The sequence below is a fragment of the Stutzerimonas decontaminans genome (genome assembly GCF_000661915.1).
Taxonomy (GTDB): Bacteria; Pseudomonadota; Gammaproteobacteria; order Pseudomonadales; family Pseudomonadaceae; genus Stutzerimonas; species Stutzerimonas decontaminans.
This window is the reverse complement of record NZ_CP007509.1, coordinates 2038493-2153835: the sequence shown is the minus strand read 5'-3', so window position 1 is coordinate 2153835 and position 115343 is coordinate 2038493. Positions and strand designations below refer to the sequence as shown.

The following is a 115343-nucleotide window of genomic DNA, read 5'->3' as shown; positions in this document are numbered from 1 at the left end:
AGCCACACCGGGCACAAACAGTGGGTAACTGGCCTGCTGCTGCGCTTGCTCTCTGCCTTGCCCCCAACGCAGTTGGAGTTGACGTTCATCGACCCGCTGCGACTCGGACAATCGGTCGAGCCGTTCCTGCCCCTGCTCAAGGTCGAGCAACTGGTACCGGCACAACGGGTGCTGACTCGCGCGGACGAGATCGAGTCTGCGCTCGGCCGGCTGACGGACGACGTCGAGGAACTACTTCAGCATCGTTTCAATGACGAATCATCCAATTGGTCAGCGTACAACGCGAAGAACCCCGACTGCCGGCTTGCCTATAAAGCGCTGGTGCTGTTCGACGCGCCGGAGCAACTGTCCGAAAAGAGCCTGTGGTTCCTCCAGCGTTTGTGCGAAAACGGCCCGCGCTGTGGCGTCCTGCCGATCATCGCGATCGACGAGCGCCGCTTGACGGACCAGCGCTACGAAAAATTCCGCGCAACCGCAGCGCAAGCGGTCGCAGCGTTCGACGCCCTTTTCACGCCCTCGTCCGACACACGCACTGGCCTTTCATTGACCTGTAAGCCCGAGCAATGGCCCAGCCAAGAACGGCTAGGACCCTATCTTTTGGCGCTCGCTGAAGAGTGCGCCCGGAAGGCGCGGTTCAGCCGATCATTGGAGGATCTCTGGGCCGGCTTCCACAAGGGCGCCACGACCTGCGCAGGCTTCGACATCCCGATCGGCTGGACGGCCGCCGGCGCGCCCGCCTCCTTCATCCTCGGTGCCACGACGTCCGAACACCATGCATTGCTCGCCGGCAAGACCGGGTCAGGCAAGTCGAACCTGCTGCACGTCCTGATCCACTCTCTGTGCCAGCGCTATTCGCCAGCGGAAGTCGACCTTTACCTGCTGGATTACAAGGAATCGACGGAATTCAACATCTATGCGGACCCGCCCCTCCCGCATGCCCGGCTGGTTGCCACGGAAAGCGATCCCGAATACGGCGTCACGGTCCTTCGGCACCTGGTGGGCGAAATGCAGAGGCGCGCACGCCTGTTCAAGGACCACAAGGTGTCCGACTTCGCCGGATTCCGCGCAAGGACCGGTGAACGGTTGCCCAGGAGCCTCCTGGTCATCGACGAGTTCCAGGTGCTCTTCGCCGGCACACGCCCGGTAGCGGAGGCCGCAGAACAACTCCTTTCGCAACTTTTGAAACAGGGGCGCTCATTCGGCATTCATGTCCTGCTCGCGACGCAGACCCTCAAAGGCATCAATGCCATGTCCTTGGGCAGCATCACCACCCAACTGGGCTGCCGCATCGCTCTGGCCTGCGGCCAGGAAGACTCGGCGATGATCCTGGGCGCGAACAACTGGGCCGCGTCGGAACTGCAGAGCCCGCCCGAAGGCATCATCAACAATGCCAACGGGGCCAGGTCCGGCAACATCAAGTTCCTGATACCCCTGGCAGACAGCGACGCGTGCCGCAAGCACATCAGCAAGCTGGCGGAGCACGCCGCGCTCCTGCGTATGGAGGACAAGACCCGAATCTTCAATGGCGCCAGCCTGCCTGAGCCGCCTTCCGCCAGTACCTACCAGAACGTCTGTGCACGCGAGGGCGCCCTGCTCCTCGGGCAACAGCTGACGTTCGACGCCGACATGCTCACGGTCCCGCTCATTCAGCGCCCGGCCTTCAATATCCTGTTCAGCGGTTACAACGATGCCATCCACGATGGTTTGCTCAACGCAACGTTGTCCAGCCTGGCTGCATCCAACCGTTTCGACGAGATCATTTACTTCAACGCTCGCGGCGTCACCGCGAACGGCGGGTTCACCTCAGCCACGCGCGCGTCCGGCAGTCCCGTGCAGGTATTCGACGACCTCGCGGCACTCCCGTTGCAGGCGGTTGCCGACGCCATCGGCAGTCGCCGCGTCGCGTTGATCATCGACGGTCTCGATTCAGAAAAACTGCTACATCCACCGACCGCCTTCAGGGCCCCCAAGCCGGGTGAGCCGCCCTCTCCCGGCGATCTGCTCAAGCGGATTGCCGAGGATGGTCCGCGCCAGGGGGTGTTCGTGCTCGCCTTCGTCGAGCGCTGGCAGCGCTGCGCATCGGCATGCAAGGACCTTCTTTCGTGCTTTGAACTGCGCCTGGCGTATTGCATGACTGAAGACGACGCCGGCTCGCTTGTCTCCACCGGCATCGGCAAGTTCAAAGGTCTCGAAAAGCCAAACCGGGCCGTTCTGGTGAACCGCATGACCGGTGAGACGACGTGGTTCCGTCCCTACGTTGCCAGGAGTTCCCTATGAAGAAGTTTCTACTCACCTGGTATGGCATCACGGATTTTCGCGCATCGCTGGGATTCGAAAGCACGGAAGGTCCGATCGCCGCAGCGCTGGCGGCAGAGGACTATAGCGAAATCGTCATTCTTGGCTACACGCGAAGCGACCTCCAGGATCATGCGCCTACACCGGCCTGCGCTGACCTGGCGACGCGGCTGGCAGCGATCCATGCCGCCAACCAGCAACATGATCGGGGCGTGACCAACGACTTCATTTCCACCTTCGCCAATACCCCCGCCGCCCACGAGCACTACCTCCGCTGGCTAGAAGCGCAATTGCAGAAGTTCGGCAGGCACTCGTGCATCTCGCTCAAGAGCGAAACGCTCCGCGAACTGAACGATTCAGAGGGCATCTACGCCTGTGCCATGCGCGCCCTGGATTTCGTCGCCAAGGCCGCCGGCGAGAAACTCGTCACGCTATACCTGAGCCCGGGCACACCGGTCATGGCGTTCATGTGGGCACTGGCTGCGCTGGCCCATCCTCACCTGAAGAAACGCCTTATCGTCTCGCCCGTTGTCGGCAAGCCTCCCGAAGCCATTGCCCTGCCTGCCGAATGGCTCGAGCGCCACGGTGCCAGCCAGACGGCGATAGGCAACGTCCACGAAGGGTTCGCCGTGACCTATCACCTGTTCGGGGAGCAACGCATGCCGTCGCTGCTAGGCATCCGCCAGTTCGCCTCGGACCGGCATGTGTTCGTGAACTCCCAGGACTTTCCAGCGACCTGCATGCGCGCGTTCATCCAGGATGCAGACTTCTATGAACTCCCCGTCGACCCGTGGGATGCCAAGGACGTACAGGAAAGGATCATTGCCCATGCCAGGACCTTGCCGCCAGGCGCGCGTATCGGCGTGAACCTTACGGGCGGCACCAAGCTGATGTTCGCAGGCGCGCTTTCCGCAGCCAGGGCACTGGGTGCCGTGCCCTTCTACTTCGACAGCCGCAACCAGCGCGTGACCTATGTCGATAGTCTGCATCGGGAAATCATCCGGCCCATCGACTCGATAGAAACCTTCCTGCTACTCAACGGCGATGGACTGAAAGTGTCGACCGCCGAGCCCCAGGACGAGTTCTCGGCGGACCGATGCCGCCTGACCAGAACACTGTGGAAATACCGAAGCAAGATCGCTGACGCCTACACCGACTTGTGCAGGTTCAACAACGAACACGAAAGATGCCTGCAAAGAGATGAGCCACTGACACCGTTCCGCATCGAATGCCACGGTTTCGTCTTCGCCTTCACCCGGGAAGCCGAGGCATCGGTTGTGGGCAACGGTCTGAACCTGCACTTCAAGCACTGGACGGGTTTCGCCAAATACATGTCCGGTGGCTGGTTCGAAGAGTTTGTCTATCTACAGTGCAAACCCTATGAGGAGCGCGGCATCATCCGGGACCTCCGAATCAACCTCACCCTGCAACTCAACCAGGGCATGACCGGTTCATTTCACCGCGACGTGCAACACAACGAGCTCGACGTCACCTTCACCGACGGACATTCGCTCTACATCGTCGAATGCAAGGCGGGCAAGGTCACGCAGGAGCAAGTGATGAAGCTGCAGAACCTCGTCCGCTTCTATGGTGGCGTCGAAGGTCGTGGAATCGTCGCCTGCTGTTTCCCGCCAAGGTCGGACTCGGTACGGAAAAAAATCAGCGACGCGAAGCTGGCACTTTGTTGCGGCGGTTCGTTCCTGGAGCAACTCAATAGCTTGATGAACGGGATCGCCGCACGCACCAGGCTGGCCAGGGAGCCGGCATGACGCTATTCCTGGTGTGCGACACCTCCGGCAGCATGAGCGAGGGGGGCAAGCCATTCATCACGAGGACGGCGGTCATGACCATCGCCCAGTGGATACATCTGGCGGGAGGACAGGAACAGATCAGGTTGTGTGCCTGGGGGAGCGAAGCCGTCTTCAGCGACTGGACCATGACCGACGATTACCCGGAGCACATGCGGGTTTGCAGCGGTACCTCCAGCGCAACCGCCCTGACCCGCCTGCTGGGTGATTCACCCGACGGAAAAGTATTACTCCTGACCGACGGTTTCTGGTCCAGCACCGAAACCCGCCACCTGAAACAGTGGCGGGCGGGGCTTCCCCACGACTCGGTGCGGTTTATCAAGACCGGCGCGGACGCCAATCCGCAGCTGAAAGGCCCGGACGTTTTCCTTGCCGAGGACCTGTTCGCAGCGCTGGACGGGTGGCTGGAAGCACCCTCGGCATGATGTTGTGGAGGAGCTTCGGCGCCAGCGTTCCAGGCCCCGCGCACCTGGCCGCCGGCATCCCCAACCAGGACGCATGGACAGCCTCCCACCGTAGCTGGGGAGATGCCATCGTGGTTTCCGACGGCCTTGGCTCGAAGCCGTATTCCAGTTTCGGCAGCAAGGCCGCCTGCCAGGCTGTAGCACAGGCTTGCCGCTCCCGCGCCGGAGCAGCCTCGGCGTCCCTACTGCAACGCATCACGTCGAACTGGCTGTCTCTCGTCGCACCACTCGAACCCCGTGATTGCGCCGCCACGTGCCTGTTCGCCTTCCGGGCGGGGAACGGCGTGATCCACTTGGGAATGCTGGGCGATGGCCTGGTCGCAGCTATCAGATCGGATGGTTCGGTGATGACCCTGACTGATGACAAGTCGCAAGGCTTTTCCAACATCACGTCAGCACTGTCCCAGCGCGTCTCAGAGCGGCACTGGCAGATCACCTCGCTGCCGGAGCGGGATTGCCTAGCCATCCTGCTCTGCTCCGACGGCGTAGCGGACGACCTGGAGGACATCCCCGGCTTCGTGACCGGTGTAATCGAAGCGCATCGTTCGCTGGCCGCCGTCACTGCCAGCCAGCGTCTTCAAGCGATGCTCGAGCACTGGCCCACCCCAAAGCACAGCGACGACAAGACCATCGCCTGTCTCTGTCGCGAGGAGATTTCCCATGGACAAGACTGAATGGACACCGCCGCTGTGCGACGAATATGGTAATCACCATGCGCTTGCCGATGAACTCGCCAGGGGTGGGCAAGGCGTCGTCTTCCGCACCAAGGACGCAGACCTGGCCATCAAGCAACCGCTCAACCCTCAGGGTGAGCCGGACACCAACATCAACCTGCGTCATCGCTTCCAGAACATCCGCCTGCTGCCCCTGCCGCCGCGCATTCCACTGTCGTTGCCCCTGGCCATCCTGCGGGATCAACCGGGGTACGTGATGCGCCTGCTCAACGACATGACACCCTTCACCGTCTTCGATCTCGACGGCAAAACGAAAAAGGACCTCGAAGAGCAGCAGTTCACCCTTCCTGGATGGCTGGCTGGCGTCCCTGACAAGGACCTGGCGTTGCGTCTCATCCATTACGCTCGCACGGGCTCGACCCGCCGTCGCCTGTTCGCGCTGTCGGAGTGCGCAGCCATCCTCGCGCGCCTGCACTGCTCGGGAATGGTCTACGGCGACATATCCAGCAACAACGCCTTCATTGGTGCGCAATCGAACGATGTCTGGCTCATCGATGCGGACAACCTGCGATTTGAAATGGCCAGCGGAGGTATCTCGGTCTATACCCCGGCCTACGGCGCGCCGGAAGTGGTGCGGGGCACCGATACCTCGCGCCCACGCTCGGATTGCTGGTCATTTGCGGTCATGGCCTTCAAGACTCTTGCACTCTGTCATCCGTTCATCGGCAAGACAGTACTGGAACCCGAGGAAGACGACAGCGGCTGGGACTCCGAGCCAGACGAAGATGGCCAAGCCGCTGACCTGGATGAACAGGCGTACGCGGGATATCTGCCCTTTATCGATGATGCGGAGGATGATTCCAACGCCGGGCGTGGCGGGCTGCCGCGTGAACTGGTCGCCACGCCCGGGCTTCGCCGGCTTTTCCAGGAAACCTTCGGAGCCGGAAGACTTCAGCCGCATCGCCGTCCAGCCATGGCCTTCTGGGCGCTGGAACTGAAAAAGGCGTTCGACCGCTCGCTGCACTGCGGTGCCTGCACAATGAGCTACCTGGCAGACGAACACACCCGCTGCCCTTACTGCGGCGCACCCCGCCCGCCGTTCGCCTGCGCCCGGACTTCGCGGGGTGAGATCGTGATTCCCGCCAGCGCCCGGCACTTCCCCCTGCCGCATCGTCTTTTCCATCCTTTCTCATTCGAGCATAACGAGACGCAGGCATACGAAGTCGACATCGATTTCACCGCCAGGACCGCACGTCCTGTACGAGGAACCCCTGCTTTCCCCGATACCTTGACCTTTACATTTGAGGCGGGTGCGCAATGAAATTCCAGGACATACCGGCCGATATTCTTTCCATCCGCGTCCGACTGGCTGACCACTGCACGCAGGACTGGCGCGACCAGGCCGTCTACTCGATCGAGTACGATCTCTCGCGCCCCGGTGAGTTCGACCTGCGTCTCAAGGACGCAATGATCGCGGTGCAGACCGTCACAGCGATCGATAATCGGCGGTTGAACGCCGAGCTCGCCATTGGCCGCGCGCTGCTTGCGCAACTGGCCAATCGTGCTGCCGACGGCAGCATGGAACTTCAAATCGCCTTTTTCTCCGGCCCGTGCCTGGAGATGGGTGAACTGGAAATCGGCGTGGACGAATATGCCGAGAAGGCAATGGCAGGCCTCGAGCGCCGCAGAAATGGACTCAAGGGTGAGCCACTCTACAAGCTGCTGGAGCGCCGTTTCTGCTTTCGACAAGGCGACAGCGACTTCTTCTTCCTGACCGCAGGTCCGGCCATCGACGAGATCCTCAAGCTGGACCCGGTCCAGGAAGAGGAAACGGCAGCAGGCGGGGACGACATCGACCTGGCGCCAGACCCGGAATCACAAGCCGGCCAGGATGCAATGCCCGGCGACACACAGCCAGCTCGAAGCGAGCAACCAACCCGCAACAACTCGTTCTGCATCAGCGGCGATGGATTGCGCTTCGTTGCGACAGAGACGCCGTTACCCCAGGGCAAATCGATTTTCCTCACCACGCGCTTGACCAAGGCACGCAAGCACCCGGACCGCGCTCTACGCCTGGTCCGAGGCAAGCTTCACTTCGCTGACTGGAGCAGAACCGGACATATCCGGCTCCTTGCCAAAGCCCAAATGACAGCCTTGACGCAGACACACGTCAGTTACTTGAGAAAATGGGACGAGTTCGGCGACCTCGAAGGCGAACTGCTGCTGGAGAAGGCACGTCAGGTGGGGGTCTTGCACGTTGCCGGCGCAGTCGAGAACAGAGACGGAACCGTGGCCGTACGCGTGGCCCAGGCCTCCGAGGCCGCCCTCAAAGCCCTGGATAAAGGCCAGGTCGGCGAACTCCGGTCGGTCGAGGAGCTCCCGGACTATCTGCTTGACCCCGCCCTGCTCTTCAAGGACTTCGCCAGCGGCATCGAGCGCTCTGCGGACAATCCCCCCTCTTCACCCCAGGATGAACCACAAGCCAACCCTAAGCATTACGAGGTGATCGAGTTCGACAAGGCATCGAACACGCTCAAGCTGAAGACTGAACGGCTTCCAGAAAAGTCGGGCATGCTCATCCTTTCACTCGCAGGCGAAGTTGCCCAGATCAAGCGCCGCCTGGTGGCGCGCCGGTTGATTCTCGAAGGCCGGGCAGCCAATCCCCAGCTCGGACCGCTGATCGAGGAAAAAGGCGTCATTACTCAGACTCGTAGGCCGTCACCTGTGGAGCCGCTGACGGCGTTCGTCCTGAACAAGGTCTTCAAGAGCACGCCCACGCCAAAACAGCTAGATGCCATAAGCTGTGCCTTGGAAACGCCGGACATTGCCCTTATCCAGGGACCTCCCGGAACCGGCAAGACCACGGTCATCGCTGCCATTCTCGAGCGCTTGAATGAAATGGCGGACAAGCGTGGCGCCACCATAAGGGGCCAGGTGCTGCTGACAGGGTTCCAGCACGACGCGGTCGAGAACATGATCGAACGCCTGTCGCTCAACAGCCTCCCCGTTCCAAAATTCGGCAAGCGCGCCAATGCAGCTACGGAGAACGCCAGCTTCTTCGAGGAACAGCTCGATGGTTGGTGTGGAAAACTCGCTACCGAATTGCGTGAACGAAACCCACAGATCGCCGAAATCGAGCAAGAAACGGAAATCAGGCACCTGTACCTGCAATACAACCAGACGCCGACACGGGTACTCGGCGCCCGCCTTGCAGGTCGGATCGCAGCGCTCGGCATTACGGTCCTGGGCGAGGAGCGGGTACGTCAAGCCGAGAACCTGCAGAAGAAACTGTGCCTGGAAGAAAAGCTCAATGACGCCAACCACCAGTGGCTCGACGTGGTGCGTCGCCTTCGCTGCCGGCCTGAAAGCTTTGCCGACGACGGTCCCGAACGCGCCGCCGACGCGCTGGCCGATCTCTCCGATGTGCTGGACAGCGAGGACCTTGCGCTGCTGGACGATGCCAGCCTGTGGCGCAACGAAAATGACCTCCCGTCTTTCCTGCCGCGGTTGGTAGCACTGAAGAAGAAGTTGCTGACCCGCTTCAGCGCACCTCCCGTTTTTCGCATCGAAAAAACCAATGACGAGATCGTCGCCCTGGCAAACTTCGCAATCGAGCAGATCAAGCTCAAAGGGTACTCGGGCCGCGACAGGAAATCCGCCGCGCTGGCCGAGTTTCTCGCCCAACTCGACAACAATCCTCGCGCCATGCTGGAGGCTGTATCCGACTACAGCTTCGCTTTCGCCGCAACGTGCCAGCAAAGCGTCAACCGAAGCATGCAATTCCAGAAGGGCATTCGGGGGGGCGACACCAACCTGAACCAACAGCAATTGGAGTACGAGTATGTGATCGTCGACGAAGCCGCACGCGTCTCGCCACGTGACCTGATGGTGCCGATGGCACAGGGCAGGCGCATCATCCTGGTCGGCGACCACCGCCAGTTGCCGCATATTATCGATGACGAGGTCGCACGCCGGATGGAAGACGGCGAAAACGGCCCGTCGGAAACCGATTGGCTAAAAAAATCGATGTTTCACTACCTGTTCTCGGAGCGCCTGAAGACCCTGGAGGAAGGCGACAAAATCACTCGTCGGGTCACACTGGACAGGCAATACCGCATGCATGAGCTGCTGGGCGACTTCATCAGCCGCAATTTCTACGAGCGCTTCGACCCTTCCGAGAAGTTCGACTCCGGAAGGCCTCCAAGCGATTTTGCCCACGCCCTCCCCGACACCGGAGGCAAACCCGCCGCGTGGCTGGCGGTACCCGTGGAGAAAGGCAAGCACCAACGCAGCGGAACCAGCTGGATTCGGCAGATCGAGGCCACTTTGATCGTCCGCCAGCTACTCGCATGGATGAATTGCGAGGCTGGCAAGGACTTAACCTTCGGGGTGATTTCCTTCTACAGGGCGCAAGCCGAATACATCAGGCAGCAGCTCGGCACACTCGGTGACAATGACAAGCGACTACGTATCGGTACGGTGGACTCGTTCCAGGGCATGGAGTTCGACGTGGTCTTCCTGTCGACGGTTAGGACCGTGCCACAGCCGTGGAAATCCGCCACCGATGACCGCGAGAAACAGGCGCAATCACTATTCGGTCACCTTTGCCTGTACAACCGCCTGAATGTCTCGATGAGCCGCCAGAAGAAACTGCTGGTGGTAGTCGGCGACCCGGGCCTGCTGGAAGGCGACCTTGCAGCCGAGTTCATTCCCGGGCTCGTTGACTTCTATAAGCTCTGCCGCGAACAAGGAGTCGTGCTGGAATGTTGAAGCTCCTGGATTACGGCACCCCGGACCCCTTCGGGGCAACCGTCGGCCGACGCCGCAATCTGTCCTGGCCCGTCGACGCCTACCGGATCACCCTGCCCAAGCCTGACGAAGACGGCCTGAGCCTCAACCCGTTCGAGCAGGTCATCCTCAGCCTGCTCGCCCTTGGAAACATGACCTCACAGGCACTGGCCGAGGAAACCTGCATTCCGCTCGACCTGGTCAAAAGCATCCTGTTGCGTCTTCGGGACAGAGGGTTGATCGACGATTTCAACGGCGTCCTTGAAGCATCCGGCAGCAACGCTGCAAGCGAAGCCGGCGCTACGGCATTCGTGACCGCGCTGCTGTTTCGCGAGCTCGTCAGCGGGCAGGTCCTGCCCTTCATGCAACTGCTGGAACACCAACCGTTGCGCAAGAAGGAACAGAAGCAGGCCGCCTACAAGATTCGCGCTCTCGCTGCCGCGCAAATGCCGCCCACCCAGCGGGATGTGATCAAGGTGACGCGAGCGATGCAAAGGAGGGCCGCGGCGTTCGGGAAAGCGGAGCGAACGCCTGCACTGCACAAGATCATGATCGTGGAGCAGCCGGAACGGTATTACCTGGACTGCCCTATCGCCATTCAGAAAAGCGACGGCGAATTCCGTATCGCAGATCCCTTCGGCAACGGGTTCTCACTGGTGCTCGAACGGGCATTCGAACAGTTGCTCGAACAGGATGAATACGCAACGGAGTGGCTGGGCAAGTGGAAAGCCTCACTGAGCCAGCCGCGCTCGCCATCCCAGGATCCCCGTATTAAAGAACCGTTCGACACGCCTGCCAACCAGCAGCGATACCCCAAGCTCATCAGCAACTTGCGGCTGCTGCCGAACGCCGCGTTCCGCTCGATCGCCCAGCTCTATGCCGCCGTGGAGTGGTCATTGTTCTACGCCTGTGCCAAGCGCCCCTTCGAAGGTGATATCGAGCGCTTGAGATTCACCCCGCAGGCGGAGCATGCGCAGTTGCTCGGTCGGGCGGCCACCGAGGTCGGGCTGTTACCACCGGGATGCGGTTTCAGGCCTGTTCGGGAGGGCAAGCTGCGGGACTTCCAGGAGGGAAAGGCAGAGCTGGAAACGGTGCTTACCTTGAGCATCCTTCGCGCGCAACTCGATGGTTCTCACCCCTTGCGACGCCTGGCTGCGCGCGACCCTGCACTCATCAGCCGCCTACTCGAAATCAAGAAGGCGCGTGACGAAAAGGGACATGGCAAAGGCAGTGCCGACGCCCCGGAATCGGAGTTGCTGGCAGAACCGCTGGTGCGCGAGATCATCGAGATCTTGCTGCAGGAAGTGACCTTCACCCGCGAGCCGACCGCCAGCAGCAACCCTGACGCCTACGCGGACGTCTTACTGGATGCCCGCGCGAGCATCCAGGACGAGTTCGGCTTCGGCGCATTCAACCGCCTCGGGACGAACGTGAAGGAGCGGCTCGTCCATGCCGAACGGGTCTTCCTGTCCTGCCAGGAGGGAGACGATGCCCTGGCGTTCGTCCGCGACCTCTATGCAGCAATGCAGTCCGTCATCGAGCTGTCGCTGAACCGTTGGCTGCCACCGGACATGGCAGATGCACTGCTGATCGAGGCTGCGCAAGACAGGGCCATCGGGTCCGGCTTGTGCCATCGGCTGCCTCCAAGCCTGCTCACCGTCAGGGCTTCGGCTGTACGCCAGACGCTGCAAGGCAGCGGCCAGTCGCTCGGGGCCTGCATGATCGCGTTCCTGCTGATGGCTGACGAGCTGGTCCTCAAGTCGCTCGCGGCGACCCAACCGTCCTTTGTCGACGATGTAGCCGTGAACATCGTCAGACGCGGACACGGTAATGAGCCACTGCCATTAGCAAGCACAGATGTCGCGAAGCTGCGCAAGGCATCGTACAAAATTATCAAAGCACTGATCGAGGTTTAGGAAATGGAGCACTCCGACAATAGGGAAGACGTCACAAAGCGGGATGCCGCCGCGCAACTGCTGCGCGACACCGAGATCGCGCTCCTCGAGGCTATCGCCAAGGGCCAGCACGCCGTGGAGGAAGAAAAACAGCGGATAGCTGCCGAGCGCGAGGCCCTCGCCAGAAAAGCCGCCGAACTCAGCCGGCGCGAAGATCAGCTCAAGTTCGCCGAACAGCAACGCGCAGCGGACGATGACGAGAAGCGCGCCGCCTTGAATGCGGAGTTGCGCCAGAAACGCGCCGAGGGCGAGCGCCGGATTTCAGAAATCCGGGAGCAGCAGCTATCGGCTCTGGAAGAAGAGCTTGCCAATCTCCGGTCCAGGCGCCTGTCAGAAGTATCCGCAGCCGGCGACGCCGAGCGCGAGCGCATCCGCGACGAATTGAGCAGGCAGCGTGAGGCCTGGACGAAACAACAGGACGACGCTCGCGCACGACTGGATGCAGAACTGTCCGAGCTGGCTAAACAGAAGGGGGCATTATGCGCCTTGCAGAGCGAAGTACACGGGCGTGCGATGGAACTGGAAGCCGCCGAGCGCAATCTGGAACGCAAGGAACAGCGGCTCGAACAGCAATCCAGGCGGCGTAGTGAACAATTCGCCGATGAGCTCGAGAGCAACCTAGAGGAAGCGCGCAGATCACTGGAAATGCAGAAGCAGTCCTGTATCGAGGACAACCGGCGCCTGCGTGAAACCCTTGCCATACAGGCCGACCTGCTGGGCGTCTTCGAGCAGTTGAAGCGCCAGCTCGGAGGGAAAGACCCGTCCGCGATCCTGCGTGACCTGAACAGTCAGACCGATGAACTGAAGCGCCTGCGTGAGGAGCTCGCCAACCGGCCCACCGAGGAGATGCGCAAGCGAACCCTCGAACTCGAAACCGAAATAAGGTCCCACAAGGCCCGGGCGGATGAACTTGCCCGACAGATCGCGAGCAATGACACCGCCGTTGCGGAAGTTGGCCAGCTACGCCGGAAGAACTCCGAGCTCTCCGCGGAAAACCAGTCCTTGATGCAGAAGGCCTCGATCTTCGAGGGCGCAGCAAACGAAGCACAAGTCGAACTCAACCGTCTCCGTGCCGCCTATGAACGCCCTGCCGAGGTCGAGGCACGGCACAAGGAAATCGAACGGCCGCATTTCGCCGTGGATCGTGCCACGCTGCCGGTGAAGGCGGAGATCGACGAGCTGACTTGGCTCAAGGGTATCGGCAATGCGTGCAGAAGCTATGGCCTAAGTTTCAACCCACGGATCCTCAACGCCTTCCACACGGCGCTCAAGACCGCCGAGTGGTCGCCCCTGACCGTGCTCTCGGGCGTCTCCGGCACCGGCAAGTCCGAACTGCCCCGCCTGTACGCCCACTTCGGCGGCATTTTCTTCGAGCCGCTGTCGGTCCAGCCGAACTGGGACTCGCAGGAGTCCATGCTCGGCTTCTTCAACTCGATCGACAACAAGTTCGACGCCCAACCGGTACTGAACTTCCTCGCGCAGAGCCAGAAGCCCTGGAGCGAGGACTACCCCGGCTTGTCCGAGGCTATGTGCCTGGTCCTGCTCGACGAAATGAACCTTGCCCATCCGGAGCTGTACTTTGCCGAATTCCTGAGCAAGCTCGAGCTGCGCCGTGGCAGGAAGGGCAACGACGTGCCCTGGCTGCCGGTGAAGGTCGGGGCAGGCATGCCAGCCTACAAACTGCCGCTGGGCCGGAATGTGCTGTGGACTGGAACGATGAACCAGGATGAAACCACCAAGTCTCTTTCCGACAAGGTTCTGGACCGCTCCATCATCGTCAATTTCCCGCGGCCGACCGAATTGAAACGCCGCCTGAAATTGCTGCCGCTCGATGACCGGAATCGCGGCCCAGCGCTGCACAAAACCGCCTGGCAAAGCTGGCTGGCAGAAGGCAGCAGCTTCTCGGAAGACGAAGTCAAGCCGTACATGGCCTTCATCGAGGCGTTGAATGAAGCACTATCCGTGTCTGGTCGGGCACTTGGCCATCGGGTATGGCAATCCATCGAGTACTACATGGCCAACTACCCGGAGGTCCGGGCGGCCAAGAATGACAAGTCCCCATCCCGACTTGCCGACGCGATGCATACTGCGTTCGAAGACCAGTTGGTACAGAAGGTCATGCCCAAGCTGCGTGGCATCGACACTCGCGGCAAGAGCAAGACGGAGTGCCTCGACAAGATCCGCAACCGACTGATCAATGGCATCGGTGGCCGTCCCTTCAACCTTACCGAGGACTTCGATATAGCCTGCGAGCTGGGCTACGGCCAGTTCATCTGGCAATCGGCGAACTATCTCAACGCATCTGATTCGCCAACGGTGCTGGAACACGACGCCCACCCCGCCATTCCGACCTCAAACACCCTGGAAGAACCGCCGTCCCTGTTCAACTTAGGCCTGACGGATCCGGACGAGCGCCGCAGGGTCTGGAACCTGAAGTCCCCTGAGAAACGAAACGAATTGCGCAGGGCGTTGGAGGAAAACGCCAGGAAAGGGAGAATCGCCGGCCGTGACCAGTGAACGCCTGTCGAGCTTTGACTCCGTACGCCGCAACGTCGCGCAAGACAGCGCCGCCATCAGCGAGGTTCTCGAGCAGTCGGACTGGTTCTGCCATGCCGCCGACTTCGACCCCAGGAGCGGGCAGGCGCTGCCGCAATCACTGTCGGTATTTCTGGCCAGGGTCGCCGGATACTCACCGCCCGAGGCAGGATCCCCGTGCCGCGACCGCCTCTGGCGCATCACCGAACATTGCCGCGCGGCGGTAGATCGGCTTGTCCGCGGCCTCAACGAGGCACCTTGCCGGGAGCAAGCATTACTGCCCGCCCATGCGGTGCGCGAACTCGATGCCACCAGTTTCATCAAGCTGAGCAATCGCCCCGGACGCAACCTGCGAGAAAAGCTCGCGGGCAACCCCTATCTGCAAGGTGTTCGGCGGTTCCAGTCCGTCGACCTGCCGGAGAACCGCCTGTTCAAGGCATGCATGGTGCGTCTCGCGCAACACTTGGAGCTGTGCGGCGCGCGCCATGATCGACAGGACGACCTGCTGGTGACGATCCTGTCCTGGCTGCGCTCCGGAGAAGCGCGGGACATCGGGAACTGGGAGAACCTGCCGCCCAACAACACGCTTTTGTCACATCGCGATTACCGACGGGTATGGGACGCCTGGCGTTGGATGCAGACCCTGGAGGATGACACCGCTCGCGACCTGTCCGAGGTCCACGCGCGTCGCCAGACCCGGCATCGCTGGATCACCTACAGCCGGATATGGAGCGAGGGTCGCCACTGCCTGGCAGACATGCCGATTTTCTTCGACTTCGATACCTTCGAGATCCGCCCCTGGTTCAACAGCGTCGCGATGCAATCGGTACCGGAGAAGATCAAGCGCGACACAAGGATCGAAGTTCGGATACCGGTGTGCGTTGATCTGGCGACTTCACTCCCACGCTATGCCGCAGGTAAAACGGCCAGGTACCTGCCTGGGTCTTTCCTATGGCAACAATGGCAAGGCGAGAACACCGAAGTAGCACTTGACCTGTTCACCTCAGACGCGATTTATCGGCATCCACAGGTGACGACCCTATTCCCGACGGATCTGTTCTTCTCCAAAGCCGCTCCCGAGCATCTGGACCGCGCTGCACGCGCCTTCACCTCCAGACTGCACGAGGTGTTCAGGAGCGACACGCTGATCTGGCTCGTGCCCGATGCCCTCAGTGATTTCGAACTCGACGTCACCCGGCGCAATCTCAACGCTCGCTTCCAGGGCGCGGTGCCGCTCCCCCGCAGTATTGCCGCCGCTGTTCAACGCGTGGACTACTCGAAAGTGAACGCTGGCTTTCCGATAGTCGTGATCGACAACGTCGGCGGCACGACCTGCGTAACGAGACTGGTCGCCAGGTTCGATCCGGCGCTCAAGGACAAGCTCCCGGAAACGAGAGGTTTCTACTGGGAGCGGCATCCACCGGTGATCCTTTCGGACACCCCTGCGCAGGAGTCAGAACCCGGCTGCGCCATCACCTCCATCGACGACCAGGACCAATGGCATCCGCCGGCTGTCCCGGCCAGGCCAGCCTCCCTCGATACCTCGATGCTGAAACAGGATCCACGCATCGGCGGCTTCGCCTTCTCCATCATCGTGACGGACAGCCCGGTATCCGGAGGCCTTCATTTTCATGCGCTGCAACAGCGTGCCGGAGAGATCCCCCTGTGGCGCGACCAGATACCTGAACTGACGATCAAGGCCCTCAAGGACGGACGTCAGCAGCGCTTCCAGCTTGTATCCCGCGGCACGACGGTCACTCCGATCCGTGGCAGACCCGTCAGAATCGAGGTAAAGGAGGATTTCACCCTCCCAGCGAAGAGACCGTTCTACCAGTTCCCGCTCTTCCTTGGCGACAGCAGCGAAGACCTCGGCTACTCGGCCCGCCTGGATTCTTCCGCGTTTCCATTGGAGGAAAGTGTCGACTGTGCGCTCCACCTGACCTTCGAATACGGGGCCGACGATCCCTATCAACTGACGTTCATCCCGCGCAATGGCGCCTTCGCACACGTGCGAGCCACCTGGCGGCGTACCAGGGATCTGGTGGTCACCGACGCCCCCGCTCCGGAGTATCCCGCTCCGATGGCCTGGGCCGATCTGCGCCATGTGCCAAAACCCGGCAGCAGTGAAACTACTGACCTGCTCGACTGGATAACCCGCGCGATCGCGCGACTGGACCAGGATATCTACATCCGCCCCAGAGCCAGGACGAAGGCCGTGATCTGCAGGGAGTGGCGCCCTGACAAGAACGGAGGCTATTTCACTTTCGCCACCACCAACACCACACAGGAACGCGTGTTCGTTCATCAGAAAAATATCTTGGACGGACATGCGTACACGGACTTCAACGTCGGCGACAGCATTTCATTCGAACGCCACGAACAGGACGGCAAGTGTTCTGGCCGCCGCGTCGCAGGCGAGCATCACGAGGAAGTGCAACGACTGAAGCGGTTCGACGAAACCACCAGCAAGGACCTCGTCACCCAGATCCGCAAATCCCTGTATTACCCCGTCATCCAGACATGGCGCGATGGTCGCTCCATCGACGACGCCGACTGCCCCGGCGTCTTTGCCGAAGCAGCCCGCATCCATATTGACTATCTCGTTTCGCTGCTGGCGGAGGACGATCTTCCAGCATCGGTGAAAAACGCGATTTTCGTGTTGATGTGTTGCATGCACAAAGACGCCCCAAGCACCTTCATCCAGCACCTAGCCAGGGAGCTCGAGAAGGGCAGCTTTCGCAACCCGCAAGCCATTGGCTTCGCGCTGGGACGCCTGGATGAACCCTGGCAGCGAGCCCTTTTCTCGGGCCTCATGCGGAACATCACGGAAAGTGTCCTGCGCATCTTTGCTTGCGCGATCTGGCGAGACCGGCACTTCGTTGAACAGTTCGATTCTGCGCAAATGACAATGGTTTTGACGTCCCTTAACGTGGCGCTGGGTCAAATCAATCCATGCCCTAGGAAGAAAAGTGCAAAAGACGACAGAGCTGCGGTCAACTGGATGCGCGCAACCACCGAGTTGCTTGAACTCCTGCTGGGCGTGCTTCGTACGCGCGAAGCCGCCGATGTGCGGCTGAGAATGCTGCTCCAGCCTCATCAACAGATAACCAAGGCCTTGGCCCGCAGGGTCGAACGGGTGAGCGAACTCGTTGAAGAATCGACTGCCATTTTGTCTTGCCGGGTGCAGATCAATATCGAAAAGCCCGACGGTGACCATACACCGGACCTGCTTTTTGCACTGCGCCTGTATCTGACCGGCGACGATGGCGCGAACGCAATCCACATCAGTCGAATTTCTGATAGTCAGGACGAGTGACCTATGAATGCCGTAGCTCAATGCATGTCAGCTTTCCAAATGATTCTTCGATACGTTGATGCCTGAAAAAGTGTCCCCATGAGGGTTTCCTTGCGTTGCGATGCCCCTACCACTGCACCATCCCGCAGTTAGATCAAACTTGCCTCGCCGGCATCGCCCTCGTCTCCCGCAGGCGGGGAAAACCCAACCTCAACAGCGAGCCTCATTGTCGAAGGCTCGCATGCCCGCCGCTTTTGCTTATTCACAGTGTGTGAAGTCAGCACAGAGTCCCTGGTCGGCAGCAATGCCCGCCTGACGGCGCTGGTCAATCGATTCAGGCTCCGCTGATCTGTCGATCGCAACAAAGGCCTGCATCGGGCCTTTGTTGCATCGAAATCTTCTACCTATACGCCACGCTGCGGCCAGCCTGGCCCGGCTGCGCTCCTGCCGGTAGCCGAGTTCTTGATCTTCGCAGAGCATGTCGATCAAGGTCCCTTCAATCATTTAACCGACGATCTCGCACTGTGGCCCCGTGTCGACTCATCGCGCGCGGCATTCCCCCATCGCAAGGCACGGCGACGTCGCGACAGACATCAGGTGCAAGCGAGCGAATGGTCGTCTGGCGCAGGGTGATCGATATAGCCTGGTGCCAGCCCGTGCCAGAGCGCCGGCCAGGCGTCCTCTGCTCGTAGTGAATCCTGGAGGGCTCGGGCTTTGTGGCCACAACCGTCGAACCAAACAATTTCCCCGCCGGTGCCCGGCTTCCTCGCGAGGCAAATTGTTAGGTCCTTTCGGTCCTTCTCTGCGTTACGGCTGCAGGCAGTGCGGCCCGCCCTCTCCCACCGACCGGATCACAACGAGGACGCGATAGGCGCGGCCCTCAATCCGAAAGGAGAAACACCATGGCCAACATCGGCACCTTTACCACTCTCAACGACGGCTTCACCGGCACGCTGCAAACCCTGATGCTCAAAGCGAAGGTCGCCTTCGTGCCCAACGACAAGGGCACAGCCAATGCGCCCGATTTTCGCATCCTCACCTCGGGCGGGGTCGAGATCGGCGCCGCCTGGAAGAAGCTCAGCCAGAACGATCGCCCCTACCTGTCAGTCACGCTCGATGATCCTGCGTTCCCCGCCACCGTATACGCGCGACTCCTGGAGGAGTCCGAAGGCTCCCACGTACTGATGTGGAGCCGAAGCAAGGCTGAATGACGCCAAGGCGCCCTGGCAATCCAGGGCGCATTTTTGTGAGTCAGTTCCGCTTGCACTGCGTGACGTGCGCTACGGTTTGCGCGGGGTGCTACACCCCGCACTGCTTGGTTCTCATAGCCTAGTGAGGACCGTTGGGCGCCCGACAGGGCGCTTTTTTTTATCGTGCCAGAGAGTTAATGGGGCGGACTTGCTGTTTTCCTTCACCTTGCCACGGCGTGCTCGCCGTCAAGGGCTTCACCCGCCGGTGCGTGTTCGCGGCTGGCGCCGGCTTCGCCCCCTGACTGCTTGCGCTGCGCCGTGCCGGGTCGGTTCCGGGCAATCTCGCCCGAGCAACCGGAGCACCGACATGTCGAACTTCACCTCCTCCGACGATTCGATCCTGCTGGTTCGAGACAATGCAGGCCGTTATGTACCGGCGACCCCTGAACAGATTCTCGACGCCGCTCGACGAGCCATCGACCTAAAGATGAAGAGAGGCGCAGCATTCACGTCGCCGGACATCGTCAAGAACTTCCTGCAGGCCAAGCTTGCTGGCTTCGAACACGAAATGTTCGCTGCCCTTTTCCTGGATAACCGCCATCGGCTAATCGAGTACGTCGAGCTGTTTCGCGGCACCATCGACGCCGCTTCGGTGTACCCGCGCGAGGTGGTGAAGGAAGCCCTGCGACTCAACGCGGCGGCAGTGATTTTTTCTCACAACCATCCAAGTGGGCATCCCGAACCGAGCGAAGCGGACAAGGCGTTGACCAGGCGCCTAAAGCAGGCACTCGAGCTCGTCGATGTGCGGACCCTCGACCACGTAATCGTGGCCGGTCATGCGTCGGCCTCGCTGGCTGAATTCGGGCTCCTCTAATCCAAACGGGGGCGCAAGCCCCCGTTCATTCAACAGGCTGCAATGACATCTGGGGAATGCCGTCGCGCAGGGACGCATGCAGCGCGCCGGAATTGCATGCTGCATGCCACTTCCCATAGCCGACATGAATCGAGGATCTCGATCTCCCTCCCCTTTGCTTCGAGGATGCCCTCGGCACGAAGCTCGGCGAGCGCGCGCGAGACCGACTCGACCGCGAGCCCGAGGTGATTGGCAATTTCTACGCGAGACATGGGAAGGCGAAAGCGAGCAGCGGGCTGGCGCCGTTCGATCAATGCGCCTGCATACCAGGCCAGAAAGCTCGCCACCCGGCTATCCGCCCGAGGCACTGCAAGTTGCAACCGAGCTTCCCGGTTGCGCTTGAGTTCCTTGCTAAGAACCTTACGCAAAAATCGAGCGACGCCGCCGTTGATGCTGCTCAGTCGATGCAGCACGTCCAACGGAAGCTCACACAAGGCGGTTCGTTGCACAGCTCGAACGGTGACTTGATGCCTAGGCTCGTGAAGCGAGCAAGCCCCAACCAGATCACCTCTAAGGCTGAAGGAAAGAATCTGCTGAGCGCCATAAACATTCGCGCGAGATGCGCTCATTGCACCCGACCGGACCATATAGAGGCTGGTTGCTCGGTCCCCCTCTTCGAACAAAAGCTGTCCCTTAACCAAGGTCGACGAACGGAACCGCAGCTCGTGCGCAGGAATGTCATTGCGACCAAGCACGGACGGTAGGCAACGGCTGGATAGAACACAGTCCCTGCAATCGGCCTGGGGCAAGCCCGTCACCGACGACGGCGCGCGGTGCGCATTTGAATGGTAGTACACATGCCAAGCGCCTCTACTGCTGACTAGCCTAGAAGCGTGCCCCACGAAATAAATCAACACCAATGAATAGATTTGCCCTTTAAGTTCAACGTTATTGATCCAAATGACACGCTGCACTCGGTGGCCGTCTAAACGGCGTCTCTGACAACGGGAGGGAAAGTACGGCGTGAGGTCAGGCTGCCGGCGACCCGTCGATCTCGCCACATCGTGAAGCCGCGATGTCTATCCAGTGCCGCCTGGTTATTGGCAATTGAGAATCTGCCGCACCGCCCAGGAACGAACCACCGCCATATCCAATAGATATCCGGCGGATACGATCTAGATATTTTTCATATTGAAATCAATTCCCTAGCATCACGCCAGACGCCCGCCAGCCTCGTGTCGGCGGCGTCACCTCCGTATAAAAACAATCAGGAGACAGTGATGCACAAGTCACCGAAGCCGCTTGCTACGGCGATAACGATTGCTGCGCTGGGTGCGGGTTTGCCGGGTGTGGCCATGGCGGATTTTCTCGCCGATAGCAAGGCCACGCTGGAACTGCGCAACTTCTATTTCAATGCCGACTACCGACAGGATGGCGCCAACCAGTCGAAGCGCGACGAGTGGGCGCAGGGCTTTCTGCTCAATTACGAGTCCGGCTTTACCGAGGGGCCGCTCGGCTTCGGCGTCGATGCCATCGGCCTGCTCGGGGTGAAGCTCGACTCCGGGCCGGAGCGCCAGAATTCCGGACTGCTGCCGGTCGGCGACGAGAAGGCGCCGGACGAATACAGCCAGCTCGGCGCGGCGGCGAAGATGCGCTATTCGAAAACCACGGCACGAGTCGGGACTCTGCTGCCGAAGCTGCCAACGGTGCTGCCAAACGATTCCCGCCTCCTGCCGCAGACCTTTCGCGGCGGTATGGTGACCTCGAAGGAGATCGACGGACTGACGCTCAACGCCGGTCGGCTGACGCAGAACAGCGTACGCAACTCGGCGGCCAACGACGACATGCAGGTCGCCGGCAAGGGCATCCGCGGTGGGCAGGACAGCGATCAGTTCGATTTCGCCAGCGCCAGCTATCGCTGGACCGACCGCCTGACCACTGGCTACCACTACGGCCATCTCGACCAGAACTACAAACAGCACATCTTCAACCTTTCCCATGTCTTGCCGTTGGGCGAGGACCAGGCCTTCAAGAGCGACCTACGCTTCGCTCGCTCCACCGAGGCGGGCAACACCAACGTTGACAACGATGCGTTCGGCGCCAAGTTCACCTATCAGCTCGGCGGCCACGCCTTTGGCGCGGCGTACCAGAAGATGAGCGGCGAGACTGGCTTTCCGCACATCAATGGGACCAATTCCTACTTGGTCAACTACGTGATGATTTCGGCCGACTTCGCCAGTCCCGGCGAGAAGTCGTGGCAGCTGCGCTACGACTACGATTTTGCCGCCGTAGGCATTCCGGGGCTGAGCTTCATGACGCGCTACCTGCGCGGCGATGGTTTCGACGGTCCAGGCGGGCGCAATGGCCGCGAGTGGGAGCGCGATACCGACATCGGTTACGTGTTCCAGCAGGGTGCGCTGAAAAACTTCGGCGTGAAGCTGCGTAACGGCACCTACCGAAGTACGGGGAATGACATCGATCAGACCCGCTTCATCCTCAGTTACACCTTGCCGCTGCTGTAACGGCCGCCCTCGCCTTCCCGTCGCCCCGCGGTGACGGTATCGCTGAACAGGAGATTCACCATGACCATGCAAAAAAATCTGCTATCGCTGGCCGTTGCCTTCGCCCTGGTCACCAGCCATCTGAGCGCTCAGGCGGCGGATACGGCCGACCTGCCCTGCCGAACCACGGCCGAATGCGCGGCCGAAGCGGCCAAGATCGGCGCCACGGTCGATCGCTCCAGCGCTAAATCCGGCAAGCACGACGATCAGTTCACTTGGGTCAACCGGATCAACAAGGCGTCCATCGTGATGCTGACCGAAGAAGGGATCGTCAGCCGCAAACAGGGCCGTGAGATCGCCAGCGGCGTGCAGTATGTGATCAATCAGGCCGGCAAGCCCGACGGCAAGAAGCCCAGTGACGTGCTGCAGATCGAGCGGATCATGATCGACAAGATCGGGCCGCAGGCTTCGCTGATCCACTCCGGCCGCAGCCGCCAGGACATGTATGCGACCTACCGGCTCGCCACGCTGCGCAGCCAGTTGCTCGACTACACCGACGCGATGAACGCCACCCGCGCCCAGTTGCTGGAGCTGGCGAAGGAAAACGTCGACACGCTGATCCCGGCCTACACCAACGGTGTACAGGCACAGCCGATCACCTATGCCCACTACCTGCTGGCGTATGAGGCGGCGTTCGAGCGCGATGCCCAGCGCATCCGCGAGCTGTACGACCGCCTGAACCGTAGCCCCATGGGCACGGCGGTGCTCGCCAATTCCGGCTGGCCGCTCAACCGCGAGCGCTTGTCCGAGCTGCTCGGCTTCGATGATGTGCGCGAAAACTCATTGGATGCCGGCCAGGTGTCGACCTACGACATTCCCATCGAGGCCGCGGGCATCGCCTCGTCATCGGCGATCCGCATCGGCGCGATGCTGGGCGACATTCATACGCAATACCACCAGATCCGTCCGTGGATGCTGCTCGAAGAAGGCGCCACCTACACCAGCAGCGCCATGCCGCAGAAGCGCAACCCCGGTCTGATCATGCGAGCGCGCGAATCAGCCTCGGACGTCGTCGGACTGGCCCATACCGTCACCCTGCGTGCGCACAACGTGACTACCGGGATGACCGACTACAAGTTCGCCTTCGACGGCCTCGGGCTGTTCGATAGCGCCCACGAGATGTTCGTCCGTACGGGCAAGGTGATGGATGCACTGGTGATCAATCCCGAACGCGCGCTGGAGGAGCTTGAAGCAGAATGGACCACCTCGATGGAGCTGGCCGATACCCTGGAGCGCGAGCACAAGGTCCCCTTCCGAATCGGTCACAGCTTCGCCTCGGCGGTTGTCGGTCATGCGCGCAAGGAAGGTTTCGTGCCGGCCAACTTCCCCTACGCCGAGGCGCAGCGACTGTTCACCAAGGCCACCGAGAAGTACGACTGGAAGACCCGCGAGTTGCCGATGAGCGAGTCGGCGTTTCGCGCCACACTGTCGCCGCAGAACATGGTCAAGACCCGTGTCGGCACCGGCGGCCCGCAGCCGGCCGAGGTCAAGCGTATGCTCAAAGAGGCCAACCAGGCACTCGCGGGCGACCAGCACTGGACAAAGGTACGCCGTGACCGGCTGGCGAACGCTGAAAGCGAGCTGGACAAGGCCTTCAACGCGTTGTTGAAGAACTAAGAGGTTGCGCGCCCTCGGCGTTTCCCGACCACCGCGCCGGGAAACGCTGCCTGCCGACAGGGCATCAGCGCCTCACGCAACGCACTGCGATCCAGCGCACCGCTCCAGGCCGAAATCACCACGCTGGCCAACGTATTGCCGATCACATTGGTCAGCGAGCGGCACTTCATCAACCGCTCGACACCGAGCAACAGGCCGAGCGCTTCCAGCGGAACCAGATTGAGGCCGGCAACCGTGGCGGTCAGCGTCAGGAAGGCCGAGCCCGCCGCGCTGGTCGAGCCCAACGAGGTCAGCAGCGCCACCAGCAACAGGCTCAACACATGTGCAACATCCAGGGTGGCACCGGCGAGCTGCGCCAGGAATACCGCAGCACAGGTCACGTAGATATTCGAACCGGCCAGATTGAAGGTATAGCCGGTGCTGAGCACCAGCCGCACTACCCGCCGCGCGCATCCCGCGCGCTCAAGTTTCTCGATCAGGCCCGGCACCGCCGCCACCGAAGCGCCGGTGAACGCGACCAGACAGAGCTCGTCCCTGATGTAGGCGATGAGTCGAAACAAGCCGACGCCTGCCAACCTGGCAACGACGCCCAGGACAACCACAAGAAACAAGACGCAGGCGAAGTAGACAGTGCCGACGAACTTGAGCAACGGCCAGGCGGACGCCGGCCCGTATCGGCCAACGGTATAGGCCATGGCGCCGAAGGCGGCCAGCGGGGCGAATCGCAGCACCATGCGCAGGGCTTTGAGCAGCCAGTCCACACACGTATCCAGCCGACGCCGCAGCGGCTCGCCCGCATCGCCCGCCCAACCCAGCCCGAGGCCGAACAGCAAAGCGGCCAACAACACCGGAAGGATGAGCGTATGAGAAATGACCTGCACCAGGCTGGTCAGCACTGCGGTCGGCAGATCGCTCAGGGGGCGAACGGTCGAGCCGGTCAGTGGCAACGCCTCGGCGCCCGGCGCCAACAACCACCCCGCGCCTGCACCGGTGATCAGCGAGAACACGGCCATCATCAGGAAGTAAACCACCACGCGACCTGCGCAGCGGGTGTGCTGCCCGCGCTCACCGAACGCCGATACCGCCGAGGCGACCAGTACGAACATCACCAGCGGCACCGCGTGGCCGATCACGCCGAGGAAGGCGTCGCTGAGCGGTTTCATCTGGACCGCCAGTTCCGGCCGCAGGATGCCGAGCGACAGGCCCAAGGCTATCGCGATCAGGATCCGAGCGGTGTCGTTGCGGTACAGCTTGGCTAGAATCATGGGCCGCCGAGCGATGTTGTTGTTTTGGTCGCTTCAGTGCTCCCTATCCTACCCCATCGAGGCACTCCGTCAGCCAAACGCCCTGGCGAGCGCCTAGCAGGACGCCGTCATATGGAACTTCGCCACCTCCGCTATTTCGTCATGGTCGCCGAGGAGAGGCATTTCACCCGTGCAGCTGCGCGCCTGAACATGCAGCAACCACCGCTGAGCCAGCAGATTCGCGCGCTGGAGGAGGAGCTCGGCTTCGAGTTGTTCAAACGCCATCCCAAGGGTGTGGACCTGACCACCGGTGGCGCGGTGTTTCTCGAAGAGGCCAAGGCGATCCTGGCGCGGGTGCAGGCCGGCGCGCGCCGGGCCGCACGCGTCGCCCACGGTGTCGAGGGCACGCTGAAGATCGGCTTCACCTCCTCGGCAGCGGCGCACCCACTGATCCCGCAGATCATTCGCGCCTACCGCGAGCGCTACCCGGCCGTGTCCATCGCCCTGGAAGAAGGTAACGCCGGGCGTCTGACCGAACGCGCCAGTGCCGGCGAGCTGGAGGTCGGGGTGCTGCGCGCACCGGTCAGCCAACCGGCGGGTATCGAATTCCATCGTCTGCTGGTGGAAGAATTGCTTTGGGTACTGCCAATCGGGCATCCGGCGTTGACGGCGGCCGGTGGAGCGATCGACATCCAGAGGATGCGTGCCGAGCCCTTCATCCTGGTGCGCCGGCCCGGCGCGCCGGGGATGTATGCCAACCTGCTGCGCGCCTGCCAGACGGCGGGTTTCGAACCGAAAATCGCATTCGAAGTGGAACGGATGCTCACAAACGTTAGCCTGGTTGCGGCTGGCGAAGGCATTTCAGTAGTTCCAGCATCCATGCGCGACATACATGGCGATAGCGTGGTGTACCGCCGCATTCACGGCGCTCGCCCTCGCCTTGTCGCGCCGCTAACGATGGTCTGCCGACGCTTCAACCAGTCGCCGGCATTACTGAACTTCATCCAGCTCGCACGTCGTTTGGCCAAGGATCACCGGTCCCGGAACCGCGTCGCGACGTCGGTCTAGTCCCCCTCCAGCAGTTGATTCGACTCGAGGGGATACCTAGCAGATAGAGCTATGTGCGCACACTTGCGGTTCGTTTTTTCTAGACGGCGCACCGCGGCGCCGCCAGACAAAAAATTGTTTAATGCCGCACATGACCGATGTTCAGCATCGACATTTCACATCGCATCGAACGCCGCCTGCAGGTCTTCCTGTCCCATCTTCCCGTCTTGCAGCAGCAGCATGAGAAGAATGCGCGCCTTCTGAGGGCTGAGGTTCCCAGCCATGACCGCACCCGCATCAGACGTAGTCTTGCCGCCGCCCTCAAATCCGTAATTGGCCATGACGCGACCGTTGTAGACGCGCGTCGAAATCACGACCGGCACCTGCTTGCCCAGTGCGTACTTGACGGCCTCGAACATCGGCTGGTTCATGTTCCCCATACCCAAGGCCTGCACAACGATACCCTTCGCGCCCTGGTCAACGGCGCTGCGCAGCAGGCTGCCATCGGCACCGCCGTACATCGCCACGATGTCGACCCTCGGCATGTCATCGGTCTGGATCTGGATGTGCTGCCGGCGCAGCGGCTCCCTCGCGAAGATCACACGATCCGGATAGACCTCGCCTAGAAAGCCGTAGTCCCCCGACTGAAAGGTTTCCACATTGGCGGTGTGAGTCTTGGTCACATGCCGCGCCGCGTTGATCTGGTTGTTCATGGCCAGAAGGACACCTTTTCCTCTCGCCTGCTCATCGACCGCAATACGCACCGCGTTGAGCAGGTTGCGCGGGCCGTCAAAATCCGAGGATGAGGCGTTGCGCTGTGCCCCGATGACAACGACCGGTTTGTCCGATTCGACGGTCAGGTCGAGCCAGAAAGCAGTCTCCTCAAGTGTATCGGTGCCATGCGAAACGATGACGCCCGATACGTCTGGTTGCTCAAGCGCAGCGTTCACGGCCTTGGACAGCTCGACCCAGCGCGGCGGATCCATATAGTCGGACGGCACGTTCGAGAGGTTGTTGACCTTGATCCGGGCAAACTCGGCCACCTCCGGCACCGTGGCGAGCAGATCATCGCCCGATATCGCTGGCACCGGGGCCTTCTTGACCGGGTCGATTTTCATCGCGATCGTGCCACCGGTGGCAATGAACTGGACTGTCGGTTTCTCCTGCGCGTTGGCGCTTCCGATCAGGACCGCGCAGAGCCCGGCCAGCAAAAGTGAGTGCTTCTTCATTTCAGTTCCTTGCCAATGGTTTATGGGGCAAAGGAACTGACAAGGAAACCGTCGTTTGGTTGGTTTGGTGTTAGAAGGCCGGTAGCACTTATCAATTGTCCCTGCCCTGTCCATCTGCCTGTCGATGACCCTCCGGCCAGGGCTCACCGCGCATGGCGCCCGAACTCATCGAGCATTGCGGCTGTGGCCACCAATGCCAGCGGATCGTCGTCCCCTGCCAAGATGTCGAGTGCCGCTGGGTGCTGTCACTTGGACGGGGCGACCGTCGATTCCCTTGCCCCGATGCGCTGCAGGACGAGCACGGCTGTCGTGGTCAGCACACTGCGCCGGCGAGAGGCCCGTCGAGGTCCGAACTGAACTCAATTCAGATGGCCTCTGCCTCCATAGCGATTAGCAGATCATTGTGGCTGGCGGTGAGTGCCGATGTACCTGTCCGCCAGTTCCGGGACAGACCACAATGCCTGCTGTGTCTCACGTACTTTGAGAGCAGAATGCGCAGCCGGATTGAAAAACGAGGCCGCGCCCCAACCTTCTCGCCGTCCCATCTTTCGACTCTTACGAGAACCTCATGAACACTTCCATGATGATCCTTTGCGCCGTGCTCAGCATTGGCGCGGTTGGCGCGGGCGCAGTGCTAGACCTTCGTACGGCAGAGCGCGATCGTGCTGCTCGGACTACCGACTACAACAACCCCAACACACTCTTGACCATTCGCCACTCCCCGATCGAAAAGAAGGAAGGCAAGCGCAAAGCGTAGGTTCTGCGACCGTGCACGGCTTTCTTTCTATGCATGCAGCGCGTGCTGTATTACGTCTTGGCGTCGGCCGATACCGCCTCGATTCCAACCGTCGTGATGCGCCCTTGCAGTTGCTCGCGAACGATTAGCCGCACTGATCCGGCCATCAATTCGTCCCCCTGACGAGCGCCGCCACCGAGTGCCTCCTTGATCAACTGATCCAGGGTTTGCCCCTTTTCCGCTGCCAGGTCGATACCGTAGGAATTCCACACGTCTTCAACCTTGGTGCTGCCCTTGAGCCGAAGTTCAAGGTTTGGCAGATCGGTTCTTGACGCTTCTACCGCCTGGGAAAAAACGCAGTCAACGAAAGGCTGATTGTTTGGCTTGAGGACGACAAACAGATGATCACCGGCTTCAAGCCTGGTCGACCCTCGAGGCGGTATGACGGCCGACCCTCGCGTGATCATCGCCACGACTACGCCTTCGGGCAACGCCATCTGCGAGAGCAAACGGCCGGCGGCTCTCGCATCGTTACCGAGCGTGTATTCGACGATTTCCGCGTCGACATCGTGCAGTGACGAGATTTCGAGAGTCGCGGCGGGCGTCGCCGGTGGCTTCTCCGTCAGCCCCAGCTTGCGCGCGACGAGCGGGAGCGTAGAGCCCTGCACCGTCGCCGATAGCAGAACTACGAAGAACACAACATTGAAGATCAGGGGCGCATTAGGCAGTCCGAAAAGCAACGGGAAGATTGCCAGGATGATCGGCACCGAACCACGTAGGCCTACCCAGGAAACGAGTACCGTCTCCCTGAGATTGAAGCCAAAAAGCGCAAGCATTGGTGCGACGGCCAGCGGCCTGGCCAGCAACACCAGGACCAGTGCAATCACCAACCCCTCGACCCACACATCGAGCAGCGAAACCGGATCGACGAGCAGGCCGAGGACTACGAACATGGTGATCTGGCTAAGCCATGCCAGGCCATCCATGAACAGGAAGGTGCTGCGCTGGAAAACGAATTTCTGGTTTCCGATCATCACGCCAGCGACGAAGATCGCCAGAAATCCGCTGCCGCCCAGATTCGCGGATACTCCATAGGCGAGCAATCCGCCGGCCGCAACAAGCACCGGATACAAGCCGGTCGCGACCAGTTTTATCCTGCTCAGCAACTTGAGTATCGACCATCCGACACCAAGCCCGACCAGCGCACCTATCCCCATCTGCATCAAAAACATCTGAAGCAGACCCCAGCCAAGCGGCATGCTGTTAACCAGCACCTCCAACAAGCCCACCGTCAGAAAGATGGCCATGGGGTCGTTGGACGCGCTTTCAATCTCCAGCACCGACTTGAGCCGCTGATTGATGTGAATTCCGGCGTTTCGCAAGAGAGAAAATACGGCTGCAGCATCGGTCGAGCCGATGATCGCACCCAGCAACATGCCTTCCAGAACTGGAAGCTCAAGCATCCAGGCAGCTGCGAGCCCCGCGATTGCGGCCGTTGCGAGTACCCCAACTGTTGCCAGCAGAGACGCTGGCTTCCAGACCTTCCTTATGGACGAAACGGGCGTTTGCAGGCCGCCGTCAAAAAGGATAAGCGCCAAAGCCAGGGTGCCGAGGGCATGCGCGGCAACGGCATTATCAAAAACGATCCCGCCGATACCGTTCTCACCTGCAAGCATGCCGGTGATCAGGAACAACACGAGCACCGGCAGCCCCAGACGGGCCGACAGTTTGCTGGAGAGCACACCGAACAGGATCAGTACTGCTGCCAGCAGCAATAGCTTGTCAATTGCAAACACCGAAGGTCCTTAATTATCTATGCACCGCATTTCTCGCGAGCAGACGCAACGTCGTGATAAGCCGGCGAGCCGACCACACCGCCGTATCAGGTCACCGCAGTTGTAGCTCAGGAGTAAAAAGCGCTCATTTTGAGCGATGTTCGATACCTAGCGGTCGAATCGATTTCATGCCAGATGTTGCGAGGCCTTTCTCGCGCAATGCCAAATGGTCACCCTAGAGGTTCGACAATTGATCTTTGAGCAAGTCGTTTTATTGATTGCCACTGGTTTCGGGCTGGGGTCTTTACCCTGGATGCCTGGAACCTTCGGATCACTGCTGGGGATACCACTGGCGTGGTGGCTCTGGGGGCAGCCGCTGACAAGGCAACTGCTGGTCATCACCGCGCTGCTGGCGGTCGGCGTTCCGCTGTGTCACTGGGCCTCGCGTTGGCTTGGAGGCGGTGATGCCGCGCAGATCGTTGCCGACGAGTACTTCGCCTTTCCACTGGTTTTTTTGGGAGTGGCCACAACCCATCGATGGTGGCTACTAGGTGCGGGATTCGCACTGTATAGACTTTTCGATATCACCAAACCGCCCCCCATTGATTTCGTCGAAACCATTGGTGGTGGCTTGGGTATCGTTTTGGATGACGTGCTGGCCGCGCTATTGGCTTGGCTCGTTCTGCGTGGGACACAAGCAGTTTGGAGACGCCCGTAGCTCCAGCTCAAAGCCACCCCTACCGACAGTGATTCTAGGCCCAGTCACTCCGCTGCTGTCTGAAACGTTGCATAGGCCAAGATGCTCTCGGCTACAGGTCGACACCTCGTGTGCTGCTTTCTAGGACGACCCACTGGTCGGCTGTCATGAAACAGGTCCAACCTGCATCAGGTCAGTGTATACCGGTAGCGGCCGGTCGGACCGCAGGCTCTCTGGAGATTTCGATGTCGAAAAAGGCACTGACCCCGCCCTCTGCGGGCTTGCATTTCAATCCATTACGCGTGCAACTCGAACGGCTACGTAACGAGATGACGAGCGACGCCTGCCTGGCATCGCTGAAAAATATCCAGGTTCATGAGTGCTACAGGCAAAGCGCCGAGAACCTGCTGCAGTACCTATGTCTTCGTCGCCATGACCTGCGCGAGTTACAAGCGCAGCTTGCCGAGATCGGTTTGTCGTCCTTGGGCCGCGCCGAGGCGGCAATACTCGCAGCTGTGACATCGGTGATGGGCGTGTTGCAGCGGCTCGAAGAGCCGAATACCCAAGAGCCCAAGGCCCCTGAGCGTGGTCTCCACGAGGGTGAGCGTCTATTGGCGGCTCACGCCGACGCGCTGTTTGGAAAGGCCCGTGGCACGCGCTCGGTTCGAATCATGGTCACCCTCCCCTCTGAAGCGGCGCACAACCGCGACCTCATCGAAGCGTTGATCAAGGAAGGCATGGATTGCGCACGCATCAACTGCGCACACGATGACCCAGACAGCTGGCGTGCGATGATCGAGCATGTTCGTGCAGCGGAGAAAGCGCTTGGGCGCGAATGCAAGGTAGCGCTCGATCTCGCTGGGCCCAAGTTACGCACAGGCCCTATCGCAACGGCGCCAGGTGTAAAAAAGGTACGGCCCACGCGTGATTGCTATGGGCAAGTCATCAGCCCCGCCCACGTTCGTATTACATGGACGAATGCAGCCATAAACGAGTCCGATACCGACGCTTGTTTTATGGTTACAAGCGATAAAGCGCTGGCAGTCCGTGCAGGCGATACGCTTAGGCTGCGCGATGCGCGCGGCTCGAAACGAAAGATGAAGGTCATCGCGTCTGATGAGGAGGGGTGCCTGGCGGAGCTGAAGAAAACGGCCTACTTCACAGACGGCATGCAGATCAAGCAGCGTCGGGCAAGTAAGACCCATGGCCGAATGCGCCTCACAGAGCTTCCGCCACGCGAGCAGCATTTGACCCTGCGGGTTGGCGACCTGTTGACGCTGACTGCTGATGACCAACCTATTGATCCACCGAGCAACGACAATGCCGAGACCGCAAGGATAGGCTGCACACTACCGTACGTATTGGCGGCGGTCGCAGCGGGCGACCCTGTTTGGTTCGACGATGGCAAAATTGGGGCGCGGGTGGAGAAAGCGTCTGCCGATGCGCTGATCTTGCGCATTACCCAAATCGCACATGCAAGCGGCCGCGCCAAGCTGGCAAGTGACAAGGGCATCAACTTCCCAGACAACGCCCTCCCAGTCCGAGCACCGACCGAGGACGATATTGAAACACTGGCGTTTGCGGCGAAACACGCCGATATCGTTCAGATGTCCTTCGCAAACAGCGCCGAAGACGTGATTGAATTGATTGATCATTTGGAACGACTGGACGCGACGCACCTTGGAGTAGTGTTGAAAATCGAGACCCGTGCCGGATTCGAAAACCTGCCCAAGATGCTGCTCGCCGGCATGCGATTGCCACGATTTGGCGTCATGATCGCCCGGGGCGACCTGGCCGTAGAGACCGGTTTCGAACGTTTGGCCGAAATTCAGGAAGAGATGCTGTGCCTGTGTGAGGCAGCCCATGTACCAGTGATATGGGCAACCCAGGTTCTTGAAAGCCTGGCTAAGAAGGGAGCCCCGGCGCGCTCAGAAATTACCGATGCAGCCATGAGCGTTCGTGCTGAGTGCGTAATGCTCAACAAGGGGCCATACATTCTTAAGGCGGTGACAACCCTCAATGACGTGCTGCGCCGCATGCGGGAGCATCGCGCGAAGAAACGGGACTTACTTCGCTCGTTGCAAGTGGCTGGGCGGCAGGATGCAACCGGGGCGCTAAGCTGAAGGCTGCAGAAGGAAGGTGTCGCGGTCACTGGCAATGGTGTTCAGCAGTGCTTTTCTTCGAGTTATCACCCGTCTGCCACTCGTATCTGCAGGCCCCATCCCACCCATATGGACGGGATTTGACAGCACTTGGCTCGCCGATACTCGACAGCAACCTGCGGGCTCGTCCGGCTTTTTGGTTACGCCGCATGCGCGACCGGACCCGGTTCTCCCACCTGCGTTTTGGACTTCGCGGAGCGTGGAGACGCATCGAGCAAAAGTTGGAAGAGCGGCGTTCGAGGGCAGCCGACTGAGAGGTATGAGCGTGGCTGTGGAAGGAGCACCAGCCGGGCGAGCCGATTGACGCTGGCTTGCTTCGCTTCGAGCGTGCGGGCCCCGTCGCGACCCAGGAGACACTTATCTTTGACGCACTAAACCACAGCGCATCGCGACACTCGCTGGTTGTCATTCAAAAGTCAGCTTTGCTCCGGCGTAGAACGTGCGGCCGGGGGCAGGCTCGTAGTAGCGGCCGAAGTTGTCGTTGATACGCAGGTTGTCGTAGTAGTCACGATCGAACAGGTTGTCGATACCGATGTAGGGCTCCCACCGTTGATCCCCCCACTGCAGCCGCCAGCCCAGGCGGGCGTTGGTTACCGCATAGCCAGGCACACGATCGAGGTTGGCGTTGTCCGCGTATTGGCGGCCATAGGCATTGACGTTGACCCGTGCATACCAGTCTTCACGGTCGTAGCTGACCTCAGCGAAGAGGCTCTGATGTGGTATCCCCGGAATGCGGTTGCCGTCGTTGCCCTGGAATTGCTCGAAACGATAGCGGTTGTAGGCCCACGCCCCGGTCAATCGCCAAAAGCGCCCCAGCAACCAGTCTCCGCTGAGCTCCACACCGTCGCGGCTGGAGCGGCCCGCGTTGGCGTAGAAGGTGCGTCCATCGACTTCGGGGACCAACTCGTCTTCGATACGCATGCTGTAGAGGACCGCTTCGTAGCGCAACCCGGGATGCTCGCCCTTAATGCCAATTTCGCGGTTGACCGACTGCGCCGCGCCGAGCGATGGATTGAAGCCGCCCCCGGTTGGATTGGCCATTTCGTTGATCGTTGGCGTCTCGAACGAGGTCGCGTAACGCACGTACGCCACATGATGGGCATCCAGCTGCCGGCTCAGGCCCAGGCTGTAGTTCCAGTCTTCCAGGTTGCGCTCCCCCGAGGCATCGCCGTCGCTCAGGTAGCGGTCTTTGGCCTCGAGCCGCACGCTGTCATAGCGCAGGCCTGCGGTGAGCAACCAGGCATCGCCCAGGTTCACCTGATCCTCGATAAACACACCCCGGCTGTCTGCCGTTTCGCGCTGGCGCTGAGTAAGGACGCCGGTGATTCCGCCAGGCAGGTTGTCGTTTCGGGAGCGATTATCCCGCTGACTCTCCAGATCTACCCCGACGGTCAACTGATGGGGCAAGCCCGCCAGCTCACGGTGAAAGGTACGCTGGGCACCCACCCCGGCAAACCAGCGGTCGTAAGCTGTCTGACCATTGGAGCGCAGCGGCAGGCGGTTGCTGAACTCGCGCTGGCCGTAATAACTGCGCAGCTGGTAAGTATCGTCGCCTGCGCCCTTTCCATCCCAGACCAACGAAAGGCGTTGCTGCTGGATGGTCTCGTCTGAATCGAACTGAAGGCTTTGTGGCCGCGCCTGGGAACGATCAGCCCGGACCTGATCCAGGGTCAGCCCACCGGGGTCTTCGGCCCGGTTGTCAATTGCATGCAGGGTGAAACCAAGCGTGCCGCCCTCCCCCCGCCAGCGCAGCTTGCCGGTGAGGTGGTTGGTTTCGGCGGTCCCGTGGCTGCGGTAGCCATCGAGTTGCGTTGCGTTGACCGCCAACAATGCGCCCAATGCTCCGGTGCTGCCACTGGTTTCCGCGCGCATCCGGCGATAGCCCAGTTCGCCGCCCGTCACCTCGACCTGAGTGCGCGGTGTGTCCCCTGGCTGCCGCGTCTGAATCGCCAGAACGCCACCGGCGGCATTGCCGTAGATGGTCGACGAGGGACCACGAATCACCTCGATGCGCTCGACCAGCGAGGTATCGAGGCCGTCCATTTCGGTCTGCCCGTCAGGCATCGTCAAGGGCACCCCGTCGACCAGCACCCGCACGCCGCGCACGCCAAAACTGGAACGGGAACCGAAGCCGCGAATCGACAGGCGCATGCCCTGTGCCAGGTTGTAGCGGCTCTGCGAAAGCGCGCCCGGAACGGGCCCCAGCAGGCTGTCGAGGCTGAGCAACTGCTCGCCCGGATGGTCCTGCGCGTCGACGGCGGACACCGCCATCGGCAAGGTAAACCAGTCGGATTCCGCTCGAGGCGAACTCACCCACAGGGGATCGAGCGTGAGCGGCTCGCTCGTCTGGGCGAGCAGTGAACCGGATACCAACGAGAGCGATCCGGCGAGCAGTAGTCGATGCATGATTGAGCCTTGTTGTTATTGAGTGACGATGCTGTCACCGACCTCTGTTGAAAAGAGCCTGACCAGAGGACGCGATTGGGCAGCCTTGGAGCCCAGCGCTCCGGCACACGTATTTCAAAGTACAGAAACGACCGGAAGCGGGAAATCCTCCCTTAGCGTCATCAAGGCAACGCACATGCCAAGCGAGCCGGACGACTTCACCGTTTACCATTCATGCCCCCGAAACAGCCCTCAGCCCGCTGTCCTGCTGTTCCGGCAGTGCCTTCTGAATCGCCGCTCCGCATACAGATGGTGATCGCGCGGCCTGGGTGCGTCCTTTGCCCTGTCGCCAAGACGCGACAGTTGTCGCAGCCGTGCAACGGTCCAGGTGCGACAGACCGCACCAACCGTGGACGACCTGGATCGCGTCAGCCAGCGCCAGTGCTAGCTTTGCCGCCAAATTGGAACGCCTGGCACAGCGGTTGCTCTCTCCGGTTTAACTGCCCTGCGGGGCGGCCATAGCCAATAACAAGAGAGAGCCTTCGATGAATCAGTTCGATCCCTATTCGGGCCGACGGCCCACCGCTCTGCTTGGCGCCAGCCTTGCCGCGCTACTGTCCCTTCCGCTGCACGCCGCCGATGTAGACGGCCAGCGCATCGCCAATGCCGACGCAGAACCCGGCAACTGGATGAGCCACGGTCGCGACTACGGCGAGCAGCGCTACAGCCCACTGAAGAACATCACCGACGAAAACGTCGACAAACTCGGTCTGGCCTGGAGCTACAAGCTGGACATCGATCGCGGCGTGGAAGCCACACCCATCGTGGTCGACGGGGTGATGTACACCACCGGCCCCTTCTCCATCGTCTATGCACTGGATGCACGCACCGGCAAGGAAATCTGGAAATACGACCCCAAGTCCGACCGTTCCCGCGCCGGTGAGGCCTGCTGCGATGCGATCAACCGCGGCGTCGCCGTGTGGAAAGGCAAAGTCTACGTCGGCGTGCTCGACGGTCGCCTTGAAGCCATCGACGCCAAGACCGGAGAGCGCGTCTGGTCGGTCGACACCCGCTACGACAAGGAACGCAGCTACTCCATCACGGGTGCGCCACGCGTCGTCAACGGCAAGGTGGTGATCGGCAACGGCGGCGCCGAGTTCGGCGTGCGCGGCTACGTCACCGCCTACGATGCCGAAACCGGCGATCAGGCCTGGCGCTTCTTCACCGTACCCGGCGACCCGGACAAGCCGGTCGAAGGCAAGGGTATGGAGATCGCCAAGAAGACCTGGCATGGCCGCGCGTTCGTCGAGCAGGGCGGCGGCGGTACCGCCTGGGACTCCTTCGCCTACGACCCGGAGCTGAACCTGCTCTACATCGGTGTCGGCAACGGCTCGCTGTGGGATCCGATCTGGCGCAGCGAGGGCAAGGGCGACAACCTGTTCCTGTCTTCCATCGTCGCGGTCAACGCCGACACCGGCGAATACGTCTGGCACTACCAGACCACGCCGGGCGATGCCTGGGATTACACCGCCACCCAGCACATGATCCTGGCTGATCTAGAAATCGAGGGCAAACAGCGCAAGGTGCTGATGCAGGCACCGAAGAACGGCTTCTTCTACGTCATCGATCGCGCCACTGGCGAACTGCTCTCCGCCGAAAACATCGTGCCGATCAACTGGGCCAAGGGCGTCGATCTGAAGACCGGTCGCCCCATCGTCGATGATGAAGCCGCGGCCTACTGGAAGGGTGAGAAGAAGGCCAAGCTGGTCCAGCCGGGCTTCTGGGGGGCGCATGACTGGCACCCGATGTCCTATAACCCGAACACCGGGCTGGTCTACATCCCCGCGCACATCATGTCCGCCTGGTATGAGCACGTACCTGATGCGCCTGCGCGCAACAAGTTCAAGAGCATGTACCAGCTGGGTCTGAAGACCGGGATGATGCCCGAGGATCCTGAAGGCCTGGGCAAATACGCCGACACCTGGTCCGGCAAGCTGATCGCCTGGGACCCGGTCAAGCAAGAGCAGGCTTGGGAAGTGCCCTACGTCACCATCTTCAACGGCGGCACCCTGAGCACCGCCGGCAACCTGGTGTTCGAAGGCAGCGCCGACGGGCGGGTCATCGCCTACGCGGCCGACAATGGCGACAAGCTCTGGGAGCAGCCGGCCGCCAGCGGCGTAATGGCCGCACCCATCACCTACAGCGTGGACGGCGAGCAGTACGTGACCTTCATGGCGGGCTGGGGCGGTGCGTTCTCCACCTTTGCCGGCGCCCTCTCGCTGCGCGCCGGGGTGCAGCCCTACGCACAGGTGCTGACCTACAAGCTCGGCGGCACGGCTGAACTGCAGGAGCCGGCACCGCGCAAAGACGCCCCCGAGCCGCCACCGCTGACGGCCGATGCTGCGACGGTCGAAGCCGGCGCCAAGCTGTATGACGGTTACTGCTCGCAGTGCCACGGTATTCATGCGGTCAGCGGCGGCGTGCTGCCGGATCTGCGCATGCTGACGCCGGAAACGCACAAGCAATTCCTCGGCATCCTCCATGGCGCGCGCATTCCCGATGGCATGCCCTCCTTCGCCGAGGCGTTCGATCGCGAACAGATGGAGCAGATCCACCAGTACCTGATCAAGCGCGCCCACGACCGTCTCGAACACGGCCCGGACGACCTGCCGCAGCCCACCCAAAAAACGGCCAGCAACTGAGCACCAGGAGATCGACATGACTGACGCAATCACCTATCAGAACTATATCGACGGCAGCTTTGTCGCTTGCGACAACCTCGTCGAGGTGCGCAACCCGGCCACTGGCGCCCTGCTCTCACGCGTCCCGGAGTCCGATTCGGCCACCGTCGAGCGCGCCATCGCGGCCGCCCGCACGGCGCAGAAAGACTGGGCGAACAAGCCTGCGAACGAGCGCGCCGGCTATCTGCGCACCATCGCCAGCAAGATTCGGCAGAACGCCGAACGCCTGGCCCGCGTCATCACCGAAGAGCAAGGCAAGATCCAGAGCCTGGCGCTGGTGGAGGTGAATTTCACGGCCGATTACATGGATTACATGGCCGAGTGGGCGAGACGTATCGAGGGGGAAATCATCACCAGCGACCGCCCTGGCGAGAACATCTTCCTGTTCCGCAAGCCGCTGGGCGTGGTCGCCGGCATTCTGCCGTGGAACTTCCCGTTCTTCCTGATCGCCCGGAAGATGGCGCCCGCACTGGTCACCGGCAACACCATCGTCATCAAGCCCAGCGAGGAAACGCCGAACAACTGCTTCGAATTCGCCAAGCTGGTGGCCGAGACCGACCTGCCCAATGGCGTGTTCAACGTGGTCTGCGGCAGTGGCGCCGGCGTGGGCAGCGCCCTGACAACCAGCAGCGGCATCGACATGATCAGCTTTACCGGCAGCGTCGGCACCGGCTCACGGATCATGGCCGCAGCAGCGCCCAACGTCACCAAGCTCAACCTGGAGCTGGGCGGCAAGGCCCCGGCCATCGTGATGAACGACGCCGATCTCGAACTGGCCGTGACGGCTATTCGCGCCTCCCGAATTATTAACACAGGCCAGGTCTGCAACTGCGCAGAGCGCGTCTATGTTCAGCGCGGCGTGGCCGATCAGTTCATCGAACGCATCGCCGGGGCCATGGCCGAAACCCGCTATGGCGACCCTATTGCCCAAGCGGATGTGGAAATGGGCCCGTTGATCAACGAGGCCGGCCTGCGCAAGGTCGAGCAGATGGTACGGACCGCCCAGAACCAAGGCGCTCATCTGATCACTGGCGGTGCCGTGGCCGATCTCGGCCAGGGCTTCCACTATCAGCCAACCATCCTTGCCAATTGCTCACATGACATGGAAATCATGCGCCAGGAGATCTTCGGCCCGGTGCTCCCAATCCAGATCATCGACGATCTCGACGAAGCCATCGCCATGGCCAACGACTGCGAGTACGGCCTGACATCCTCGATCTACACGCGCGACCTCTCTATCGCGATGAAGGCAGCCGCCGGCCTGGATTTCGGCGAGACCTACATCAATCGCGAGAACTTCGAGGCGATGCAGGGCTACCACGCCGGGGTGCGCAAGTCCGGCATCGGCGGTGCGGACGGAAAGCACGGCCTTTATGAGTACACCCATACTCATGCGGTGTACCTACAAAGCTGAGTGAGTTGCGGTAATCCAGAACCCCGCCCCGGCGGGGTTCTTGTTATTTGGTCGAGCGACGACCAGCCCCAGATCCTAGGTGGACCGGGCGGCCATGCGCTCCGGGCCACCGAAAGCACTGAGTCGTAGTCAAGACATCATTTGCGCAGCGCCGCCAGGTCGTAACGGTGCAGCTTGCGATATAGGGTGGCGCGGTTGATGCCGAGGGAACGAGCCGCAGACGCGACGTTGCCACCGTGCTGTTCAAGTGTCGTTTGCAAAAGGGCCGCCTCGGCTGCATCCCGGGTCGTCGTCAGCGATTGTGCCGATGACGACCGCTCCACGGGCACCGACACGACTTCCGGCGGCAGGCAGTCAGGACCGATCATCCCGTCGTCGGCGAGCGCGACGGCACAGCGCAACACGTTGATCAGTTGGCGCACATTGCCAGGCCATCCATAAGTGGCCAGGCGTTCCATTGCGTCGGTGGTCAGCTCGATATGCTCATCCCCGGCCTCACGTGCCAGGACACGACGAATCAGGCCCCTACGATCCGCACGGTCACGCAAGGCGGGTAGCCTCACCGTCAAGCCATTGAGTCGATAGTACAGGTCCTCACGAAACTCCCCCGCAGCGACCATCGCTGGCAGGTCGCGGTGCGTCGCGCACACAAGCTGCACGTCCAGGGCGACCGGGGTCGAAGCGCCCAGCGGCACCAGCTCCCGCTCGGCCAGCACGCGCAGCAACCTCGTCTGCAAATGCGCCGGCATATCGCCGATCTCGTCGAGGAACAGCGTCCCGCCATTGGCCTGCTCCAGCTTGCCCTTCATTCCCTGCCGGCTGGCGCCGGTAAAGGTCCCGGCACGGTAGCCGAACAGCTCGCTCTCGATCAGCGACTCGGGGATCGCGGCACAGTTGAGCGCAACGAAAGGCCCATTTGATCGCGCGCTCGCCTGATGGATCGCCCGCGAAAACGCCTCCTTGCCGGTACCCGTTTCGCCAGTCAGCAGCAGCGAGATGTCGCGATCAAGCACGCGGCGCAGCTTCCGAACGGAACCTTGGAGGTCAGGATCTTCCCCTGCCAAGTGCTCGAGCGTCGGCTCTGCCGGAACCACCCTCACCCCGCGCTCATTTCTGGAGCGCCGCGTGGCGGTGGCCGGCATGCGCAGCGAGACCTCCAGTGCCGCTCCACCGGCTAAGCGCAAGGATGCACTGCGCTGGCCGACCTGGGTCAGGGTGATTAGCTCGTCCAGTGATATGGACAGGACATCCTGGACTGCTGCCCCCAGCAGAGGGATCCCCTGGGCGGCGGCTAGAAAGGACGCCCGATTGGCACCGAGGATGCAGCCCGCGCCATCGATTGCCAGCAAACGCTCGTTGCCCAGATCACCCGAATCGCCGCCCAGGGTCAGCATGGTGCAACTGGCATAGCGTTGACGGAAACTGGCGTTCTCGATCAGTCGCGCGTACAGGCTTACCAACTGGAGCGTCAGGTACTGCGCCTGCTTCGGCCCGCCGCTGTTGAGGCAGGAGGCATTGAGGCAGCCCAGCAATGCGCCCTGGGGATCGAATAGCGGCGCCACCGAGCAACTCAGCATGGCGTTGCTGCTGAGAAAATGCTCGTCCCGGTGGATGATCAGCGGCTGGCTGGCGGCCAGTCCGGTACCGATGCCATTGGTTCCCACAAGCGACTCGTCCCAGCAACTGCCAATCACCAGCCCCGAGTCCGAATAGGGGCTGTGCTGCCCTGGCAGTCTCGCGTCGAGCGTGATACCGCGGCTATCGCTGAGCAGCACCGCAAAACCCGCCGGGTTCAGGCGCCGCGCGAGGCCTTCCACGCCCTGGCTCGCAATCGCGAGAAAGTCATGGTGTTCCTCTTGATGCAGGCGGATCTCGTGGTGTTCAAGCTGAACATGAGAGGCAGGTTTAGCGGGATCGAGCCCGTGCTCGTAGACGCTGCGGTACCAGGATTCGGCAATCAACCGATCCGGATTGGAGCCTCGACCAGAGAAGTGCGTAGCAACAAACGCTGAGAGGTCGCTTGGAAGCTCAGATGGTGGGCGCGCGATCATGCGGGACTCCAAACCAGGCGCCGAGTCGGGCCGTGCGTAATTGTTCGTATAGGCAGGCAACGCAGCCAAGCCCAAGCCTAGCACGCCCACATTACTCCAAGACCGGCGATCTGCTCATGGGCGCTGCGAGGTAAATGTATCGGTATCACGCTCCATACGGATGGAGCAGCCCGTGTTCCGGACGGTACGTCTCGATGGGGTGAGGACATCGAGCGAAACCGAGGGTTGTCGATGCTTGGAGCGCCACGAAACTGGTGCGTCCGAGCAACACGAACTCGTCAATGGTGCCCTATACCGCGGCAGGGCTCCGAGGCTCGAAAGGCGAACCCGCGTTTCACGGTGCCCTTCGCCGCTCCGTTCTTTCTGTTTACCTACCGGTGCATCCTCTTTCAGGCCAGGTCTGGCAGCAGGAAGTTGCCGGGCCCTTGTTTATCCAGAGTAGGCACCTGGGCTTCGTCCTTGAGATCGACACCGGACAGTTGCCGCCGGCAGGCTTCGCGCATCAGGTACATCAGACGGAAGGCGGCCATGCCGTAGCTCAGACCCTCCAGACGGACATTGGAGATGCAGTTGCGGTAGGCATCGTTGAGACCAACGCGTGGGGCCCACGTGAAGTACAGGCCGAGGCTGTCAGGCGAGCTGAGCCCGGGCCGTTCGCCGATCAGAATCACCGTCATCTTCGCCCCAAGCCGCTCGCCCACTTCGTCGGCCACCGCCACGCGGCCCTGCTCAACGAGGGTAATCGGCGCCAGCGACCAGCCTTCGGCAGCCACCTGTTCGAGCACGCGCGTTAAAAAAGGCAGGCTGTGGCGGCTGACGGCAAGGGATGACAAACCATCGGCGATGACGATGGCCAGGTCATGGCCGCCCCCGTGTTGCTTGACGTGATCATCCAACAGCGCAGCGGACGCGTCGTCCAAACGCCGGCCCAGGTCAGGACGCTGCAGGTAGGTGTGGCGATCACTGGCAGCACTGTGCAGCAGCAGCGTGCCATGCCCCCGGGCGTGCAGTTCTTCACGCAGGGCTGCGTGGTCGAATGGCAGGTGCACAGCGTCGCGTGCCTGGGCATGGGCGAACTGGAAATCGAGCTGGGCGCCGGTCGGCAGGCTGGTGCCGGCACGGCCCAGCGCGATGCGCGCGGGGGTCAGCTGGCGCAACTGTTGCCACGGGTTCTCTGTGGCAGGGGCGTTATCGGTCATGCGTACCTCTGCATAAGTGAGCGAAATCAGGAAAGCTGTGCCAGGGCCTGGCGGAAGGCGGATGGCAGCTCGTTACCCAGGCGCAGTTGGCCGTCGTGCTGCTGGAAGATGCCCATGTGCGCCAGCCATTGCTCGAACTCCGGTGCCGCACGCAGACCGAGCACCTTGCGCGCGTAGAGCGCGTCATGAAAGGAAGTGGTCTGGTAGTTGAGCATCACGTCGTCCGACCCAGGGATGCCCATGATGAAGTTGATGCCGGCAGCACCGAGCAGCGTCAGCAGCATGTCCATGTCGTCCTGGTCGGCTTCGGCGTGGTTGGTGTAGCAGATGTCGCAGCCCATTGGCACGCCGAGCAGCTTGCCGCAGAAGTGGTCCTCCAGCCCGGCACGGATGATCTGCTTGCCGTTGTAGAGATACTCCGGGCCGATGAAGCCGACCACGGTGTTGACCAGGAAGGGATTGAAATGACGGGCCACCGCATAGGCCCGGGCCTCGCAGGTCTGCTGGTCGACATCGTGATGGGCGTTGGCCGACAGCGCGCTCCCCTGCCCCGTCTCGAAATACATCAGATTGTTGCCGAGCGTGCCGCGCTTGAGGCTCAGGCCGGCCTCGTAACCTTCCTGGAGTACCTTGAGGCTGATACCGAAGCTGGCGTTGGCCGCCTCGGTGCCTGCGATGGACTGGAACACCAAGTCCAACGGCGCGCCGCGTTCAATGGCCGCGATGGAGCTCGTAACGTGGGTCAGCACGCATGACTGGGTGGGTATTTCGTAGCGCTGGATGACGGCATCGAGCATCTCCAGCAGGGTGCAGATCGAGCCCATGCTGTCGGTCGCCGGGTTGATGCCGATCATCGCATCGCCGTTGCCGTAGAGCAGGCCATCGAGCGTGCTGGCGGCGATGCCTGCGGGATCATCGGTGGGATGGTTGGGTTGCAAGCGGGTGGACATGTGGCCGCGCAGGCCCATCGTGTTGCGAAAGCGGGTGACCACGCGAATCTTCTGCGCAACCAATATCAAGTCCTGGACACGCATGATCTTCGACACCGCCGCCGCCATCTCTGGCGTCAGGCCGGGGGCCAGGGCGCGCAGGCTGGCCTCGTCGGCATGATCGCCCAGCAGCCAGTCGCGCAGGCCGCCTACGGTCAGGTGGCTGACCGGGGCGAAGGCGCTGGCATCATGGCTGTCGATGATCAGTCGGGTGACTTCGTCGCGTTCATAGGGAATCACCGCTTCGAGCAGAAACTGCTTGAGCGGCACATCGGCGAGGGTCATCTGCGCTGCCGCGCGTTCGGCGTCGCTGGTTGCAGCGACGCCCGCCAGGCAGTCGCCAGAACGCAGCGGACTGGCCTTGGCCAGCACCTCGCGCAAGCTGTCGAAACGCCAGGTCTGGCCACCGATACTGTGGGAATAGGTTGCCATGGTCGGGCTCCTGTTTTCAGGGTGAACGGCGACCCGGCGAGCACGCTGCCGATGAGGGCGTTAGGCCTCTTGCGGCAGCAGTGGCCCGCTTTAGGGGTCGTCGGGGTTCAGGCGTGGGCGGCGGCTTTCGGGATCGGCAGAGAGCCGTCGTGTAGCGATGAGCCCGGATATTCATCCGCATCGATGATGCCGGCGGCGCGATCCTGCTGTTCCAGTTGCAGCGCCTTGGGTACCGACAGCCAGTAGGCAAGCCCCACGGCAGTGAAGCCGGCGAGGATCTTGCCGATCAGCACCGGTAGGATGATGGTCGGCTGGAAGTTGGCGGTGAACGACAGGTGATCGCCCAACAGGAAGGCCGCGCACACGCCGAAGGCGATGTTGATCACCTTGTCCTTCGGCGGCATGAAGCGCACCAGACGAAACATCGCGAGGATATTGGCGATGGTCGCCAGCATGCCGGCGCTGCCAACGGCGCTCAGGCCGACCCTGCCGCCGAGCGCTTCCAGCGGCCCACCGAGGTACTTGCGCAGCAGGTAGACCATTGGAAAGGCACCGGCCAGCATGATCCCGATGTAGCCGGCCGTCTCCAGCGCGCGGGTCTGATCCTCGGCGTCGGCGATGATCGGGTGGAAGCCCCAGCCCCCGAAGATCACGGTGAAGAAGCCCGTGAAGTACTCGACGATGGAGAACACCAGGACCAGTTTGATCATCGCATCAAGGCCGCGTCCGAAGGCGATAAAGCCCTTGATCATCAGATCCGGCAGAAAGCGCAGACCGGCTGCCAGTGCCACCACGAAGACAATGATCGGCAACAGGTTGGCGAAGATACCGCCAAGGCTCATTGCCAGCTGATAGGTGGCCTCACCGTTGGTGGCGACCACCTCGCGCACCGCGGGGTTGCTCAGCATCAGTACGACGCTGGCGATCAGCACACCGACTGGGATACTGAGGATGCCCGACATGATGCCCAGCGCCATGTACTTGTGGTCACGCTTGTCGAGCATGGCCAGACCCATAGGGATCGAGAAGACGATGGTCGCGCCGCCCATGAAGCCGGTGATCAGCGCCATGATCAGCGCTTCCTTGCTTTCAGTGAGCGCGGCGGCAAGGTGGTAGCCGCCCATGTCCGAGGCGATGATCATCGTCGCTGCCAGCGCCGGGTCGGCGTTCAGCGCATCGAAGAACGGTCCGAACACGCTTTCGATCAATACCGTCAGGTAAGGGATGGAGGCCATGATCCCGGCTGCCGGGACGAAGATGTGCCCCGTGGCATGGATACCCTCCATGAACTCGCGGCCGAGGCCTTTTTCGCTATCGCGAATGGCTGCGAAGGCCCCAAGGACCGCGCAGAACATGATGACGTAGAGGACGTAATTGCCGATCTGATCCATTGCTTTGCCCTTTTATTGTTTTTACCAGGCGCCAGAGACCCATCCTCAGCGGCAGCTACCGCTGGAGAAGGAATCACGGAGTTTGATGCGCCGGGGCTGAACGCACGCAAGCCAGCCCCGGTGTTCTGCGTTAGAAGAAGCCCAGCGGGTTGATGTCGTAGCTGATCAGCAGGTTCTTGGTCTGCTGATAGTGGTCGAGCATCATCTTGTGGGTTTCACGGCCGACGCCGGACTTCTTGTAGCCACCGAACGCCGCGTGCGCCGGGTACAGGTGGTAGCAGTTGGTCCACACGCGACCGGCCTTGATGCCACGGCCCATGCGATAGGCGCGGTTGATGTCGCGCGTCCAGACGCCGGCACCCAGGCCGAACTCGGTGTCGTTGGCGATCGCCAGAGCTTCGGCTTCGTCCTTGAAGGTCGCCACACCGACCACGGGTCCGAAGATTTCTTCCTGGAACACACGCATCTTGTTGTGACCCTTGATCAGGGTCGGCTGCACGTAGTAACCGGAGGCCAGGCCGCCTTCGAGCTTCTCGGCTGCGCCGCCGGTGAGGATCTGCGCGCCTTCCTGCTGAGCGACTTCCATGTAGGAGAGGATCTTGTCGAACTGCTGCTCGGACGCCTGGGCGCCAACCATGGTGTCGGTATCCAGCGGGTTGCCACGCTTGATCGCCTTGATCTTCTTCATCACCACTTCCATGAAGGGCTCGAAGATCGATTCCTGAATCAGCGCACGCGACGGACAGGTGCAGACTTCGCCCTGGTTGAAGAAGGCCAGTACCAGACCTTCAGCGGCTTTCTCGATGAACGCAGGTTCTGCATTCATGATGTCTTCGAAGAAGATGTTCGGGCTCTTGCCACCCAGCTCCACGGTGCTTGGAATGATGTTTTCGGCGGCGCAGCGCATGATGTGCGAGCCGACCGGGGTCGAGCCGGTGAAGGCGATTTTGGCGATGCGGGTGCTGGTGGCCAGCGCCTGACCAGCTTCGCGACCGAAGCCCTGGACGATGTTCAGTACGCCCGGCGGCAGGAGGTCACCGACGACTTCGATGAATACCATGATCGACAGCGGGGTCTGCTCGGCCGGCTTGAGCACGATGCAGTTACCGGCAGCCAGGGCCGGAGCCAGTTTCCAGGCGGCCATCAGCAGCGGGAAGTTCCACGGGATGATCTGGCCGACAACACCCAGCGGCTCATGGAAGTGATAGGCCGCGGTGTGCTCGTTGATCTCGGCGGCGCTGCCTTCCTGGGCGCGGATGCAGCCGGCGAAGTAGCGGAAGTGATCCGCGGCCAGCGGCACGTCGGCGTTCAGAGTTTCACGGACGGCCTTGCCGTTGTCCCAGGTTTCAGCAACCGCGAGCTTTTCCAGGTTGGCTTCGATGCGATCGGCGATCTTCAGCAGAATCAGCGCGCGGTCCTGCACCGAGGTCTTGCCCCAGGCATCGGCAGCAGCGTGAGCGGCGTCCAGCGCTTTCTCGACGTCTTCGGCGCCCGAACGCGGGAACTCGGCGATCACTTCACCATTGACCGGCGAGGTGTTGACGAAGTATTCGCCTTTGACCGGCGGGACAAACTCACCACCGATGTAGTTGCCGTAGCGCGGCTTGAACGATACGACGGCGCCTGCGGTGCCGGGTTGGGCGTAGATCATGGAAATCCTCCGAACGAACTCTTGTAATAATTGGTGCACTGGCCGAATCTCGACACGGCTCACGTTGATCATGAGTCAGTTTCATGAGCGCGACTTGACCCCAGACGGAGCTCTGCTGTCGTCGACGGTCAACTTCGTGGCGTAATGTCGCAGGGCTCAGACGCCTGCTTTGTTCTGCTGCGCGTTTTGGCGTGATGCTCTTTGAACACGTTGCGCGGCTATCCAGTGCCCCGCACGAAGCGCACGGAGCTTGGCTTCAGATCGCGAAAATACGGTTGGTGGAGACTTCGATGAGTTCCTTATTCGAGCAGACAGATTCGCCAGCCGGCCTGGCGCTTGTCACCAGCGGGCAAAGGCATGTCGGCGTGCTGGCCGCAGCCGCCAGCGGCCTGTGCGGCTTTATCGAGAAACAAGGCGGAGACCCCGAGCGGGTGCTTGGCGTGTCGGGCATTGATGCGCAATTGCTGCAGCATCCAACACTAAGCCTGGCGCTGCCCAACTACTGCCAGGTACTGGAAGAGGCGGCGCGCCAATCGGGCTGCGACAACTTCGGTCTGTACTACGGCCAGCAGTTCAAGCCGCAGGCTTTGGGGTTACTGGGCTATATCGGGCTGTGCTCGGCAACCGTCGAGCAGGCACTGATCAACTTCGCCCGCGCGTTCCCACTGCACCAGCGCAACAGCCTGATCCGCCTGGTCGATGAGGGGGACTGCTATCGCTTCGACTATCAGGTCCGTCACGGCGCCATCCTCTGGCGGCGACAGGATGCAGAGCTAACGCTGGGCATGGCGCGCAACCTGATCCGTCACGTGCTCGGCAGCCAATGGGCGCCACGGGCGGTGCACTTCGAACACCCACGTCCTGCGGATTGGCACGAGCACAGCAAGGTCTTCGATGCGCCGGTCTACTTCGAGCAACCGTACAACTCGCTGCTGATCCCCAAAGTGGGCCTGAACCGTGCCATGCCGGACAGCGATCCGATCCTGTTGATGGTCATGCAGGATTCCCTGCGCCAGCTCAGCCTGGCGGGCCGCGATGAGCCTGACGTCGTCGATGATGCACGCGCACATATTCGCCAGCGCCTGGTGCTGGGCGAGCCGGGGTTGGAGGATATCGCCGAGCAGATCGGCATGACCAGCTGGTCGCTACAGCGGCGCTTGCGCGAGCAGGGGCTGACCTTCTCTGCGCTGGTGGACAAACAGCGCCAGGAACTGGCGACCTACTATATGCGCCAGCAGCAGCTGCCCATATCGGAGCTAGCCCCCTTGCTGGGCTATTCGGAAACCAGTGCCTTTTCCCGTGCGTTCCGCCGATGGTTCGGCGTAAGCCCCCGCCAGTGGCGCCAGCACAGCGACCTGGTCAATACCAGGCAGCACTAGCTGACGCGGTTCTGCCCTGAGTATCAGGGCCCATCGTTCGATGTCGGCTGCCTGGGTACCGATCGCATTCAATTAATCGGAGACGGTGTTTGGTTACGTCCGACCGAAGCGCCGCCCGGACGAACGCACTCGCGCCGAGAGGCCCGTCGCGTCCGAACTGGCGCTACCTCTCCAGATCACCTCAAGCGCCCTAGCGATTAGCAGCTCGTTATGAATGCGATGCGCGACGAAGTTCACCACAACACTCTTAACCCTTCGCTACATTGGCCAACGTTGATTCAACGATCGATATCTGGACGAAACCGAGAAGGACTCTCATGTCAGGCAAACCTGCCGCTCGCCTGAGCGACCCAACCTCCTGCCCCATTCCTGGACATGGCACACCCGCCATCACGTCGGCTCCCCGGATGTGCTATTCAATAATCTCCCCGCTGCGCGCTTAGGAGACGTTGCCAGCTGCGGCCAGGCCATATCCGGCGCCTTCTCCTCCACTGTATTTATCAACGGCAAGAATGCCGCGATGCTGGGAAACACCTTGAGCGATGGCGGAGCCATCATCGGCGGATCGGGTGATGTGCTGATTGGCTGAGCGGCCTTCGCAGCGATGTGCAGGCCGCCCGGCTATCGACGCCCTGGATGTTGAGCGCGAAGGCAGCAGCATCCAAAGGGGAAGCGTATCGACTCACGAAGAACGTGTTCGGTTATGGTCGGTGCTGTCGGATGTCTTCGTCGACAACGAGATCGACTATCCCGGGATAGCACGGCAGCTGGCGGGATACGATCGTGCCGCGGTTAAGAAGGCACCCGTCTGCCGCTCGAACCTGCAGACGCCCATCCCGCCCATATGGGCGGCATTCGACAGCACCTGGCTTGCCGATACCATCGACATCAACCTGCGGGCTCGCAGGGCTTCCAGGCTACGCCACATGCGTGACCAGGTTCTGTTCGCCTACCTGCGTTTTCGACTTCGTGAAGCGTGGAGTCGCATCGAGCAAAAGTTGGAAGCGCGAGATTCGCGGAGAGCTGGCTGAAGGCTGTGGGCGGCTCTGGAGGGAGCGCCACCCAACCAGCGAGAGTCATCCCGTTGCAGAACGCATCTAGCCAGCAACAATTTCCATATCACTTCAGAAGAGAGCGCGCTTCGGAACACAGACGCGGCGCGCAATCAGCACTCTTAATCCGCCGTTAATCCTGCTTCTTGAAAATTCCCCGCTATATAAAACGACTGCATTTATGACCGGCTGATTGAGGTCAATGGGTCGCTTCGGTCGTTCGTCATAATCCCCGCTTGGCTGGGGACGGATTGCGGACCGACGAGACATGAGCGAACTGGATTACGGGCGCCATGGTTGAATTCACGTAAGGGAACATCAATGAAGCATTGGCAGCGCAACATCCTTGTTTTGGCCGTCGGCGGCGTTGCCCTAGCTTTCGCCATTAGTCAGGCGTTACCACACTTGCGCACGGTCAGTAGCGACACGACGGTCGATATCAACGACGCCGCGCTCATTGCGCGCGGTGAATATGTGGCCCGTACGGCTGATTGCGTGGCCTGCCACACGACGCTTGGGGGCAAGCCCTTCGCCGGCGGTCTGCCGATGTTGACGCCCTTGGGCGCCATCTATTCCACCAACATTACGCCAGACCGCGAAACCGGCATTGGTGGATACTCCTTCGACGACTTCCTGAATGCCACCAAGCACGGTGTACGCAAGGACAACAGCGCGCTGTACCCGGCCATGCCGTATCCGTCCTACAGCATCATGCCGGATGAAGACATGGCAGCGATGTACGCCTACTTCATGTCGGCCGTAGAGCCTGTCAGACAGGCCAACAAAACGAGCGAGCTGCCACCTGTGCTCAGCTGGCGCTGGCCGCTGGCCTACTGGCAGGCCCTGTTCGCTCCGGAGCGAGATTTCGTCCCCGAGACTGACGACCCGATACTCAACCGCGGTCAATACCTGGTCGAAGGCCCGGGGCATTGTGGCTCGTGCCACACGGAACGTGGCATCGGCTTCCAAGAAGTGGCGCTGTCGAACGCCGATTCGGATGAATACCTCAGTGGCGCCATCATTGATGGTTGGCGCGCCAAGAGCCTGCGCGGCGAGCACCGCGGCCTCGGTACCTGGAGCTCCGACGAGCTGGCTGATTTCTTCAAGACCGGCCGTACCGAAACCACCGCCGCCTTCGGTGCCATGGCCGAAGTGGTCGAGCACAGCACGCAGTACATGACCGGCGAAGACGTGCAGGCCATGGCGGCTTACCTGAAAACGCTCAGCCCCGCGCCAGGCAAGGAAGTCATGCTTCCAGCCAAGCAGGACGTCACCACCGCGAAGCTTCTGGATGGCGTCTACGACTCCCGCGGCGCCCTGCTGTACGTCGAGTATTGCCAGGTCTGCCATCGCGCCGATGGCAAAGGCGTGCCGCGCATCTTCCCCGCCCTGGACGGCAACAGCGCGGTGTATTCCCGGTATCCGGACTCCGTACTGCAGATCACGCTCAGCGGTGGACGGATGCCCGACACACCGCATGACCGCATGGCCTTTTCCATGCCGGCATTCGACACGCTCGCCGATGACGATATCGCGGAAGTCGTGAATTTCATCCGCAACAGCTGGACCAACCAGGCCAGCGAAGTGACCGTGGACGATGTCGTCGACATGCGGATGTTCCTGAGCAAAAAGCCGCGCGTTGGAACCGACCTTCCGCCGGACCTAGGCGCGACCCATACGGGGCAAGGAGTGCATGGTGAATAATCCATTTTCGATCGTTTTTGCCCGGTGCGGCGTCGGCCATGCGCGCCACATCGCCCTCCCCCTCACGGCGGCGATCGTGGTTGGCATCACGACAAGCGCCTGCTCCAAGCAGGAGCCAATCGAACGCAACGCGGCTCAGTACGACCTGGTCACCCTGGACGATGCAAACCAGAAGATCGGTCGCTATACCATTCCGCAGGACACCGCGATCGTCGACGAACCAAACGCCGATCAGATTTTCTATGGCAAGCGCCTGCTCAATGAAACCAAGCGTCTGCTGCCGGAGCATGTCGGCGCAGCCATGAACTGCAACAGCTGCCATATCGCCCAAGGCAAGATCCCGCTAGGCGATCCCTACATCAACAGCTACAACTTCTATCCGCGTGTCATGCCGCGGGCGGGCAAGGAAGTCGACCTGCAAGCACGCATCAACGGCTGCTTCCAGCGTTCAATGAATGGCAAGCCGGTACCGCGCGAGTCCGATGAAATGAAGGCAATGGTCGCTTACATGAAGTGGCTCGCTCAGAACACACCCAAGCATCAGCTGGTGGACATACGCAACGCCGGCGTCATCGACGAGAGCCTGGTGCCAGACCCGCAGCACGGCGAACAGATCTATTACGCCCAGTGCGCCACCTGCCATGGCGACAATGGTGAAGGCATGAAGGATAGCCGCGGCGACATCGTCTTCCCGCCATTGTGGGGCGAGGAATCCTTCAACATCGGTGCCGGCATGGCGCGCACCTACAAGGCGGCCGCCTTCGTCAAATACAACATGCCCATGGGTATTCAGACCAAGGGCCTTTGGGGGCATGGCAACGTCCTGTCCGATCAGGACGCTGTGGACGTCGCGGAGTTTTTCACGCACAAGCCGCGCCCCGACTTTCCCGGCAAGGTCAATGATTGGCCAAACAGGCCGAAGCCCAAGGATGCCCGCTACTAAGCTGCTGAAACGCCTGGCTCAGCAGCGGACATTTGAGCAATCGAGCCTCGAGGCCGCGATCCTGGGCCAGCCGTGCCTTGAAAAACATCAAAGGCGCAGCTTGTCCAAACCGCGCTGACCGGCCCACCAGGTATCCGAGATCCTCACGCCCGCAAGGATTTTCTCCTAATCACCCCTCTCCGGTCGTTTATCCTTACGATCGTGAGGATTGATAATGAAGGTTAGACTCGATTCTGAATCGGACATAGGCCCTCTCGTGCGCGCTACGCGCCAGGCACTTGGACTGCGCCAGGACAGGACGATACCGCAGGCACGATAGGCGTCAGCGGAAACTTCCTGGGCAAGGTCGAGCACGGCGACGACTCGGTGCAATGGAGCAAGCTGTTTCAGGTGCTGGACCAGTTGGGCATACGCCTCACCGCCGAGATACCGGAGCAAGCCAGAGCCCTGCACGAGGCCGAGACGAAAAAGCTCGAGACGCGCCGGAGTGAGGCGAACTGATGTCGCGTACGCTCGAGGCCTGGATAAACGACCAATTCGTCGGCACGCTTCACGAAGCAAACGGCTTGTGGGCGTTCGAGTATTCCAGGCAATGGCTGGCCCACCCGGATGCTTATCCGCTTTGCCCAGGCATTCCATTGGTCGAAGGGCTGCAACGCGATGGCGCCACTAGCCGCCCGGTGCAGTGGTACTTCGACAATCTGCTGCCCGAGGAAGGCCAGCGAACCCTGTTGGCCGGTTCGGCCCACCTCGATGCCCACGATGCCTTCGCACTGCTGGCGCACTACGGCGCCGAGTCTGCAGGCTCGGTGACGCTCCTTGCGCAAGGCACCTCCCAAGGGCCTCACGCCACCCATCCCCTGTCCGACGAGGCGCTGTCGCGGCGGATCCGGCAGAGCTCTGGAGCCGTCGCATCCCGGAGTAACGCAAAAAAGGCCCTGCCGGGTGCAGGGCCGGTCGACCGGTGCCGATGGCCGTTCTTCAACCGGTGCGGCACTTGTCAGCGTACGTCGCCGAATTCCGCTACTTCCAAAGCACATTCGGACTCGAAGGCGGCCCGAAGGGCATCAAGAAAGGCTGGCGCTTGCGGAACGCCGACCGAGCCGAAGGCGGTGACAGCGACACCCGGCGTCCAGGAATTCATGACGACCGCGCCAGCGAAGTTCGCCACGTCGCGGACGAAGATATCCTCATGCCGTTGCGCGATGCCGAGCACGTTCAGTTGGCGCTGGATCATCCCCATCATCGTCCCGACCAGTACTTGCGCTCGCGGCCAGACCACGGAGTGGCCATCCCAGAAGGCAAGATTCCAGATGGTCGCCTCGCCCAAGCGACCATGACGGTCTACAAAAGCCGCATCGTCGAAGCCCTGCGCCACCGCTTGTCGTAGATAGTGGGTTTTTGCACCTTCACCGACGTGCTTGATGGTCGGCAAGTATCGCTCGTGCTCGACCACGCTCAACCGAAGCGGTCCCCTGGGACCATTTGACGGCGGTCCAGTACGAACCAATAAGCTCGGCTCGGTGTCGCTGCTCCCCGCGGAGAATTCGCCCTCCGGTGAGTACGCCGTTACGGTGAGCGACTGATCCGGCGGGCCATCCTCGATCGCCCGTCGGATGCTGCGAGCAACGGTATCGTAGGATGGCGCTCGACCGAACAGGTCGATCGAGGCATTCCTCAAGCGTGCCATATGCAGATCTAGAGCCTTGATCCGACGCCCCCGCACCTGCAAAGCGGTGAAGTGGGCGAACCCTGAAAACGCGAGCGGCGCCAGGTCACGCACGCTTGCAGGCCCTTCGTTGAGAAGAATCGGATAGGTTTCTGAAAGTGATTTCATGGCAAGTGCCCCTCGGTTTTTGATTGGGAGCACCGAGTGTAAAATATGACAGCACTGTCAGAGTCAAGCCCAACATGAAGATCGGTGAACTATCCAGGCGATGCGCGGTGAGCATTCGAATGCTGCGGTACTACGAAGAGGAAGGTCTCCTCAAGCCGCAACGCACCCAGAACGGCTTTCGGGTGTATGGGCCTCGCGAAGAGCAAACGGTCGAGCGAATCAAACTGCTCGGCGCCGCAGGCATGACACTCGCGACGATCAAGCAGTTTCTGCCGTGCATCCGAGGCGAAGGTCATCTGTTGGAGCCGTGCGAAGAGCTCCGCTCCACGTTGACCGAGCAGATCGCGCTGATCGATCAGAAAACCGAAACGCTCATGCAAAGTCGCAAGGTGCTGGAGAGGTTTCTGCTGGAAGTGCAGTAAGCGGTCTGGATGAACTAATCGGTCAGGAGCATCCTTTCTCGAGATTGGCTGCGATGTATTCTTTCGTTTGCGCGGCGGGCGAGCAAGGTCAGGATGCGCATTGCCGCCGCTCTAGTAGAATTCATCCAGCAGCCGATAGAACCGCGCACGAGCCAAATCGAGGACTTCGATCCCGTAGCGCTCCAGAAACGGCGGAACCCACTCCTCTCCCAACTCCTCGGCGATATCGCGGCAGGTCAGCGCCAGGTCCTGGTATCGGTCAGCTACACCTAGTCGGCCACAGTCGATCAAGCCCGAGAAACGGCCCCCTTCAACCATGACGTTGGGTAGACATGCATCGCCATGGGTGACAACCAGATCCTCGACCGCTGGCCTTTGCTCATGCAGCCTGGAAAGCAACTCCCCTGAAGAAAGCCCACGATGGTCATCATCGAAATCGTCGTCATCCACAAGTCCGGCATCCATTCGGGCCTGCGCGCGGTGGATCCGGAGTTCTGCCCGATGATCGAATGGGCATGTGGACGGATCGAGCGTGTGGAGCATGCGAACGACGTCAGCCATGATCGTTACTTTCCTTTCAGGGTCGAGAGATGACGACAGCAAATCCTCTCCCGGTACCTCACCCAAAAGTAGCCAGTCCCTTCCGGCCTCGCTAAGTGCATCGATGGCTCGCGCACAGGGGATACCCGTGCGTTCCAACCAACGTAGGCGCACCGCTTCGTCCAGCAGCTCACAGAGCGGATCACTTGGCTCGGATTTTACGAACAGTGATGGTTGGCCGGACGCGGTAAGCCGAAACACCGCAGCGCCTGAACACCCCTGGTCCTGCAAAGCCCAGTGGTAACCAGCTAACTGGCTCCTCCAGGCAACCGGCAACTGTTCAATCAGGCTTGCCTTGTCATTCATGGCATCTACCTCAACATTGTCGAATCGATAATCCCTTGAGTATCGGCCGCTAATATGCGGCGGAAGCACCGAACGGCTAATGATCGGCATCTCCGCCGTTTGAGCGCAGATGCCGCAGCGCAACTGCTGAAATCACCGCCAAGGCGCCAACGCTCGCGGCACTGAATAAGGCAGCGCCCTGAAGACCGGCCACGAAAGCAGCTTGCGCATGAGCAATCAGGTCAGGCGACACCTCTGAAGCGCTCGCAGAAGCAGCCCAAAGGCTGTCTGCCACCGCCTCCCGTGCACCTGCCGACAGATCGCCGGCAAGCAAAGGGGTGATGGTGCGTTGATAAATGGCCCCACCGATACTGCCGAGCAATGCGATGCCGAACGATATCCCGAGGTCCTGCACCATCTCGGTCATCGCCGAGGCCGATCCCGCTTTCCCTGCAGGTGCGGCGCCAACCGCCAGATCTGTGCCCAGCGCCGCGATAGTTCCATTTCCCAAGTAGGCCAAGGCAAGCGAAACAACAGCCAACAGAACGCCCATGCTCGTGTCCGTCACCTGCGCGAGCAGGAGATAACCCACCGCCGACAACGCCAAGGCTCCAGCAACGACAAAGCCGGGACGTATCACCCTGGCCAGGAGCGGAGCGCCGATGCCACCGATGATCATCGCCAGCGCAGCGAGTCCCATCCAAAGGCCGGCATCCGAGGGCGAGTATCCGACGACAAGCTGCAGATACTGGGCAACAAGCAGCATGGTGCCGCCAACCGCGACCAGTCCGAACAGCAACACAGCGAGCGCAGCGGAGAACGCCCGATTGGAAAACAGAGACAGATCAAGCAGAGGGTCTGAGAGTAGGCGCTGACGTCTCACAAAGAGCCACGCAAACAGTAACCCGACGATGATTGCCGAGCTGGCGTCCAGAACAAGGCCTTCCTTCGCGATCTGCTTGACTCCATAGACGAATGGCAACGTCGCAGCCAGGGACAGCAGGACGCTCACAAGATCCACTCGCTCGGCCTCGGCAGAACGATATTCAGGCAAGACGAACGGCCCGAGCAGCACCAGCAGAAACACGGCGGGTACCACCAGCAGGAACGCAGCCCCCCACCAGAACCACTCAAGCATAAGCCCGCCGACTACCGGTCCCAATGCTGACCCAACGCCCCACATCGTTGCCCAGATGCCTATGCCAAGCGCCCGCTGACGCGGATCTGCAAATAGATTGCTGATCAGCGCAAGCGTTGAAGGCATCAGCGTTGCCCCAGCCACCCCAAGGGCAGCGCGCGCCATGATCAGCATGGTGGCGCTGGTTGAAAACGCGGCGAACACGGAAGCCAGGGCGAAGGCTACCGAACCGATCAACAGCATCTTGCGCCGTCCGATACGATCACCCAGCGTTCCCATCGTGATCAGGAAGCCCGCGATGAAGAAGCCGTACGCGTCCATGATCCAAAGCGCCTGCACGCTGGTCGGTTTGAGATCAAGCGCAAGCGCGGGCAGTGCCAGATGCAACAGCGTTAAGTCCAGACCCAGCATGATCGTAGGCAGCGACAGCAATGCCAGCCCAGCCCAGGCGCGAGGTCCGGCTCGTTTGCCGCCCGCAGCCGTGGATACAACGGATCGAGCTTCAGGAGATCTGGATTCCAGGGAAATACTCATCGTGCCCTCGCCATGTTCAAGTTGCGGAAGCGACATCATCGGGGCACGATTAGCCCATTACAATTTGGCTAGTTATCCTATTGTCCGGAACAACAGTCATGACTGATCGAAGCCTTAGACGCACGCGCAAGGAGCTATCCGGGTTTCTCCTGCACCATCGACAGAAGCTGTCCCCGGCGGACGTCGGACTACCCTCTACCGGGCGCCGCCGAACGCCAGGACTGCGGCGGGAAGAAGTCGCCGCCCTCGCGGGCGTCGGTCTGTCTTGGTACACATGGTTTGAACAGGGGCGTGATATCCAGGTATCGGAGAAGTTTCTTCTGGGCATCGCCTATGCACTCAAACTGGACGACGCCGAGTGCAATCATTTGTTCCTTCTTGCACATCGCAGACCACCATCACCCGAAGCGCGCCAGCCCGCATCAGTTTCGGCGGGGATACAGCAGGTGCTGGACGAACTGCCCAGGCCGACCTATGTGCAGAACCTTCGATGGGACGTCATCGCGTGGAACGCGGCAGCAGATGACCTTTTTCAGCTCGGTTCCAGAGAATTGCGGGATCGCAACCTGCTGTATCTGGCGTTTGCCGCCCCCGACATGCGCCGACGATTGCCAGCATGGGATAATGACACCCCGGGGCTCGTGGCACAGTTCAAGTATGACGTAGCCACTGCCCCCGAAGATCCAGCGATGCTCGAGATCATCGAAACGCTCCAATCGCTTTCGCCGAGCTTTCGCCGCGCATGGATAGAACCCGGAGGCGCAATCGCGCAGCGTGGCGTGAGTTCCGTTGTGGACGTAGGGGGCGCACTGCACAGGTTTCATCACGAAACCCTGACCGTGGATGAATATCGGCACCTCAGGATGGTTGTGTACCTTCCAGCTCAAGCGCCCGAGATTGTGATGCCAAGTGCTACGGGATAAAGAAGCGATCTTGCTGATCCCCTCCACCCTGCCGCAGCGCGCCGTGCTGGTTCGCGGGACCATCGGCACCGCATCGGTGAGTCCGCGAAAAGTAGTCACGTCACCTGACGCTCAATCGGCACCGTAATCTTCGCTCACTAAAAGGATGTCGAAGCCAGCGCTGCCTTCCCGGGCGTCGTGTACGCAATCAACGGTGAGCGCACGGGCTGTGGATCCGGCTATCACACGGCCCACGTGGCGTTAAAGGGTGACCCTGCGCCAAAAGCGCACTTGATGGCACGTAGCCATCAACCTACCCTATCTCCCCTTTCAAGCGCTCATGATAGGGACATCCATGATCCGTACACCTGCACTCACGCTGGCGGTGGCGTTACTTCTCGGCGGCTGCGCAACCCAGCCCCGCGCCTACGACCCCAGCGCGAGCCGCGCATTGAACGTCGCCAAGGCAGCCGGTTTGTCCAAGGCAGAGGACTATCCCGCCAACAAGGTACCTGGGGCGGGTGTCAGTGGCCTGCTAGACATCACTACCAGCGCACTCTCCTTCGAGTCCGTCAACGGACTGGACCTTGCCATGGGCGATGCAGTGGGACTCGGCTTGCTGAGCTTCGTGTTCTCCCCGCCCGCGCAAATGGACCGCAATGCTCTTCTGGCCTGGATCCCCGAAGAGCAGGCCAAGGACAAGGACCAGGCTGCTCTCGTCCTGTCGAAGCTCGTCCTGGACGCAATCGAAACGTCGCTGAACGCCGAAGGCATTGCCTACCACGTAGAAAAAGCCCACCAGGAGCGGTTGGCCCTGTTCTACCCATTCCTGGAAACAAGACTGGACTTCGAGTTGGACGGAAAGAACTGTGGGGTGTCCTACCACGTGTACAAGACGCAGACCGTAGGTCCGAAGCCGACGCCCACCTTCATAGGTGACGGTAGCGCTGCCTACGGCTTTCTTGCGGGACACGAGATCCAATACCCATCGTTCGACGTTGGCTGCCTGGGTGCCGATCCCATTCAGTCAATCGAACTGGCGAGAAAGATCAGCCAGGCGTTACCGGAGACGGTGTTCCTCTACATGTCTCCGAAGCGCCGGCCGGAAGGTGGGCGGACGCCGCCGATGGTGCTGGATCATGGGAAAGCGTTGTTGTTCATCGAGCCGGCGGCAAACGATAGGGCCGACACTCGCGCTGCGCCCCGCAATGGTAGCAACGGGGCGGTTGGCGAGGAGCAGTCGCACCATCAGCATGGAGCCGCTCCATAATTCTCCAGATCCTGTTTGCGATCTCTGTAGTGGGCAACGCGCGGCCTATGTAATGAAAGTCTTGGTACTCGCCTACCTCGACCACCAACGGGGCGAGATCTGGAAACAGTTACCGACCGTCGACGAATATTTGCGCACGGCCAACCCAACGAAGGGGAACGGGATCAGCTGTATTCACGGCCGATCCAGGCAGCTGAGAGAGCGCCGAATCCATGGAACCCGGCGTGTGATGAAGCAAAATCGCCAGTGCGATACGGATCTGTTTCGGGCCGAGCACAAGTTGATCTGGTGTTCATAGTTGGCCTTAGGCATACAATGCAACAGAGGAGTGCATCGCGGCTAGGTGACCAATCATTCTGGCACCCTGACCGCCTAGCAGCCCCCCGTCCTTTACTTCGTCAATCTTAAAAGAAAGCGCTGTAGGCTCCTCGTCGATTGCAAACCCCCAGACATTGGTGCTGAAACTTTTTCAAGCCACCAGCACGTAATAAAGAACAGTCCCGATCCCAGCAACGGTAATCAGTCCAAAGAAGTTTAGCGCAGCAATGCCTGCGACTACGCCAAGTGAAATCAGGGCAGCTGCAGGTTCTCGGAGTGCTTCTGTGTAAATAATGTAGACGGCAAAATTAATAAACACAGCAGCAGGGAGTACCCGCTCAAGATACCGTTGACTCGCTCCGCCGAACTGAAACCTGACAAAAACCGGAAGAATACGCACAAGACAACTCGTGAAAAACAGCGCAGCAATAGCAATGGTTGTCGACTGGCTCATATCCTTGCACGCCCTAACAGTACCGATGCAAATAATATGCTTGGTATCCAAAAGTAAAGCGGGCCTACTAGATTTATCAAAAAAAAAGCCGCGCCCGCACACAGCCCAGCGACGAAAAGTAAGCTAGAACGATCTCGCGAGTCGTTCCGTGAAAGCCACAGTCTGGACCGTAACTGGCTTACGGACAAATACATAAGTACAACGCTTGCAGGAAAGCCGAGATTAACCCCTTCCCCAATCCAATCGTACGGAATGAATTGCCCCAGCATAGCTCCGACTGCCCCAGAACCCGCCCAAGTGGCAAAGATCACTGCTCGTATGAAAAGTATCGTTCGCCAACTGTCCGACTCTTGCTCTGTCGCATAGGCTTCGTCACCCAACATATGGGCAGTAACCGCCCGATGAGTGATTGCCGTTGGAAGACGCCTCGCTGACGCGTAGGCAATTGGAAGGTAACGGCTGTTTATAGACGCGGTTACCAGCAGCATCGTAAGAAAACCAGCGTCAGCCTCAGCAAGCGGCAAAAGCGCAAACTGCCCGCTTCCGGAGAACCCTAGCAGACTAATGGCAAGCACTTCTAGAACAGTCCAGTCAGCACGTGCGGCAAGCACACCAAACAGCATGCTTACCGGAACGATCGCCAGCGCTGTTGGAGCTACCCGACGGAGCACGGCAACACATGGTCCCGCCTCCTGAGACCTGGCAGGCCTATTAAGCACACGCAGGATGTATCTCATTCACACGTCAACCGACATTGCCAATCTTTCATGAGCCCTTCCGTACGCGCGATTCTCCCAACGATTGATTTCAATAACCCAGATATCACGGAAACCCGCTTCACCTTCAGCAGGCTCAATATCAGTTGCATAGTGAATATATCGTTCATCGTCGATGACAATGGCCTCATTCTCATTCAGCGTCTGCCTGAACACGACTTTTTTTGAGGTCGGATCAATGACCTGTGTCTCACCCCCGTTGACATTCGCTCGGCGCGCCACTGCAATTACGCTGTACTCATGACCGTCTCTGTGCGGACCTTCAGGTACGGTAACGCCACGGAACAGTTCGTTGGCCACTACCCGGATCTGATTTACGTTTATCTGAAACATATCTTTCCGGTTGATAGGCAGCGCATTGAGCACACAGGCAACGAGAGGAGCTGGATTCACTTCGAGCTGCTCACGATGCCGCGGCACCCCTCCTGCCTCCGCCAACTTTATGTATCTGGCGGACTGAATATATTTGCGCTGGGGCAGTAATGCGAATATCCACGCATCCTCATCCCAGAACCCCATGTACTGAGAAAGCCGAATTTGTCGAAGTCGACCGGGACTATGGCTATCGCGCGGCAAGTTCGCAAACGACGCCTGAAATGACGCAGGCATGACCGGCATATCAATTACACAATAACCGTGTTCTGAAAACTGGCTTACAGAAGTAACCACACCGAGTTTAGCCATAGTGTTATTCATTCTTTCCTCTCAAGCTGGCTGAAGATCAAAGGTCGCAATTTCGTATGGCTGAAGCGAGTCGATGTGCTTACGAGTAATGCCCCGGTAAAACTCGCACGCAGATGGTTCGACGGCATCAACTGATGCAAACTTCTTTTCCAACGGGCCCAAACAGAGTCCGCCACAGAACCCTTCAATTTCACATCCGCGGCAGAAAGCGGGATTATTTCTGCGAAGTTCGGCATGCTTCAGGTACGGACTTGAATCTAAAATTTGGGTCCCATCCCTGATGTCGCCGAGTAGCGTTGACCCCGCCTTACATGCGAACACCGAACCATTCGGCTCAATACTGAACTGGGCGCCTTTAGCAGAGCAGTTCTTGAATCCCCGATAAGAGACGCTATCGAAACCCAGCATGACCTGGAAAATTTGATGCCAATAGCCGGTCAATACCACTCCGCGCGTCCTGCCGTACTCGACGACTTGCCAGAGGCGATCGACAATACGCTGCGCTCCGTAGTCGGAATAAAAGGTAGGGTCGAAATCGACCACGACACCGATCTCTCGTGCGCCTACATCGACGGCGAGGTCCACAATTGAATTATTGAAGTCGTCCCACGTCGCAGAGGTCAGCGCAGCATTGATAGCCACCCGATTCTCAAATTTGTGAAGTGTCCGAAGACCCTGCATCACTACGGGCGTGCTGTCGTCGCCGTTTTTGAGCGGCCTACTTGGACTTGTTGGCGAATCAAAGCTGACGCATACAGCAACCTGATACTTCGCAAACGTTTCCGCCACTTCTTCCGTGATCAAGGAACCGTTTGTAACGGTGGAATAATTGATCTTTACTCCTTCGCTTTCACCGTTCCCGAAGCGCTCAAGAACAGCGTGAATCGTGCGCCAATTGAGCAGAGGCTCACCCCCAAAGAACTGAAGCATCACTTCTCGAACACCTTCGGAGCGGGCTACCTCAAGTGCGGATTCGACGTAAGCGATACCGTCGGCTGGCTTCATCGAACGATTCTTTGGGTCGTACTGATGGTCAAAGCGTTCTTTCGAGGCATAAATTGAGTCCTCGATATTTACTTTGATCCCTTCACGCGCGATCAGCCGCGACGTATCAACCTTGTTGTACTCATCTTCCGCGGACATCTCCTTGCCCTGAACGCCTTCAAAGCAATAGGTACAGCCAAAGTTGCAGGCATTCGCAAGGATCAGCTGAATAATGTTGACCTTTTTTTCCAGCGGCGCGGCTTCGCCATGAGAATGCCGAGCGCGAACCGGCACGAGGATATGCCGAGCTATCAGCTGCTGGGTCAATTCTTCCTCCCTCGTCCGCGCTTCGCCGGAAAGAAGCGCGGTGCGGACAGGCTTCGGTTCGCGGTAAGCCTCTAATAGGTCTTGGCCGCAGCGATCCAGAAAGAACAATCCACCTAAGAGGCGATGGTAGGTCGCGAAGCGATCACCAACTCGGTTTTGAACAACGTCGGCAGAAAGAATATAAGATTCGGTATCGGGCAGGTTCAACTTGCACTCTCCGTAGGCGCGATGACCATAGGTCTGGAAAGGCGACGCCAAAACCGGCGCCGCCAATGACGGTCACTTCGTCAGTCGGTGGCTCAACTGCATTCCGCCTACGGCAAAGGTGCCGCCAACGGTACCACCGACCGTCCCGCCAACTGTTCCGCCCACCGTGCCACCTACAGTGCCACCAACGGTGCCGCCAACTGTTCCGCCGATTGTCGAGATATGGTTTGTGCTCATTAAGATTCCTCTCTTTTTCTTCGGGGCCGATGGATTCGGGAGCCCCTTCAGATACTCCGTGAGTGACCACGCGCCAGGCCGAACGAAGCAGCCGACCTAGAGCCGCAGCCGCGGTGCTTTACCAGCGCGCACTGCGAGAACGAGTCTAGAGAGAGGGTATTTTGGGGGTCTTGAACGATCGTGCAGCTTTGGGAAACATCGAGCTCAGCAACGGCGTAGCATTTCGAGCCACCGCGCCGGAGAGATTCCGTAAGCTTTCTTGAAATGGCGGGTCATGTGGCTCTGATCGGCAAAGCCAAGGCTCAACGCAGCGTCGATCAACGGCTGCCCCGCCAGTAGCTGTCGTCTGACTTGGTCCAAACGCCGCATTGTCAGATACCGGTAAGGACTCGTTCCATACAGCGCCCTGAAATCACGGGAAAGACTCCAACGATCCCGACCACTGGCCGCTTCGAGCTGATCTAGCGATATGACCGAGTCCAAGGCGCTGTGAATGAATTCACGAGCACGCTCAGCAGCCGTGTAGTTTAAAGTCCGCCGACGTTTTCTAATGCCCGAAACGGCAGCAAGCGCCTGGGCAAGATCGTAGATGGCGTCCTCTTCCTCAAGCGGCTCGATTACGCAGTCCATTTCTTGCATTAACGTCTGCGTAGCTGCGTAAAGGCGCGGATCTCGTGAAATCCCATCTGGTACGAACGGCAACGTCGTTCCGCCAAGCGCCTTCTGTAACAGAGCGGGCTCGATGTAGAGAATCCGATAGTGAAATCCATCGATGCCTCCAGCCTCGCCGTCGTGCAATTCATCAGGGTGAATTACGATCGTCCCGCCCGGCAGGCTGTGCTTCATGCCGTCTCGATAGCGGAAGCTATGGACTCCTGCAAGCGTCCGTCCTACTGCATAAGTGTCGTGGCGGTGAGGCTCAAAACCGAAACCACTAAAGTAAGCTTCCATGCGCTCCAATCTGGTTTGTGGCGCTCGTACCGCCCAGTCCTCGCCGGCCATCAGTTCCTTCCTTCGCTTGTAGAGCAACGTGACCTCGCCACGGCGCTCCGTTTGTTAGAAACGCCGGAAGCAAAACCCAATCCGACGCTCATGCACAAGTGCAGCATAAGCCTCGGGCGCTCTTTTCGTCGCGTAGCGAGACCTCCATTGCGTTGGAGCAAGGCTAAGCGAGCAACGGCTTTTCTCGTCACCCTCGGCCCTAAGCACCCTTCTCTTGATAGCTACCATATTCAAGGGAATCAGCTAAACCCTTGAGTCTTCTGTAAATCAATTGTGCGGTTGCCGAAGCGCCACCCGGAAGGTAGAAGGACGCCGCCGATGGTGCTGGATCATGGGAAAGCGTTGTTGTTCATCACACTAAATGAACGTAGCGAGCTCGTCCGCCACCCTACGACACCCGGTACAGCGACGATGCGGTAGGTCTGCATCATCTCGCACCAAGCATGATTGCCCGGTCTGTACAGAACCAGACCTTCCCCATCATCTTTAACCTCGACGTAGCCATGCAGAACGAGCGGAAGCCAACCCTTTGCGCCCCCGTTCGGCTTCGCATTGGGATCGACTGCCACCGGTACGATCGCATGCGGCTTGCGCTCAACCGCCAGAAGCATGTCGACGTGCCGCTGCAAGCGGGTGTGCCCGGGCCTGGGGTTCCACATTGCCTCCGTCAGGTTGTAATGCTCGCCATTCGTACGTAGCGGGCAGCGGGCGTGAGCACCCCCGGCATCCCGTTGCCATTGATGGTCCCAGGCATCGAATACGATTGCGTGACCTAGGTCACGTGATCAGGACAAGCGCGACGCATGCGCGCAAAAGCCAAGTCTTTCAAGCACCTGCTTTATTCCCCAAAGCGTTTTTATCCCTCTTCATCGCATGACTCCTGAGCTACAGGGCGAAGCTGGGACGAATGATCGCGACGTATTCCGTCGCACCGCTACGCGACTCTACCTCCATTGATCACAGGAGGTAACGATGTCCCATTCCAGTGCAATTTCTTCTATCGGCTTGACGCACGAAACCCCACCGGTCGTTGTGCGGTGGATGTATGCGCTGCTGCTGGACATGGGCGGCTGTGCCGAGTTCGTTACCGGCGAGGGATTCAGGGACAATGACATTGCGGAGTGCCTCGGAGTGCTTGTTCTCGATGGCTGCAGTGAGGAAGAGGACGGCGAGCCTGTCATGCGCCGCCGAACTCGCAGAAACGGCGACGAACCAAGTACAAGCTTTTATAGGCGCGTCTTGCTCCAGCTTCGCGAAGAACGCCGGGCTCATCTAAAACGCTTTCCCGGCTTGGTACTGCCAGAACCCTTGCGCAGCAATGTGGAAACGCTCGGCAACCTGGTCGGATTGGACGAGGTAGACCGTAGGATCCTTGCATTCAGTGCGCTGCTTTCGAGCGATACGCTCCTGCACGAGTGCAGCCGGTTCATCGGGCCGGTCAGCTTCAACCGGATGCTGAGGGTGCTAGCTAACCTGCTGGAGTTTCCGCAGGACCGGGTTCGCGACAACCTGGCTCGCTCTGGAACACTGCTGAGAGCGGGGCTGATCGATACCTTCGGTCGCTGGTCGCACCGGGAGGATCTGGGAAGCGTTCTGCAGACCGAAAGCACTGATCTTGCATTCCAGCTCTGCCATCACCAGGGCGACCTAATTGGGCTGTTCGCTGGTGCCTTTCGATTTGCGCCCACCCCAAGGATGGTTCGTGACGATTACCGCCACGTGGCGCCGATGCTGAAGATGACTGAGGAGCACCTGAGCGTTGCCCTCGAACGCAATCTAGGCGGTGTGAACGTTCTGCTGTACGGTCCACCGGGGACGGGCAAGAGCGAGCTTACACGCCTGATCGCCTCTAGCCTGAATGCCGAACTCTTCGAGATCAGTTGTACTGACCAGAACGGCGATCCCATCGACGGGCCAGGACGACTATCCGCATTGCGCTCGGCAACATCCGTCCTGGCCTCGCGCCGCGCACTATTGGTGATGGACGAGATTGAAGACCTGTTCAGTGCAACCGACGGCTTGGCCGCAGTGCTTGGGGAGCGCCCACGGCACAAAGGCTGGACCAACCGTATGCTGGAAGAGAATCCGATCCCCTGCTTCTGGCTGACCAACAGAATCGATGCGCTCGACAACGCGTACATTCGGCGCTTCGACATCGTCCTGAATCTCGACAATCCGCCGCGGGCGCAGCGCCGCCATCTTATTGAGGTCGCTAGCGGCGGACGTGTAAACGAACCGGTTGCCACGCGCCTTGCCGAACATGAACAGCTCACCCCTGCGGTTATCACCCGAGCAATCGCGGTGGCAGAAACGACTTCGCCCCACGTCGACGATCTTGGCCCATCGGTCGAGCGACTGGTCGACGCAACGCTGGTTGCCCAAGGCTTTCCGTCATTGGCCTCTCATGGTTACGAAAACCTCCCCGCTTTCTACAGCCCCGATCTGGTCAACGCGGACCAAGGGCTTCAAGAGCTGGTCGAAGGCATTCGCCAACACAGGGAAGCGCGCCTGTGCTTCTACGGGCCATCAGGCACCGGAAAGACGGCATTCGGACGGTGGATCGCCAGAGAGCTGGGTCAACCGCTGCACAGCCGCCGGGCATCCGATCTCGTGTCGCCCTACGTCGGTATGACCGAGCGCAATTTCGCCGAGGCTTTCGAAACGGCGAGCCGGGATGGCGCCGTTCTGCTTCTCGATGAGGTAGATACGTTCCTACAGGACCGGCGGACGGCCCGTCATAGCTGGGAAGTCAGTGCGGTCAATGAAATGCTCACGCAGATGGAAAGCTACCGGGGCCTGTTCATCGCCTCGACCAATCTCATGGACAACCTGGACCCGGCAGCGATGCGACGTTTCGACCTGAAGATCCATTTCGGCTACCTGAAGCCGGAGCAGATCTCCGCCCTTCTCGACCAGCACCTTGCGGAGATGGAACTGCGGCGCCCGGCAACGCTGTCGCTGGCCCGACTGCTTAGACACACGACAGTCACCCCCGGCGATTTCGCTGCGGTATCCAGGCGCGCTCGCTTCAAGCCGTTCAGGTCCGCAAGCGACATGATCGAGGCGGTCCTTGCCGAGGCGTCGATGAAGCAGGCGCGCAGCGCCCAGCCAATCGGCTTCGTCCATTGAGCACGGCCATGGCATTGTTATCCGAAGCACTTCTTAACCGCGGGTTTCTCGTTGAGACGCAGCGGAGCACGATTCTCCTAACAAACGAGATGGTCCTGCCGGGCGATGCACGTGTCCTTCAGACCTGCCTGAGGCGCTTGGGACTGGATAGTGCTCTTACACCCTGGCCAGTGGACACACTGCCGTTCCGTCTCCGCGTGCCGGACCAGCCACTGAGTACAACCGATATGGATGCATTGTTCGAAGGTCGGCATGTCGAGTCGTGCGTCGAGCTTCCGGCTTGCACCGGAGGCGATCGCTTCGGGCGAAACCGGTTTCGCCCCAGGATACCGCTTACGGTGCTGGATCCTCGAATAGCGTTGCTTGTAAAGGCACTGTCGGCCGTCGGTTGCGAGACCTGGAGTTCCTGCCAAGGCAAGCATGCCCGTGATGTGCGGAGCCCTCCCCTGCCTCCGGTCCTTGGGGGCGGCTCGTGCCCTTTGCCTTCCGCCCAGCCATCGGTACCGCTCCATATGGAGCTCATCGACGAGGTGAACGCGGAATGGGCGCGTCACCTGCTAGACGATGCGAGCCGAAACGGTATTGAGTGTGAAGCCATCCAGGTCAACGGCTCTGCTCTCGGCGAGACGCTACAGAACCAGGTTGTCCCTGGTAGAGATCTGACCGGACTCTGGGAAGCCGCTGCTGCGCTGGGTCGCTTCATCTTCCACAATCGCCAGCGGCTTCGCGAAACACGTGAAGCATGGATTTCCAGCCTTACCCTTTAGGTCAACGCCTTGAAATCAGACACGGGCCTGAACGCTGATATAGACGCGTCGGATGCAAGCCGTCTGGTGACGCGCCTGCTCAAATAATGGTAAAACGCCATCAAGGAATGATGACGCCAAGGAGTGGGATACGTGCCCGCCAGCTCTACCCGCTCGACCCTGGCTCGCCAGTGGGAGCTGCTGAAGATCCTGCCCGTCAGGGCGCCGGGTGTTACTGCAGCCGATCTTCAGAAAGGTCTGGAACAGGCCGGCCACCCGACCAGCAAGCGTACTGTCGAGCGCGACCTCGTCGAACTCTCAAGGCTGTTTCCCCTGCAGTGCAACAGCAAGGGAACGCCCTTCGGCTGGTATTGGACCCCAGGTTCGACCGCCGAGTTGCCAGGCCTCTCGATCTGCGATGCACTGACGATGCGGCTCGTCGAAGGCAGTATTCGTCCGCTGGTCCCAGCCAACCTGCTCGCTGTCCTTGAGCCCAAGTTCGAGCAGGCACATCGCAAGCTCGAATCTCTCAGTGCAGAAAGCGCATCGGCACGCTGGGCGGATAAGGTCGCCAGCGTCCAGCCTGCCCTTTCACTGCTTGCACCCGTAATCGACAAGGACGTTCTTGAGCAGGTACAGGACGCACTGCTGAACGATCTGCAGATTAGATGCCGCTACTACGCGGCTCACAAGGACCAGACCTTCGACCTGACGCTCAGCCCGCTCGGACTGGTTCAGCGCGGGCAGGTCACCTACCTGATCGCAATTGCCGAACCCTTCGAAGATGTCCGGCGGTTCGTCCTCCACCGGATCCAGGCGGCCGTTGCGATTGAACACCCAGCCACTCGCCCACCGGATTTCAATCTGCAGCGCTACATAGAGAGTGGTGCCATGCAGTTCGGCAACGGTATCTCAATCCGGCTCGAAGCATGGGTCAGCGAGGGTCTGGCGCGGCTCATGCGCGAGACGCCTCTTTCACAGGATATGGAGATCTCGCCACTGCCGGAAGGCGCGACGCTGACGGCTACCGTAGCCGACAGCTGGGAGCTTCGGTGGTGGATCCTGTCGCATGCCGGATCGATTCGTATCGACAAGCCGTATTTACTAAAAGAAGCGATCACACAGCGCCTGCAAGAAGCGCTGAAACTTCAATCTGCGGAAACCGAAGGATCAACAAGGGAGTCATCATGAGCTATAGAAGTGCAGTGCTAATAATGGAAGGTCCGTGGAACCTCGATGATGGCGATCGAAACCGCTCTTCCGTTCTGCCGTTTTTTGAAGGCATGGCAAAGCAATTCAGCGATGTCGACATCGTTCATTCGCGCTACTACGATCTGCACAGCTTTCGAGTCGCGTTTGATGAGCTCACATCTCACCATTACGACGAAGCGATCGTTTACGTGGCCGGCCACGGAGATGGGAGCCGGGTATCCGGTGCTCGCATACTGGATATCCTCGTCAGCTGCAATGTCGGGTCCAGAAAGGCCAATATTACCGGTGTCATGCTTGGCTCGTGTTTCTCGGCAGGCCCGCGACACAAGCCGCTTGGAGCAACGATAAACACACTGATTCAGGACTCCAGTATCGCCTGGATAGCAGCCTATCGAAGTGCCGCCCTCTGGTTCGAGAGCACCCAGATTGACTTGGCCATCGTGCGAGGCATGCTCCTCGCTTCTCAAGAGTCCTTTGACGACAGGCTGTCGATCAGTCGATCGTTGGCAGACTCCATCAGCTGCTTTAGCCCCACCTTCGGGATCGGGCACGACAGCCTTAGCGATCGAGGAGAGCCGGTTCCACTGAAGAACGGCCTGGCATTCTTTTCCCAGCCTCGCGGTCAGGGACAGCGTTCACGCGAAGTGACTGACGAAGTTTGGACATGCTGGGATGCATGCCAGTTGGCAGTGAACGACTGTGACGAAATCTAATTTACGAATCGCACCATCCAAACGGCGGCGCGATTCGATCGCATTGTATCCGCGACCATATACGTGGCCACGATGAAGCGGAGGCGCAGGTTGTTAACTGCCAACCCGCTTGGCCGGGGTCTCGCGAAGAAAGCGAACCCGGCTAAAGGGTCCGCAGGTCGCCGCAGCGGCTGGCGAACCCAAGCGCATCCACGATGGCCCCGACAACTCAGCAAGGTCGAGCGCTGGAGTCACCGAGAAAACTGATCGAGTAGTTGCCATTGTCTTCTGCCAGCGCGCGATAGCGAACAACTCCGCTCAATGAGGCCGGCAACGCCACCTCAACGGACTGCCCGGCCAGAAGGGCCCTTACCGGCTCGACCACCTTGCGTTGAATGTCGTCCGGTGTATTTACCGCTGCCAACCTTAGGCTATACAGCCAAAGCCCAGCGGGCGGGTTGCCCTGCCAGCGCATCAGAACCTCGCCATCGATCTCGGGGGCGACCTCGTCTTCGCTGAAGAGGGGAAAGCCCATATAGTAATTGTTGGTGAAGCTGATCGGCTCATCCCAGAGCCCGATGTGTAGCAGCGGTTCGGAGCAGCCGACTGCTGCCATGCCCTCGCCGGCAAGACTGATCTGGAAAAAGAGGGCGCAATCCGTAACGCGTTTACCTTTGCGCGTCAGGGGCAGGGACGCACCAAGCGAGTAGTACATGCAGCGAGTGGGATCTTCCTCGAACGCACCGATCCATGGCCCCGTTGACCGGAATAGCCCCTTCAATTCGGGATCCAGGAGCGCTGCACTGATCTGCTGCTTGAGGAGGTTTGAAAGATTGCCGCTCTCTCGATATACGCCCGCGAGAAACGTTGCACTGTCGGTGATCGCCTTGCCAATATCCATAGTTATGCCTGTAATTCATCCATTCGAGAAAGTCGCCGGGGTCAGTATTCGATATCGGTGCCATGCCAGAAGGCGGCGCTGCGAGGCTCCGGCAGCGAGGGACGACCCAGCCGCAGGAAGCCGCCGAATGCGGAGATTCCCAGCAGGCCGAGGACCTTCTCGATCTGTACTGCCCATTCGGCGAGCGGCGATTGCCCAGCGCCCTTGAAAGTCTCGGCGCTGTTCAGGATGTCCTGCCAGGTTCGGAGCAGTAGCCGGTGACCCCAGACATCTTCCTCGGCCAGCGCACCCAGCCCCTGGCTAACCTCCGGCGCGATGAACAGGTGAAGGGCTGTCTCGCGTTCTTCATCGCACAGGAAATCCAGCCACTGTCTATGGAGTTGCCGCTCCCCGCTCAACGGTGCGCGCCATTTGAACTCGACGAGCAGAAGCCGGCGAGTACCGTCACGCCAATGCAGCGAAACCAGCAGATCGGGTTCAATTCGGCGCCCTGAATGGACCCGCGAAGGCCAGAACTCGACACCGGCCCGCACGGGTTCGCCTTCCGGCCAATCCGTTTGAGTCCCGATGATCTCCCGCCACAGTGCCGAAACCGCCGATGCAGGGAAGAAAGCCAGGGGTCCCATCAGGATGGCGGTGAGTTCGTCCTCCTCCATCACGCGACGTTCACCCTCCTCCCTGTGCCCGAGGTACCGGTGATGCAGACAGGTCTTTTTCCTGCTGATCGCATGCAGCATCCCGATCTCCAAAATAATGATTGCGACTGGGCACGCGGGCAATTCCCGCGGCCCCCTTGGTCTAGCTCACAGTAGCGCCGACATCGTCCGGCTGACGCAGCCCTGGGGACTATGGGCATTGGATGCCGGGGAGCGGGGACACGCCAGTTCATCCGCGACTTCCTGCAGTGCCTGCACGCGATGGGGATTGCCGGTGGCAAACCGGGGATGAGTCGTCCTCAGGCAAAGGGTGTCGCCCATGCGGAACCGCCAGAGCCGCCGGGGCTCGACGACGCAACTGTCCTGGATGCGGCCGTCGAAGCATGCCTTGAGGTACCGGTCATATCCCGCACCGGTAACAAAGAGAATGGCTCGCGGCTGCAGCAGCTGGATCTGCTTCACTAGTAACTGCTTTGACACTTCGGCTATCAGGCCCATCGCCTTGCTGGCGATCGGCGACCTTTCCTTGAAACTGATGGAGAACAGGTTGTGCCACGCAACCGAGCCCTCGACAGTTCTCAGTTTCCGCTGCGCCTCGCGATGGAATTGCGCGAACCGCGAGCCTCTGGGCGGTCCTGCGAGCAGATCACGGTGACGAGCCATCGAAGCCGCGACGTACTCCTGCAGCGGAGTGTCATATACCTTCGCGAAGCTGCCCAGCCAGCCTCGCGTCTCCTGTCCTACGATCATCAGCTTCACTGGACCGACGGGGGCCGAAGGCAGGAAGATCCCGGCCAGGCCGGTGTCCACGGGACGGAATCGTGACAGATCGAAGGTTGTAAGAACCTTGGTGTAGGCTTCGGCGAGGTCTTGGTCACGCGTCGTGTGCATATCCGTGCATCCCAAGTATCCAGCCTTCCCTTGCCCGCTCACTGCAGACTCCATTAATAGCCCCACTGCCGTGAGATCATATTGATATCATACATGAAGATTCCACAGTCGCATGATGCGAAACGAAGTCATCTGGTTTGCGATCACTACCTGAGCCCCGTCCTGTTACCGCAGCGCAGGCAGGTGCCCCTGGGGGCGCTGAACGAAGCCGGTCGGAGACATAGCTCCCGCATGGAAAAACGGGACGTCTTGTTAGCGAAGAGATATCACCATGCAGCACGTTTCGGTCGTATACCGCATTATTGACGGGCCGGGGCAATCGCCAAGAACGAGAGCGCTTCCCCGTTCGAATCTGGATTTCCAGTTTGACTTTCGGTTTACACCGCTGGGTATGGAATGCAAAGGTTACAGCGACGGTAAACAAAGAAGCTAACCTCGGCGTTGCAAACGATCTTGCGACGCCTGGCCGGGTCCGAACCTTGTCGAGTTTTGCGGCAGACAAAGAACCAAACGCAGTCAGGGAAGTGCAAGTGATGCTAGATCGAGAACAAGAAGAAGTTGTTGGGGCAGCAATCAGTCAATGGATGCTGGTTAACGCCGGACCAGGGACAGGCAAAACCCAAGTTTCCGCACTTCGATTAGTACACCTGCTGCGTCAAGGCGTACATCCGGCACAGATCCTCGTACTCAGTTTCTCTCGCAGTGCAGTCGCCACATTGGCCCGACGCCTGGGCGGTTTGGATTTGCTAGGAGAAGGCATCGTTGAAGATCTACGGCATCTCGCAATCCGAACATTTGATGCATGGGCATTTCGTGTACTGCGACAGAACGGTGCCGAACCGAGAAGCCTGCTGCAGAATACCTATGACGCAAACATCGCCAGCTTGACAGACCTCCTGAACGACGAAAATGCCTTGCAGGTTCATGAGCGACTTAGATCGATACGCCATGTAATCGTTGACGAGTTTCAGGACCTTCCAGGCGTCCGGTCTGACATGGTCCTGGCTCTGTTGCGTCGTCTCAACGATGGCAGCTGTGCTCAAGTGGGGTTCACCGTTCTGGGTGATCCGGCGCAGGCCATTTATCGTTTTGCGGCCAGGGCAACCGGTAGTTTGCCCGCCGAGGACCCATGGCTGGAGCTAAAGCGCTTCTTTTCAGAAGGCCTGAAGGAAGTCGAGCTGACGCGAAATCATCGCTCGATCGAGCCCCTTGCAAGCCAGGCAGAGGAGCTGCGTGAAGTGCTGCGAGACAGCCGCCTGGATGGTGACCAGAAGTTGGATGCCGTCAGGAACCATCTGGCATCTCTATCGGTGAGCAAGTCGGGAGAAAAGATCGGGCCTGACTGGCTTGCGCAGCTGCCCCCTGGCTCGATCGCAGTGCTGATGCGAACCAATGGCGAGGCAATCCGGCTGGCGCAGATGCTGATCGGAAACAAGCAGAATACACCTCCAGTACCCGTAAAACTGCAGCTGGCCGGGCAGACCCACACGATACCGGCTTGGGTGGGGGCCCTGCTGGGCCCTCTTAGGGTGCGGAAATTGACTGCCACAATATTCGCGGCAGTGTATTCCAGCACGTCCAGCCGTCTAAGCCCGGCGAGTTTGAAGCAGCTGCACCTGCCTACCAAAGAAATTGCTTGGCAACGCCTTCTAAGGGCAAGCGGCGGCGCAGACACGGATTCTGCCATTGATGTGGCAGCCCTGCGTGATCGGCTTTCCTGGCCGGATGCGTTTCCAGAAGATCGTCAGGATGTTCTGGAGGCGGCGGTGTATGTCACTACTGTTCATCAGGCCAAGGGGATGGAGTTCGACCATGTCGCGCTGCTGGGCACGTACTCTTCGGATGGGAACGATGAATTGGACGACCCAGTGGAAGAAGCGAACATTGGCTTTGTCGGAATTACAAGAGCCAGCCAAACCTTAAGCCGACTGGAGGCAGACTGCATTTGGCGCCCACCCTATGAGCGGGAGATGCGAGACAACCGTAGGCGCTACGTTTCTTGGAGCGTGATGGTCAATATGCAGTCGGGGCTGCCAGGAGACATCGATCCCGCCTCTTTCGTATCGGTCGATGTGCTTGGCACTGAGGAGGCGGCGAATCGAGTCCAGACAGAGCTTTTGCAGCATGGGACGACACTTCGTGGTCGCAAGGTTGAATTGCGAAGGACCGAGGCCAAAAAGGCCATTGACACTCGTTATGACATCCATCTCTTGGAGGATGACGGAAGCTCGCTGCTGATAGGGCGCACTACCATGCAGTTGACTTCAGATCTGCTGAATCTGCTGTGGGCAAAAATGTTCACTCTCCCAAACAGACTCTTCAATCTGCGAATTTCCGACGTCGTCACGATCACGGTGCCACCCCGGGGCGAAGAGTCGATTCCCGAGCCTTGGCGAAGCAGCCGCATCTGGTTAGGTGTGAGTTTGGCGGGAACGGCTGATTTCAAACCCTACAAACGAAAAGGTGCTTGAGAAGGGATGAGTAAGCAAAATAAGGAATTCGCTCGCACAGCCATCGTTGAGATGACCACCGCGCTGCTGCAGGGCCCTTTGCAGGCTGACGAGGTCCTGACGTCCGCGCCGGTCGACACCTACCTTACAGGCATTCTCTGGCCACGCGGAACACCCGTTGGAGCAGAAGCGGATGATGGTGACGCGACCGCCGACGCAAGGAGCGGCGACGGCAGCACCGCCTCCATTATCGAGCAGGGGATACCAGGGTATCGCGCCATTCGTCCCTGCTCGATCGGCCTGACCCTGTCCGTGAAGCAGGGCGTGCCGGTAGAAGTCTCGCTCGGGCAGACAGCTCGGTATTTTCCTGTCGTATTCGGTACCGAAGAGCCAAACCAAGGCGTGAAAGAAAATCCATCTTCAGCCGGAATGCCACGTCGTGGCTGGGCCCGCAGGGTTCTCGGCTATTCGGTTTCGATTCCAGCCGACCAGGCTCCTGGCGATTTTACGCTGAATGAGTTTATGGATGCCTCCGGCAACAGGGTCAGAGATGATCACCTCTCCCTGCGATTGCGACTGCGGCACACAGATGGGCAGTCAGTCCTCACATTTACCCTCGTCAATGAAGCGAGCGGCAATGATGATGCCCAGCGCGACGCCAGCTGCCTATTCCAAGCTGGCCTGATAGTCCGCGCCGTCGATGGCGAACAGGGGGCAATCCAGCCGCGCAGGACCGCCCCGATCGAGGATGGGGATGAAGACGCGCTCTGCAACGCCCTGCTGTATCGCGATGTCCATGAATTTGCAGTTGGGCATGGCGTAGCAGCTGTGTGGGACGAGCACGCTGGACATGCCGTCCAAGAAGTGGGTACCGCCTGGCTGCCATCGGCGCATGTCCGAGGAACCAGTCCCGATGGGCATACGCTTCTAAAAGACTTTGTGGCGAACGAGCCCGGCGGCCTAAGCGCGGCATTCCTGGCACAGGAGCACGAGCGCGCCGCAGTTACCCGAGCCCTGACCTCGTTCGTGGGGAACTACGAGCGATGGATCCACTCATCGCTTGTCCCGCGCCTCGCGAACTTCGACGGTTCGCTAGCCAAGGCTGCCTCCTTCAATCTTGAACGCTGTCAGTCCGCCCACCGACGCATGCGGGACGGTGTACTGCTGCTCAGACAGGATGATTCCGCCTGGCTGGCCTTTGCCTTGGCAAATCAGGCAATGGACAGGCAGTCACGCTATGCATCAAAGGGTGACAAGGCGCGCCCCCTTGTGTGGCGTCCCTTCCAGCTGGGGTTCATGTTGCTGGTCCTGCCCGGTCTGGTGAACCCAGAACGTGAAGACCGCACGTGCATGGACCTGCTGTGGTTCCCGACGGGAGGAGGCAAGACAGAAGCCTATCTAGCCTTAACGGCCTTCCAGATCTTTTATCGCCGCCTCGTAAGCCCCGTCGTCTGCCGCAAGGGCGGCGTGGATGTTCTGATGCGATACACATTGCGTCTGCTGACGGTGCAACAGTTCCAGCGTGCGGCTGCGCTGATCACCGCCTGCGAATTCATGCGCCAGCACGACACCCGCTTGGGTGAAGCACGCATCAGCCTCGGACTGTATGTTGGGGATGACAGTACGCCGAATGGAATGGAAAAGGCACGTGAAGTACTTGCAGAGGAGCGACTGGGTCGGCAGCCGGTCTCAACCCCTAGACAATTGCTTCATTGTCCCGTTTGCGGCGGGAGTCTCCACGCAAGCGCGTTCCGCCCTCACCCAACGGAACCTCGCATCGATATCGTTTGCGAGACCGACGGATGTGAAACACAGGGCAGCCCACTGCCGATTCTCACGGTAGACGAAACCATTTTCGAAACACCACCGTCGCTACTTATCGGCACCATCGACAAGTTTGCCCAGATACCCCGCTCTGCAAGGATGCGCGCGCTGTTTGGCCTAGACGGCGGAGAGCCGCCTGGCTTGATCATTCAGGACGAACTGCATCTGATTTCCGGTCCCCTGGGCTCGATGGCGGGGCTATACGAGACGGCCATCGACATGCTTTGCACTCGCGGAGTTGTGAGGCCGAAGATAATTGGTTCAACCGCAACTATCGGCCAGGCAGCTGCTCAGGTGCGCGCGCTGTTTGACCGCTCCGTGCTTCAGTTTCCCCCACCGGGCTTCGACGCGGACGACTCATTTTTCGCCGTACGCGACACGGTTGGACCAGATCGGCTTTATCTCGGTCTACCTACTGCCGGGCGAAGCCCGAAGTTTGCCCTGCAGGCTTTAGTGGCTGCATTGCTTCAGGCGGCACACACGCTGGTGGAGCGGGGCATCGCAGACCATCGCGCAATAGACGCCTATTGGACATGCGTCGCCTACTTCAACAGCCTGCGGGAGTTGGGTGGTGCACATGTGCTCATGCAGGACGACGTACCACGCCAGATGGATTTTCTGGCCGCACGTCTTGGTGCGTCGCGTCGAGAGTTGGAGAGCCAGCCCGTCGAACTCAGCAGCCGCAAGTCCTCGCGTGAGCTGCCTGGAGTTTTGCAGGCCTTGTCAGCCTCGCTTCACGACTTCCATGAGGGGTTAGCGCGAGGCGAGTTTAACGAGCAGCCGGAAGACACTGTACTTGCATCGAACATGATATCGGTGGGTGTCGATGTATCTCGGCTGGGCCTGATGGTAGTCAACGGGCAACCCAAGTCCACAGCAGAATACATACAAGCAAGCAGCCGTGTAGGGCGAAATGGGCCAGGTCTGGTCTTTACGCTCTACAATTTTAGCCGCCCCAGAGATCTCGCACATTTTGAACACTTCAGCAGTTACCACAGCGCGCTCTATCGCAGTGTGGAAGCAACCAGTGTCACACCCTGGGCCCCTAGGGCCAGAGACAAGGCACTGCACGCGGTCGTCGCATCTGTGGTTCGACATCTGGTGCCGGGCATGGACCGCGACGAGGACGCGCTCCAGTTCGACGCAGATGCTCCCGAGGTCCAACGCTTGCTGGATCACATTCTAACAAGAGCCTCCGATGCTACTGATGGAACAGAAGAGGACGCGACCCTGACCGGCCTCCAGGCAATCGTGGACCACTGGGAACTGCAGGCGGAGAATGTGAAGGCTGCGGGAGGCCGGTTGCGATACTGGAAGAAGGCGGCACCGTTTGGCCGAACATCGCCCCACCTCATGTGTTCTGCCGAGGAAAGCACGGGCGGCGCAGGACAGGCTTGGCCGACCCCCGGATCGATGCGGGAAGTAGAGCCTTCCTCCGCCTTCGTGCTGAAGACAATTGCTCGCAGGACAGGAGATAAATGATGGCGACCTTCAACCGAACCTCAAAGAGAGGGGCCAGCGCAGTTTCGGCTGCCCAAGGAACCGGTGGAGTCGAGCCGGTGGGGCGGGTCCGCCGATCCCAGTTGATAACGACGTACGGTATCGGAGCCATTGTCGATCTTGAAAAGGGCTCTTACATGCCGATGGGCTTGGAGGATTGGGAGCGTGTGACCAGGCTGCCATCTCTCTCGATTGGAGAGGATCGCCTGCAGGTGTTGCTCGGCGTTGATCATTTCCGCCTTGCGCCCATTGCCGTCGAGCTAAAGCCGACACGTCAGGTAGACCCCGAGCACGCAGTGCCTGTCGTGCGTTTCCCCAAATGGCACCAATGCCCGCAGTGCCTTCGAATCGGCCAGGAGGGCACCCCATTCGAGCTGGCAGCCAACGGCAGCGAACTCGAATGCCGAGCGCACTCCAAGCCCATTCTCACGACGCCCGTACGTTTTGTGATTGCATGTACCAAGGGGCACATTGATGACTTCCCATGGGAGTGGTGGGCACATCGTCATAAGGGGTCATGCGACCGGCCTACACTGGAACTGAGGTCTGAAGCCAGGTCCGCCGCCCTGGCCGATCTGTATGTGAGATGCAAGAATTGCGGAGCCAAGGAATATCTGGGCGATGCCTTTCGTCCTGAAGCCATGAAGGGTCAAAGTTGTCGAGGCAGTCGTCCGTGGCTGCATGACCGCCAGGAAGGCTGCGATGCAGCGCCACGAGTGATCCAGCGCGGCGCATCCAATGTGCACTTCCCCGTCGTTGCATCGGCACTGTCGATCCCGCCCGCATCTGAAGCGGCCTTTCAAGTCATAACTGATCAGTGGCTTTCTCTGGGTGCTCTGCCAGAGGAAGCAGTTATTCCGGCACTTATCGGAATTGCCGAGTCCCTTGGCGTTGAGCAAACCGCCTTGTTGATCGCGTACAGGGAAAAAAAGAAGATGCTGGAAGACCCGTCCGGGCGAACGGAGATTGACTCGCGGCGGGAGGAGTACGAAGCACTTTCCAGAGACCGCGACGATGCCGTTTTTGCAGGCGTGATGCCGCAATTCTGCAACAGGGTGGAAGCTGCGCCGGATTCACTATCGAAGTGGTTCGATATCATCGGTGCCGTATCTCGTCTGCGCGAAGTGCGTGCGCTGGCGGGATTCACACGAGTGGAGCCCTATCCGGTTAGTCCGGAACGTATGCGTGATGCATTGACCAAGGGTGCGATTGCACCGATTTCAAAAACGCTTCGAAACTGGTTGCCAGCGGCGGAGATACGCGGAGAAGGAATCTTTCTTCGGTTCCGTACGGATGCAATCGATGACTGGGTTAAAGCCAATCCCGGCCTGACGGAGCGGGTTGCAGCACTGGACCATCGCTCCGCTGCGGTTGCATCCGAGCGAGGTCGTGAACGCGAGTACCCGATTACGGCCCGATTGCTCCTGGTGCACTCCTTCGCCCATGCATTGATTCGTACCATCTCGGTGGACTGCGGCTACTCATCCTCCTCATTACGCGAACGACTCTACGTAAGCGAGGGAGATGGGGCACTGGGCCCCATGAACGGTGTGCTGATCTATACGGGATCTCCAGACTCTGAGGGTAGCCTCGGCGGGCTTGTACGCTTGGCGGACCGCGCGCAGTTGACCAAGGTCGTCATGCGGGCTATTCGGTCGGCGCGCTGGTGTGGCAGCGACCCCGTGTGCCTGGAAACCGAACCGGAACAATCTGGAGAAAGGGTCAGTGGTGCGGCCTGTCACTGTTGCCTGCTGGTCCCTGAAACGGCCTGCGAGAAGTTTAATCGGGAATTGGATCGTACCATGCTTGTCGGCTCCGCCCCGGTCGCGGGCCTTGTTCAGTGGTCGGGATTCTTTGCTGATGCGGCTAGAGAGTAACAGATGGCGATCCTTATTCCGGAACAACCCAAAGAGTGCCCATATAGCGAGCGCATCGTATACGAGCGCCTTGGGCGCGACTTGGATAGCACTTGGGTAGTCATGCACTCGCTGGGACTGCACGGGCATGCGACTAAGATTTGGGGGGAAGCTGACATTGTCGTGCTCTCAACGAAGGGTTTCTTCGCGCTCGAAGTGAAGGGCGGGAAGGTATCCTGCACGGACGGCATCTGGTTGTTCGGCGACCCTGCTCGACAGTTCTATAGCAAGAAGGAAGACCCTTGGACGCAAGCGAAAGGAACAATGTTCGCAGTGCGAAATCGTCTGAGCGAGGCAGATACCAGATTTAATCATCTGCTGATGGGCTTCGGCGTAGTCATGCCCAACGAGCGATTTACCACAACTGGCGCCGAAATCGAGCAAGCCGTGTTGCTCGACAAACGTGAGTTCGATAAGAGCTTGGGTTTCTATATTGGGAGGCTCGAACGGCACTGGTCTCAAGTGTACGAAAGCAGGCATGGACGAAAGCCACGACTACCTACCAAGGAAGACATTGACCTAGCACGACGCATATTGCGTCCGGATGTCGAATCGTCATTCAGCCTAGGGAGCTACCTGACAGGTATTGATGCCGAGCTCCTAGGGCTAACAAATGATCAGATACGAGTATCGCGCCGAATGGCAGCCAACCCACGAACTATCGTCCGGGGCCAGGCTGGTACTGGCAAAACGGTGATCGCGATGGAAAGGGCGCGACAGCTGGCAGCGCAGGGCAAACGAGTGTTGGTTTTGTGCTTCAACAATTTGCTGGCGAAGCATCTGCGTCTGACACTGGAAGGAGACCCAATCAGAGCGCGCATCGATATCCAGCATGTGCATGCCCTATATCGGGAGGTCATTGGGCGCGCCGGTCTTGAAAATAGACTTTCTGACGCAACGGATGAGCACCATTTGTTCGCCGAAGTCTTTCCGCTTGTGTTCCTAGAGGCTGCCATCGAGTGTGACCTTGCGGCTTGGGATGCGCTCATTGTCGATGAAGCGCAGGACCTTTTAACCCCTCAAAATCTAGACGCATTCGACTACATCCTGGGTGGGCCAGGCCTAAACAGAGGCAGTTGGCACATCTTTTTCGATCGCATGCAGAATATATATGGGAGCGAGATCCAAGAATTGGTGGAACGGCGGCTTTCGGAAGCACAGCCCGCGTACGACGATCTGTTCGAAAATTGCCGGAACACCCGGCAGGTGGCAGTCCAGGGATCGATTGTTTCCGGGATTGACCTGGCGCTGATCGGTGCACCGGAAGGTCCCGAGTGTGCGAATGTTTATTATCGTGATCATCCAGATCTGATTTCACGGCTAAACGATCTGGTTGCCCAACTACACAACCAGGACGTGTTGCCGAGCGACATTGCGATCCTGTCGACCAGGCGAAGAGAAAACTCTTCCGTTTCCGCCCTAACGGAGATCGGAGGAGTGCCATTGGTAGATGCAGCCGAGTCGTTACCCGGAGATATGGTGTTCTCCACGATGCATGCGTTCAAGGGTCTCGAGCGTCGCGTCGTCATCGCGATCGATATGGCCGATATCGGGCAGGAGTTTTGTTCGATGCTGCACTACGCAGGCCTCTCACGTGCCAGAACCTTGCTCCACGTGTTTCTCCCCGAGGCTGCCAAGGGAATCTACGCAAAACAGGCTGCCGCCTATGCACAGCGAATAATTGACAACGTGCACTCCTAATGGCATGGCTCGGTGCATGACGCAGCGGGAGGCCGCCGATTGTTCCTCGCACTGGTGCCACCGCGGAAAAGTAACTCTGCTCTGGCTCCAAGCGGCTTGAGCGATAAAGCGTCTGCTGAAGCCGGCTCGGAACTGGAGTTTCTGCCCGCCCCTCCAATGTCGGCGTTCTCCAGTTACTTGGAGCAGCTCGCCGGTCGAGCTGACGTGAATTATCCTGCAAGCCAGCCCACCAATCTTTCGCAAATTTCCGGGTACTCGAGATCCCATTTCTTCATGTAAATGTGCACCGCGCGATGACAGTTCGGGCAGAGCAGAGCGAGATCCTCGAACCTTACGGCGTGCTCCGAGGAATAGGTTGATATGGGCATTTTGTGGTGCGCCTCTATACACTCGACGCCATAGCGCGCCGAGAAGCGTTGACGGCAGATTTCGCACTCCGAGGTGAAGCGACCCTTCAGCGCCCTGACGACTTCTCTGTTCCGTTCTGCCATGAGGTGCGTTACATACCTTAGGCCACCCTCCCGGTAGTCGGCCCCCTCTTCCGAAAGGCTCGTGTCCGATTCAACGATCATGCGATTCCTGACAAGTACTACGAATCGATCGTCAATGGCCGAAACGTCGAACGCCCCTTCGTATGACCAGGAGCTCCCAGCCTCCGTAAAAAGAAGGATCGGATATCGGTACACGGGCTGATGGATCAGAACGGCGTTCGCCTTCTCGGCATGTGAAATGACGCCATCGCGGGCCTTGAATGAATAGTGGTAGGCGGTCTTCTCATTGTCCGACCATCCATCGTCCGCGTATGCCCCCGGTCGCGTCTTCAGGATGACGGCTCGACATGCCGGCAGGGCCCCAACCCAGTTGATTCCCTGTTGCGGCGTGTTCCCGATTTTCAGGTCCTCGCCACTCCAGAAGCTGGAGCCCGCCACCTTCGAATGCTGAATGAGGTCGAAGAGATTGCGCTTCGATACGCAATCTCCAGGGGCCAGTCGAAACAGGTCCAGCGTTCCTTTTAGTTCCATTCTCACCTCTCCTCTCGCCCCACAGCTCAATCTCGGTGCAGGCCGGCAGGCCCACCGTTATTGGTCCGACCTATGTTCAGGCACCGAGGATCTCCGGTATGCCCTGCTGCAGGGGCGAGTAGTCGGCATCCCTCGTTCTGGTCCAGCACTCGGGCTTCTTGGCCCACTCCGAGATCATCCTGCCGCCGGACCCGCGATGCAGCGCCTCGTTGACCTCGACCGCCCAGTCGGCAATCTGCCGCTGGAGCTGAGGCGATATCGCTTGCTCCTGCCAGACACGCCGAAAGTCGAAGCGGTCTTCGGCCTTCATGGCGAGTATCGAGACCGTATAGGCGGTGATGTTCGCCTGGAACGCCGGAAAAAGCGGACGAATCGTCTTGTGGGCGGCCTTGAACAGAATCGCCTTGGCAATCATCCGCTTGAAGTCGTCCTGATCCGGAACCACGTTCTCGCCGGCCAGCTCCCGGTCGGCAAGCGAATCCATGAAAGCCTGAAAGTTTTTCTGGCTTCCAAGGCTTACCACATGGGGTTTCTGTTCCCAGGCGAACAGATACTTGGCCAGGTCCGGCTTTGTGAGGCGACGATAGGGCGGAATGGCGGCCTGGAGCTTCCGGCGCTGTGCCGGCGTCGCCGCCTCCTTCTCCAGCATGACCTTGTAGCTGCCCGCAGATCGCTCATAGAACCATCGCCCAACGCCGTCCGGGCAGTAGGTCCGCATGGAGATTCGCTCGAGTTCCCGGTGGAACGGCTTGTTCGCGGACAGATCGGACTGTCTTACGACGTTCTGGCTGTTGGCATATCGGGAGATGTTCGCAATCAGCTCCTCGTCATCGGCCTGCCCGTCACGCAGCACGATGATCTTGGCGGGAACGCGGACATTGCTCAGGTCGATATCGGCGTTCTTCTTTTTCGCAAAGTAGATGGATGCGGTGGTCTGGCCTCCGTTGACGATCTGCATGCCCTGCAGCCAGAGAATCCCAACGGATCCGTCGGACGCGCGATCCAGCTGAGCGGCGTCCGCCACGACAACGATCCCGTTGTTGTAGGCCATGAACCGATCAGGATAATCCCGCAGGGTATCCCGAATCCCCTTGTTGACGCCCTTGCTGCTCACGCCCAGAAAAGAACGAACGTTGGCCTCGAGTATTCGGGGGCCGAACCTGTCGTACAGATGACGCAATGCCTCGCCCGGTATGGCCGTCAGCGCATAGTCGTATTCGTCCCCTTCCCCGCCGGGCACCCAGACGCTGGGCAGGGCCGTCCCGCACAGATCGCGGAAGTTCACCACGAGTTCATCGCGCGCCCGGCCCTGCTGCCAGTGGTTGTACAGCCGCTGCAGGTCCATGATTTCCAGCCGGACCTGTTTTCCCTCGACAGCCTGAGGCGCATAGGCTCTCGTCTTCGCAAGCGCATCGGTGATGACGAAGATCCGAATGTCGTCCAGTGACTCGAATATCCGTTCAACCTCGACCACAAGCGGATAGACGTCGTTGGTCTCGTCCAGCTCCCGCGACAGCTTTCCCGAGGCCGAGAACTTCAGAAACTGCAGTCCAAGCCTGGCAGCCCTCCCGACCTCCGCATCAGGGATCTGCTCAAGCGTTTCGGCTCCGCGGTAGAGGCTTACAAACAGATCCAGTCTGTCCGGGTTGCCCCGTTCATCCGTCGTATCGGAAACCGCGTAACCGCTGACCTTTACCTTGCTGTTGCCGATTTTTGCCTCGTAGTGGCACGACGTGGGCTCGAACGTAATGCCCTGGTCGGCCATGTGGGTCATGATGTGAGAGGAAAACACGGCTTCCGCAGGAACGGGAGCCTCGCCGGGAACGAGTTCCTTTGCGACCTCGTCCCGTATGGAGGCCTGCGTGTCGAGAAGAAAGTCCAGAAGTTCCATCAGACAGCTCCAAGTTGGGCCAGCACCGCCGCAAGGTTGTCCTTGCCGGCCGGGACGAGACCGAGGTCGAGATCGTAGCTTGCGCGTCGCACGGCAGGCGGCACGTTGCAGGGCGTCAGGCGGGGAAACTCGCCGTTCACGAGATGAAGTCGAACCTCGATGACGGAGAAGCGTCGGGTATAGCCTTCGGCATGCATGTCCAGATAACCGACATGGTCCAGCGCCCGCTCGAACAACCTCAGCGCTGTCGGGTCGGGATCCAGGCGGTTGCGCAACTGCATCACAAGCTCGGGCAGCGAGGCACCAGCGTCATCCTGAGCGAACCGCAACGCACACAGATGCAGCGGGGAACACTGGGCATCGTCAAGCTGATCCAGTGATGCGATGCGGATTGGGAACCCCTCGGCGGCCAGGGTGGACTTGACTTCGATGGCCCCGCTTCCAAGCCGGAAGTCGTGCAGTCCGTCCAGAGGGCCCTTCCAGCCATCCACGGCCGTGAAGAGCGGCATTCCCTCGTCAAGAAGATCCCGCAACACATGGATTTCCCCGACCAGTCCCAGCTCGGCTTCGGCACCCAGCCCCTCGGTCCCCCTGCGCATGAACTCCTGCCAGCCGCGCACACGCCCGAGCAGCCGCTGATACACGACCTCCTCGGGAAGGCTTGCGAGAGAAAGGACCAGTCCACAGATGTCGGCCGCGACCGCCGCGAAAAGCTCGAGACTTCCGGCGGGCTGCCGAACAACCGAAAGCCATTGATGCGTCCCTCCCGCCTCGCCCAGTGTCGCCCGCTCCATGCGAAAGCCGCGGCCTTGGGGAAGCTGAGCATTCGGGGCAACTCTGGTCTTCGAGAAGCCAACGAGAACGGCCTCCTCGTTGCCGGGCGAATGCCGGGCGGCCCTGACGCGGAAGCTGCCGGTACCGAGAAGCTCGATCGAATGCCACCCCGGCGTCGACCGGTTGCCCGACAGTGCTCGCCAGACCGCCTCGATCTCCCTGCTAGTCGCTGCCGCCATACTGCTGCTCCCAAAGAAGGTTGGTGACGACATAGGGCACTGACTTGCCCTTGCTGCTGGAAGGGAAGCTGATGGCGAACGCAACCACCGGCTGGTCGAGGTTCGCAATTCCGGAGTCTTTTGGATCCAGCAGCGAGATCAGGAGCAGCCCGCGTTCGGGATGTGGCGGAATGCCTTCGCCACCGAGCCCCCTGATGCGCCTTAGATACGGCCCACTCGGGCTATCCGGCAGCGTTCGTCCCCTCGACCGTCCCGGATCGGGCTTCCAGTTTTTTCGAGTCAGCTCGAGCGCTGCCAACCAGCTTGCCTCATCCAGATCCAGTGCCTCGTCCTTTGGCGACAGCAGACGCCCGATCGAATATTTCTCCGGTTCGGACGCATTGTTCTGTCGCTTCATCCTCCTCACCTCCTGCCCTCCGACGACTTCGATCCTCTCCACGCCGCCGCCGACAACCGCTACCGTCCACTCGGTGAGCTCGCCGGCACGGCTCATTTCATCGACGAAGTCGGCCAGCAGATCGCTTCGTACCTTCCGGGAGTCCGGATGGGTCTCGTAGGAACGGAGGAACTCTATTACCGGCTGCGCGGATGCGCCGCGCCAGCAGGCACCGCTCCAGCTGTCGGTCCTGCCGTCCCGGTCCTGGTCGGGAATTGCCCCTGCCGCCCCGAGGGTGGCCTCGAGCGTCCGGAACGCTGCCAGATTGCGCTCCACCTTCTCGCGATCCGTGAAGAAGGCCACCGTTTCCACCACCTCGCCGCTGAACGAAAGGTATAGCGTCCTGGCCGTGCGCATCTTCAGCGGAGACGTCACCATCAGCACCGGATGCGACTTGACCTTCAGCCCGTAGTCGCGGGGCGTCAGTCCACTTTCGATCATGTAGTCGAACTCGGCCCTGAGTTCCTCGGCTGCATCCGCGATGTGCTCGAACCACTCCACCAGATCGTCCGTGGTGTACAGCCGGCACAGGTCCAGATAGCCGGGCCGATAGCCAAACCAGCGGCCCATCTGCATCAGCGTGTCGTACATCTTCGATGCGCGAAGGAAGTAGCTCACGCAGAGCCCCTCCAGGGTAAGCCCCCGTGCCAGCTTGTCGCCGCCGATGGCTATTACCTTCAGCCCCGTAGGGCTGTCCGCATAGTCGAGCGCATCCTTGGCAGTTCCGTTGATCATCCGGACATCGATCTGCTCGAGCACATCGGCCAGGATTGCCTCGATCGCAGTCCAGTCGTCCGCCGAGTAGTGAGTGTCCAGACCGCTCTGCGCTGCGATGGCGGCAGTAGTGGAAACGAAATCCCTGTTCCAGAGGTCGCGAAGGGCGCTCAGGCACTTCTCATGGTCGATCCGACGCCTCAGCCGCTGCCTGAGATGCAGTACATAGTCGCCCACCTGCCTGTGGACGTGCTGCTGAACCAGGTTGAAGCGCGTGACGTGGATGAGCATCGAGCTGTGCTCGCCGCCCTGCCCTCGAAGCTGTCGAATGGCGCACGAGAGGATAAAGGCGTTGATGGCTTCCTGCAGCGAATCGGGTATCCGGTCGCAACCGTCAATCGCGGGTACATACGTGCTCTTGTGGCTCACCGGCATCCATCCGAATTTTCCGTCCCTTGAGCACTGGTCGCTTACGCACCGAACGAGATCGAGTGCACCGGAACGGCCATCTTCGCTGGCCAGCCCGAAGACGCGGGACGGTCCCACATAGTTCGAGGGCGCAGCGAGATTGGTAATGAAAGCCGCCGGAAACAGATCGGGGCCTTCCTTCACCGTCTCGCCATGCTCATGGATGTAGATGTTTGCGAACGGCGTAGCCGTGTAGCCGACGTAGGCCTTGCGGGAAAAGGAATGAAGTATCTGGCGTATGAGACTGTTGATGGCGGTCGGCTGGTGATCCAGATCCGGAGCCCCGTTCTCGTCGACCACATTTTCGCCCGTATCAACCGATGCGTGGTCCGCCTCGTCGTCGACTACCAGAAGCGGAAGGTGGGTAACGAGCGGCCGGCCGGTTTCGGGGTCCGTGCTCTCGGCCACGTGCCTGTGAATCCACGCCAGCAGCCGGGTCAGGACCGTCTTGTTCTTCTTGACGACGAACAGCCACGGCTTCTGCTCGGGAGACACGCCGAGATTCCTCACGAACCTGGTGTTGAAATCGCCCGTTTCGGAGCGGTTGGTCACGTATTGTGGGCGGAGTGCAGCTGACGAATCGATCTTTCCGACCCCAATGGCGACATTGCCGGCCCCCTCCACCGGACTGCTCTCGTACCCGAGAAAGCCCTCGTCCAGCCGCATCTGCGTCTGGGCCCTCAGGTTGTTGTGCAGACCTGCAAGAACGATGATGATCTTGTAGCCGGCATCGGCAGCCTTGCAGATGAGACCGGTATAGCTGCCGGTCTTGCCCGACTGGACGTGACCAACCACCATGCCCCTGCGATCCCAGTGGCCGTCACGGCGCGGGTCTTCCAGTTTCGAAAGAATGCTGTCGGTGCTCCGATCGAGCTTCTCGGCAATCTCCCAGGACAGCTTCTGCTCCTGCCACTCCCGGTACCGTCGCCAGTAGCGCCAGTCGGCCTTTCGCTCGGGGGTCAGCCACGGAATGTGACCGGCCGTATCGACAAGCGAGGAATCGTCCCCGACCCAGATGCTGAACCGTCGGATCAGCTCCTCGGTCACCGCCGCGCGGTCAAGGCCGGCCCCCCATTGGGGCATCAGCGCCAGGACCATGTCGATCTTCCCGGAAATCAGTGTCGGGGTGATCGCCGACTTGTCCGCCTCCCCGGCAAGCATTTCCTGGACGAACTTCACCACGCTCCATTTGTTGTCGTCGGACATTGCGTACTACTCCTTCAGACTGTCTGGCAGCCCATCGATCAGTGCGGGGAAGGCATGGAACGGCTCGGTCGACCTCAGCAGCTCGCGGGCCGCTGCCGGGGAGTACCCCTTTCGCTCGATCATGTTGCGGTACATGATCAGCAGCACCTCGCGCGCTTCGTCGGGCGGACTCTGGTCGAAGCCCGTACGGGGGGTGTCGCGGTTTTCGGCCGTGTCGATCCAGATTCGCTGTACCGGCACGGACTCCTCGATCACGCGCAGCATGGCACGAACCATCGGAAGAAGCGGCCCCGCCTCGTCGAGTACGGCCCTGACGGCCGGATGCTCCGGATCGATCCGATAGCGCATTCCGCCCGCCAGCCTTTCGACCTTCCAGGCCTCCACCACCTGCCTGTTGCCGATCAGCGTCGGCCGCCCCCGATGTGCAAACGCCCTGCGCGCTCGAGAGCGGGTCGCCTCTGCCAGACCGGTCAGCCACTGGCGCAGATACACCGGCGGCCTCGCCGTCGACTTGCGAATGTCGATCTTCCAGTCCGCGTCTGCCGAATTCGGAATGTCCAGACGTATTCTGGCGAGCCGATGGGCCTCATCCTTGGTCCAGGCGCGACCGGTACCAAGTCCCAGCCAGCTGCCCGCGACCAGAAGCCGCTCATTGCGATAGACGTAGAAGCCCTGCTGCGCGGTCCACCCTTCCGGACCGGCAAGACGCTCGAAGGCCTCCGGCGCAAGCATGTCCTTGTGCGGCAGCACATGGCATTCCGCCTCAATGCCGCTAAGACTCGGATGCCTGAAAACCGGGGGGTTGTACGGTTTCCCGGGATGGTCGGTCATGAACGGATCCCATGGCTTGACGGGAGCCCCGTTCAGAAGGATCTTCAGCCTCGGTCGACTTCCCTCCAGGAAACGGTGAAACACCATGCCGAGATGCTGTTCGACCCGATCCGCAAGGTCGAGAAAATCCTGCACGGTCGTTCCGGGCGTGACTATCCGATCCAGATCTTCCCATAGCACCAGCGTTCCGCTCGTAACGCCGGAAAGACTCTCCAGAAAGCCTTCCGAACCCGGGTGGGGACCTTCGAGCAGATGCCAGCCGTCATCGGTACTGCTTGCCAGGTAATCCAGATCCCAGCGAAGCGACTGGAGTCCGTCGGCCCCCATCGTCGCAACCGTCAGGCGTCGGCACTGGGAAAACGATGCGGTCTTGAGACCCAGGCCGAAGCGGCCGAGATCGCTCTCCGCCCTTTCCTCGAGCGGACTGCGCTCACCCAGTCTCATTGCGCGATCCAGCTGGGCGGCGGACATTCCCGAGCCGCTGTCGAGGCACAGGATGCGGCTATCCCGCTCGGCCCAGACGAAATCGATTCGAACTTCCGTCGCGCCGGCGGCAATGCTGTTGTCGATGATGTCGGCGAGCGCGGTCTGGGTGTTGTAACCGAGGCCGCGCAACGCCTCGATCATCGCGCTAGCCCTGGGCGGCGCACTTCGACTCTTGAAGGTGGAATGCAAGGCTGGACTCCCTGTCTGCATGTGATTCGGCGCCGATCGCGCGCGCCTTCCCGGCACCGATGATGCGTGCGACCACGTCGGCTATCTGGTGCGCCAGAAGCGGCGGCACCGCATTGCCTACCTGATGAAACTGCTGCGTGCGGTTCCCGAGGAAGAAGTAGTTGTCCGGAAACGTCTGAAGCCTGGCGGCCTCGCGAACCGTGAGGCTTCTGCACTGCCGGGGATCGTAATGGATGAAGTAGTGACCGTCCTTTGCGATGTGGCTGGTAATCGTGGTCGACGGATAACCCTTTCGCTGAACACGGAAACGGTCGCTGAACTTTCCACTTTTCCAGTTCTTGTGATCGGGCTCGAGACCGGGAAGGTCGAAGTCGCGATGGCCCTTGGGCGAATACTGGTAGGTTTCGGCAAACGCCGCCGCGTAGACATAACGCCGCAGGTCCGAACTCATGTGGCCCCGGGCCTCGTGATTCAGCCAGTAGCGCAACCGCTCGTCTCCCAGCCACCCGTCGAGCCGGGTTCCGGTAACGCCGTCACAATCCCCCCGCTTGAGAACGCGAAGCGCACCGCTGGACATCGAGTTCGAGGAGTAGGTGTCTGCAAGTATGCCGAGCATCGATGCGAGCCTTACCCGCTCGGGCATCTCGGAAACCCGCAATCGACATTCGCGATGCAGCTCGCGGAGATGGTCCCGGATCACCGCAGCCCAGGCGTCCGGCGAGTCCTTCAGACGCGTCAGCGTGCTTCTGAGTGGCGGGAGCCGTCCGATTACCTGTTCGATTGACGGACCGGCCGCCGGCTCGAGCTGATGGTCGCCGAGCGCGCCGACGTACTCCTCGGAAACGCCAAGCAGGATCACCCGATGTCGCGCCTGCGGAACGCCGTAGTCCTCTGCCCGAATGATGAAGTTCTCCGGCTCGATGCTGTCGGCATCGGCACCATTCTCGTACACGTAGTCCGCTACCAGCGAACAGATCCGGTACTTGGGCCCGCTGGTGCTCAATCCCAGCGCGGCTTCCGGATCCGACAGGTCCTTGAGGATCTTGGGGAAGATCCGCTCTCCCGCCACGCGGGACGAGAGAATGCCTTTCACGTTCTCCATTACGAAGACCGCCGGTCGCTTGCTCTGAATGATCCGGAGATACTCAAGGTACAGGAAATGGCGCCGGTCATCCTCTGCCCGGTAGTCGAGCTTGCCGCGGTTTCTTGCGCGGCCGACAATCGAGTAGGCCTGACACGGCGGGCCCCCGATCAGAACCCAGGGCTTGGTTTCATCCAGTCTCGACTCCAGCATCCTGTCGAGCCTGGCATTGCCCTCCTCCGTTCCGAGCTCTAGCTGCTGGGCCTCATGATCCGCCTGCATCCAGGCATCGCGCGATCTCGCCGTATGGGGCTGACTCGCGTTTGCGGTTTCGCAGAAGTCGTAATAGTCGTCCAGAGCCTCCGGCTTGTCGCGCCTGAGCAGACGGTAGAATGCCCGCAGACGCAGCGTCGACCGGGCGGAGGCCTCCATCTCGGCGGAAACCCTGATCTCGAAGGTTTCACCGCTGCCATGCGAAGAAAAGCCTTCCCCGAGACCGCCGGGGCCGGCAAAGAGATCTACAACCTGAATGGGTGGAGTACGACTCATGAAACCACGCTGTATCGAAATGGGGCGAAATGGACATAGTTGATCCCGCCCGCAGGTCGCGCATGATGGCGACCATACGGGGGAAGGACACGAAGCCCGAAATGCTGGTGCGCAGGTTTCTGCATGCCCATGGATTCCGCTTCCGGCTTCATCGCGCGGACCTTCCCGGAAATCCGGACATTGTACTGCCTCGGCTGAGAACCTGTATATTTGTACACGGCTGCTTCTGGCACCGGCATGCGGGGTGTCGATACGCAGTCCTTCCGAAGACCCGCCCCGAGTTCTGGGCGTCCAAACTCGAAGGCAACGCGGCGAGGGACCGACACGCCGTTGCGGCGCTGCGCGGGGCCGGCTGGAGGGTAATCGTCGTTTGGGAGTGCGACCTGCGGAAACCCGAGACCGCGCTGCCCGAACTGCTGCAGGCGCTGAAGGCCGCATCCCCGAACGAATGACGCATGTTCATTCCGGCACATGTCATGAGGGCGCTCCGTCCAGTGCGTCGAGCACATCGCTGGTCCATGGGTGACACTCCCATCCGCCGGCGGAGCCCCTTTTTACGTAGTGGCCGAGACTGCCGGCCAGGAGACGGTTGATTTCCGCGAGCGGGTGGCCAAGCACCTGCTGTGCATGGGACGCATGGTCCCCGGGGTTGTCCGAAAAGTACCTCAGCAGATCCAGCGCCACCGGGCCGAGCCTCGCGGTTCTCTCCAAGAGTCTTCTTTCGCTTTCCGATCCGCTCTCGGCCGCCGGTGTGTCGGACGGTTCCTGCGGCCATGACGCGTCGCCCGTATCGTCGAAGCCCGGTATGGCCTCTCCCGACTCGAGCGCGATGTGGCGGCCGATGTCCGCCTGCATCTGCTGCGCAGCCCGTCTGAGTGCCGTGTCGTCAACCTCCGGTTTCACCGGGTCCTCGGCCGCCGCCCATAGCCAGTCGGAATCCTCCGGCGGAGCTTCCGCAGCCGCGTCCGGGATGGAAGCTGCCGAAGGGACCGCAGGCTTCTCGGGCCTGCCGGTACGCTCCATGAAAAGCAGCTGAAGCTGGAGAAGCCTGCGCAGGCGCGTCGAGTCGTGCTTCTCGCTTAGAAAGTCGACCAGCAGCTCCCGCGCCTGCCGTTCGAGGCGCAACGATGCCAGGGAGCAGATTGCCTGCACGACGCCCCGGGGCAGGGATGCCCTGAAGCGCGTTTCCAGCAGAGCGTTGCAGTGTTCGATCCGCTCGGGAAGCGGCTGCGGCAGAAGACGCTCCACAAGCTGCGCCCATTCGTGCCGGTGCGCATCATGCCCGGAATGACCCTCGTCCAAATCGATGCAGCCGTCCACGACCGGCCACAGGCGCTCCCGATAGGAAACGACCGGACTACCCGATTCCATTCGTACGGAGCTGGCAATGCGATCGATCACCCTGCCCCGCGACATCACCTTGACCGTCAATCCCATTGCCCTGCCACTTCTAATACCCGGACCAACACTTTCAAGAATGGCATTTTGACATATCCCAGCACAGGGGACGCGCGCTCCGGCCTTTCATGGCCGACACGCCGATAAACGGAGGCCGCAGGGCCTATCTGGCAACCGCCTCGGTACGAAATGCCGATGCCCTACCGGCGAGACGCTCCGCATGTGCTCGCCAGGGTGCCGGGTCGCCCGCACGAGAATACCCGAACCGGATAGGCTTGCGCTCAACCTCCTCGGGACTGGTTCTGAGGCACTGCCTTGAATAGCGAGGCAGGCGATGGAGCTCCGACCTGAGGAGGCTGCCCGGACAGAGCAGCAGAACATTGCCGAAGCCGAATAGCTGGTATGCCAACACCTCGACCCGACCGTCCCGAGCAAGTCGCGTATGCCAGAGGAGACTGTCGAGGTCATCCAGTTCGATTCGCTGCGGGAGAACGAAACGGGCCGTGAACGTCTGCCGCAGTTCAAGCTTGCCCGCCGCTGCATGCGAAACGCTCGACGCCGCGCCGCGCGCGACCAGGAGAAATGCAAGAAACAGAAGCACCGTTACCGTAAAGCCGATGACAAGCCGCCTATACAGGCTGCCGCGCACGGTAAAAAAAACGAAGGCCGGCGCAAGGCTCAGGACCTGGGTGAAGAAGCTCAGCGTTGCCACAAAGCGAACCGCGTCGTTTGTATCCTCTCCGATGTAGGACGCAAGTATCAGTGAAATGGAAAAGGTCGCAGCCAGGACGGTACAGACCAGCAGCATTGCCACACAGGATAGAAAGCCGAGTTTTGCCCAGCTCCATTTCCGGCCCGCGGCCAGAGCCACGAGCAGTCTGAAGCGCGGCGACAGGGCATACGTGGCGACAAGACCCAGCACCGTAGCCGCGATGACAAACGCAACGGATCCCGACGCGCCCAGCCAGTCCGGGCAAAAGAAGACAAGCACCACGAATGCCAGCGAGCCGGCAACTACCGGAAGCAGCAGTCTCTGGGCCGCCTGACCGAGATGTCGGCGGCGTCTGCCAAGCATCGAAACGCACAAACCGTACAGCCAGCCGGTACTGGTCAGAATGAACAGATAGCCCGCCATGATCGGCAGCACGATGAACAGCCACGCAGCGAGCGAAGCCCCGGATTCGAGCGCCGGCAAAAACAGGTCAGGACGACCTATGACCTGCGTATAGAGGTAGAGGTTGAGTCCGCTGAGGGTCGTGGCGGCGAAGGCCAGGGTGACGGTGACCGGCGTCCAGTGATGGAGGACGCGCCTCAGGAACTGCGTGAAGACCGTGGAGAAAGAGGGGTTGATCAAGAACGACATGGGCGGGATTCGGCTTCCTTCAGAACTACTACGGTTTAACGGAGCGTGCCGACCGGTCATTCGGCTGGAGCGTTCGACTCGCGCAGATCGCTGCGCGGACCAGGCGGTGATACGGGTTTTGGGGAAAAGACCAGGGGCGACAGGCGCAGGGTGTCGATCACCGGGAGCTGGTGCAAGGCAAGCTCAGGGGCCTGCTGTTTGAGGATCGGCAGGTCATGGTCGATGTCGTTGTGGCCGAGCACGAAGCTTGCGCCCTGCCCCAGACTGTCCAGGGCGTCGAGAACGCCGGGCAGGTCCTTGTCGACCTTGCGTTCGAGTTCCTCGCCCGTATCGGGGCGCAGGGCACCGACCATGAAGATGCGGTCGGGTTGGTCGGCTTTGCCGGGGGCGACTTCCAGATCGAAGATCAGGCTTTTCGGTTGAGACGGTGAAGCCATCCGGACGGCGATCCTTGCAACAGACTACGGGGCTATCGGCACTGTAGCGGCAAACGCTCGGTGTAGGTAGGTGCGTGAAGTCGCGGTGGGGTGTGGGTGTGGGGGTTTCCGACGGGTGTCGATAACCCCCTAAGACTGGAACGGAGAGCGGAAGAGAAAGAGCAGAAGAGCAAAAGAGCAAAAGAGCAAAAGAGCAAAAGAGCAAAAGAGCAAAAGATTGGCGTCCCCCGGCTGGGCCGGGTCGCGCTGGCGTGCTGCACATCGAGCCGGCCGGTACCGTCTCGACCCAGGGGGCACTCATCGCTGACGCGGGGGGCTGTGATTATTGGCCGGCTTCGGCCAAATGCTGCCTCCGGCAGCTACCGACCAAAGCCTCCACAGAATTCCATCCAAATACTCATTGGCGCCTAGCCCACGGGGCAAACAGGGCGCGCAGCAGGCGGGATAAGAACTTGGGTACATCAATCTCGGCGATCAGCAGAGCTGAAAAGATGAGAGCTGCACCGGCCAGGGTTCTTCCATCCAAGGTTTCGCCAAGGAGCATCGCTCCCGCGAATGCTGCGAAGATGGGGGGACCGGCAAGCTTGGTTAGCCGCCTAGCAGCACCATCAAGCAGTTCACTGGTGTTACATTCTGAAAGGGGCCTCTCAATAAAAGGGGCTTGAGCACGTGATAAAGGAGTAGCCGTGGCGCGCCCCCTTCGCAAGATCAAACTTGATGGAACGTTGTATCACCGGCGTCCTGCCGTCGAAGCTGAAATTCAAGAGTTGACGTCCGTTAGCTCGTCCGAGCTTGAGCGCAGAGCGTCCATTTGCTCTCGCACCTCCCCCGGCTTTGTTTCACCGGAAGTGTTGGTGCACTTTGTGCGGACCGTAGGAGCCGGGATGCACCGCGAAAGGCTAACTGAGCTTCTACTCCAGCGTGTTTACCGTCTCCTGCCTCGTGCTGAGGAGGCAGCCTCACTTATCAAGACAAACATCCGAGATGATGTCGTCGACCATTTCGTTGACCTACTGCTCAGCGATCGAGCGTCCTATGACGACCGCTTGGATTACTACGAGATCAACTTTAACTCGGCCATCGCCAAAGACCGAAAGGATGCCAGTGATCGCCATTGGAAGCGTGATCGCCAGATGGAAGAGCTGGATACAGAGGAGGATGGTGCTTACAACGCCCAGGAGGAGGCAATTGGTGGCTACGATCCTTTTGATCCCAGCGAGCTCGATGAAAAAGTTTACCGGCTACGGCTCGACGAAGAGATTGATAGCCTGCCTGAACTCCAACGAAGAATCGTCGAAATGTGGCGCCAAGAGATTCCCATCGACTCGCAAGACCCCTCTGTCGTGACCATAAGCAAAGCACTGGGCAAGAGCGAGAAAACCATCCGTACACACCGCGACAAGGCCTTTGCGACTCTGCGACTGCGCCTTGAACGCAAGGGAAAACTGTGATGATTAAGCGTTCACCAATTTCTAGCGAAGACGTCATGAACGCTTTCGCGATGGATTTCGAGCCAGGGTCCGAGGTCCTCAAAAAGTATCTAGCCGACTATCCCCAGTTCGCTGCTGACCTAGTCGACCTCGCCAGAGAGCTTTCCCGGCAAGTCGACGAGGACCTTCCGCTCAGCGCGCAAGAGCTTGCTGCCGTGAGCGCTAAAATGGTCCGGCTTCGCGAATCTGCAGTCACAGTGGAAATCCTGCAGACCGCCTCGCCAAGGACCTTCGCTGCAGCAGCCAAAGCTCTTGGATTACCCATGCAGGTCGGAGTCGCCATTAGCGAGCGACGAATAGATGTTACGACGTTGCCAAGCCGGTTCCTCGAACGCTTAGCTAACGCGCTACAAACATCAGTCTCTGTTGTTCAGTCGTTTCTCCTCTTGCCTGCGCAGGCATCAGCGCTTCGTGCAAACAAGTCGGATGACAAGCCAGCCCCGGCCGAGAAAGTCCCGCTTGAACGCCTTTTAAGAGAGGCGGGAATGGATGAGGAACGCATTTCACGGCTGCTCCACGGCGATGACTGACCATGGACCAACTAGAACTCGCTCGACAGCACGCGAAGCGCTTGCATTATGAAGCAGTCGAACACGGCAGCGACCCATGGTCTCCTTATCAGTTCGCCGAATACATAGCGGAGAAGTTGGGCATCACGGTTGAAAGGTGCCTCCCTGGCGCTTCAATCCTGGACGGGGCGCGCGCAACGTTTGATGCCGCCTTGCCGCTGATTGTTCATGAGGACTTAGGAACACCGTTCGAGCAAGCCTTTCTCGTCGCCCATGAAATCGGGCACGCCGTGCTAGGCGACGGTGAGGAAGAGGAGGAGTCAGCATTTCAAATCGATCCAGCGCGAACCTCTGAGGTCGCGCCAGTTGGCATGGAGCGCGTGGTCGATTACAGCCGACGGCAGCGCCGAGAAGTCCAGATGGACCTCTTCGCGAGAGAGTTGCTGCTGCCACGGTCGCGAGTCTTCGACTTGCACGTCACTCAAGGCCAGACCTGCTCGGAGATTGCAAACCGGTTGGGTGCACCCTTCGAGGTCGTCGCACAGCAGATGCTTGATGCGCTTTTGCTCCCCCCTGTGACAGTAGTTGCTGTAGAAGCGCCTGTCGAAATTCCACTCAACGAGAAGCAAAAAACAGCAGCCAACCATCGCGGGGACGCGTTCCTTCTCCAAGCTGGACCAGGCACCGGGAAGACCCGCACGCTGGTGGCGCGAGTTGAGAGCCTGTTGGATGAGGGGGTAGATCCAAGACGTATCCTTCTCCTGACCTTCTCGAACAAGGCCGCTGCGGAGATGTCCGAGCGGATTGCGCTAAAGCGGCCAGCGGAAGCCGCAGCTCTCTGCATTGGGACCTTCCATAGCTTTGGACTGGACGTCCTCAGACGATTTAACGACCGATGTGGCCTTCCGGTCGATCCCCGCCTAATGGACCGAACCGAAGCAGTAGAACTGCTTGAAAACGAATTTCCTAGGCTAGGCCTGACCCACTATCGCAACCTTTTCGATCCATCTCAGACGGCTGCTGACATCCTGACCGCGGTCTCACGCGCCAAGGATGAGGTTGTTGATGCGGCAGGCTATCTTGCGCTAGCCAATGCAATGGCTAACGCGGCGAGTAACCCGAGCGAGGTGGAGGCTGCGGAGAAAGCGGCAGAAGTTGCCAAGGTCTACGCTCGCTATGAAGAGCTCAAAGCACTTGCTCAGTGTGTCGACTTTGGCGACCTGGTTATGCGCCCGGTTCAACTACTGGAGAGCGATGACGCCGTTCGAAGGCAGTTGCAGAGCGACTATGACCACATTCTGGTCGACGAATACCAGGACGTGAACCACAGTAGCGTTCGGCTTCTTGCTGCACTTAAGCCATCAGGCACTAACCTTTGGGTGGTAGGAGATGCAAAGCAGTCGATCTATCGGTTCCGCGGTGCCTCTTCGTTCAACATGGCACGCTTCGGCCGTCAAGATTTCCCGGGCGCGGTACGCGACAGCCTGAAGATCAACTACCGCTCCACCCCCGAAGTTGTCCATGCCTTTTCTGCTTTTGCTGCAGGCATGTCCGCTGCTGATGGCGAGGAGGCGCTCGAGGCGGATCGAGAGTCGAGCGGGAAGTTGCCCGAGATCATTACTGTGGACAGCACCTCCCTGTTGACCTCGGCCATCGCGGATGGCATTCAAGAGCTTCGTAAGTCGGGATATCAGTATCGGGACCAGGCAGTCCTTTGCCGCGGCAACGACCGGCTGTCGGACGTCGGGCGTGAGCTTGAGCGCGCCGGGATTCCAGTGCTCTTTCTGGGCAGCCTGTTTGAACGCCCGGAAGTGAAGGACCTGATCGCGGCGCTGTCGCTTCTCGTAGATCGGCGCGCGATGGGGCTGATCCGGACTGCTTGCTGGCCAGAATTTTCCATGGGTTTGGAAGACGCCGTCCGGGTTTTTGAGCATCTAAAGGGTACCGACGCAGAACCTGGCGCTTGGCGACTTAGCGCTCCAGCTGAGTTGACGCCTGCAGGTCAGGCTGGGCTGTCTTCACTCAAGGCGGCTCTTGCTGGCTTCGACGAAACCTCGCAACCCTGGATCGTGCTGGCAACCCTTCTACTCGACCGGACTAGACAGGCAGCCCGCATCGCCTCTTCAGCCAGCGTCTCGGACCAAGCGCAGGGCATAGCAATCTGGCAGTTCATGAACTTCGTGCGGGTGCAGCCGAACGGCCAGGGACTCCCGATCCAGCGGCTTTCCGACCGCGTGAGGAAGCTGCTGCGGCTCAGGGACGATAGAGACTTAAGGCAGCTACCTGCAGCGGCTCAGGGGATTGATGCCGTCCGCCTGATGACGATTCACGGTTCAAAAGGGTTGGAGTTTCCAGCTGTTCACATTGCCGGCGTCAACAAGGATTCCATCCCCGGGGCGCTTCGGACATCCAAGTGCCCGCCACCCGCAGGGATGGTCGCAGGTGGTCAAGGAAGCGCGGAGGACATTACACGAGCGGCCCACAACGAAGAGCAGGAGTGCTTGTTCTACGTCGCAATGTCCCGGGCGAAGACCCGCTTGGCGTTCTACGGAGCGACCTCGAAATCGAATGGGCAGTCCAGACCTCTGTCGCAGTTCCTGGATAGGATTGGCCCTGTCCAACGGCGCGCTGTCACGCCCACTACCGTTTTGCCTCCCGCCCCGGACGAGGCGCAAATACCCATCGTCTTCTCGGGAACCCCGCGGTTCAGCTCAGATGCGGTCGCGCTTTACGAGTCGTGTGCACGACGATTCCTCTACACGCACCTGCTTCAGGTGGGTGGCCGGCGTCGCATGAGTTCGTTTATGCAAATGCATGAAGCGATCCGTGAGGTCTACCGGGGGATTGTCGCGCAAGGAAACTCTCTTACGGGGGAGTGGGAGGAGTTGCTGTCTCAAGCGTTCGCGGCTCAGGGACTTCACGATCATGGCTACGTCGATGACTACCGCGCGATGGCCGCCACTATGCTCCGATACTTCCTGGCGTCGAGGGCTGACGCCCAGGTTGAAGTACCGACCGCGCTCCGCATTGTGCTCGACGGCCATGAGATAGAGGTAACACCGGATGATGTTCTCGTGAAAGACGGAAAGCGGACCATACGCCGGGTGAGAACCGGCCACGCGCCCAGCCGTGACAGCAAGGACGTCGGCGCTGCTGCATTTGTCCTGGCCGCCCAGGCGGAATTCCCGGGTGCCGAGCTGGAACTGGTCTACCTGGCTGATGCTGAAAGCAAGCCGTTGAAACTCAGTCCCAGAGAGTTGAGCAACCGCCAAGAAAAGTTGGGCGAGATTTTCCGCGGTATCCGAGGCGGCCAGTTCCAAACTAACGCGTCGGACACCACTTGCCCGAACTGCCCGGCCTTCTTCGTGTGCGGTGCAGTCCCCCTTGGAACGCTCTCAAAACAGTTCTGAAAAAAATTTACCGGCGATAGCCGCTGGGTCCGATTAGAGAGTTGTAGGCGGAAAAATCCGCCACATCACTTTAGAGGACCATATGAAAAATACTCAATTTGACGACGTTGGTGAGGCAATCCGAGAGGATCGCCCCCTGCGAGAGGCTGCCGCCTACCGCATCCGTTTCGGTTTGGAAGGACTGACCTTCCGTAACATCGACGTGCCTGACCCGGTCCCCACTGGCCGGCAAATCCTGGACAGCGCCGGGCTCGATCGCCGCAGCGACTATCTGCTCTATGCACTCCTCGCCTCGGGCGATTTTGAGGACGTCCGTCTCGACGAGACGGTGGATTTGCGTGGCAAGGGTGCTGAACGCTTCATTGCGTTCAAGTCCGACCGCGACTTCAAGTTCGCCTTGAATGACCGCCAGATGGCTTGGGGCCGACCTGAGCTACAGGGCAGCGTTCTGTACGACCTTGCCGAGGTTTCGCCCGAAGAAGCCATCTTCTTGGAAGTCCGAGGTGGTGAGGACCTCCTCATCGAACCGGACGACATAGTCAATCTCGACGCCCCTAGCATTGAGCGGTTCATCACCTCACAGCGGCCGAATAAGGGCTACGTCATCGTAGTTAACGCTGTCGAGGAAACGGTGCCGGACAAGCAAGTCACTTTCGAGCAGGTGGTGAAGCTGTCCCATCCGAATGCGCCGGCGGAGACCAACGTCAAGTTCTCGATGACCTACCGCAATGCGGCCTCGCACCCTCACGCCGGAGAGCTCGCTGAGGGCGGCTCCGTTGAAGTCAAAAAACATGGGACTATTTTCAATGTCACACGAACTGTTCAGTCTTAATGCCGACCTGGCCCGGTTGCGTACGGAGGGCTACTTCGTTCGCATTCAGGGGAGTCTCCTAGTCATGCTGGAAGTGCCCTATGTCGACGCTCAGTGTCGTGTGCGCACCGGTAAGCTGGTGTCCAACCTTGACTTGGCTGGGGACCGGACGCGCAAGCCAGAGACACACGTAATCCACTGGGACGGCGACTTCCCCTGCAGCGCGAATGGAACGCCCTTGCCAGGCATCTCCCATGCGTCGCCCAACACCGACCTCGGTTACGGGCTCACCGCAAGGCACAGCTTTTCCAGTAAACCCAACCCGGATGGCTACCCGGACTACTATGCCAAGATGGCTACCTACGCGACCATCTTGGCCGGCCCGGCGGCCGTCCTGCAGCCCGGTATCAGCCCACGGCTGATCCGTGGCGCTGATGATGAGAATGAGCCCAGCGTCTTCAACTATCTCGATACAGCATCCAGCCGGGTAGGCCTGGGCGCGCTAGCTAGCAAGCTGGACGGTGAGGTGGTGGGCATCCTCGGCGCAGGTGGTACCGGTGGGTACATCCTCGATCTGGTCGCGAAAACGCCGGTGAGGGAAATCCGGCTCTTCGACGATGACGACTTTCTTTCCCACAACGCGTTCCGCGCTCCCGGGGCGCCATCGCTCGAGGAGTTGCGGGACGCCCCCAAAAAGGTGCACTACCTGAAGGGCATCTATGAACGGATGCATCGTGGGATCGTGGCTCACCCCATGAAGATGAAAACAGAGACGCTGGGGTTGCTTGACGGCATCACGTTTGCGTTCATCAGCATGGACGCGGGCGAGGAAAAACGCGCCGTGGTTGCGAAGCTCGAAGCACTTGGTGTGCCTTTCATTGACGTCGGGATGGGGCTTGAACTTAGCAACGGTAGCTTGGGCGGTATCCTGCGGGTGACGACTAGCACGCCGGCGAAACGCGAGCATGTCCACGCAGGGCGCATCTCTTTCGCTGGTGGCGGAGGTCAGGACGTGTACGCATCCAATATCCAGGTGGCCGACCTGAACGCGTTGAATGCTTGCCTCGCAGTAGTTAAATGGAAAAAGCTTCGCGGCTTCTACCGCGACCTAGAGAGCGAGCATCACACCACGTACACGACAGATGGGAGCATGTTGCTCAACGGAGACCAATCATTATGCGGCATCTGAGTCTGGAGCATCGTTTTGTGCGAAACGCTCCACGCGAGTTGGAGCCTGGCATCTTGTATATCTCGATGGACTACGCAACTGCAGTGCACTCGTGCTGCTGCGGTTGTGGGGATCGCGTGGTCACCCCATTCACGCCGACCGACTGGAGGATGACGTTCGATGGTGAGTCTATCTCGCTTCATCCCTCCGTAGGCAACTGGAACCAGAAGTGCCGGTCGCACTACGTTATCCAGCGGAGCCGTGTTCTAGAGGCGGGGCTATGGTCGCAAAGCCAGATAGAGAGGGAGCGTCTGCGCGATAAGAAAGCAAAGGCTGCCCATTATGGCACCGAAAGTGGAGTGCCCCCTTCCTCGATACAGTTGCCCGCCTCTGGTAGTCAGGGTATGCCTACAAACTCCATTAGCATCTGGTCTCGGCTCAAGGCTTGGCTTACCCACTAATGGCAGCTCTGGGCAGATCTGACCTCGGCTGATGATGCCTTGCAAGCAGTAGCTGAGCTCTTGACCTGACGCTTAACTTGGGTGGGAGATGTCTCCGTTTGGCCGAAGGCGGACTTCCGCTGGCGGCAGCACCCGGTCAGAAGCGGCCTGTTCTGCAGGGCCTTAGCAAACCTCCATTGCGGCTTGGAGGCGTCAACCAAACTAGGGGCGCTTCAGTCCGTGGATGATAAGATCAACCAAGTCCGCACCTTGCGGAGCAAAAATAAATACCTCCTGACTATTTTGCACTAGTCCGGCTCGCATGGATTACGACAGTATATCCGTAGTCCTAAGCGTAGCCAGAATTCATACGGAGAAGGCCAAGTGTCGCTAACACTGCATTTAAGTTCAAATTTTGAGGCTGCGAAGAATGAGTGCTGAGCTAACAAGGTTCAGTCACTTACTGGATAGCATAAATGTCGGCAAGGTAAACATAATAACCGGTAATAATGGCGCGGGAAAATCGAGATTTATCGCAACAGCCACAACAAAAATACTAGGCGAACCGTTGCCTTCAAAATCAAAATTTAGACATGTGCTCTGTCTTTCCGGAACACATAACGACAAGTTTCCTAGAGAGATCTGGCAGTTAGGTAGCGAGAACCCTGAGATTTGCTATCTTGGCTACAAAGTAGCCAACAATATGATTTCCGATATCGCACCTTTTCGTGTGATCGTCAAAGCGTTACTCGGAAAGAATGCCACTCGACGGTGCTCCCCTGAAGCCATAAATTTCTGCCTTCAAAAACTAAATATTGATGCAGAGATAAAGCTTCACTTTAGATACGGAAAAAATCGAAAAGACAGCTTATCGGAATTTGTATCAAAAGAAATACAATTTGACATTCAAGCATTCCAGAGCACCGACAAGAGCCTAGCCATAGCATCCGCCCTTGAAGAAAAAGATCTTTCACTTCAAACCATATCAGTCAAGAGAGAGAGCAATTACTACACTCTTTCAGATCTTAGCTCTGGAGAGCGCGCTTACATGGTTGCTCTGCTCGGGGCGCTTTACTGCGCCCAAGACAACTCATTAATCTTCTTCGACGAACCCGAAAACTCTCTACATCCCGCGTGGCAAAGGTCGATTCTAAAGGACTTTCGCAAGACTCTTGAACTCAACAATATCGACGCTACAATCTTGGTAGCAACTCACTCCCCCCTTATAGCAGGAAGCATCTCTAATCATGATGCATTTACATGCAATTTTCCGAACGGACAAAAATGGCAGGAATCTGATCTTTATGGCAAAACAACCGATAACACGCTAAAGAATCAATTTAACCTGTATTCGTCACGCTCAACGACCGTAGTAGAGTTAACACAAAAGTGCCTCAGCTATATAACTGAAGGCGATTTTGGATCTCCAAGACTGTATGAAGCAATTGATCTTCTTCTGAGTCTTGACCTGAAGCCCGAACCAGGAGATCCAATGCATGAGATTTTACAAACTCTTGAGCATTTGAGAGAGCATCATGAACTGCCCTGACCCACTCCCCTTAGATCACGCAAAAATTCTGCGCTATAAAAATCATAAAGCTCGCATTTCTGAATTTCTATCCGGAAGCATGGAGTGGAAAGATGATTCTCTTAAGCCAGTTCGTGATGCAATTCGAAAGTCCCTTCGGGCCACACAGGCCCAGTCATGCTTTTACTGTCGACGCATGATTGCGACAGAAAGAAGAAACATGGGCGAGGCAATCGAGCACTTCTTAGACAAATCGAAGAGTTATTATCGGAAGTGGGCATTTCACCCGCTAAATCTTGTTATTGCTTGCCAGCCTTGCAATTTTGTTAAATCAACAAAGGACTTGGGGGATGCTGCCGTACAAACAGCTACTTACTTACAGCCGCACACCGGGACATTTAAATGGCCGCACCCCTACTTTGACAGCTATTCAGAGAATATAAAAATCTCACCAGGCCCTGTATATTCCCCAATCCCTGGAGCACCCCGCCACAATCAAGCTTCTGTGATGATCAAGGATCTAGAGCTAAACTCGATAGCTGACATTGACGATAGAGTTCAGTTTACCGCCAGAGAAATACAGAAACTACAAAGGCGCGCATTTAGAATGGCTCGACGCCAGAGAAAATTTGGCTCAAAAGAGCGGTACGAGGCCTATCTCACGGAGCTTGAGAATAGAATTGAAAGAGGATTCTCCGACATATTCATGGTTTAGCGAATCTTTAACAGGGCTTTGGCGAATTAATCAGCACCGAAGTAGTCGAACGAAAGAACAACTCCTTTACTTGTCCCATTGGTACCCAGGCGTGATTGGGCCGGTCGAAAGTCCGTTCTTGGCTGGTTTCTGCCTGATGCAACTGGCAGCAACCGGCCAAATGCTGCCTCGGGCAGCTACCGACCAAAGCCTCCACAGAATTCCATCCAAATACTCATTGGCGCCTAGCCCACGGGGCAAACAGGGCGCGCAGCAGGCGGGATAAGAACTTGGGTACATCAATCTCGGCGATCAGCAGAGCTGAAAAGATGAGAGCTGCACCGGCCAGGGTTCTTCCATCCAAGGTTTCGCCAAGGAGCATCGCTCCCGCGAATGCTGCGAAGATGGGCTCGAACAGGTAGGTCAGGGCTACTTTTTCTTCTTCGAGATACTTCTGCGCAGCACTCTGAACCGCGTACATGAAGGCTGTGGCGAGCAACGCGCAGAACAGAACTCCTTCCCAGAAGGAGGAATCCATTGGGGCCCATTCGGCCCTAGCGTCGAAAAGTGCAGCAAAAAGGCATCCAGTAGCGCAGGTAGCCAGCGCAGTGATGACCGTAAGCATCGAGTCATACTTATGCGAGAAGAAGCCAACCGTGAGCACATATGCGGCAAAAAAGACTGCACAGCACATGATCCAGATGTCACCTGGATTCAGAGTAAGCCCGGCCCTCGTAACGATCAGATAGAGCCCTGTCAGCGCGACGGCGCAGCAGAGCCAGATTCGAGGCTCGACGCGCTTCCGAAAGAGAGCCCACTTGAAGACCGGGATGAGCAATACATCCAGGCCAGTGATGAAGGCGGTGTTGGTGATGCTGGTGTGCTGAAGCCCGACAGTCTGGAAAATGTTACCCAAACACAAGGGTAGACCTATGGCCACGCCGGCCAGGAGCGTTTCTTTGTTGATCAGTTTCAGCCGTCTGAAAAAGATCACGCAAAGCACTAGCGTAGCGAGTGCGAACTTGTACCCCAGGAATACGAAGGGTGACCCGTCCGCAACACCCACTTTGGTGAAGGCAAACGAAATCCCCCAGAACGCGGTTCCGAGGATTAACAGGCATAGATATGTCTGACGAACAGGCATGCGAAAACCATCCATTCAAATTGGAGTGGTTAGAGCATGCGGAGAGGCCGCAAGAAAGCCCGAGTTTGCCTTCAATCTCTTCTCTAACGTTAAGGCAAGTCGGTAAAGCGCTTTCATCTGCCGCTATTAATCAATCTGGGGCAGCAGGCTGTCAACAGGTGCTACAAACCAGTCTGCAGCAAGCTGCCATCGACAGATGGCTACAACATGGCACCCGATGCACTGTCGCCAGCTTCCGCTTCTGGCCGATAGCCCCCCTTCGCGATCTATCAGCTCAGTTACTTCTGCTACGCCCCAGCTTGTTTGCCCTTCCCCAATGCCGCGCGCTAGACTGTCCCGGTCGCGGTAAATCCCGCGGTCGGGTGTGGTAGCCCGTTTCCCACGAAGGCGCGGTTGCGTCATTTACGAGAGCGAACCCTTTCTTGGGCTTGCTGCTTTCTCGTGCTCTATGGCGGCCGTGTGAGGCAGGCTTCGGCCTGGCCGGCCTTCCTTCGTGGGTCGGTCTACCACCCTTGCACGGTCCGCCTCCATTCGTGTGGTAGCGAGTGGCGTGCGGTTCCTTAACCCCACGAAGGAGCACAAGTAGAATGCACTACCTCCTTTTTACGCCCGCGCCCCACCCTGTCGTTTCGTCTTTGTCTGGCTGTTGTGTTTTCACTTCGCGCTGCGAGGTGGGCCATGACTGAGTTGCCTTCCAATCTCCTGGCCTTTCCTTCCATTGCCCCCTTGCGTTGTTCGTCTGCCGTTTCGTCTTCCGGTCCCTTGGCCGAGGCGGAGATGCGGGTCGAGATGATCCGGGGGCTTTTGCTTCAGCTGACAGAGGACGGCGGCGTGCAGTCCCTCGATCTGCGTGCACGACTGCTGGGCTATGCGGCCCAGGAACTGCTCGACGAGATGGTCGTGCTGTATCGACGGGCATTCGGGGCGCAATCGGCGCAAGCCTGAGCCGAAGGGCCGTCCGCCTCTGGGCGGCCCGCTCTGATCTTCTGGCGCTCGGTGTTGGCCCGTCGCGCTGTTTGCGTTGTGGCGCTGTTACGCCTGGGTGCCTTTTGGCTTCTTGTCGCATTGGCGAGGCTGATCGTATTCGTCTTGGCGTTTTGCCTTGCGTGATTGCTGTCGGAGACTTGCGGTGGAACTGGAGCTGATCCGGCGTGCCCTGCATGAGCTATGTGAGGCGGATTCGCTGGATGATCTGCGGGTTGTGTTGGACAGGCTCTTTTCGGGCCTGGGCATAGCGCAGTACGCCTTCGTTCGGGTGGATAGCATCGTGCTGGGTGCATCTCCGCTGCTCGTCTCGAACCATCACGCCTGCTGGCAGCAGCTGTATCGCACGCATGGCTATCAGTGCGTCGATCCGTTTGTGCGTTATGCGCGGAGTTGTCCCCTGCCCTTTCTCTGGCGGGACGTAGGTCCGCGGACTTCGTGCTGTTCGCCTGATGCGGCGTTCCTGGCCTGTGCCAGGCGGCATGGCATCGACGTGTGTCGGGGCGCCTCGATCCCCGTTCATGTGCGCGGCGAGCAGCTCGCGTTGCTCAGCATTAGCCAGGCGGTGGACGGTGGTCACGGACGGGACATCTGTATTCGCGATGCGTTGTTGCTATCTGGCGTTGCTACGACGCTGCACCTGCGGGTCGGGAAGTTGATGGCGGGCTGTCGACCTCGATCGCTGACTCGGCGTGAGCGCGAGTGCCTGCTCTGGGCGTCGCGCGGCAAGGGGCAGGAGGAGATTGCCTTGATACTGGGCTTGCGGCCGCGCACCGTTCGCTTCCACCAGGAGAACGCCATGTGCAAGCTCTGTGCTCGCAACATTGCGGCGGCCGTGGCGATGGCGACTGCCCTTGGGTTGTTTTAACTGCCCCCGGGGTTGGTGTGGGGGGCCTCTTCGGTATGGACGTGGTGTACGTTTGAATTGCCTTCTACAGTGATGATTCATCTCTGTTCAGTAGCCTGCCCGATGCTCACCGATGCCCTCGCCCGCTTCCCGCGCCTTGAGTTGATTACCGCCCTCACGCCCTTGGAACATCTACCGCGTCTGTCACGTCACCTGGGTCGGGATATCTGGATCAAGCGCGACGACCTCACCCCGCTGGCCCTCGGTGGCAACAAGGCGCGCAAGCTCGAATACCTCGGTGCCGAGGCCCAGGCTCAGCGCGCCGATGTGCTGGTCACGGCCGGTGCGATTCAGTCCAACCATGTGCGTCAGACTGCGGCATTGGCGGCCAGGCTGGGTCTTGGCTGCTTGGCCCTGCTGGAGAATCCGCTGGGTACCGACGAGGGCAATTACCTGGGCAATGGCAACCGCCTGCTGCTTGATCTGTTCGGCTGCCAGACTGAATTGGTCGCCAACCTGGACAGTGCCGACGAGTTGCTGCAGGCGGCGGCCGAGCGTCTGCGCTGTGCGGGGCGCAAGCCCTACGTGGTGCCCATCGGTGGCTCCAACGCGCTTGGTGCGTTGGGCTATGTGCGCGCCGGGCTGGAGCTGGCCGAGCAGATGCACGGCACCGGCGAGGACTTTGCGGCCGTGGTTCTCGCGTCCGGCAGCGCCGGAACCCACAGTGGCCTGGCCCTGGCGCTGGAACATGCCCGGCCGGGGAGCCGGGTAGTCGGGGTCACCGTGTCGCGGCCCGAGGCGGCACAGCGGCCCAAGGTCGAGGGGCTACTGCAGCGCACCGCCGACCTACTTGGCGCCGAGGTGCCGGCGGGGCTGCAGGTTGAGCTGTGGGACCGGTATTTCGCCCCGCGCTATGGTGAACCGAATGCCGGCACCCTGGCCGCGATCCGACTGCTGGCCGAACAGGAAGGCGTGCTGCTCGATCCGGTGTACACCGGCAAGGCCTTTGCCGGCCTGCTCGACGGCATTGCTCGGGGTGCCTTTCCCGGCCGGGGTCCGCTGCTGTTCCTGCACACCGGTGGTGCCCCGGCATTGTTCGCCTATTATCCATGGGCACTGAATGCATAACGCCATATTCCCTGGGCGTTGGTTCTGATGCCTTCTAATTATTTTCTCGAATAAATGTTCATCGTTAGAGTTGTGTGACCTTTCCGTTCCCCTGGAGGCCTGCCATGACGTTTGCGATCCTGCGTCGCCATTTCCTGCTCGGCACTCTGAGCCTGCTGCTCGGAAGCCTGTTCATGCCGGTGTACGCGGCCGATCTGCTGGATGAGGTCAAGGCCGACGGGGTTTTAGAGGTGGGCCTGGAGGGCACCTACCCGCCCTTCAACTACCAGGATGAAAGCGGTGAGCTGACCGGCTTCGAGGTGGACTTCGCCAATGCCCTGGCAGAGGAGCTGGGGGTCAAGGCCGAGTTCCAGCCGACCAAGTGGGACGGCATCCTCGCCGCCCTGGAATCGGGGCGCCTGGACGTGGTGATCAACCAGGTGACCATTTCCGAGGAGCGCAAGCAGAAGTACGACTTCTCCACGCCCTACACCGTCTCCGGCATCCAGGCGCTCACCCGCAAGGACGATGCGGACAGCATCAAGCGTCCGGCCGACCTCGCCGGCAAGAAGGTCGGTGTGGGTCTGGGTACCAACTACGAACAGTGGCTGAAGGAGAACGTGCCACAGGCCGATATCCGCACCTACGACGACGACCCGACCAAGTTCCAGGACCTCGCCGTCGGCCGCATCGACGTGATTCTGGTCGACCGTCTGGCCGCCTTCGAGATGGTCGAGAAAACCGGCGATCGCCTGGCGGTGGCCGGTGAAGCCTTCTCCCGCCAGGAGTCCGGCGTTGCCCTGCGCAAGGGCAACCCACAGCTGCTAGCGGCCATTAACGAAGCCATAGCCAAGCTGCGCGCCGACGGCACGCTCAAGGAGCTATCGGAGAAGTGGTTCGGGGCTGACGTCACGCAATGATCGAAGGCAGCCTGCAGCTGGTCCTGGACTCCCTGCCCTTCCTGCTCAAGGGTGCGTGGTGGACCGTGGTGCTGAGCCTGGGTGGGATGTTCTTTGGCCTGCTGCTGGGCTTCGGGCTGGCGCTGTTGCGGCTGTATGCGTTTTGGCCGCTGCAATGGCTGGCGCGGGTCTACGTGTCGTTCTTCCGCGGCACGCCGCTGCTGGTGCAGCTGTTCATGATCTATTACGGCCTGCCGCAACTGGGCATCCAGCTCGACCCGCTGCCGGCGGCGCTGATCGGTTTCTCGCTGAACATGGCGGCCTACACCGCCGAGATCCTGCGCGCCGCCATCGCCTCCATCGACCGTGGCCAGTGGGAGGCGGCAGCCAGCATCGGCATGGGCCGTGCGCAGACCCTGTACCGGGCCATCCTGCCGCAGGCCGCACGCACCGCCCTGCCCCCGTTGGGGAACAGTTTCATCTCGCTGGTCAAGGACACCGCCCTGGCTGCCACCATCCAGGTGCCGGAGCTGTTCCGCCAGGCGCAGCTGATCACCGCGCGCACCTTCGAGATCTTCACCATGTACCTGGCCGCTGCGCTGATCTACTGGTTGCTGGCCAGCGTGCTGGCGTACTTCCAGGGTCGCGTGGAACATCGGGTCAACCGCCACGAGCAGGACGCCTGATGATCACCGTGCGCAATCTGAGCAAATCCTTCAACGGCCAGGCGGTGCTCAAGGGCATCGACCTGGATATCGCCCCCGGCGAGGTGCTGGCGATCATCGGCCCCAGTGGATCCGGGAAGACGACGCTGCTGCGCTGCCTCAACCTGCTGGAGCAACCTGGCGGCGGGCAGATCAACGTGGGCGAGATCCACATCGACGCCGACCGGCCGCTCAAGGCGCAGCAGGGGCTGATCCGCGAGCTGCGCCAGCACGTCGGTTTTGTGTTCCAGAACTTCAACCTGTTCCCACATCGAACCGCCCTCGAGAATGTCATCGAAGGCCCGGTGCAGGTGAAGAAGGAGCCACGCCGCGAGGCCATCGAGCGCGGCCGGGCACTGCTGGCCAAGGTGGGCCTGGAGGGTAAGGAAGATGCCTATCCCAGGCGCCTCTCCGGTGGCCAGCAACAGCGCGTGGCGATTGCCCGCGCGCTGGCCATGCAGCCGGACGTGATCCTGTTCGACGAGCCGACCTCGGCGCTCGATCCGGAATTGGTCGGCGAGGTGCTCGCCACCATCCGCAGCCTCGCTGAAGAGAAGCGCACGATGGTCATCGTCACGCACGAGATGAGCTTTGCCCGCGATGTGGCCGACAGGGCGATCTTCATCGACGACGGGGTGATCGTCGAACAGGGTGACGCCAGGCAGCTGCTCAGCGCACCGCAGCACGAACGCACGCGGCAGTTTCTGAGCAAGTTCATTGGCGACCAGGAGGGGCACTGAAGCGTCGGCTCGCTGCCGCCTCGGGGCATCAGGTGCCTAGAGCGCCGATTTAGCTTCGCCTTTTTTTATCGCCAGCCCGATTAGCCCCTCAATGCCGCCTCGATCGTAGCGATGTCGATCTTGCGCATGCCCATCATGGCGTCGAACGCGCGCTTGGCCGCTGCCCGATCAGGGCTGGTATAGGCCGCCGTCAGAACGCGTGGCGTGATTTGCCATGACAGGCCCCACCTGTCCTTGCACCAGCCGCATTCGCTTTCCTGGCCGCCGTTATCGACGATCGCGCTCCACAAGCGGTCCGTCTCGGCCTGGTCGTCGGTGGCAACCTGGAACGAGAACGCCTCGGAATGCTTGAAGGCAGGGCCCCCGTTTAGCCCGAGGCAAGGAATCCCCATCACCCTGAACTCGACCGTAAGGACATCGCCCTGCTTGCCCGAGGGATAGTCGCCTGGCGCACGATGCACAGCGCCCACGGCACTGTCCGGAAAGGTCTCGGCATAGAAGGTAGCCGCCTCGAGCGCAGTGCCGTCGTACCACAGGCAGATGGTGTTTTTGCTGTTCATTTTCGGCCTCCATGTTGATTGTCTGGACGCCACCGAGCCGGTGCCCAGGCATCCGCCTGGAGCTGCGACCAGGGCATTGGCAGCAGCATGTGGCTTTCAACGCTGCGAATACGTTGCGATGGCAGAACTAGTCGTACGGGCCCCTCGGCAATCGACACCTTCCCGTAGATTTGTCGCTACCCTGCGCTCAACCACAAACCGCATGGAAATTACGCCGATACTCGGAAGGCGTTGTGCTCAGCTGGGCCGCGAACTGCTGACGCAGCGACAGGGTGGTGCCAAAGCCGACCTGCGAGGCGACGCAATCGATGGGCATCTCCGTCGTTTCCAGCAACTGCTGGGCCCTTGCCACACGCTCGGCATTCAGCCACTTGATAAAGGTGGTACCGGTTGCTTCGCGGAACCGCCGGGTAAAGGTTCGCCGGCTCATATGGGCGACCTCGGCGAGGGCATCCAGCGACAACGCCTCATGCAGGTTTTGCCGCGCCCAAGTCAGCACCTCAGGTAACCGGCTCTCGCTCGGCAGTTGCGGCACCGGCTGCTCGATGTACTGCGCCTGTCCGCCCTGGCGATGCGGAGGGGTGACCAGCAGTCGCGCGATCCGATTGGCCACATCCGCACCGTGGCGCTGACGCAGCAAGTGTAGGCAGCAGTCGATGGCCGCCACCGTTCCGGCCGACGTGATGACGTTGTCGTCCGCCACGTAGAGCACGTCAGGCCGGAAATGGCTATTGGGGAAGCGCCGGGCAAACACCTCGCGCGCCACCCAGTGGGTGGTTGCTTCCCGCCCATCGAGCAGCCCGGCATCGCCCAGTACAAACGCGCCGAGACACAGGCCGACGATCAGCGCACCGCGCGCATGAGCCTGACGCAGACCATCGATCAGCTCCGCTGGCGCGGCAACCTCGGGATCATTCCAGGCAGGGACAATGACGATGTCGGCGCGTGCCATGGGCGTCATCCCGTCCGGCACGTCGATCGTCAGGCCCTGATCGCACCGCACCTTGCCCGGCTGCGCCGCACAGTAGGACACTTGATAGCGCGCACTGTCCGGCCATTCATCCCCTGCACCCAGAACCATCGCCGGCACGGAGAGATGGAACATGCTCACGCCTTCGAAGGCGACAACGCAGACATTCAGCGAGGACATGGGCATACCTCAGCGGTGTAGGTGGCCAGCGAGTATCGCCTTACAACAGCTCGCCATCGGAGAACAGGTCGATCAAGGCGGCAGACGCCTGCGTGCGCCTGGTAGCGCTCAGCGGTCTTCTGCGGACGGACTGTCGCTTGGCCTCGATGTACCAGCAATCCAGCCCGCGCAATCACACAGGCTGGATCGTTCTTTCAGCAAGAAAAATCAGCCCGCAAGATACGCTGCGGTCGATTCCAGCTTCGCATAGGCAAAGCCCAGAGCAGCCATCATCGCGGCGTGCACCTGCGCTGCGGGCACCTTAACGCCGCCAAACTCCAGGTCGAGGGTGGCACAGGCGTCATGGATGACGGTGACCGGATAGCCCATATCGGCCGCCGCGCGCACACCGGCGTCAACACACATGTGGCTCATGGCACCGACCACGACCAACTCCTCTATGCCCCGCTCGTCCAGCAACTGCTTGAGATTGGTGTCGCGGAAGGAGTTCGGATAGTTCTTCACCACCACCGACTCACCCGCCTGGGACGCTACGGCGGTTTGGATCTGCACACCATCGCTGCCGGGGACGAACACCGGCATTTCGCCGTGAGCGAACTCGTGACGGACGTGGATGACCGGGATGCCTTTGGCGCGCGCGTCGGCGATTACTTCTGCCGCGTTGGCAACTGCGCCCTCGATGCCGCTAAGCGGCAACTTGCCCGTTGGTAGGTATTCGTTCTGCAGGTCGATTACGACCACTGCACGCTTGCTCATGCTTAGCTCCTGCGAAGATGCTGTAGGAAATGACGGGGACATCATTGGTCATCCTCGCAGCACTGCTAAGGGGTGCGACCGACAACTTCGAGGGTGCTATCGACACATGCCGAATCAACCACAAATCGAACTGGGGATTGTGCTCTACCCCGGCGTGCAGATGGCGACGGTATTCGGCCTGACCGATCTGTTCGGCATCGCCGCGCGGTTCAATGGCGCGGCGGACGACCCGGATCGACCTCCACTGCGCATCAGCCATTGGCAAATCGGCGAAACCGGCCAGCCCGCCAAACGGGTCCACGACTCGCACCCCGATGCCTGCTGCACACCCAGCGTACTGATCCTCCCGCCCAGCCTGGAAGAGCCGATTTCGACCGAGGCCGCTCGCCCCTATCGCGACTGGCTCTGCCAACAGCATGAGGCCGGCGTCAGGCTGGCATCGATCTGCGCAGGCGCCTTTCTGCTTGGCGAGACAGGGTTACTTGCCGGACGCACGGCAACTACCCACTGGCTCTATGTCGAGCAATTCATGGCCCGCTTCCCCAATGTCCACCTGGATGCCGACCAGCTCATCATCGTCGCCGATGACATCATCACCGCCGGTGGGCTTATGGCCTGGACCGATCTGGGGCTGCGGCTCGTCGACCGCTACCTGGGCGCAAAGGCCATGATCGATACCGCGCAGATGCTGGTCATCGACCCACCGGGCCGTCAGCAACGCTACTACAGCGCCTTCGCGCCGCGGTTGAACCACGGCGACAGCGCCATTCTCGCCGTTCAGCACTGGTTGCAGGAGACCGCCGCCGAAGACGTTGCACTGGCCGAGCTCGCTCGACGTGCGCGCCTTGAGGAACGGACCTTTCTGCGCCGTTTCCGCAAGGCCACCGGTATGACCACCACCGACTATTGCCAGCGGCTACGCGTCGCCCGCGCCCGGGAGTTGCTGCAGACAGGCCGCCTGCCCATCGAGCGGGTCGCGTGGGAGGTCGGTTACGCCGACCCGGGCGCATTCAGGAAAGTGTTCACCCGTGTCGTCGGGCTGACGCCCGGCGCCTATCGACGCCGCTTCGGCATGGAGCCAGGCGCTACACCTTGAGCGCAGCGGATTTGCCATGCAGCTTGGCCTGAATCTATCGTTGATTGTCTTTCAGGCCGATTTCGCCCCCAAGGCCCGGTGCCCACAATGCGTACTCCTTCCACAGCACCTTTGGAGTCGCCCCATGCTGTTTCAACGCACGCTCGCAATGTCCCTGTTTCTCGCGCTCGGCCTTACCGCTGGCACCAGCTGGGCCAATGGCACCAATACCAGTTCGTCCGCCTCGGCTGGTGCCGCCGTGCAGATGCAGCAGATCCGCAATGCCACGGTAAAGATCAGCTACGCCGATACCACGTTCCTCGTGGACCCGATGCTCGCGAAAAAAGGCGCTTACCCTGGGTTCGAAGGCACCTATCGCAGCGAGCTGCGCA

At 60.2% G+C, this 115343-nt stretch carries 85 protein-coding genes and 3 pseudogenes (2 of these 88 running past the window's edge); 53 read left to right on the top strand and 35 right to left on the bottom strand.

All coding sequences use genetic code 11. From position 1 onward, the window contains the following. The 11 genes from UIB01_RS10015 to radC all read left to right on the top strand — a co-directional run. Positions 1-2277, top strand: the 3' portion of a protein-coding gene (locus UIB01_RS10015) for an FtsK/SpoIIIE domain-containing protein (RefSeq protein ID WP_038659630.1). The gene continues 489 nt to the left of window position 1, outside the view; the window shows 2277 of its 2766 coding nt (coding positions 490-2766); the start codon falls outside the window, past its left edge; it ends in the stop codon at positions 2275-2277. A 230-nt stretch (positions 2278-2507) separates the two neighbouring features. After that, positions 2508-4064, top strand: coding sequence for a Card1-like endonuclease domain-containing protein (locus tag UIB01_RS10010; RefSeq protein WP_230585306.1), 1557 nt, complete (start codon positions 2508-2510; stop codon positions 4062-4064). Next, the gene (locus tag UIB01_RS10005; RefSeq protein WP_038659624.1) at positions 4061-4528 is read left to right on the top strand and encodes a hypothetical protein; all 468 of its coding nucleotides are present in this window, start codon (positions 4061-4063) and stop codon (positions 4526-4528) included. Before UIB01_RS10010 ends, UIB01_RS10005 begins: the two co-directional genes overlap by 4 nt. Then, positions 4525-5241: a PP2C family serine/threonine-protein phosphatase gene (locus UIB01_RS10000; protein WP_038659620.1), complete on the top strand. Its 717-nt coding sequence runs from the start codon at positions 4525-4527 to the stop codon at positions 5239-5241. The genes UIB01_RS10005 and UIB01_RS10000 overlap by 4 nt, the downstream gene beginning before the upstream one ends. Continuing rightward, a complete protein-coding gene (locus UIB01_RS09995) occupies positions 5228-6562 on the top strand; it encodes a protein kinase domain-containing protein (RefSeq protein WP_038659617.1) in 1335 nt (444 codons plus the stop codon). The genes UIB01_RS10000 and UIB01_RS09995 overlap by 14 nt, the downstream gene beginning before the upstream one ends. Continuing rightward, on the top strand, positions 6559-10011 hold the full coding sequence (locus UIB01_RS09990) for a DEAD/DEAH box helicase (RefSeq protein WP_038659613.1): 3453 nt from the start codon (positions 6559-6561) through the stop codon (positions 10009-10011). Before UIB01_RS09995 ends, UIB01_RS09990 begins: the two co-directional genes overlap by 4 nt. Next, positions 10005-11945, top strand: a complete 1941-nt coding sequence (locus tag UIB01_RS09985) for a hypothetical protein (protein WP_196247255.1) — start codon at positions 10005-10007, stop codon at positions 11943-11945. The genes UIB01_RS09990 and UIB01_RS09985 overlap by 7 nt, the downstream gene beginning before the upstream one ends. A 3-nt stretch (positions 11946-11948) precedes the next feature. Then, on the top strand, positions 11949-14501 hold the full coding sequence (locus tag UIB01_RS09980; RefSeq protein ID WP_038659608.1) for a DUF8727 domain-containing protein: 2553 nt from the start codon (positions 11949-11951) through the stop codon (positions 14499-14501). Beyond that, positions 14491-17835, top strand: coding sequence for a cold shock domain-containing protein (locus UIB01_RS09975; protein ID WP_038659605.1), 3345 nt, complete (start codon positions 14491-14493; stop codon positions 17833-17835). The genes UIB01_RS09980 and UIB01_RS09975 overlap by 11 nt, the downstream gene beginning before the upstream one ends. Positions 17836-18716: 881 nt before the next feature. Then, a complete protein-coding gene (locus UIB01_RS09965) occupies positions 18717-19025 on the top strand; it encodes a DUF736 domain-containing protein (protein ID WP_038659599.1) in 309 nt (102 codons plus the stop codon). A 346-nt stretch (positions 19026-19371) separates the two neighbouring features. Beyond that, positions 19372-19878 carry a RadC family protein gene (gene radC, locus UIB01_RS09960; protein WP_038659596.1) on the top strand — a complete coding sequence of 169 codons (507 nt, stop codon included), beginning with the start codon at positions 19372-19374 and terminating at the stop codon, positions 19876-19878. A 29-nt stretch (positions 19879-19907) separates the two neighbouring features. Here the strand turns inward: radC and UIB01_RS23520 are convergent, their stop codons facing one another. Next, positions 19908-20612, bottom strand: a complete 705-nt coding sequence (locus UIB01_RS23520; protein ID WP_256380636.1) for a Crp/Fnr family transcriptional regulator — start codon at positions 20610-20612, stop codon at positions 19908-19910. 525 nt (positions 20613-21137) lie between these two features. Between UIB01_RS23520 and UIB01_RS09950 the strand changes: the two genes are divergently transcribed. Both UIB01_RS09950 and UIB01_RS09945 read left to right on the top strand, forming a co-directional pair. Next, the gene (locus UIB01_RS09950; protein ID WP_038659593.1) at positions 21138-22379 is read left to right on the top strand and encodes an OprD family porin; all 1242 of its coding nucleotides are present in this window, start codon (positions 21138-21140) and stop codon (positions 22377-22379) included. A gap of 60 nt (positions 22380-22439) precedes the next feature. Next, the gene (locus tag UIB01_RS09945) at positions 22440-24035 is read left to right on the top strand and encodes an argininosuccinate lyase (protein ID WP_038659591.1); all 1596 of its coding nucleotides are present in this window, start codon (positions 22440-22442) and stop codon (positions 24033-24035) included. Here the strand turns inward: UIB01_RS09945 and UIB01_RS09940 are convergent. Further along, positions 24032-25300, bottom strand: coding sequence for a cation:dicarboxylate symporter family transporter (locus tag UIB01_RS09940; RefSeq protein WP_051605071.1), 1269 nt, complete (start codon positions 25298-25300; stop codon positions 24032-24034). The two genes, UIB01_RS09945 and UIB01_RS09940, sit on opposite strands and share 4 nt — an antisense overlap. A 111-nt stretch (positions 25301-25411) precedes the next feature. On the opposite strand from UIB01_RS09940, the gene UIB01_RS09935 reads away from it, so the two are divergent. Then, positions 25412-26347 (top strand): LysR family transcriptional regulator, encoded by a 936-nt coding sequence (locus tag UIB01_RS09935; RefSeq protein WP_038659589.1) that lies wholly within the window; start codon positions 25412-25414, stop codon positions 26345-26347. 155 nt (positions 26348-26502) lie between these two features. On the opposite strand, the gene UIB01_RS09930 is transcribed toward UIB01_RS09935, so the two are convergent. After that, positions 26503-27555 carry an asparaginase gene (locus UIB01_RS09930; protein WP_038659586.1) on the bottom strand — a complete coding sequence of 351 codons (1053 nt, stop codon included), beginning with the start codon at positions 27553-27555 and terminating at the stop codon, positions 26503-26505. A 568-nt stretch (positions 27556-28123) separates the two neighbouring features. Between UIB01_RS09930 and UIB01_RS23085 the strand changes: the two genes are divergently transcribed. After that, positions 28124-28312, top strand: coding sequence for a hypothetical protein (locus UIB01_RS23085; RefSeq protein WP_042919570.1), 189 nt, complete (start codon positions 28124-28126; stop codon positions 28310-28312). Between the two features lie 50 nt (positions 28313-28362). On the opposite strand, the gene UIB01_RS09925 is transcribed toward UIB01_RS23085, so the two are convergent. Continuing rightward, the gene (locus tag UIB01_RS09925) at positions 28363-30087 is read right to left on the bottom strand and encodes a potassium/proton antiporter (RefSeq protein ID WP_038659583.1); all 1725 of its coding nucleotides are present in this window, start codon (positions 30085-30087) and stop codon (positions 28363-28365) included. A gap of 205 nt (positions 30088-30292) precedes the next feature. On the opposite strand from UIB01_RS09925, the gene UIB01_RS09920 reads away from it, so the two are divergent. Both UIB01_RS09920 and UIB01_RS09915 read left to right on the top strand, forming a co-directional pair. Continuing rightward, on the top strand, positions 30293-30784 hold the full coding sequence (locus UIB01_RS09920) for a phosphatidylglycerophosphatase A family protein (RefSeq protein ID WP_051605070.1): 492 nt from the start codon (positions 30293-30295) through the stop codon (positions 30782-30784). 224 nt (positions 30785-31008) lie between these two features. Beyond that, the gene (locus UIB01_RS09915; protein WP_038659580.1) at positions 31009-32886 is read left to right on the top strand and encodes a pyruvate kinase; all 1878 of its coding nucleotides are present in this window, start codon (positions 31009-31011) and stop codon (positions 32884-32886) included. Between the two features lie 444 nt (positions 32887-33330). On the opposite strand, the gene UIB01_RS09910 is transcribed toward UIB01_RS09915, so the two are convergent. Then, complete coding sequence (locus UIB01_RS09910; protein WP_038659576.1) at positions 33331-35331, bottom strand: TonB-dependent receptor family protein; 2001 nt, start codon at positions 35329-35331, stop codon at positions 33331-33333. Between the two features lie 524 nt (positions 35332-35855). Here UIB01_RS09910 and UIB01_RS09905 point away from each other — a divergent pair. Together UIB01_RS09905 and aldA are read left to right on the top strand one after the other, a co-directional pair. Then, positions 35856-38012, top strand: coding sequence for a PQQ-dependent dehydrogenase, methanol/ethanol family (locus UIB01_RS09905; protein WP_051605069.1), 2157 nt, complete (start codon positions 35856-35858; stop codon positions 38010-38012). 16 nt (positions 38013-38028) lie between these two features. Beyond that, positions 38029-39465: an aldehyde dehydrogenase gene (gene aldA / locus UIB01_RS09900; protein WP_038659573.1), complete on the top strand. Its 1437-nt coding sequence runs from the start codon at positions 38029-38031 to the stop codon at positions 39463-39465. Between the two features lie 137 nt (positions 39466-39602). Here the strand turns inward: aldA and UIB01_RS09895 are convergent, their stop codons facing one another. The 5 genes from UIB01_RS09895 to exaC all read right to left on the bottom strand — a co-directional run bounded on the left by UIB01_RS09895 (position 39603) and on the right by exaC (position 47178). Next, positions 39603-41591 (bottom strand): sigma-54-dependent Fis family transcriptional regulator, encoded by a 1989-nt coding sequence (locus tag UIB01_RS09895; RefSeq protein WP_369678954.1) that lies wholly within the window; start codon positions 41589-41591, stop codon positions 39603-39605. 314 nt (positions 41592-41905) lie between these two features. After that, complete coding sequence (eutC, locus tag UIB01_RS09890) at positions 41906-42715, bottom strand: ethanolamine ammonia-lyase subunit EutC (RefSeq protein ID WP_038659568.1); 810 nt, start codon at positions 42713-42715, stop codon at positions 41906-41908. Positions 42716-42741: 26 nt separating this feature from the next. Beyond that, positions 42742-44136: an ethanolamine ammonia-lyase subunit EutB gene (locus UIB01_RS09885; protein WP_038659565.1), complete on the bottom strand. Its 1395-nt coding sequence runs from the start codon at positions 44134-44136 to the stop codon at positions 42742-42744. Between the two features lie 107 nt (positions 44137-44243). After that, positions 44244-45527, bottom strand: a complete 1284-nt coding sequence (gene eutH, locus UIB01_RS09880; RefSeq protein WP_038659562.1) for an ethanolamine utilization protein EutH — start codon at positions 45525-45527, stop codon at positions 44244-44246. 130 nt (positions 45528-45657) lie between these two features. Beyond that, positions 45658-47178, bottom strand: coding sequence for an acetaldehyde dehydrogenase ExaC (gene exaC / locus UIB01_RS09875; RefSeq protein WP_014820275.1), 1521 nt, complete (start codon positions 47176-47178; stop codon positions 45658-45660). A gap of 290 nt (positions 47179-47468) precedes the next feature. Between exaC and qhpR the strand changes: the two genes are divergently transcribed. The 6 genes and pseudogenes from qhpR to UIB01_RS22740 form a co-directional block, all read left to right on the top strand. After that, positions 47469-48557, top strand: a complete 1089-nt coding sequence (gene qhpR / locus UIB01_RS09870) for an AraC-like transcriptional regulator QhpR (RefSeq protein ID WP_038659557.1) — start codon at positions 47469-47471, stop codon at positions 48555-48557. Positions 48558-48874: 317 nt separating this feature from the next. Continuing rightward, a pseudogene (locus UIB01_RS22750) lies at positions 48875-49143 on the top strand (PAAR domain-containing protein); the annotation flags it as partial. Further along, on the top strand, positions 49139-49588 hold the full coding sequence (locus UIB01_RS09860; protein WP_230585305.1) for a DUF7079 family protein: 450 nt from the start codon (positions 49139-49141) through the stop codon (positions 49586-49588). The pseudogene UIB01_RS22750 and the gene UIB01_RS09860, both read left to right, overlap by 5 nt. Before the next feature lie 342 nt (positions 49589-49930). Beyond that, positions 49931-51313, top strand: coding sequence for a cytochrome c (locus UIB01_RS09855; RefSeq protein WP_038659554.1), 1383 nt, complete (start codon positions 49931-49933; stop codon positions 51311-51313). Then, a complete protein-coding gene (locus tag UIB01_RS09850) occupies positions 51306-52256 on the top strand; it encodes a c-type cytochrome (RefSeq protein ID WP_439900403.1) in 951 nt (316 codons plus the stop codon). The genes UIB01_RS09855 and UIB01_RS09850 overlap by 8 nt, the downstream gene beginning before the upstream one ends. A gap of 500 nt (positions 52257-52756) precedes the next feature. Next, positions 52757-53062 (top strand): annotated as a pseudogene (locus UIB01_RS22740) (HipA N-terminal domain-containing protein); the annotation flags it as partial. 194 nt (positions 53063-53256) lie between these two features. On the opposite strand, the gene UIB01_RS09840 reads toward UIB01_RS22740, so the two are convergent. Beyond that, positions 53257-54093 carry an aminotransferase class IV family protein gene (locus UIB01_RS09840; RefSeq protein ID WP_038659548.1) on the bottom strand — a complete coding sequence of 279 codons (837 nt, stop codon included), beginning with the start codon at positions 54091-54093 and terminating at the stop codon, positions 53257-53259. Between the two features lie 74 nt (positions 54094-54167). Between UIB01_RS09840 and UIB01_RS09835 the strand changes: the two genes are divergently transcribed. Beyond that, positions 54168-54515, top strand: a complete 348-nt coding sequence (locus UIB01_RS09835; RefSeq protein WP_038659542.1) for a MerR family transcriptional regulator — start codon at positions 54168-54170, stop codon at positions 54513-54515. 111 nt (positions 54516-54626) lie between these two features. Here the strand turns inward: UIB01_RS09835 and UIB01_RS09830 are convergent, their stop codons facing one another. Further along, on the bottom strand, positions 54627-55421 hold the full coding sequence (locus tag UIB01_RS09830; protein WP_038659539.1) for an APH(3')-II family aminoglycoside O-phosphotransferase: 795 nt from the start codon (positions 55419-55421) through the stop codon (positions 54627-54629). A 76-nt stretch (positions 55422-55497) separates the two neighbouring features. Continuing rightward, positions 55498-57072 carry an MFS transporter gene (locus UIB01_RS09825; RefSeq protein WP_230585304.1) on the bottom strand — a complete coding sequence of 525 codons (1575 nt, stop codon included), beginning with the start codon at positions 57070-57072 and terminating at the stop codon, positions 55498-55500. 98 nt (positions 57073-57170) lie between these two features. Here UIB01_RS09825 and UIB01_RS09820 point away from each other — a divergent pair, with 98 nt between their 5' ends. Beyond that, positions 57171-57995 (top strand): helix-turn-helix transcriptional regulator, encoded by an 825-nt coding sequence (locus UIB01_RS09820; RefSeq protein ID WP_051605067.1) that lies wholly within the window; start codon positions 57171-57173, stop codon positions 57993-57995. 334 nt (positions 57996-58329) lie between these two features. After that, positions 58330-59244 carry a hypothetical protein gene (locus UIB01_RS09815; protein WP_038659533.1) on the top strand — a complete coding sequence of 305 codons (915 nt, stop codon included), beginning with the start codon at positions 58330-58332 and terminating at the stop codon, positions 59242-59244. Positions 59245-59713: 469 nt separating this feature from the next. Here UIB01_RS09815 and UIB01_RS09805 read toward each other — a convergent pair whose 3' ends face one another. The 6 genes from UIB01_RS09805 to UIB01_RS09785 form a co-directional block, all read right to left on the bottom strand. After that, positions 59714-60016 (bottom strand): hypothetical protein, encoded by a 303-nt coding sequence (locus tag UIB01_RS09805; protein WP_038659526.1) that lies wholly within the window; start codon positions 60014-60016, stop codon positions 59714-59716. Beyond that, entirely contained in the window at positions 60013-60753 is a 741-nt protein-coding gene (locus UIB01_RS22735; protein WP_080695076.1) for an AzlC family ABC transporter permease, read from the bottom strand. Before UIB01_RS22735 ends, UIB01_RS09805 begins: the two co-directional genes overlap by 4 nt. Next, positions 60754-61488 (bottom strand): 2OG-Fe dioxygenase family protein, encoded by a 735-nt coding sequence (locus UIB01_RS09800; RefSeq protein WP_080695075.1) that lies wholly within the window; start codon positions 61486-61488, stop codon positions 60754-60756. It lies immediately after the preceding gene. 9 nt (positions 61489-61497) lie between these two features. Further along, positions 61498-62994, bottom strand: a complete 1497-nt coding sequence (locus tag UIB01_RS09795; protein WP_038659521.1) for a radical SAM/SPASM domain-containing protein — start codon at positions 62992-62994, stop codon at positions 61498-61500. 441 nt (positions 62995-63435) lie between these two features. Next, positions 63436-64233, bottom strand: a complete 798-nt coding sequence (locus UIB01_RS09790) for an AraC family transcriptional regulator (RefSeq protein ID WP_038659518.1) — start codon at positions 64231-64233, stop codon at positions 63436-63438. Positions 64234-64562: 329 nt separating this feature from the next. Further along, positions 64563-64844, bottom strand: coding sequence for a hypothetical protein (locus UIB01_RS09785; protein WP_155268709.1), 282 nt, complete (start codon positions 64842-64844; stop codon positions 64563-64565). Positions 64845-65205: 361 nt separating this feature from the next. On the opposite strand from UIB01_RS09785, the gene UIB01_RS09780 reads away from it, so the two are divergent. From UIB01_RS09780 to UIB01_RS09760, 4 genes are all read left to right on the top strand, one after another. Next, a complete protein-coding gene (locus tag UIB01_RS09780) occupies positions 65206-67362 on the top strand; it encodes an AAA family ATPase (RefSeq protein WP_051605065.1) in 2157 nt (718 codons plus the stop codon). Between the two features lie 512 nt (positions 67363-67874). Next, a complete protein-coding gene (locus tag UIB01_RS09770; RefSeq protein ID WP_038659509.1) occupies positions 67875-68129 on the top strand; it encodes a hypothetical protein in 255 nt (84 codons plus the stop codon). Positions 68130-68261: 132 nt separating this feature from the next. After that, the gene (locus UIB01_RS09765; RefSeq protein ID WP_038659506.1) at positions 68262-69299 is read left to right on the top strand and encodes a helix-turn-helix transcriptional regulator; all 1038 of its coding nucleotides are present in this window, start codon (positions 68262-68264) and stop codon (positions 69297-69299) included. Beyond that, a complete protein-coding gene (locus UIB01_RS09760; protein ID WP_051605064.1) occupies positions 69296-70033 on the top strand; it encodes a hypothetical protein in 738 nt (245 codons plus the stop codon). Before UIB01_RS09765 ends, UIB01_RS09760 begins: the two co-directional genes overlap by 4 nt. A gap of 208 nt (positions 70034-70241) precedes the next feature. Here UIB01_RS09760 and UIB01_RS09755 read toward each other — a convergent pair whose 3' ends face one another. From UIB01_RS09755 to UIB01_RS09745, 3 genes are all read right to left on the bottom strand, one after another. Further along, the gene (locus tag UIB01_RS09755) at positions 70242-70913 is read right to left on the bottom strand and encodes a hypothetical protein (RefSeq protein WP_038659503.1); all 672 of its coding nucleotides are present in this window, start codon (positions 70911-70913) and stop codon (positions 70242-70244) included. A gap of 41 nt (positions 70914-70954) precedes the next feature. Continuing rightward, the gene (locus UIB01_RS09750; RefSeq protein ID WP_038659500.1) at positions 70955-71650 is read right to left on the bottom strand and encodes a hypothetical protein; all 696 of its coding nucleotides are present in this window, start codon (positions 71648-71650) and stop codon (positions 70955-70957) included. A 66-nt stretch (positions 71651-71716) separates the two neighbouring features. Next, positions 71717-72460: a hypothetical protein gene (locus UIB01_RS09745; protein ID WP_155268708.1), complete on the bottom strand. Its 744-nt coding sequence runs from the start codon at positions 72458-72460 to the stop codon at positions 71717-71719. 365 nt (positions 72461-72825) lie between these two features. Here UIB01_RS09745 and UIB01_RS09740 point away from each other — a divergent pair, with 365 nt between their 5' ends. Genes UIB01_RS09740 through UIB01_RS09725 form a run of 4 tightly spaced genes read left to right on the top strand, consistent with a single transcriptional unit; the run spans position 72826 to position 81851 of the window. Further along, complete coding sequence (locus UIB01_RS09740) at positions 72826-74931, top strand: UvrD-helicase domain-containing protein (protein ID WP_155268707.1); 2106 nt, start codon at positions 72826-72828, stop codon at positions 74929-74931. A 6-nt stretch (positions 74932-74937) separates the two neighbouring features. Then, a complete protein-coding gene (locus tag UIB01_RS09735; RefSeq protein ID WP_038659491.1) occupies positions 74938-78216 on the top strand; it encodes a helicase-related protein in 3279 nt (1092 codons plus the stop codon). Then, positions 78213-80111, top strand: a complete 1899-nt coding sequence (gene drmB, locus UIB01_RS09730) for a DUF1998 domain-containing protein (protein WP_230585302.1) — start codon at positions 78213-78215, stop codon at positions 80109-80111. Before UIB01_RS09735 ends, drmB begins: the two co-directional genes overlap by 4 nt. A gap of 3 nt (positions 80112-80114) precedes the next feature. Next, positions 80115-81851: a nuclease-related domain-containing DEAD/DEAH box helicase gene (locus UIB01_RS09725; protein ID WP_038659485.1), complete on the top strand. Its 1737-nt coding sequence runs from the start codon at positions 80115-80117 to the stop codon at positions 81849-81851. Positions 81852-82060: 209 nt separating this feature from the next. Here UIB01_RS09725 and UIB01_RS09720 read toward each other — a convergent pair whose 3' ends face one another. The 6 genes from UIB01_RS09720 to UIB01_RS09695 all read right to left on the bottom strand — a co-directional run bounded on the left by UIB01_RS09720 (position 82061) and on the right by UIB01_RS09695 (position 91737). After that, on the bottom strand, positions 82061-82873 hold the full coding sequence (locus UIB01_RS09720) for an HNH endonuclease (protein ID WP_038659481.1): 813 nt from the start codon (positions 82871-82873) through the stop codon (positions 82061-82063). 76 nt (positions 82874-82949) lie between these two features. Continuing rightward, positions 82950-84764 (bottom strand): AIPR family protein, encoded by a 1815-nt coding sequence (locus UIB01_RS09715; protein WP_038659478.1) that lies wholly within the window; start codon positions 84762-84764, stop codon positions 82950-82952. Continuing rightward, positions 84764-85777, bottom strand: coding sequence for a PD-(D/E)XK motif protein (locus UIB01_RS09710; protein WP_038659475.1), 1014 nt, complete (start codon positions 85775-85777; stop codon positions 84764-84766). The genes UIB01_RS09715 and UIB01_RS09710 overlap by 1 nt, the downstream gene beginning before the upstream one ends. After that, positions 85761-88601: a Z1 domain-containing protein gene (locus UIB01_RS09705; protein ID WP_038659473.1), complete on the bottom strand. Its 2841-nt coding sequence runs from the start codon at positions 88599-88601 to the stop codon at positions 85761-85763. The genes UIB01_RS09710 and UIB01_RS09705 overlap by 17 nt, the downstream gene beginning before the upstream one ends. A gap of 6 nt (positions 88602-88607) precedes the next feature. Next, a complete protein-coding gene (locus UIB01_RS09700; protein WP_038659470.1) occupies positions 88608-90059 on the bottom strand; it encodes an ATP-binding protein in 1452 nt (483 codons plus the stop codon). Positions 90060-90063: 4 nt separating this feature from the next. Then, a complete protein-coding gene (locus UIB01_RS09695; RefSeq protein ID WP_038659467.1) occupies positions 90064-91737 on the bottom strand; it encodes a DNA cytosine methyltransferase in 1674 nt (557 codons plus the stop codon). 29 nt (positions 91738-91766) lie between these two features. Here UIB01_RS09695 and UIB01_RS09690 point away from each other — a divergent pair, with 29 nt between their 5' ends. Further along, positions 91767-92189, top strand: a complete 423-nt coding sequence (locus UIB01_RS09690) for a very short patch repair endonuclease (RefSeq protein WP_038659464.1) — start codon at positions 91767-91769, stop codon at positions 92187-92189. A 22-nt stretch (positions 92190-92211) separates the two neighbouring features. On the opposite strand, the gene UIB01_RS09685 is transcribed toward UIB01_RS09690, so the two are convergent. The 3 genes and pseudogenes from UIB01_RS09685 to UIB01_RS09675 all read right to left on the bottom strand — a co-directional run. Continuing rightward, positions 92212-93174 carry a hypothetical protein gene (locus tag UIB01_RS09685; protein ID WP_038659461.1) on the bottom strand — a complete coding sequence of 321 codons (963 nt, stop codon included), beginning with the start codon at positions 93172-93174 and terminating at the stop codon, positions 92212-92214. A 124-nt stretch (positions 93175-93298) separates the two neighbouring features. Then, the gene (locus UIB01_RS09680) at positions 93299-94498 is read right to left on the bottom strand and encodes a hypothetical protein (RefSeq protein WP_038659458.1); all 1200 of its coding nucleotides are present in this window, start codon (positions 94496-94498) and stop codon (positions 93299-93301) included. Positions 94499-94592: 94 nt separating this feature from the next. After that, a pseudogene (locus tag UIB01_RS09675) lies at positions 94593-94935 on the bottom strand (3'-5' exonuclease family protein); the annotation flags it as partial. A gap of 686 nt (positions 94936-95621) precedes the next feature. Between UIB01_RS09675 and UIB01_RS09670 the strand changes: the two are divergent. The 8 genes from UIB01_RS09670 to UIB01_RS23075 all read left to right on the top strand — a co-directional run bounded on the left by UIB01_RS09670 (position 95622) and on the right by UIB01_RS23075 (position 105006). Further along, the gene (locus tag UIB01_RS09670; RefSeq protein WP_038659452.1) at positions 95622-96386 is read left to right on the top strand and encodes an RNA polymerase sigma factor; all 765 of its coding nucleotides are present in this window, start codon (positions 95622-95624) and stop codon (positions 96384-96386) included. After that, entirely contained in the window at positions 96386-96955 is a 570-nt protein-coding gene (locus tag UIB01_RS09665) for a hypothetical protein (protein ID WP_038659450.1), read from the top strand. The genes UIB01_RS09670 and UIB01_RS09665 overlap by 1 nt, the downstream gene beginning before the upstream one ends. Positions 96956-96957: 2 nt before the next feature. Then, positions 96958-100344, top strand: coding sequence for a UvrD-helicase domain-containing protein (locus tag UIB01_RS09660; RefSeq protein ID WP_038659447.1), 3387 nt, complete (start codon positions 96958-96960; stop codon positions 100342-100344). Positions 100345-100426: 82 nt separating this feature from the next. Then, positions 100427-101176, top strand: coding sequence for a multiubiquitin domain-containing protein (locus tag UIB01_RS09655; protein ID WP_038659444.1), 750 nt, complete (start codon positions 100427-100429; stop codon positions 101174-101176). Beyond that, complete coding sequence (locus UIB01_RS09650) at positions 101151-102344, top strand: ThiF family adenylyltransferase (protein WP_038659442.1); 1194 nt, start codon at positions 101151-101153, stop codon at positions 102342-102344. The genes UIB01_RS09655 and UIB01_RS09650 overlap by 26 nt, the downstream gene beginning before the upstream one ends. Further along, positions 102233-102784 carry a ubiquitination-like system serine protease family protein gene (locus UIB01_RS23605; RefSeq protein WP_369678953.1) on the top strand — a complete coding sequence of 184 codons (552 nt, stop codon included), beginning with the start codon at positions 102233-102235 and terminating at the stop codon, positions 102782-102784. The genes UIB01_RS09650 and UIB01_RS23605 overlap by 112 nt, the downstream gene beginning before the upstream one ends. 409 nt (positions 102785-103193) lie before the next feature. Further along, complete coding sequence (locus UIB01_RS22730; protein ID WP_080695072.1) at positions 103194-104312, top strand: AAA family ATPase; 1119 nt, start codon at positions 103194-103196, stop codon at positions 104310-104312. Then, positions 104299-105006 (top strand): HNH endonuclease family protein, encoded by a 708-nt coding sequence (locus tag UIB01_RS23075; RefSeq protein WP_155268706.1) that lies wholly within the window; start codon positions 104299-104301, stop codon positions 105004-105006. The genes UIB01_RS22730 and UIB01_RS23075 overlap by 14 nt, the downstream gene beginning before the upstream one ends. A gap of 214 nt (positions 105007-105220) precedes the next feature. Here UIB01_RS23075 and UIB01_RS09635 read toward each other — a convergent pair whose 3' ends face one another. Continuing rightward, positions 105221-106129 carry a DMT family transporter gene (locus tag UIB01_RS09635; RefSeq protein ID WP_003291567.1) on the bottom strand — a complete coding sequence of 303 codons (909 nt, stop codon included), beginning with the start codon at positions 106127-106129 and terminating at the stop codon, positions 105221-105223. 678 nt (positions 106130-106807) lie between these two features. Between UIB01_RS09635 and UIB01_RS23070 the strand changes: the two genes are divergently transcribed. The 6 genes from UIB01_RS23070 (at position 106808) to tcyN (ending at position 111410) form a co-directional block, all read left to right on the top strand. Beyond that, positions 106808-107074, top strand: a complete 267-nt coding sequence (locus UIB01_RS23070) for a hypothetical protein (protein ID WP_038659435.1) — start codon at positions 106808-106810, stop codon at positions 107072-107074. Positions 107075-107258: 184 nt separating this feature from the next. After that, positions 107259-107981, top strand: coding sequence for a LuxR family transcriptional regulator (locus UIB01_RS22505; RefSeq protein WP_051605062.1), 723 nt, complete (start codon positions 107259-107261; stop codon positions 107979-107981). A gap of 102 nt (positions 107982-108083) precedes the next feature. Further along, positions 108084-109088, top strand: coding sequence for a D-cysteine desulfhydrase (locus UIB01_RS09620; RefSeq protein WP_038659432.1), 1005 nt, complete (start codon positions 108084-108086; stop codon positions 109086-109088). A gap of 104 nt (positions 109089-109192) precedes the next feature. Continuing rightward, positions 109193-109987 (top strand): cystine ABC transporter substrate-binding protein, encoded by a 795-nt coding sequence (tcyJ, locus tag UIB01_RS09615; protein ID WP_038659427.1) that lies wholly within the window; start codon positions 109193-109195, stop codon positions 109985-109987. Beyond that, positions 109984-110652, top strand: coding sequence for a cystine ABC transporter permease (gene tcyL, locus UIB01_RS09610; RefSeq protein WP_038659424.1), 669 nt, complete (start codon positions 109984-109986; stop codon positions 110650-110652). The genes tcyJ and tcyL overlap by 4 nt, the downstream gene beginning before the upstream one ends. Then, positions 110652-111410, top strand: coding sequence for an L-cystine ABC transporter ATP-binding protein TcyN (gene tcyN / locus UIB01_RS09605; protein ID WP_038659421.1), 759 nt, complete (start codon positions 110652-110654; stop codon positions 111408-111410). The genes tcyL and tcyN overlap by 1 nt, the downstream gene beginning before the upstream one ends. 80 nt (positions 111411-111490) lie before the next feature. Here the strand turns inward: tcyN and UIB01_RS09600 are convergent, their stop codons facing one another. From UIB01_RS09600 to UIB01_RS09590, 3 genes are all read right to left on the bottom strand, one after another. Beyond that, positions 111491-111970, bottom strand: a complete 480-nt coding sequence (locus UIB01_RS09600) for a VOC family protein (protein ID WP_038659418.1) — start codon at positions 111968-111970, stop codon at positions 111491-111493. 187 nt (positions 111971-112157) lie between these two features. After that, on the bottom strand, positions 112158-113120 hold the full coding sequence (locus tag UIB01_RS09595) for a GlxA family transcriptional regulator (RefSeq protein ID WP_038659415.1): 963 nt from the start codon (positions 113118-113120) through the stop codon (positions 112158-112160). 207 nt (positions 113121-113327) lie between these two features. Then, positions 113328-113876, bottom strand: a complete 549-nt coding sequence (locus UIB01_RS09590) for a cysteine hydrolase family protein (protein WP_038659413.1) — start codon at positions 113874-113876, stop codon at positions 113328-113330. A gap of 106 nt (positions 113877-113982) precedes the next feature. Between UIB01_RS09590 and UIB01_RS09585 the strand changes: the two genes are divergently transcribed. Then, positions 113983-114972 carry a GlxA family transcriptional regulator gene (locus UIB01_RS09585; RefSeq protein ID WP_038659410.1) on the top strand — a complete coding sequence of 330 codons (990 nt, stop codon included), beginning with the start codon at positions 113983-113985 and terminating at the stop codon, positions 114970-114972. 16 nt (positions 114973-114988) lie between these two features. Next, positions 114989-115343: the start of an MBL fold metallo-hydrolase gene (locus UIB01_RS09580; RefSeq protein ID WP_439900402.1), read on the top strand. Its footprint extends 650 nt past the window's final position; only the first 355 of its 1005 coding nucleotides appear in the window; it begins with the start codon at positions 114989-114991; its stop codon lies beyond the right edge, outside the window.

Excerpts from the sequence above, each read along its gene's own strand:
- UIB01_RS10005 (WP_038659624.1), top strand. The coding sequence starts at position 4,061 with ATGACGCTATTCCTGGTGTGCGACACCTCCGGCAGCATGAGCGAGGGG.
- UIB01_RS10000 (WP_038659620.1), top strand. The coding sequence starts at position 4,525 with ATGATGTTGTGGAGGAGCTTCGGCGCCAGCGTTCCAGGCCCCGCGCAC.
- UIB01_RS09995 (WP_038659617.1), top strand. The coding sequence starts at position 5,228 with ATGGACAAGACTGAATGGACACCGCCGCTGTGCGACGAATATGGTAAT.
- UIB01_RS09990 (WP_038659613.1), top strand. The coding sequence starts at position 6,559 with ATGAAATTCCAGGACATACCGGCCGATATTCTTTCCATCCGCGTCCGA.
- UIB01_RS09985 (WP_196247255.1), top strand. The coding sequence starts at position 10,005 with ATGTTGAAGCTCCTGGATTACGGCACCCCGGACCCCTTCGGGGCAACC.
- UIB01_RS09980 (WP_038659608.1), top strand. The coding sequence starts at position 11,949 with ATGGAGCACTCCGACAATAGGGAAGACGTCACAAAGCGGGATGCCGCC.
- UIB01_RS09965 (WP_038659599.1), top strand. The coding sequence starts at position 18,717 with ATGGCCAACATCGGCACCTTTACCACTCTCAACGACGGCTTCACCGGC.
- radC (WP_038659596.1), top strand. The coding sequence starts at position 19,372 with ATGTCGAACTTCACCTCCTCCGACGATTCGATCCTGCTGGTTCGAGAC.
- UIB01_RS09950 (WP_038659593.1), top strand. The coding sequence starts at position 21,138 with ATGCACAAGTCACCGAAGCCGCTTGCTACGGCGATAACGATTGCTGCG.
- UIB01_RS09945 (WP_038659591.1), top strand. The coding sequence starts at position 22,440 with ATGACCATGCAAAAAAATCTGCTATCGCTGGCCGTTGCCTTCGCCCTG.
- UIB01_RS09940 (WP_051605071.1), bottom strand. The coding sequence starts at position 25,300 with ATGATTCTAGCCAAGCTGTACCGCAACGACACCGCTCGGATCCTGATC.
- UIB01_RS09935 (WP_038659589.1), top strand. The coding sequence starts at position 25,412 with ATGGAACTTCGCCACCTCCGCTATTTCGTCATGGTCGCCGAGGAGAGG.
- UIB01_RS09930 (WP_038659586.1), bottom strand. The coding sequence starts at position 27,555 with ATGAAGAAGCACTCACTTTTGCTGGCCGGGCTCTGCGCGGTCCTGATC.
- UIB01_RS23085 (WP_042919570.1), top strand. The coding sequence starts at position 28,124 with ATGAACACTTCCATGATGATCCTTTGCGCCGTGCTCAGCATTGGCGCG.
- UIB01_RS09920 (WP_051605070.1), top strand. The coding sequence starts at position 30,293 with ATGGTCACCCTAGAGGTTCGACAATTGATCTTTGAGCAAGTCGTTTTA.
- UIB01_RS09915 (WP_038659580.1), top strand. The coding sequence starts at position 31,009 with ATGTCGAAAAAGGCACTGACCCCGCCCTCTGCGGGCTTGCATTTCAAT.
- UIB01_RS09910 (WP_038659576.1), bottom strand. The coding sequence starts at position 35,331 with ATGCATCGACTACTGCTCGCCGGATCGCTCTCGTTGGTATCCGGTTCA.
- UIB01_RS09905 (WP_051605069.1), top strand. The coding sequence starts at position 35,856 with ATGAATCAGTTCGATCCCTATTCGGGCCGACGGCCCACCGCTCTGCTT.
- aldA (WP_038659573.1), top strand. The coding sequence starts at position 38,029 with ATGACTGACGCAATCACCTATCAGAACTATATCGACGGCAGCTTTGTC.
- eutC (WP_038659568.1), bottom strand. The coding sequence starts at position 42,715 with ATGACCGATAACGCCCCTGCCACAGAGAACCCGTGGCAACAGTTGCGC.
- UIB01_RS09885 (WP_038659565.1), bottom strand. The coding sequence starts at position 44,136 with ATGGCAACCTATTCCCACAGTATCGGTGGCCAGACCTGGCGTTTCGAC.
- eutH (WP_038659562.1), bottom strand. The coding sequence starts at position 45,527 with ATGGATCAGATCGGCAATTACGTCCTCTACGTCATCATGTTCTGCGCG.
- exaC (WP_014820275.1), bottom strand. The coding sequence starts at position 47,178 with ATGATCTACGCCCAACCCGGCACCGCAGGCGCCGTCGTATCGTTCAAG.
- qhpR (WP_038659557.1), top strand. The coding sequence starts at position 47,469 with ATGAGTTCCTTATTCGAGCAGACAGATTCGCCAGCCGGCCTGGCGCTT.
- UIB01_RS09855 (WP_038659554.1), top strand. The coding sequence starts at position 49,931 with ATGAAGCATTGGCAGCGCAACATCCTTGTTTTGGCCGTCGGCGGCGTT.
- UIB01_RS09840 (WP_038659548.1), bottom strand. The coding sequence starts at position 54,093 with ATGAAATCACTTTCAGAAACCTATCCGATTCTTCTCAACGAAGGGCCT.
- UIB01_RS09835 (WP_038659542.1), top strand. The coding sequence starts at position 54,168 with ATGAAGATCGGTGAACTATCCAGGCGATGCGCGGTGAGCATTCGAATG.
- UIB01_RS09830 (WP_038659539.1), bottom strand. The coding sequence starts at position 55,421 with ATGAATGACAAGGCAAGCCTGATTGAACAGTTGCCGGTTGCCTGGAGG.
- UIB01_RS09825 (WP_230585304.1), bottom strand. The coding sequence starts at position 57,072 with ATGAGTATTTCCCTGGAATCCAGATCTCCTGAAGCTCGATCCGTTGTA.
- UIB01_RS09820 (WP_051605067.1), top strand. The coding sequence starts at position 57,171 with ATGACTGATCGAAGCCTTAGACGCACGCGCAAGGAGCTATCCGGGTTT.
- UIB01_RS09815 (WP_038659533.1), top strand. The coding sequence starts at position 58,330 with ATGATCCGTACACCTGCACTCACGCTGGCGGTGGCGTTACTTCTCGGC.
- UIB01_RS09805 (WP_038659526.1), bottom strand. The coding sequence starts at position 60,016 with ATGAGCCAGTCGACAACCATTGCTATTGCTGCGCTGTTTTTCACGAGT.
- UIB01_RS22735 (WP_080695076.1), bottom strand. The coding sequence starts at position 60,753 with ATGAGATACATCCTGCGTGTGCTTAATAGGCCTGCCAGGTCTCAGGAG.
- UIB01_RS09800 (WP_080695075.1), bottom strand. The coding sequence starts at position 61,488 with ATGAATAACACTATGGCTAAACTCGGTGTGGTTACTTCTGTAAGCCAG.
- UIB01_RS09790 (WP_038659518.1), bottom strand. The coding sequence starts at position 64,233 with ATGGCCGGCGAGGACTGGGCGGTACGAGCGCCACAAACCAGATTGGAG.
- UIB01_RS09785 (WP_155268709.1), bottom strand. The coding sequence starts at position 64,844 with ATGCTTCTGGCGGTTGAGCGCAAGCCGCATGCGATCGTACCGGTGGCA.
- UIB01_RS09780 (WP_051605065.1), top strand. The coding sequence starts at position 65,206 with ATGTCCCATTCCAGTGCAATTTCTTCTATCGGCTTGACGCACGAAACC.
- UIB01_RS09770 (WP_038659509.1), top strand. The coding sequence starts at position 67,875 with ATGGAGCTCATCGACGAGGTGAACGCGGAATGGGCGCGTCACCTGCTA.
- UIB01_RS09760 (WP_051605064.1), top strand. The coding sequence starts at position 69,296 with ATGAGCTATAGAAGTGCAGTGCTAATAATGGAAGGTCCGTGGAACCTC.
- UIB01_RS09755 (WP_038659503.1), bottom strand. The coding sequence starts at position 70,913 with ATGGATATTGGCAAGGCGATCACCGACAGTGCAACGTTTCTCGCGGGC.
- UIB01_RS09750 (WP_038659500.1), bottom strand. The coding sequence starts at position 71,650 with ATGCTGCATGCGATCAGCAGGAAAAAGACCTGTCTGCATCACCGGTAC.
- UIB01_RS09745 (WP_155268708.1), bottom strand. The coding sequence starts at position 72,460 with ATGCACACGACGCGTGACCAAGACCTCGCCGAAGCCTACACCAAGGTT.
- UIB01_RS09735 (WP_038659491.1), top strand. The coding sequence starts at position 74,938 with ATGAGTAAGCAAAATAAGGAATTCGCTCGCACAGCCATCGTTGAGATG.
- drmB (WP_230585302.1), top strand. The coding sequence starts at position 78,213 with ATGATGGCGACCTTCAACCGAACCTCAAAGAGAGGGGCCAGCGCAGTT.
- UIB01_RS09725 (WP_038659485.1), top strand. The coding sequence starts at position 80,115 with ATGGCGATCCTTATTCCGGAACAACCCAAAGAGTGCCCATATAGCGAG.
- UIB01_RS09720 (WP_038659481.1), bottom strand. The coding sequence starts at position 82,873 with ATGGAACTAAAAGGAACGCTGGACCTGTTTCGACTGGCCCCTGGAGAT.
- UIB01_RS09715 (WP_038659478.1), bottom strand. The coding sequence starts at position 84,764 with ATGGAACTTCTGGACTTTCTTCTCGACACGCAGGCCTCCATACGGGAC.
- UIB01_RS09710 (WP_038659475.1), bottom strand. The coding sequence starts at position 85,777 with ATGGCGGCAGCGACTAGCAGGGAGATCGAGGCGGTCTGGCGAGCACTG.
- UIB01_RS09705 (WP_038659473.1), bottom strand. The coding sequence starts at position 88,601 with ATGTCCGACGACAACAAATGGAGCGTGGTGAAGTTCGTCCAGGAAATG.
- UIB01_RS09700 (WP_038659470.1), bottom strand. The coding sequence starts at position 90,059 with ATGATCGAGGCGTTGCGCGGCCTCGGTTACAACACCCAGACCGCGCTC.
- UIB01_RS09695 (WP_038659467.1), bottom strand. The coding sequence starts at position 91,737 with ATGAGTCGTACTCCACCCATTCAGGTTGTAGATCTCTTTGCCGGCCCC.
- UIB01_RS09690 (WP_038659464.1), top strand. The coding sequence starts at position 91,767 with ATGGACATAGTTGATCCCGCCCGCAGGTCGCGCATGATGGCGACCATA.
- UIB01_RS09685 (WP_038659461.1), bottom strand. The coding sequence starts at position 93,174 with ATGGGATTGACGGTCAAGGTGATGTCGCGGGGCAGGGTGATCGATCGC.
- UIB01_RS09680 (WP_038659458.1), bottom strand. The coding sequence starts at position 94,498 with ATGTCGTTCTTGATCAACCCCTCTTTCTCCACGGTCTTCACGCAGTTC.
- UIB01_RS09665 (WP_038659450.1), top strand. The coding sequence starts at position 96,386 with ATGATTAAGCGTTCACCAATTTCTAGCGAAGACGTCATGAACGCTTTC.
- UIB01_RS09660 (WP_038659447.1), top strand. The coding sequence starts at position 96,958 with ATGGACCAACTAGAACTCGCTCGACAGCACGCGAAGCGCTTGCATTAT.
- UIB01_RS09655 (WP_038659444.1), top strand. The coding sequence starts at position 100,427 with ATGAAAAATACTCAATTTGACGACGTTGGTGAGGCAATCCGAGAGGAT.
- UIB01_RS09650 (WP_038659442.1), top strand. The coding sequence starts at position 101,151 with ATGTCACACGAACTGTTCAGTCTTAATGCCGACCTGGCCCGGTTGCGT.
- UIB01_RS23605 (WP_369678953.1), top strand. The coding sequence starts at position 102,233 with ATGGAAAAAGCTTCGCGGCTTCTACCGCGACCTAGAGAGCGAGCATCA.
- UIB01_RS22730 (WP_080695072.1), top strand. The coding sequence starts at position 103,194 with ATGAGTGCTGAGCTAACAAGGTTCAGTCACTTACTGGATAGCATAAAT.
- UIB01_RS23075 (WP_155268706.1), top strand. The coding sequence starts at position 104,299 with ATGAACTGCCCTGACCCACTCCCCTTAGATCACGCAAAAATTCTGCGC.
- UIB01_RS09635 (WP_003291567.1), bottom strand. The coding sequence starts at position 106,129 with ATGCCTGTTCGTCAGACATATCTATGCCTGTTAATCCTCGGAACCGCG.
- UIB01_RS23070 (WP_038659435.1), top strand. The coding sequence starts at position 106,808 with ATGACTGAGTTGCCTTCCAATCTCCTGGCCTTTCCTTCCATTGCCCCC.
- UIB01_RS09620 (WP_038659432.1), top strand. The coding sequence starts at position 108,084 with ATGCTCACCGATGCCCTCGCCCGCTTCCCGCGCCTTGAGTTGATTACC.
- tcyJ (WP_038659427.1), top strand. The coding sequence starts at position 109,193 with ATGACGTTTGCGATCCTGCGTCGCCATTTCCTGCTCGGCACTCTGAGC.
- tcyL (WP_038659424.1), top strand. The coding sequence starts at position 109,984 with ATGATCGAAGGCAGCCTGCAGCTGGTCCTGGACTCCCTGCCCTTCCTG.
- tcyN (WP_038659421.1), top strand. The coding sequence starts at position 110,652 with ATGATCACCGTGCGCAATCTGAGCAAATCCTTCAACGGCCAGGCGGTG.
- UIB01_RS09600 (WP_038659418.1), bottom strand. The coding sequence starts at position 111,970 with ATGAACAGCAAAAACACCATCTGCCTGTGGTACGACGGCACTGCGCTC.
- UIB01_RS09595 (WP_038659415.1), bottom strand. The coding sequence starts at position 113,120 with ATGTCCTCGCTGAATGTCTGCGTTGTCGCCTTCGAAGGCGTGAGCATG.
- UIB01_RS09590 (WP_038659413.1), bottom strand. The coding sequence starts at position 113,876 with ATGAGCAAGCGTGCAGTGGTCGTAATCGACCTGCAGAACGAATACCTA.
- UIB01_RS09585 (WP_038659410.1), top strand. The coding sequence starts at position 113,983 with ATGCCGAATCAACCACAAATCGAACTGGGGATTGTGCTCTACCCCGGC.